Below are 115,343 nucleotides of genomic sequence, written 5' to 3'. Positions count from 1 at the left end.
TGGCAATAGAACTCAAATTACCACCCAAAGTCATGGCTTAAAAACCAATCAGATTACAAATGTATATGTCGACTCAAAAAATCGAGCATGGTTCTCTCACTTCCAAGGATTGAGTATGTTTGATAGAGATACCATAATCAATTTTGATGAAACCAATGGGTTGAATTACAAATGGGTGATGCAAATTACCGAAGATTTAAATGGCCACATTTGGGCAGCTACCTTTAGTGGAGGAATTAACAAATGGGATGGAAATAAATGGAGCTATATAACCACAGAGGATGGATTAAGTTCGGATATTGCCTATTCTATTCTAACTGATGAAAATGGGAGCATTTGGGTTGGAGCTCAAAATGGTGTTGACCGGATCAATTATAACAAAAATAGTGAAGTTGAAACCATTCGAAATTACAATAAATTTGATGGTTTTGTTGGAGTGGAAAACAATGGTTCGTGCAATTACATCGACAAAAAGGGCAACTTATGGTTTGGAACAATTAATGGTGCCATGATGTTTAGTCCAACAAAGGATGTTATCAACCCAAATCCACCAATTATTCAATTAACCGATATTAAACTATTTTTCAGAAAAGTAAACTGGAGAGATGAGGAATACTCAAAATGCATGTGCGGTGTCAATCCTTGGTTCCCATTACCACAGGATCTTAATCTCACTCACGATATGCATCATCTTACCTTTAAGTTTGAAGCATTAAGCTATAAAGCACCTGAGAAAGTAAAATACAAATGGAAATTGGAAGGACTGGATCAAGAATGGTCACCAGTAAGCGATAAGAGCGAAGCAATCTACTCCAGAATTCCACCTGGAGAATATACATTCAAAATAAAAGCATCAAACAGCGATGGCATTTGGACACCAAATCCATATGAATATCATTTTAAGATTAGACCTCCTTGGTATAAAACTTGGTGGGCAATTAGTCTTGAAATTTTATTATTAGCACTTATTGTTTACCTGATAATGATGGCGCGAATTCGAAATATTCAACAAAAAAGAATTGAATTGGAGAAATTGGTGACTGAAAAAACAAAAGAAGTTAGTAAGCAAAAATTCGAAATTGAAGCTCAAAACAAAATTTTGGCTGAGCAGAAAGATGAAATTAGTGAACAAGCCCAAAACCTTCAGAAATCCTATATAAACCTAATCCATTTGAACGATATTGGTAAAGTAATAACAGCAAACTTATCGGTTGAAAGCATTATAGATACGGTTTATGAGTCGGTAAATGAATTAATGGATGCAGCCATTTTTGGAATTGGAATCTATCAAAAAGAAAGTAATAGTTTGGTGTTTCCCAGAATTAAGGAAGATGGAACAAATCTGGACTCTGTGGAATTCGAAATGGAAGATGATACCAGATTGGCAATATACTGCTACAAAGAGCAAAAAGATGTATTCATTAAAGATCTAAAGAAAGAGTATCACAAATATGTTACCAAAATAATTCCTGTTGAAAAATCCAGGACTCCAAAATCAGTTATTTACCTTCCGCTTAAAGTTAAAAACAAAACAATTGGGGTAATCACGGTACAAAGCTTCAAGAAAGATGCATATCAAAACTATCATCTGTCTTTGCTACAAAATATAGCCGTTTATGCAAGCATAGCAGTAGAAAACGCTCAATCGTATCGAAAGATTGAAGCTCAAAGTAAAATATTACAAAAGGCCAACAAAGATATTAGAAGGCAAAAAGAAGAAATACAGATTAAGAATGCTGAATTGACAGAATTGAATCATGAAAAGAATCATCTTATTGGGATCATTGCGCATGATTTAAAAAATCCACTGACCTCGACAATATCAATTACAGAATATTTAAAGAACAAGATGATTTCTGAAAACAATTCAGAGGACCTTGAAAATATTTCATTCATGCTAAAAGCTCTACAGAGGATGAATCACATGATTTCCAAAATTCTGGATATAGGTGTAATCGAGTCGAATTCTATCAATATCCAACTGGAAAAAACCAACTTAAAGAAGTTGATTGAAATGGTGAATTTGCATTTCAAAGATCATTTAAAACAAAAACAGTTAAATCTTAAGCTTGATGTTAATGATACCTATGCAATGGTGGATCCAAATTACATGACTCAAGTTTATGAAAATTTGGTTTCCAATGCCATTAAATTTTCTCCAAACAACAAGAATATTCATATTAAAATTTGGGAAGAGGGCGATAAAATCCGATCGTTGGTCAGCGACGAAGGACCAGGAATCTCGGCAGAAGATCAAGGGAAGCTATTTGGAAAGTTTCAAATACTTAGCTCAAGGCCAACCGGCGGTGAAAAATCAACAGGACTAGGATTATCCATCGTTAAGAAATATGTGGAAGCAATGAAAGGAAAGGTTTGGTGCGAAAGTGAACTCGGAAAAGGAGCCAACTTCTACATAGATTTAGAAAAAGCCATATAAGAAAATGTCCGGATAAACCGGACATTTTCTTTTCGATTAAGGTTCAAAAAACATGTGCTGAATCTCAACACCTTCAATTGCATAAATTTCTTTTTCGAACCGATCCATATCTTCCTCTGAACCAATGACCTGAATCAACATCAGGCCGAAAGGGTGACTTTCTGCATGCTCAACTTCATAAATACCTAACCTGGTTTTTATAGAGTTGCCATATCTAGCCAGAATTTCTTGAACACAGCCATTTTCTTTATCCTTATCACGGATAAGAATCCCAAAAATCCGAATTGTTGATTTAATCATCGCTACTGAATTTTGAATTAGAGAATAGGGCCTTTATAAGTTACAAAAAATGCACTATTTTATAAACTCAAAATCCAATGAAATCACTAGAAATAAAGGTCGCGTTTACCTTTTTTAACCAATTCAAGACGTTCTTCTAATTCTTCAACCTTTTGAATATCTTTAAGCTCTTTCTTCTTTAAATCAATTAGCTTGTATCCTTTTTCTTTCATTTCTGAAGTACCATAATCTTCAAGGTATTCAGCAAGAGTAAGGATTGCATTCTGCGTGCAATACCTCTTGATAAATCCAGGCACAGAAAATTCCATAAAATGTTCACCTGTTCTCCCTTTACGATAACAAGCAGTACAAAATGAAGGTAAGTATTGTTTGTCTAAAAGTTCATCAATCACCTGACCAAGGCTTCTGGTATCACCAATTTCAAATTGTTCATGATCTAACTTCTGCTCTTCTCTAGATTCCTCACTATACCCTCCCAACTGGATATTGGTACCTGCATCAATTTGTGATACTCCTAATCGAATTACTTCTTCACGAATCTCTTGATTTTCACGAGCAGTTAGAATTAATCCTGTATATGGAACTGCTAATCTTAGAATAGCAACCAAACGAATAAATTCTTCATCGCTAACTTCGTATTTTGGATCAATGGTAGAATCTGAAGCTGCCTTAATTCTAGGAAATGAGATGGTATGTGGACCGACATTATAGCATGCCTCGAAATGATTTACATGACGAACCAAGCCCATAACATCAAATTTCCAATCGAATAGCCCAAATAAAGCGCCAATTCCAACATCATCTATTAATGCTTCCTGTGCACGATCTAAACCAGTGAGTCTCCAATCAAAATCCGATTTTTTTCCACTGATGTGATATTTCGCGTAGGCTTCACGATTGTAGGTTTCCTGGAAAATTTGGTAAGTACCAATTCCAGCTTCTTTAACCTTTTTATATCCTTCAATATCCAAAGGAGCAGCATTAATATTTACACGACGAATTTCACCATTACCTGATTTCACCGTATAAACCGTTTTCACGGAATCCGCAATAAATTCCGCATCATACATTGGATGTTCACCATACACCAATATCAAACGCTTCTGACCATTATCTTCTAAAGCTTTTACATCACTAATAATCTGCTCATGTGAAAGAGTCGTTCTTTTTTGTTTTTTATTAGATGCCCTAAACCCACAATAAGTACAATTATTGGTACACTTGTTTCCGATGTACAAAGGAGCAAAAATTACAATTCTATCACCATATACTCTCTCCTTTAAGGTGCGAGCACCTTCTTTAATTTCCTCAATCAATTCAGGATCTTCAGTTTTCAAAAGTGCCGCAGTCTCCTGTAAGCTAAGGCGATTCTTATCAAGTGATTTTTTAATAATTCGACGAACATTTTCCTTCGATGCGTCAGCTTCTTCAAGCATTTCCCAAATTTCAGATTCATCGATAAAAGGTTTCATCCTTTCATCCTTAATCCGATACTCTTGAGGTTTGTAGATCATTTTCATGTTATTCGCTGTATATCTTCAACCCAAGTGCTAAATAACATTTGAGTTGCATAGTATTTTGTTAGTTTTCAGCACAAAATTAATCATTATTATTTTGAAATGATTACAAATTGGAGTTTGAGGTCCAAATTTTCTATTTAAATTTTTAACACAAAAAAAACCCTTGGCTTTTCCAAGGGTTTCATTTTTTATCTGATATGTTATTAATGATATTTTCTCTTAATAAACCAGTTTTCGAACAAGTTTAGTTCTATATTAATTTTTCCATAATCCTCTCTTACCAGATTATTGGCAGTTAAGCCCATTTGACCAAATTCAAATGACATATTAATCATTCCTTTTCCTCTTGACAATGGCATACCCACTCCAAAACTAAATCCTTTTGTTGTGATACGTTCATCTCTCACTCTCATATAGCCGGTGTCATAAAATGCTCCGAAACGATATGTCAACTTCTTAAAGAACTTGGTTGCATAACCATCATTTGCTTTATATATAGTTGCAAGTGAAAACTTATTACGATCAACCAATTGATTCTCCTTCTCGAATTTTTTAGTTTCGCTCCATTTTTCTAGTAAATAATCGGCTCCAATCCATAGTTGCTTTCCTTTTTTCAAACCTAAGGATGCACCATAAATCTCAGGAACATCATAACTTCCTCGATCTGTATCATTGTATTTTATCGATCCTATATTCAATACCTCTATCTTCCGTTTCGCTCTAACGCCAACTTGGGGTTGGTACTTCACCCCTAATACTATTGAATTATCAACGAAGTTAAATTGATATTGCGCACCCACATTAAAATTTAATCCTGTTGAAATTAATTTTGTAGTATTCATGTAACTAGCACTACTACCTCCCTGAGGAATAATTGACTCATCTCTGGTATTGTTCCCAAAAATATAAATTCCATTTACACCTAAAGATAAGTTATCTGTAATCTTAAAACCATTCGATAGTACTAATTGGTTCAATCCTCCTGTTCCTTTTAAAGATCGAGTAAAATAATTAGTCCCACCCTCTACAAGCTCTCTGCTAGTTATATCGTACCCTAAACTTGTATAGGGTGCTAATGAAACCGCAACACCATAACCAGGAGCTGCTCTAAAACCAAAAGCCAATTTCGAAAAATTTAAATCATTAAACGTATCGTCATTATTCCCTTGATTTAGCTTGCTAAATTTAGCGGTCATTCCAAATTGAAAAATAAATTTCAAACTATCCAACTGAGAAAGTGCAGCTGGATTATTTATATTTAGAACACTACCATCACTATATGACAAACTTGCCATACCAGTTGGGTTAATAATATCTTGAGTCATTAATTCTCCATAGCCATAATAGGAATATGGGGAACTTGTATTATTTTGTGCCGACAGATTAGAAGATATATAAATTAATCCTATTACTGTCAAAAAGCAGATTTTACCAACAGATTTTAAGCTTTTCATTAATCTAGCTATATATTTTGTAAATACTTTTCTTAACTCTCTCAATTATCGCTGAATAACGTAAGTAACCTTCAGTCTAATTCTAAAATCCGAATTTGGTTCATCTTCTATAATTAGACGATCATAGGTGTCCCCCACACCTTCTCTTTGAAATCCAATCAAAATAGCATCTTCATATTCTTGACCATTTACAAGAATATTATTCACATAAGAAGTCAAATCTGTCGCATAATAAGATTCATCCTTATTTTCAGGATTTCTTACAAAGGCAAAACTTAAAGCCGTATTGTTTGGACCAGGCAGAACCGACCTAAATTTATTATCTTCCTTTGTAGTATATAGAATCAAGTTTGATTTAGGCAAAGGGAACAGTTCATCATCATAACTCTCATCCTTAGGGTAAATTTGTAATTCTGCACTTAAAACCCCACCTGTTAATCCTAAAGTTTTTAGATTTTCAATATAAGGAATTTTAATTTTGGTATACAAACCTATACCTCCTTGAATAAATGTTAAGTTATCCGTTTGATCAGAATTCAATTCATTCTCTTGTTCAATTAAACGATCTAATTGTTGCGGTGTAGTTGAACGATCAGAAGAATAATTTGCAAAACTTAATCGTTCATTTGGTCCAGCTTGCACAATAGGGAAGTCATGATATTTTTGTTTACCAGCCTCTGTATAATCAGTTTCATGATAATACAATCTTAATCTTAACTTATTCTCGCCAATTGGAGCTTGCCACATAACAGTATTATTATCTCCTGGACGAATAACAACACCTTTGATAAATCTATGCCACTGCTTTGCCTCTATAACAGTATCGCTTTCTGTATTTACCAATTCCACAATTTCTTCACCTAAAGAAATTGCTTCTTCACTATCCATTTTTAAATAGATTCCCTCTCCATAATACTTTCCATAGTAGTCAATTACACCATTTGTTCCTTCATTAACCTTTCCATGAGAATCAATCACTTCATCAAATTGAGATTGTTTGACTGGTTTTAGAAAAAACTCCGAATCTAAAAGTGGTGTTTCCTCATAATCAAATTTGGAATGACTATAAAACGAATCTTCATTATCAGGCAATTCTAATTCCTCGGTTAATCGGTTGATTAATAATCTTTGTACCTGTAATGTGTCTCCAAAGTATTCTTTATTAGGATATGCCATAAAAACCAACGAATCAAATTCTATAGGCACTTTAACACTCACATTACCAATCTCTTTGGTTGGCTTAGAAAATCCATTATTAAAGTCTAACACCCCATAATACTCGGTCTTTACATCTCCCAGAAATTCATCTTTATAACTACCCAGTATAGCTTTATTAAATCTTGAAGTAATCAAAGAATCTAAGATTACAGTCGAGCTTTTTATTGTAAGCGTATCGATAAGAACAACTTCTGAGGTTTCATCAATAAGATTATCCCCTATCTGATGCTCTTCAAAGTTGTTTGAGTTACAACTAATAAGAAAACTTAGTATTAACAGCAATAAAAGTACATGGTTTGTTCTCATTTTCATAATTTAAAATACTAATCATATAACCTTAAGGAATCAATACAACTTATGATTAATTATAAACCTTTGTCATATTTTTGGATAACGCACAAATATAAATAAAATATTGAGACTATCGAATTTATTCTTTAATTGGTAAAATTTGTTAAATACCGCTTATTTTTACTGTCTAAAAATGAACTTATGGATTTTTATTTTATATTTGTCGTCTACATAATTTAAGATGTTTTAAACACTAGTAAGAAATTTAAAATTAATTGATAAAATCATAACAAATGAAACAACGACTATTAATAGTATTATTTGCATTATCTCTGTTTTTTACCAGTTGTGGTAGCGATAATGATTTAGTAGGTAACTGGATTAAAAGTTCTTCATTTGAAGGACGTGCTAGAAGCGGTGCTGTAAGCTTTGTAATTGGCGATTACGCTTACGTTGGTACAGGTTATGATGGAAAAGATGCATTAAAAACTTTTTACAAATATAGCCTTCAAGATGGTTGGAGCAAAGTTCAGAATGAGTTTCCTGGTGCAGCAAGAAGAGAAGCTGTAGCTTTCGCAGCTAACGGAAAAGTATATGTTGGATTAGGAGTGAATGATGATGATGAAAGATTAGGTGATTTCTACGAGTTTGATCCATCAACAGATACTTGGAATACTACTGCAATTGATATGACAGGAGGACCATCTGCAAGACAAGGTGCAATTGCCTTCTCGATTGATGGTGTTGGATATGTTGGTACTGGTTACGGATTTCAAGAAGGTGAAGACCGCACAAACTTGAAAGACTTCTATAAATACGATGGAAACTGGACTAAAATTGCATATGATGGGGAAAAATCTAGAAATTCTACTGCATTTGTAATTGATAATAAAGCCTACATTGTGTCAGGAGAAAATAGTATGAAATATGTATGGGAATACGATCCATCAAAAGTTAGCAACACATTTAATGGTTGGACCAGAAAAGAAGACCTTGATGATGACAACAATTGGGAAGGCGTACAACGCTCTGGAGCTGTTTCGTTTGTAATCAATGGTAAAGGCTATATAGCAACAGGCAGAAATTCTGGCTTATCAAGAGAAGTTTGGGAGTATGATGCCGCAAATGATCGTTGGGATGAAAAAACATCACTTGAAAGCCCTGAAGTTGCATCAAGAGAAAATGCTGTTGCATTTAGCTTAAATAACAGAGGTTTTGTAACTACTGGTACTGTTTCTGGTTCTGGTGCTTACTTTGACGACACTTGGGAATTCAACCCAACAATGGACGAAGACGATAAGGATAACTAGAAGTTAAATCTTATAATCTCAAAGCCGTTTCAAATTTGAAACGGCTTTTTTTATGGCCAAATAGTCCAAAATAAATCTTTGAAATGCATTATCATTCTATTTTGTGTATTTCCTAAATAACAACAACTGTTCGTTACAAATTCATACTCTAATGACAATTATGATCTCTCAAAGCCTCTAAGTCATCGAAATGCCCAATAAATTTATAATATATTATCACTTATTTAACAAGTTTTAACTATTACTTGTTAATAAACGTTAATAAAAAACCCTCCGACAAAACTGCCGGAGGGTTTAATTTTATATCAAATCAATTATTTACGATTGATATTCTTTAATAATATCTGCTACATCACCGGCAGCAACACGTCCATAAACACGCTCTCCAATGGTAACAACTGGTGCCAAACCACAAGCTCCAACGCAACGAAGACAGCTAATCGAAAATTTTCCATCTTCTGTAGTTTCACCAACAGGAACATCCAATAAACGCTTAAACTCTTCCAACACTTTTTCAGCACCTCGTACATAACAAGCGGTTCCCATACAGATAGAAATTGGGAATTCTCCTTTTGGTACCATAGAGAAGAACGAGTAGAATGTTACAACACCATAAACATGAGCAACAGAAACGTTTAATTCACGAGCAATGATTTCCTGAACCTCTGCAGGCAGGTAACCAAATGTCTCTTGAGCCTTATGAAGTACGTTTATCAACTCGGCTCCATCATTATCAAATGATTTGCAAATATCCACAAGTGTATCAATTTTGGATTTTGCTAATTTAATTTTTGCCATAATATAAACTCCTTATATTAATTGGATTTCAAAAATCCAGATGGTTCAAAATAATTTATTCAATCTCAATATCCTTACTCTTATCGAAATAATGAGTATGCAACAATTTATGAGATAATTCACTACATGGCTTACCCAAGAACTCTTCATATAATTTAATAATATATGGATTCTCATGTGATTTACGGATTGCCTTACCTTCATCTTCGCGATAAAGGGCAGCTGCACGTTTCTTCAAGACTGAAGAGTCACCATGGTGCAATGGTTGACCACCACCACCAATACAACCACCAGGACAAGCCATAATCTCGATTGCATGATATTCTGATTTACCATCGCGGATATCTTCAAGAAGTTTACGAGCATTACCCAAACCGTGAGCAATACCAATATTAATTGGAAGACCATCGAAATCTACAGTTGCGCTGCGGATACCATCCATACCACGCAATGCATTGAAATCAACTTTTTCAAGAGTTTTTCCTGTATATACTTCATAAGCAGTACGAGCAGCAGCTTCGATTACACCACCTGTAGCACCAAAGATTACACCTGCACCTGTTGATTCTCCAAGAGGGTTATCAAAGTCCTCATCAGCCATGATACTAAGATCCATATTGGCTTGCTTAATCAAGTTAGCCAACTCTCGAGTAGAGATAGAATAGTTTACATCCGGATCGCCGTCCACCTTGAACTCATCACGCTGACACTCGTATTTCTTAGCCAAACAAGGCATGATTGAAACAACAATCATATCTTCACGTTTAATACCCATTTGCTTCGCCAAATAATTTTTAGCGATAGGACCAAACATTTGCTGAGGAGAACGAGCTGTAGAAGGAATCTCCTTCATTTCAGGGAAATGGTGCTCAAAAAAGTTCACCCATCCCGGACAACATGAAGTCAAGATAGGAAGTTTTACATCCTTATCTCCATCTAAGTGACGCTTCAAACGATCTAACAACTCAGTACCTTCCTCCATAATGGTAAGGTCAGCAGCAAAATCAGTATCAAATACTTTATCAAAACCTAGCTGACGAAGAGCAGAAACCATTTTACCAGTTACCAAAGTACCAGCTTCCATTCCAAATTCTTCACCCAAAGCAGCACGAACAGCAGGAGCAGTTTGAACTACAACAGTTTTCTTAGGATCAGCAAGATCTCTAATCAACTGGTTAGTGTGATCTTTTTCAGTTAATGCGCCAGTAGGACATACAGCCACACACTGACCACAGTAAGTACAAGTTGATTTCTCCAAATCCATTTCGAAAGCTGGAGCTACAACAGACTCAAAACCTCTGTTTACAGCAGAAAGAGCACCTACGGTTTGTACATCATTACACATGGTTTCACAACGACGACACATGATACACTTATCCATATCACGGATAATAGATGGAGAGTAATCTACCTTATAAGTTGATTGCTCACCTTTGTAGTGTAATTCGCGTACGCCAAACTGGTGTGCCATAGTTTGTAAATCACAGTTACCTGATTTTGCACAAACCAAACAATCGAATGGGTGATCTGAAAGCATCAACTCCATTACAGTTTTACGAGCATTTAATACTCTCATGTTGTGAGTGTGAATAACCATTCCTTCCTCACACTTTGAGTTACAAGAAGGCGCTAAATTACGACGCCCTTCTACCTCAACAACACAAATTCGACATCCGCCAGGCTTGTGTTCAATGCCCATATCACCTAAGTGCATATAACAAAGCGTTGGAATTTCAATTCCTAACTGCTTTGCAGCTTCAAAAATAGTAGTTCCCTGAGGTACCTCTATTTGCTTATTATCAATGGTTAATTTGATCATTTTTTCCATTTTAAGATCCTCCTTACTGAATGCTAATCGCATTAAACTTACATTTCTCCATACAAGCACCACACTTGATACACTTAGCTGTATCGATAATGTGAGCTTCCTTACGATCTCCGGCAATACAATCAACCGGACAGTTGCGAGCACAAAGAGTACATCCAACACAAAGTTCAGGATCAATCACATACTGCATTAATGCCTTACACTGACCAGATGGACATTTGTGTTCCTCAACGTGAGCAATATACTCATCATAGAAGTTTTCAATTGTAGAAAGAACAGGGTTTGGTGAAGTCTGTCCTAAACCACAGAGAGAAGTATCTTTAATTACAGTACTTAAGTTTCTCAACAAATCAAGATCTTCTTTCGTACCTTTTCCTTCAGTAATCTTATCCAACAATTCGTACAGGCGCTTGTTACCTACACGACATGGAGTACACTTACCACATGATTCTTCAACAGTAAAGTCAAGGTAGAATTTCGCAACAGAAACCATACAATCGTCTTCGTCCATTACAATCATACCACCTGATCCCATCATGGAACCAACAGCAAGAAGGTTATCAAAATCAATTGGAGTATCCAGGTGTTTTTCAGTTAAGCAACCACCTGATGGACCACCAGTTTGAACAGCCTTAAATTTCTTTCCATCTTTGATACCTCCACCAATTTCGTAAATTACTTCACGAAGAGTGGTACCCATTGGAACCTCAATCAAACCAACATTGTTGATCTTACCTGCCAAAGCAAATACTTTAGTACCCGTAGATTTTTCAGTACCAATTTTGTTGAACCAACCAGCTCCCTTGTTAATGATAACAGGAATGTTAGCAAAAGTTTCAACGTTATTTACGTTTGTAGGTTTTCCGTTGTAACCAGACTCAGCTGGGAATGGAGGCTTAACAGTTGGCTCACCACGAAGACCTTCCATTGAGTGAATCAAAGCAGTTTCCTCACCACAAACGAAAGCACCAGCTCCATAACGCATCTCAACATCAAAGTTGAAACCTGATCCCATGATATCATTACCTAAAAGACCATATTCACGCGCCTGCTTAATGGCAACTTTCAAACGCTCAATAGCAAGCGGATACTCAGCACGAATGTAGATAACTCCTTTATCAGCACCCATAGTATAACCACAAATTGCCATCGCTTCAAGTACTGAATGAGGATCTCCTTCCAAAATAGAACGGTCCATAAATGCTCCTGGGTCTCCCTCATCGGCATTACAAACCACATATTTCTGATCTGCTTCGTTCTTAGATGCAAATTCCCACTTCAATCCTGTTGGGAAACCTCCACCTCCTCGTCCACGTAGACCAGATTCCTTAATTTCATCGATTACAGCCTGAGGAGTCATCTCTGCTAAACATTTTCCCAGAGCTGCATATCCTTCAGTAGCGATATATTCATCGATATTTTCAGGGTTAATAAAACCACAGTTACGCAATGCAATACGAATCTGCTTTTTATAGAATCCCATGTGCTTAGAGTCACTAACAACTTCCTTCTTTTCAGGATCGGTATAAAGTAAACGCATTACTTTACGTCCTTTAATGATGTGCTCTTCGATAATTTCTTCAGCATCTTCAGGCTTTACTTCAATATAGAAGGTATTATCAGGAAGGATTTTTACGATAGGTCCTTTTTCACAAAATCCAAAGCAACCTGTCATTACTACCTGAACCTCTTCTTCAAGCCCTTTCGCTTTTAGAGCATCCTGTAGATTATTTTGAATAGCCTCACTTGCTGAAGCACGACATCCTGTACCTCCACAAATAAGAATATGCATTTTATACTTTTCCATAATTGCGTTTTCTTTTGTTAGTTGTTGTCAATAGTTTTGTAGTTAACAGGAATAATGCCATCTACCAATTCACCTTGTTTGATGTATTTCTCAATCACTTCATCAGCTTTCTTAAGATCAACATCTCCAAAAACAACAGGTTCTTTACCTGGCATTGTTACTTCAATTGTTGGTTCTGCATAGCAGTATCCCATACAACCTGTTTGCGTAACAATAGAATTAATACCTCTTTTGGCTGTAGCTTCAATTAGAAACTCCATTACCTCTTTTGCTCCTGATGCAATTCCGCAAGTTGCCATACCAACTTTAATTTGCACCTGAGCTTCCGGATCGTTGCTCTTCTCCCTAAGATCCATCTTTGCATGCAGCTCTTCTTTTATCTTCTTCAGATCTGCAAGGGATTTAACTTTTGCCATAATCTCAAATTATTAAAGGTTAGAATTTAATTATCTATTTAATTGTGTTTAGGTTCTCTTTAATCATTTCCTTTAAGTACTGCATGATATTCGGATCTGAAACCGGCATACCATCCAAAACTTCTTTTACTTCTTTTGTATCAAAAATATACTCCCCTTCGTCGGTTATATGCTGATATAAAAAGTCCATTTCGGGGTTTGCACCAACCAACAAAACCATGGTTCCTGCAATGTCTCCCAAGCTAGGTCGATCGAGATGTTTGTGAGAAAAAATTGCTTCCAACTCTGTCCCAACTCCCTCTTTCGAACTGATCTCCATCTTTCCTCCTGTCATTTCAGCATTTTGCTTTAACAATGACAATCCCAAACCTACTTTACGTGTAGTTCTGGTGGTAAAGAATGGATCAATCGCTTTTGCCAACACCTCTTCAGACATTCCAAAACCGTTGTCTTTAATTGAGATTGAAAACAAGTCCTCTTTCATACTTTCCATAATTTTCAATTCAACCAAAGATGCTTCAGCTCTCACCGAATTCTGGATAATATCCATAATATGCATCGACAAATCTTTCATTCTTCTAGTTCAATTTTTCGGCCCTCTTCCGCCCTTAATGCCTTTCTCACTTCTTCGAAACTCAAATCTTCCATAAAGAAGTTTGTCCAGGTATTTCCTATATTTTCGATATAATGAGCATCCGAACTTTTAATAAAGTTGTACTTGCTCAAATACTTATTCTTCTTTAAGAACTCTTCTTTTGTTATATGATGAGAGAGTTCCAATGCATCAACGTTCAAATCGGGTGGTAAAAACCCTAATTGACTAATGATACTATTCATCATTTTATTGATATGAGCAGGAATAAATAATCCTTCTAAATCATGAACCTTTCTTTCAATTTCTTCAATACTCTGACTCAATCCTGAAATTAAGAGACATTCCACCTCATCAATAATCTCTTCTTTTTCATTTACTACCACCTGATATCCAAATTTATTTTCATCATTAGGCATTTTTGGTAAATGCTGATCCAAGTATTTCTGAAATTCAGAAAGCTTTTCCTCATCCTCAAAAAAGCACAAACAATGTACCTCTTCTTTGGTAGTTACCTCTGCTCCCATCAAGACCATCATTCCTTCCTTTACTGCCAATTCTTTAATTAATGGTGCATGCAAAGTCGAATTGTGGTCCGTTATTCCCAATATGTCAATTCCACGTTCTCTGGCTTTTTGAACAATATTTACCGGACTCATCTCCAAGTCTCCACAGGGGGATAAAACAGTATGCGTATGCAAATCTGCCCGGTACTTTCTCATTCTATTTTGCCTGATTTATAATTTCATATAGTTTTCCGGTCAACTCAAAAGCTTCCTCCTCTGAAGAAAGAATTGGAATTCCTTCCTCATTGCTTTGTTCTGCCGCATCTGCTTCTGGTTCATAACCTTTTACCAAAACAATTGCTGCCAGTTCTTTTAAAGAAGCAATTGCCATGATATTTTTATGAGTTTGTAATGTCACCCAAACATGGTTTTCATCTGCATTTCCCATTACATCACTTAACAAATCCGAAGTGTAACCTCCTTCAATTTCGCGATTCAATCCATTTTCTCCTGAACAAACTTTCAGTCCTAACTTTTCAACTATATCTCGTACTATCATAGTATTAATGATCGTTTAAATTCTTTTTTTCAAACCTGCTTTTACCCCATGTATCTTCTGAAATATCAAATGATTCTTGAGGAGATATTAAACCTTCTTTGGTTAACATCTTTTGAAGAAATACACATTGTGTCATCTTAGCCTTTCCCTGAACCACATCCTCTGCCAAAGCCTGACAGCGTGGCGCTCCACAAGCTCCACAATCGATTCTTGGAAGAACTTTCATAATGCGATTAATTTTCTTCATTTTCTTCATGGCAACCATCATGTCCGAATCCAAACTTAAAATCGATCGTGGTTCCACTTTATCTATTCCTATATTCTCCTGAAGGTATGTTTTATACAAATCAATTTCTCTTTCAGGCATAATCATAGGCTTGTTCCTATGATACCATGCAGCACGTTTTCTCAAACGCTCAATTGCAAGAAAACGATTCTCAGTAGCTAGTACACCGCCAGCACAAGAATGATCACATGCACGAAGTTCCAAAAAGTCAACATCAGTTATTTCTTCGTTTTCCAACTTTTCCAAAACTTCAATTACATTATGAATCTCATCAATTGCCAAACACCTTCCTGAATATCTCGAAGCCTCACCTGTTGTTAGTGTCCATCCAATACTTCTTCGAGACATGTGTATATTTTCCGGGTATTTTTTAGTTTCCTTCTTACTATTCTTAATACTAAGCAGAACCTTATTGTAGATGAAATCCATATTAATAACTCCATCTATTAAGGATTTCTGCTCTCCCACAGGACTTTTTACCGCAGCAATTTTTGCAGCACACGGAGTCACATAAAAAATCCCAATTTCTTCCTGAGCATAACCCTTATCTTGTAGTTTTTTACGGTAAAACTGAGCTGAAATATCTATTACAGGTTTTAATTGAATGATATTATCTACTAAAGCAGGAAACTTAACCTGAATTAATCTAACTATTGCAGGGCAGAAACTAGAAATAAACGGTCTCTCCTGATGATGCTTGTGCATGAATTTTTTAGTAGAATCAATTAACACATCTACAGCACCATCTACTTCATAAACATGTGTAAATCCAAGATCTTTAATTTCATTATAGATTTGAACCTCAGAAACATCATCTGGAAATTGTCCCAGCAAAACAGTAGGCAAAAGAGCTACTCTTTGTTTGTAGTTAAAAATTTGAGTAAAGTCATCCTGCTCTACAATAATAGCATTAACAGGACATGCTTGTAAACATTCACCACAATCAACACAAGCATTTTTATTAATATCAGCAGTACCATTTTTTACACGAATAGCAGCAGTTGGACATACGTTCATACAGTGTGTACATCCAATACACACTTCATCAACTACTTTTAATGCATGATAAAAATGAACCTGCTCCATTTTTCTATCCGAGATAATTTATGATTTCAACTTCTGTACCAACATCTACCTTGCTAGTAATATTCATTTGATCGGAATTACGTTTGATGTTTGGCAAACCCATTCCAGCACCGAACCCCATTTCTCTAACCTGAGGAGTAGCTGTGGAGTATCCTTCTTGCATAGCCTGATCAATATCAGGAATTCCCGGACCTTTATCTTCAATCTTTACAACAATCTTGTCAGTATCGATATCCACGTTCATATTGCCTTCAAATGCATGAGCCACAACATTAACTTCTGCCTCATACAATGAAACAACTGTTCTTTTAATAATCTTAGGGTTTACATTTAGCTGTTTAAGGATTTTTTTCACTTCGCTTGAAGCTGATCCTGCTTTAGAAAAATTACCTCCCTCTATTGTAAACTTAAATTCCATTCTCGCCAATTAATATACAGGTTGTAAACCGATCTCATTTAAAATTGAACAAGCTCTAAACATTGAATGTCCGCATTCAAGTAAAGTAATCTCATTCTCACATGCCAATTCTTTCATTTCCTCTGTAGCTTTCTTATCTCTTACAAACAAAATGAAAGATATATCAGACATTTCCGATGTACGAATGGTCTGCAGATTATTTAAACCTGTTATTAAAAGAAGATTTTCTGTATCTATTGTTAGTACGTCACTCATTAAATCCGAAGCAAATCCAAATTGAATTTCTTGATTCATATCACAGCTTCCACAAATAACACGTGCATTAAGTTTATCAACCACATCTGCCACTTTCACCATTATCGCAGTATTAAGTTATGTTTATCTTTTTAGTCTTTCTTAACGGCACTAAGATAAGAATTTGAGGTATATTAATAAATGATATTTAAAGGAATAGATTTATTTTAATCAAATACATAATTAGTCTAAATAATACCGTATAAACTATCAATTCTAAATAAAAATACGATCCCGATTTTAAGTATTAATTTTCAGAACATATTTAGAAATTAAGATTAAACTACATGCTTGTTATTATTAGGAAGGAGAGTTTTTTTAAGTATATTCGTCATATACCAGAATACATTTGGCTTATTTAGCAAATTATTTCTTTAATTAATGGGGAGAAAAACACAACATATATTGGTCTTAATTCAAGATCAAAATTACATCAGAAAAGCCATAGTGCATGCATTTAAACTAGCATCTATATTTAAAGCAGAGGTCGCATTTACCCAAATTTGCAAAAGCGCTTCCAATAATCAATTACCCTCAAGTTTAATTGGTGAACTGAACTCTGAAAATATAGTTTACAAGGAAATATCATTGGGAAACCCAGCGGTTGAACCCAATAATACAATACAGCAACTTGAAGCCATTTTTATTGTTACTGAGTTTGCAAAAGGTAAGCTTTCAACCTTTAAAAAGAATGAAGTTTTCAAATATCTATACAAGGCTAAAATCCCAAGTATTCTGCTAGGAGAAAAAAGCAAGGAACAGTGTAATTACCAAAACATCACCGTACCTGTTGATTTTAAACGGGAAACAAAAGAAAAAATGATTTGGGCAAGCTATTTTGGACGCTTCAACCAAGCTAGAATTCATTTATTTACTGCCAATCACAAGGCTGAATCAGCTCAACGAAAAATTAAGGCTACACTAATTTTTACAAAGAGAATGTATGAGCAATTTAATTTTGATTATAAAATTGTAAAATCAGAACGAAGTAGTAACTGGTTGAGACAAGATGCCTATTCATTTTCTGAACAATTCCATTCTGATTTAATGGTTCTGCTATCTCAAAAAAATGATGGTTTGCTAAACAAATATTTTGGACCTGCTGAGATAAAAAAATTTCTACGTAATAAAGGAAACCCAATTCTTTTTATTAATCCATTAAAAGATTACTACCTGCCGTGCAACTAGTTAGAAAATCATTATAAACAAGATAAAACATACAAGCCAATAATCTACAAACTAGATTCGCAATTTCTAAAATAGATTATTAACTTTATAGGTAATTATTACAAACAGACAAACAACATCAACTTTAGTTTTCTTTTCATGTCTGTTTAATTATCAAACAAAAAAAAGGAATTACCTCAATCGGTAATTCCTTTTTTATACTTAAAATCTTGCTTTATTTTACAATGTTCATTTCATCAAGTAAATAACTTGCTCCGGCAAACTTATCTACAATAAAAAGAACATATCTGATATCAAGAGATACATTTCTACAAATCTCAGGATCGTACATCAAATCAGACATCACACCTTCCCAAGCACGGTCGAAATTCAATCCAATTAACTCTCCATTTGCATTTAAAACCGGACTACCTGAGTTACCTCCAGTAGTGTGATTGGTAGCTGCAAAACAAACTGGCATTTCACCTTTGGCATTTGCATAATCACAAAAATCTTTCGAGTCGTAAAGATCTCTTAATTTTTGAGGTACATCGTAATCAAAAATTTCAGGATTATCTTTCTCTATGATTCCTTCCAGTGTTGTATAATGAGCATAGCTTACAGCATTTCTTGGTTTATAACCAGACACTTTACCATAATGAACTCGGAAAGTTGAATTTGCATCAGGATAAAATACCTTCTCAGGCTGCATTTTCATTAATCCGGCCATATATGTGCGCTGTAGCTTATCAAGCTGATCCATTATTTTATTGTAATCAGGAGCTATTTTAGAACCATAGAAAAATGAGATATCGTTTGATAATACAAACAAAGGATCCTTGCTTAATTTTTTAGCTTGAGAAACTTTATAATTCTCTATAAACTGATCTAACTTAGATTGACTAGCGAATATCGATTTCGCAAATGCTTTTTCTGCAAACGCTTCAAAATCACCTTTGTATTTTTGTTTGATATTCTTTATCTCCTCAGGTAGAAATTCGTCAGATAAATTGTCGCTATACATCTTTAAAGTTGCTGCCAATAATTTCTTCTCTGTTGGCAGATTGAAGTTCTTATAGAATTTTGCACTTTCTTCCTTTAGTTTATCCAATTCAGGTTGAACCTTATCAGCATCTTTTTTCTCAAAAGTTGACAATGTTTTGAATTTACCGGCCAAACCAACAGTTTCAGCTCCTCTAAATCCAGCTTCCATTGCATAATCTCGAGCTAAACTAAGTGGAGTTACTTGGTTGTAATATGCTTTCATTTTTGCCAGGATACCAGCATATTTTTTCTTCAATTCAGGAGTAGAGTTTGCCCACTCTTCAAATTTCTTCTCAAGAGCCTCTTTCCTTTCGATTGCATTCAATCGATTCAATCCTTTAATTTCACCTTGCCATCTTTTCCAAGAGTTAGCAACACCAGCATATTTAGCCGAATATTGAATTCTAACCATTGGTGAAGCATCCATATCTGCACGCATCAAATCCAATTTCTTGGTTCTGATTTTAATCTTATGAGGATTATCAACCTCGGTCATCATCTTTAAAGCATAAGATGTCAGGTATTCTGTAGTTGTTCCTGGATATCCAAAAACCATGGTAAAATCATCTTGATTTACTCCTTTTAACGAGATTTTGAATGACTGCTTAGGCTTTAAAGGCACATTATCTTTTGAGTATGAAGCTGGTTTATTGTCTTTTCCTGCATAAATTCTGAACATTGAAAAGTCACCAGTATGACGTGGCCACATCCAGTTGTCAGTATCACCACCAAACTTACCAATGGCTGATGGAGGAGCTCCTACCAAACGCACATCTTTAAAGATTTCGTATACTGCCATAAAATACTGATTGCCGTTGAAATAAGCTTTCACACTTGCCCTGTGGTGAGTACTTTTTTCAGCCTCTTCAACAATAGCTTTAATGTGCTTCTTAATCAGCTTCTGACGATCAGATTCCTTCATGTCATCAGTTACGCCATCCAAAACCTGTGCTGTAACATCAGCCATGCGAATTAAAAATGAAGCGGTAATTCCTTCATTTGCCAATTCCTCTTCACGACTCATGGCCCAAAAACCATCTTTTAAGTAATCATGTTCAAGAGTTGAATGTGATTGAATAGCACCATATCCACAATGGTGATTTGTAATCATCAAACCTTGGTCTGAAACCAATTCTCCTGTACAAAAGTGACGGAAAGGTCTTCCCTCTCTCCCAAGTCCAACCACAGCATCTTTCAAACATGCTTGGTTAATGTCGTAAATATCTTCTGCAGTTAACTTGAAACCAACTTTCTGCATGTCTTCAATATTGTACTTCTTTAAAAGCATTGGAATCCACATTCCCTCGTCCGCTTTCACAGTGCTTCCTATTAGCAATAACACTGCTAATAGTAGCAAACTAATCTTTCTCATAATGGTCTATGTTTTAGTATAGTTGTTTAAAATCTTGTTAACTCTTCATATAGTCTTTGAATTGGCAAACCTACAACATTAAAGTAGGATCCTTCAATCCCATCAATGCCAATAAATCCAATCCATTCCTGAATACCATAGGCTCCAGCTTTATCGAAAGGTTTATAATTATCGATGTAATAATCTATTTCCTGTTTTGACAACACCTTAAAATGAACATTGGTGGTAGTGGCAAAACTTACTTTTTTACCTTTACTTTTTAAGCAAACTCCACTGATTACCTGATGCGATCTACCTGATAACGCGTTTAACATCTTAAATGCATCTTCTCTATCTTTAGGTTTTCCTAGAATCCAATCATCAATACAAACAATGGTATCCGCAGTAATTACCAATTCATTATTTGTAAAATCAGATTCAAATACAGAAGCCTTTAATTCCGCCAAATAAACAGGAATTTCTTCAGGTGTTAATCCTTCAGGATAAACCTCATCAACCTCCTTGGTTCTAATTTCAAATTCTAATCCCAACTCCTTTAACATCTGATGTCTACGAGGAGATTGAGAAGCTAATATTAAATGATAATCTTTAAGATTATTCAACATGCTTTTAATTAATTATGAGTTGCAAGTGATGAATTATGAATTACTTTCATAACTCATCTTTATAATTTTTCGACGATATAATTGACAACAAAGGCATAAGAGATACCCGCTAAAAATGCGAATCGAAGTAAGAATTTGCCCATTTTGAATAGGTCTCCTTCTTTAAATTTAACTACTCGGTACGCCAACAAAATCAATGGTAAAATGATCAATATGCCAAAATACCATGGCGTAATTTTATCCATGGGAGCATTTAAGAATTGATACCAAACACCAAAAACTGATGCAGATAAAAATAATATCAATACCACTATAATCACTTTTGCCCATTTTAAACCAACTACTGCAGGCAAACTTTTTCTTTTTATTTCGCGATCTCCTTTTAAGGATAGTATATCTCGGATAAATTGCCCAATCAACACTCCAAAAAAGGCAAAAAATGAGAATGCTCCAACCCAATACAACAAGTAGTTAAAGTTGGTTTTTGAAGCCAGCAAAACATCAGCATAAGTTTTATTTAAAGGTGGTATTTCATAAATAACAACCAATAATGGAACTACTGCGACAATCATTGCCATTAGAACGCTCCCCAATAAAAAGTAATACTTGTACGAAGTTGAATAGAACCAAAGCAAGCCCCCAGCCATGAAAAAAATGAAAACAAACTGCCAATGTCCTACACTATAGGATACGTATCCGCCAAGCAGAATAGAAATACCAGTTAATACTTGATGCATTGCCAAAGCAATTCTTCTGGTAATTTTTCTTCCTACAATTACGTCTTTCTTGTTGAAACGATCAGCCTTTGTATCGAAATAATCGTTAATAATATAACCAGCCGCCGCCATACAAACTGTGGCCAAAACCAGCATGGCAAAATCAACATCGGAAAACTGTAGCTTAATTCTATTAATCCCCAAAATTGGTTCTATAATAAAATATCGCATTACATACTGAACCAACGCTATAATCAATAGGTTAGGAAAACGAATTAGTTTCAAAAAATTACTCATGATTTTAGCTATTTACCGAATCAATATCTCATTTGTAACTATCCATTATTATACTCAAGGTATTATTCATTGATAATTACCAATTCTTAATTGTTTTAGATGCTTTGTATGTTTGTATCAGATTCGTACCACTTTGAATGAGCTCTTAACACCTGCTCAATTACATCACGCACACATCCGTATCCACCATCTTTATCTGATATGTAATTTGATATGGCTTTAATTTGTTCAACTGCATTTGCAGGACACGTAGGAACACCGATTCGCTTCATCACCTCAAAATCAGGCAAATCATCACCCATATACATGATATGATCAGGATCTAAATCATGCTTGGCAATAAAATCTTCGAAATCTTTAATTTTATTCTTCGAAGCCATGTAAATATCAGTCATCCCCAACCCGCGATAACGCTTTTCAACCGCATCGGAAAAACCACCAGTAATAATGGCTACAGGATAGCCTTTCTTAATTGCATACTGAATAGCATAACCATCCTTGGTATTGGCAGTACGCAACATTTCACCATTAGAGTCAATCACAATCGATTCGCTTGAAAGTACTCCGTCAACATCAAAAATGAAAGCCTTAACTTTCATTAAATCTTCCTTAAAAAAAGCCATATTTTATGTGTGTAAATTGTTCTATTTCTTCTCTGAATGCATCTTAAAAATGCTTTCACTGACAAATCTATATAATTTTTGAAAATCAGGTAAATCTTTTAGCTCATTCTCGTGTTTTGTCATGATTTCTTTGTCAAATCGGATGGCAGGTCCGGTTTGTGCAGATACCGGATCAAGCTCCTGTACCTTTTCTGCAGTTTCCTTGATAAGTGGTTTCAACAAATCAAAATCCACATCCTTCTCTGCCAACAACTTTTGCCCAATACTGTACATGTGATTGGCAAAATTGCAGGTAAATACTGCCGACAAGTGCAATTGCTTTCTTTGCTCAGAGTCAATCAGGTGAATATTAGTCGAAATTCTTGCTGCCAGCTCTATCAAATCCTCCTGTAAACCCAAATTATTGGATTCTATGCAAATGGGAATATTTGAAAAATCGACCTTTCTATTTTTTGAGAAAGTTTGCAGTGGATAAAACACACCATAACATTCGGTGTAATCATCAAAGATATCCATAGGAATGCTTCCTGCAGTATGTACAACATCACCAATTGGTATTGGCATTTGATCTAATACAGGCTGTAAAGCTTTATCGCTTAAAGCAAAAATGTACAAGTCGGCATCTTTAGCCAGATTCTGTATATCGCTTAGGGCAGTAGAGTTCACTTTCTCGGCCAAAACGGAAGCCGATTTCAAGGTTCTGCTATAAACCTGCATAATATTTACCCCAGCATCATGTAATGCAATGGCCAATTGTGTAGCCAAATTTCCTGCTCCCAGAATTACAACTTTGTTAATCTTACTCATAGTATTATTTAAGGCCCAATTCCTCAGGCGATGCAGCAATTTTCTTTAAAGGCACTTTTCCTTTGTCAATCATTCCAAACAATTTATGGCAACCTTTCACCAAATCTTCATACATATCCTCAGCCACCAATACCAATCTATCCTCTAAAAAATCGAGATGATCTGCTTCATCAGGCTGATTGGTTCTTGAGCAAAGCAATAGGGATTTACTTGGGACAAAGGAATGCGTTAGTTGATTTCTCAACTTATCGTACAACCAATGATCTTTATTTACAGCTCTATAATCATTCCCCATAAGGATATTTAATGATTTTGAGAATCGTTTTGACGATTGGGCACGAGCTTTTAATGGCTTGTTATCCATAAAGCATCCCAGCGCTTCAATAGCCTGGCCCATAACGATAAACGAAAAGAAATAGAATCCTTCCTTCTGAAGTCGTCCTATTTCATCAATAAAAATCCGTTTAATAAATTCTTTTTCTTCTTCGGCTTGCGATTTATCCATTTAGCAAATATACAGATATTATCGAATTGCATTTACTCCGATGTTGAGGCTTTGAGCTCCGATTTTTGCCAACAAAAAATGCTGCCTATTAAAGACAGCATTATATTCTTACATCCATAGCTTATTCTTAGAACGAAAACTGCAAACGAGTTTGAATCATGTTGAAATTTTCTTCTCCGTTTATTGCATATTTATCCAAATCCACATTGGTATAATTAAATTTTGCCATCATATTCTGAGTAATATACCAATTGCATCCTACCGTATAGTCACGTTGTCTTCCTCCCATACCCTTTAAATAGTAATTACTCGTATCAAATAAATCTGTTTCATTATAGCGAAATGTTATTTCTATAGCCCCTTTGTTAGGTTGAGACAACCTGGCAGTTTGATTACTATACTTGTAATTACCGCCCTTAATCATCCATCCTAATTGTGCATACCAACCTTCGGCGATGTAATCATTAAATTCGGAGTCGCGATTCACCCGAGTCTTTATAAATTCTGATTGGAATGAATAATTCTGGCTGGCATATATCACTTCCAATCCATACATCAGTTGCGATTTGGCATTATCTATAACAACATTAAGAAATCTTTCATTTTCAACATGTGTAGCTGCTCTGGATTGATAGCGAAGCTTTTTATCTTCCTTATCAACAATCCAATAATTTCCTGATACACCAAGATGTAATATGTTCCAATTGTTTTGAATAGGTGTTATTGAAAATCTTGAGCTGACACCATACCCATTGAAGGATAATTTTTTTTCATCTTGACTATGATATGGATAATATCCATAATAGTAGTAAGATCGGCCTTTCTCTTCTTCAATTTCAATATCACCAAATATTCCTAATCCTAAATTATAAGATTTATTCCACCAATTGTATTCAACACCGATATTCCGTCCGGGCCTAAAGGCTTCAATAGTACTGGCAACGTGCATAAACATTGTTGAATTGGTACTTTCAGTTTGTTCAATACCAAATGGCTCCAGAAAATAACCAGCTCTAAGAAAACGATTGGAATCGATACTATATTTTACGTAAGCATCCTTCATATCAATTTCCATTTCCGAAAAATCAACATTAATACTTGCACTCCATTTTTTTGCATAGGCCAAATCAAATCGCAGCCTCAAATCTCTTATTTCTCCTCCACTCTCTAATTCTGTTTTGTCCTCAAAATAATATGCAGCATCTGCAAATATTCTTCCTCCAAATCGCAATTTGAATTTTTGATTCTTGGTTTGAAAATGACTGGTATCATTTTGAAATATCCAATTTAGGGTAGAATTCTTCTGAGCCATTGAATTTCCTACTATCAAAAGGAATAGCAAAGAGAGTGTAAAATTCTTCATGTTAAATTATACATTTATTATACAAGGCATCAAATATAACAATACATAAAATAAGATTCAGAATAAATTATAACATAAAAAAGGTGCTATTAAATAAATAGCACCTCATAAAATATAACTCGATATTCACTTTTAATTGAATTAGAACGAAAACTGTAAACGAGTTTGAATCATGTTAAAGTTTTCTTCTCCATTTAGGGAGTTCTCATCCAAATCAACATTTGTAAAGTGGAATTTTACCAATATGTTGTGATTCACATACCAGGTACCACCAACAGTAATGTCCTTTTGCTTACCGCCCATAATCAAAGCATCGCTATCGTTTAAATCAGTTTGATTGTAACGCGCCAAAAGTTCCACCGAACCTGGACCTGGTTTTGCCAAACGAGCTGATTTCATTTTGTATTTGTAGTTGCCACCTTTTACAAGCCAGCCTACTTGTGTGTAGAAACCTTTTGCTGAATAATCTTCGAAGCTCGACTTTCGATTCACTTTAGCCGAAATATATTCTCCTTGAATTGAAATTGGACCTGTAGCTGCAATCATTTCAAATCCTAGTTTACACTGGCTTTCAGCATTCCCAACTTTTGCATCAATAAATCTGCGTTTCTCAATATGTGTAGCAGCTCTTGAACGATAACGAATCGATTTTGGATTTTCTTCACCTAATTCATTGAATCCTGTTGAATTGGCAGTTCTATAAATTCCGGACATACCAATATGAAACAATCCACCATCTGTTTGAACAGGTGCAAATGCAAATCGTGAGGTTAAGCCATATCCTTCATCACCTTCAGTTTTGTTATTGGTATCGCTACCAAACAAACCAGCTTCCCAAAATATCTTCTTACTCCAGGTTGCATAAGAGAATCCTAAATTTCTTCCCGGACGAAAGGCTTCAATTGTACTGGCAGCATGCATAAACTTTGTTGTTTTCGAACTTTCGGTTTGCTCAATTCCAAAAGGCTCTAAAAAATGTCCTGCTCTAACAAAACTGTTTTTATTGATTTTATACATCAACCAAACATCTTTAAGCGAAACTGCTCCATCGGCAAATCCAATATTAATTTTTGCATTCCATTTTTTCCAAAGATCAGCCTTCACCAATAGACGAATATCTCTTACTTCCGATCCTGATCCTAAATCAGTTTTATCATCAAAATAAGCTGCGGCATCCATGTAAACACGTCCACCTATACCAAATGAAAACTGTCCATCATCAGTTGCCATTTTTATCGATCCTTTTTTTACACTTAACTTTAAGTCATTAGAATTTTGTGCAAATAAACTTCCTGCCAAAAAAAAACAGAAAGCAATTAGGTAGTACTTTTTCATTGTTGGTTGTTTAGGGTTATTTATTTGTAGTTCACAATGTAACAAATTGTAATGTTAGATTAAGAATAAATTATACTTTATAACCAAGCAAAAATACAAACAAAAAAAATGGACAAGCCATAGCCTGTCCATCAATTATAATCGAATCAAGAAATTCTTAAAATTTAAACTCAAGATTTACATATAATAATGAGTTGGTATCTAAAGCATTTTGTTTAAAGTTAAAACCTTGGTAGTTAAATGCCATTTTTACATTTTTTACTGGAGCATATTGAACACCTGCAGTAATAGCACTACCATTCTTAGCATTCCATTTTTCAGTTTCACCTTCCAAAGTATTTGATGTTAGGTAATCGTATCTTCCGAATACTTCCCACTTTTTGTCGAAAGTATAAGTAGAGTAAACTGATAAACCTTCCATGTCATGATCTTCAGCAACTTTCGAATACTTCGTACCATTGGTTAACATGTTATATTCTGCTGCTAATCTGAATTTATCTGAGAATTTATATCCTGCAAAGAACGCTAAAGCTGATACAGTTACATCATCTTCATTACCTCCTTCATCAACAACTTTTGCTGAGTTAGCATCTGCGTATACTTTAGCAATAAATCCTTTTTTCTCGTAGATTAAACTCGCACCAACCTTTTGCTTGCCATCTTCGTCTTGTACTTTTTTATATCCTTCACCATTAATCACAAAAGCATTTGCGGAAAAAGCATCGCTTAATTTAAAATTGGCTTTGATACCTAAATCAGCGCTTGATCCGAAACCATACTGGTCGTTAAACGATTTCATGATGTAACGGTATCCCCAAAATTTTTCTTGTTCTTTGAATTGTACAGTTCCAATCATACCCAAAGAAACCTTAACTGCCGATGAAGCTTTCCATTCCAATTGTGCTTTTTTCAAATAAGCAGTATAATCGCTACCACTATCGTTCTTGCCAACATCTAATGTGATACTAGCCTTTAATCCTTTAGCAATGTTATAATCGTAGCCTAAGTAAGCTCTTTTAATTTCAAAGCTGCTTTCCTGATCTTCACCATCTGTCATATCGTAATGATAGTTAAAAAACACCTTTCCATTTACTTTACCCGATGGAGTAAATTCCGATTTGTCTTGTGCTACAGCAGCAAATCCTAAAAATAGTGCCAAAGCACTAACAAATAATTTCTTTCCTTTCATTTGGTTTGTTTTAGTAGTATGTAATCTTAATGTAATTAAGTCGACATATTTTCTTAATAACTGCGGACAAAGCTAATTCCTTTCACCAAAATAGCTGGAAAAAATATTTTAAGGAATCGTTAATTCGAGTTAACGATGAATTAACATTAGCTAAAGCCCATTGTTTCCATGAAAGAGAATAATACCGATTATTAATTAATATGAGACATTTGTTCGTGTTACTCCAATTGCCTAATTAATTATATATCGGCATTTCAATTTAATATTTCACAGTTTCGCTTACACTCACTTTGAAATTTAAATGGTATAAAAAAGAGGTTCCCAATAAGGAAACCTCTTCACATTAAGTCTTAGACTTTATTATTTTTTGAAAATACCTAGATCTTTCAATTCTGAAGATTGGATGTATTCAAGGTATGAAGCAACTTTTGCTTTTCCCATTTTAACAAACACTTCACAAGATGCATGGTATTTGTCATTTCTTGTAGTATCAGTCAACAACAAGTATCCCATAATGATATAACCGGCCATTTCTACTAAGCGACGAGCGTGAAAATCAAGGAAATCGTTGTGATCCGCAGTAGCGTTAATTTCATTTACTTTTGCTACAGCTTCTTCATATTTCGCAGTCATACCTTTCAAGGTAGTTCTTAGGTACTCGTACTGAGGATTCAATTCAGATGCTTCGTATTCCTTAATCTGTCCAAGATATGCACCTGTAGTTACTCCACGAATAGCAGCAACAACCTGCAACTGAGTAGTTCCTTCGTAGATATTGGTAATACGAGCATCACGAACCAAACGCTCAATTGGGTAATCTTTCATATAACCCGAACCAGCGTGAACTTGCAATGAATCGTAAGCAATCTCGTTACAGAATTCTGAAGCAAACAACTTCAACAATGGAGTAAATACATCAGCTAATTTCTGATATTTTTTCATATCCATTCTCTCATCCTTATCCAAAGAACGATCTTGAGAAATGTGGAAGTATGCTTTATAAACATCAACAAAACGAGATGTTTCATATAGAACAGAACGGGAAGCATTCAATTTAGCTTCCATATTGGTAAGCATTTCATAAACCGCAGGGAATTCGATAATTGCTTTACCAAACTGACGACGTTCTTTAGCGTAAGCCAAACCTTCACGGTAAGCAGCTTCAGCAATACCTACCGACTGAGCACCTACTCCTAAACGTGCACCATTCATCAATGACATTACATACTTGATCAATCCCATTTTACGAGAACCAACCAACTCAGCAGGAGCATTGGTAAATACCAACTCACAAGTAGGAGAACCAATGATACCCATTTTGTGCTCGATACGACGTACTTTAACAGCCATGTGTTTCTTGTCGTAGATGAACATAGAAAGACCACGACCATCAGAAGTTCCTTCTTCAGAACGAGCAAGAACCAATGAAACATCACCATCACCGTTGGTAATGAAACGCTTCACACCATTCAAATACCACTGATCTTCTTCTTTGTTGTAAGTTGCTTTCAACTGCACAGCCTGAAGGTCAGAACCAGCATCCGGCTCAGTCAAGTCCATTGCAGCTGTAGCACCTTTTGCAAAGCGTGGAAGGTATTCAGCTTTTTGCTCTTTTGAAGCAAATTCGTGAATGGTTTCAGCACAGTCCTGAAGACCCCAGATGTTAGCAAAACCACCATCAGCACGAGATACCAATTCAGCAGCCATTACGTAAGGTACAATTGGGAAGTTCAACCCGTCGTACTCACGTGGAAGTGACATACCAATTAAACCAGCTTTGGTTAACGCTTCGTGGTTTTCAGCAGTACCTTTTGCATAAATTACACGGTCGTTTACAACCTGTGGACCTTCCTGGTCAACACCTTCAGCGTTTGGACCAATAATATCACCACAAATTTCACCTACAATTTCTAAAGTACGATCGTAAGAATCCATTGCATCCTCAAAATCAAGAGGAGCATAATCGTACTTGTCTTTATCTTCGAAGTTGCGCTCTTTAAGTGCAACAATTTTTTTCATTAAAGGATGTTCCAGGTGGAACTTCATATCCTCGTTATCTCTATAGAAATTAGCCATTTTCTTAATGTTTAATGGTTAACGATTAATGATTACTTTGATTGTTTAATGATTCATTGATCATTATACATTCATCATTAAACATTACTTTGTATTTTCTTTGTATTGCTTAATCATCTTAGGTAATACTTCTGCAATATCACCAGTAATTACGTAATCAGCGAAAGCGTTGATTGGCGCATTTTTATCGGTATTAATCGCAATTACCATTGCTGATTCTTCCATACCTGCAGTGTGCTGAATCTGACCTGAGATACCGCAAGCGATATACAACTTAGGACGTACAGTAACACCTGTTTGACCAATTTGACGCTCGTGAGAAGCAAAACCAGCATCAACAGCAGCACGTGAAGCACCTACTTCACCACCAATAACTTCTGCCAATTCTGTCAACAAGTTAAAGTTTTCTTTTGAACCAACACCGTAACCACCAGCTACAATAATACCAGCATTTTTGATGTTAACTTTTGACTTCTCCATGTGACGCTCAATTACTTTAATTACAAAGTCCTCTGGCTTCACATATTTTTCTACATCGATATTTTTAACTTTTCCTTTGTATGCATCAGAAACGATTTCCTTCTTCATCACACCCTCGCGCACTGTAGCCATTTGTGGACGACAATCAGGGTTGATAATGGTTGCAACAATGTTACCACCAAATGCAGGACGAATCTGATACAACAAATCTTTATATTCTTTCTTGTTTTTCTTGTCTTCGTGGTCTCCAATTACAAGACTTGTACAGTCGGCAGTAAGACCAGAGTGAAGAGCAGAAGAAACACGAGGACCCAAATCACGACCGATACTTGTAGCACCCATCAAAGCAATTTGTGGCTTTTCTTCATCAAATAATTTTACCAAGATTGAAGTGTGAGGAAGAGTTGTATAAGGATACAAGCGCTTGTCATCAGCAATCCATACCTTATCAACACCGAAAGGCATAACTTGCTTTTCCACACCTTTTAATTCATGTCCGATTACGATAGCTTCTAACTCACATTTTAAATCGTCAGCTAGCTTTCTACCTTTTGTAAGAAGTTCAAGACTCACATCAGCAACCTGACCTTCTTCTATTTCGCAATATACAAATACGTTATTCACGGTTTCAATTTTTTAAATTCCACTTTTTCAGTGAACAGTTAACAATGATCAGTAATCAGAAAAACTGATAACTTTTTACTGATAACTGACAACTGATTTGTTACCCAATGGTATGGTTAGCGATTAATTCTTTCATTAACTCACCCATATCCTCTTCAGTTGGCTCAAGCACCTTCGCTTCTTTAGCCTGGAAAACTACATTTTCAATAGATTTCACTTTTGTAGGAGATCCAGTTAAACCTAGTTCTTCTGCATTGGTATCAATATCATTAACACTCCACTCGCCAATGTTTAGGTATGGACGATTGTTGTGTAATGCGATATAGTCTTCGTCAGCATTTTGCATTTCAGAAACCGCTCTGGCATGCTTGTATTTCATCACGAATTTAGCGTTGCGTGGACGACATTCAGGAGCTGAAGCGTTAACAGTTACAACCATTGGCATTTTACCTTCAACTGTTTCAACACCTCTCTCTAAACGACGCTTCACAACTACATTTCCTTTTTCGGCAGATACAATATCTTCTGCATAAGTAATTTGAGGTAATCCTAGTTTTTCAGCAACCTGTGGTCCAACCTGAGCTGTATCACCATCAATTGCCTGACGACCTGCAATAATAATATCAATTTTACCCATTTTCTTTAGGGTACATGACAAAGCGTATGAAGTAGCCAATGTGTCAGAACCAGCAAATGCGCGGTCAGACAAAAGGATACCATTGTCGGCTCCGCGGTATAGACCTTCACGAATAACTTCCGCAGCTCTACCTGGTCCCATGGTTAAAAGAGTAACTTCTGTGCCTTCGTACTTATCTTTCAAACGTAATGCTTGTTCCAATGCATTCAAATCTTCAGGGTTGAAGATTGCCGGCAAAGCCGCTCTGTTCACAGTTCCATCCGCTTTCATAGCATCTTTCCCAACATTTCTAGTATCAGGAACCTGCTTCGCAAGAACAACAATTTTTAAACCTTTCATTCTATATGTGTTTTACATCAGTTTTGACGTTAATTTATTGAGATACCTCGAAATAAAATAATGACTCTTTATTCTGTATCTAAGTAAATCAACTAATCACTAATTATTATTTCTATATTCAGGTTTGCTCATTTTACCATTGAATTCGTAAAATTCAGAGCTTAGCAAATATAAAGATTCGAATACTTAAAACAAATCTTAATTGCGTATGCAAAGCCACTTATAAAAGATCTGTTAGTCTTTTATTATTTCACAAGATCACAGTAGTTTAGAATACTACTATTTATCAGTGATTCTCGATATAATTTTCAAAAAGGATAAATGATAAAATCAAAATAATCAAGCTATTAATAAAGAAATAAATCGTTTATTAATCATAGCTGAAACCCATCCTCTATGCCTTCCTCGCTATTTAATAATGATGTTCAATGAATCAATCTATTAAAAATCGTTAATTTTGATGCAAACTGATTATTACGATGATTACATTCTTATCTGCAATATTAGCTCTTGTTATTGGCTATTTTGTTTACGGCAAATTTATTGAACGCTTCTTTGGAGCCAATGATAAAATTAAAACTCCTGCTGTTCGACTTGAGGATGGTGTAGATTTCATTCCTATGCCAACCTGGAAAATGTTCACCATTCAGTTCTTAAATATCGCAGGATTAGGACCTATTTTCGGAGCAATATTAGGTGCAATGTATGGCCCTGTTGCCTACATCTGGATTGTTCTGGGCTGTATTTTTATGGGTGCTGTACACGATTATTATTCTGGAATGCTTTCCATTAGAAACGATGGTGCAAGCTTGCCTGAAATTGTAGGAAGGTACCTGGGACTTCCTGCCAAAGTTATTCTAGCAATCATCACATTTGCATTACTAATAATGGTTGGTGTAGCTTTTGTAACTGGTCCGGCAGGATTGTTGAAAGATTTAACTGATGGAGGATTGCACTACTGGCTTTATGGAATCTTTGGATATTACTTAATTGCAACCTTACTTCCCATCAATAAAATTATTGGTAAGATTTATCCAATTTTTGGAGCTGCACTATTAATCATGGCCTTTAGCATAGCTGGTATCATGCTATACAATGGTTTCAATGGCAGTTTTCACCTAAATGAACTATCTTTTGGCCAGTTAAAAAATATGCATGTCAATCCTACTCAAAACATCTTGTATCCAATGATGTTTATTGTAATATCCTGTGGGGCCATTTCCGGATTTCATTCTACACAGTCGCCTATGATGGCACGCTGCATGCGTAAAGAAAGTTATGGCCGCCCTGTGTTTTTTGGTGCCATGATTGCTGAAGGAATTGTAGCAATTATATGGGCTACCGCTGCAATGAACTATTTTGGAACAGCGACAGACTTAAATAATACAATTGCTTCGGGACACAATCCTGCATGGGTTGTGAACGAGATTTGTAACACCTGGCTAGGCCAAGTGGGAGCTATTTTTGCCATTGTTGGTGTAATTGCCTGCCCTATTACCACTGGAGATACCGCCTTTAGAAGTGCTAGATTAATGATTGCTGATTTCTTTAAACTGGAACAAAAATCTTTAAAGAGTAGATTACTCGTATCCATTCCGCTTTTTGTATTGGGATTTATACTTTCTCAGCTAAGCTTTGGTACCATTTGGAAATTCCTTGGTCTTTTTAATCAATTGTTATCCATGGTAATGCTTTGGACAGCGGCCATGTATTTGGTAGAGAAAAAGAAAAATCATTTCATCATTAGTTTACCTGCAACATTCATGACAGCCATTTGTGCTACGTTTATATTGGTTGCACCTAATAAAAATGGAGGATTGGCAATTGATACAAGTGTAGGTTACGCAATAGGAATCGTGATAGCATTGTTAGTATATTTATGGTTTCTGATTACAGCTCATAAAAAAAATGTAAAACAATCAATATTAAAACTATCTGAGATATAAAAAAAGGAAGCTAAATGCTTCCTTTTTTATGCTTGTCCAGTAGGTCCAAAGTTCATTGGAATAACAGGTCCTTGTGGTCCATTGTTTTCCTCCACATTCTTAATTGGGCCATGCATGCTTTCAAACTTGTGAATATTATCTTGCAAGGCCATTAGAAGACGCTTTGCATGTTCAGGTGTCAATATAATTCTTGATTTAACATCGGCTTTAGGAACTCCTGGCATCACTCTTACAAAGTCTACCACAAATTCAGAGCTCGAATGTGTAATTACCGCTAAATTAGAATAAGTTCCTTGTGCTACATCTTCTGTCAATTGAATATCTATTTGTCCTGAAGGCTTTTTATCACTCATAATGTATCTATTTTTATTGATTTCTTATCTACACTGGTAAAATTAGGAAATTAATTTTGAATGTTCTGCCAATTCTAAACAATAAAAAAGGGTGTTCCCAATGGAAACACCCTTTAATATTTAGAGTCCTATATTTTAGAATTCTGATTTATTGTCAAGAAGCTTTTCGTACTCTTCCTTCGCTCCTACTACAACATCTTTGTATTCTCTTAAACCTGTACCTGCAGGAATCAAGTGACCACAAATAACGTTCTCTTTCAGACCTTCTAATTTGTCCATTTTACCGCTAATCGCAGCTTCATTCAACACTTTAGTAGTCTCCTGGAACGATGCAGCAGAAATGAAACTCTTCGTTTGAAGAGCCGCTCTTGTGATACCTTGCAAAATCTGAGTAGAAGTTGCAGCGATAGCTTCACGAGCTTCAACAAGCTTCATATCACGACGCTTCAAGATAGAATTGATATCTCTTAGTTTTCTTGCTGTAACAATCTGTCCAGCTTTCAACTCGTCCGAATCACCTGCATCAACAACAACTTTCTTACCGAAAATTTCATCGTTTTCACGCATGAATTCCATCTTGTCGATAATTTGTTTCTCCAAGAACTTAGTATCTCCTGGATCAGCAATAACTACCTTACGCATCATCTGACGAACGATAATCTCAAAGTGCTTATCGTTAATCTTCACACCCTGCATACGGTATACATCCTGTACTTCGTTCACGATATATTCCTGAACTTTTGTAGGTCCTTTAATCGATAGGATATCAGCTGGAGTTGTAGCACCTTCTGATAATGGAGTACCCGCTCTTACATAGTCGTTCTCCTGAACAAGGATCTGTTTTGAAAGAGGTACCAAGTACTTCTTAACATCTCCTGTTTTGGTTGTAACAACAATCTCACGATTACCACGCTTGATCTTACCAAATGTAACCTCACCATCAATTTCAGAAACAACAGCTGGATTAGATGGGTTACGAGCCTCGAACAACTCTGTAACACGTGGAAGACCCCCGGTGATATCACCCGCCTTACCAAGAGCTCTAGGAATCTTAACAACAGACTGACCAGCAACAACCATCTCACCTTCGTTCACAGAAATGTGAGCACCTACTGGTAAGTTGTAAGATTTCAATACCTCACCACTAGAGTTTAAAATCTTAACACTTGGGTTCTTGGTCTTATCTTTAGATTCTACAACTACTTTCTCAGCAAAACCAGTTGCTTCATCCGATTCCTCTTTATATGTAACACCTTCAATCAAGTTATCGAAAGTAACCTTACCTGAGAATTCAGTAACGATCATAGCATTGTATGGATCCCACTCACAAATCAAGTCACCTTTCTTAACATCCTGACCATCCTTAATATACAATTTAGATCCGTAAGGAATTGTATGAGTAGTCAAGGTAATGTTGGTGTTTTTATCAATGATACGCAATTCAGCCAGACGACCAATTACAACATCATGCTTATCTCCTTCTTTAGGAGTATGTTCTACAGTTCTTAATTCTTCGAATTCTGCGTAACCATCGTATTTCGATTCAACAGAGTTTTCAGCAGAAACGTTACCCGCGGTACCCCCTACGTGGAAGGTACGAAGAGTAAGCTGTGTACCCGGCTCACCAATTGACTGAGCTGCAATAACACCAACTGCTTCCCCTTTCTGAACAGCCTTACCTGTTGCAAGGTTACGTCCGTAACACTTAGCACAAACCCCTTGTTTAGATTCACAAGTAAGTACCGAACGAATCTCAACACGTTCAATCGGAGAATTTTCAATTGTTTGAGCGATCTCTTCAGTAATCTCAACCCCTGACTTCACAATTAATTCACCTGAAATTGGGTGATATACATCATGTACAGTAGTTCTACCAAGAATTCTTTCACTTAGAGATGCAACAACTTCCTCCTGATTCTTAATCGCTGTAGCAGTTAAACCTCTTAATGTTCCACAGTCTCTCTCATTAATGATAACATCCTGAGCAACATCAACCAAACGACGAGTAAGGTAACCCGCATCCGCAGTTTTCAATGCCGTATCCGCAAGACCTTTACGCGCACCGTGAGTAGAAATAAAGTACTCCAATACAGAAAGACCTTCCTTAAAGTTCGAAAGAATCGGGTTTTCAATAATTTGACCACCGGTAGCACCTGATTTCTGAGGTTTTGCCATCAGACCACGCATACCACCCAACTGACGAATCTGCTCTCTAGAACCACGGGCTCCAGAATCAAGCATCATGTAAACCGAGTTAAAACCTTGATTATCGGCAATCAACTGATTCATCAATGTTTGAGTCAAATTAGCGTTAACATGTGTCCAAATATCAATAATCTGATTGTAACGTTCATTATTGGTAATGAAACCCATGTTATAGTTAGCCAACACTTCTTCAACTTGTGCGTAACCTTCTGCAACAAGATCTTCTTTCTCTGCAGGAACGATAACGTCAGCCAAGTTAAACGAAAGACCACCTTCGAATGCCTTACGGTATCCTAAGTCTTTGATATCATCCAAGAATTTCGCACAGGCATCAACCCCACATTTCTTGAATACATATCCAATAATATCACGAAGTGCTTTTTTAGTAATCAACTGATTAATAAAACCAGCTCCTTCAGGAGTAAATTGATTCAAAATGATACGACCAATAGTAGTTTCAATAATTGTATCTACCAATTCATCATTTTCATCCAAATCCTTAACCTTCACTTTAATCACAGAGTGAAGATCTACTGCTTTCTCGTTGAAAGCAATCATAGCCTCTTCTGTCGAATAGAAAGTTAATCCTTCCCCTTTACTTCCTTTTCTAGGCTTAGTAATGTAGTAAAGACCCAATACCATATCCTGAGAAGGAACTGTAACTGGTGCACCATTAGCAGGGTTCAAAATATTGTGAGAACACAACATTAACATTTGAGCCTCTAATACTGCTTCGTTACCAAGTGGCAAGTGAACCGCCATCTGGTCACCATCAAAGTCGGCATTAAACCCAGTACAAGCAAGTGGGTGTAGACGAATTGCTTTACCCTCGATCAATTTAGGTTGGAAAGCCTGAATACCTAAACGGTGAAGAGTAGGAGCACGGTTAAGAAGAACCGGATGTCCTTTCAGTACATTTTCCAAGATATCCCAAACTACAGGATCTTTTCTATCTACAATTTTCTTTGCTGATTTTACAGTTTTTACAATACCTCTCTCAATCAATTTACGAATTACGAAAGGCTTGTACAATTCCGCTGCCATGTCTTTTGGAAGACCACATTCATGCATTTGCAAGTCTGGTCCTACAACAATTACAGAACGAGCAGAATAGTCAACACGCTTACCCAACAGGTTTTGACGGAAACGACCTTGCTTACCTTTCAATGAGTCTGAAAGAGATTTTAAAGGACGGTTATTTTCAGTCTTAACTGCGTTAGATTTACGTGAGTTATCGAATAATGAATCAACCGCTTCCTGAAGCATACGTTTCTCATTACGTAAGATTACTTCCGGAGCTTTGATCTCAATTAATCTTTTCAGACGATTGTTACGAATAATTACTCTTCGGTACAAATCGTTCAAATCTGAAGTTGCAAAACGTCCACCATCCAATGGTACCAATGGACGAAGTTCTGGTGGAATCACAGGAACAACTTTAACAATCATCCATTCCGGATTGTTTACTCCTTGTGACTCGCGGAAAGCTTCAACTACTTGCAAACGCTTCAATGCTTCATTTTTACGCTGCTGAGAAGTTTCTGTATTTGCTTTATGACGTAAATCGTATGATAAAGAATCAAGATCTAAACGACCTAACAAGCTATACAAAGCTTCCGCTCCCATTTGAGCAATAAACTTATTTGGATCATCATCATCCAAAAATTGATTTTCCATTGGAAGTTCATCAAGAATATCTAAGTATTCTTCTTCCGTTAGAAAATCTAAATATTTAATACCATCAGCTGATTTAACACCAGGATTAATTACTACGTATCTTTCGTAATAAATAATTGTGTCAAGCTTTTTGGTAGGTAATCCTAAAAGATAACCGATCTTGTTTGGTAATGATTTGAAGTACCAGATGTGCGCAACAGGAACAACCAACTGGATGTGTCCCATTCTTTCGCGTCTAACCTTTTTTTCTGTTACTTCAACACCACAGCGGTCACAAACAATACCACGATAACGGATACGTTTGTACTTACCACAATGACACTCATAATCTTTAACGGGACCGAAAATTCTTTCACAGAATAATCCATCACGTTCCGGCTTATAAGTACGATAATTGATGGTTTCAGGCTTTAAAACCTCTCCACTTGATCTTTCAAGAATTTCTTCTGGAGAAGCAAGACTGATAGAGATTTTTGTAAAATTGCTCTTTACTTGTTTATCTCTTCTGAATGCCATATGTTGAAAATTAGGAAATTAACAATATTATTCTATAAAAGTGAATGATCGAAAATTCGAACATTCACTTTATAATATAAGGCTTAAATTAACTTTACGCTCAAGCCAAGACCTCTTAATTCGTGTAGTAACACGTTTAGAGATTCCGGAATACCCGGATTTGGCATTGGATCACCTTTAACGATAGACTCGTAAGCTTTAGCACGACCTACAACGTCATCCGACTTAACGGTTAGGATTTCCTGAAGAATATGAGCAGCACCAAATGCCTCAAGTGCCCAAACCTCCATCTCTCCAAAACGCTGACCACCAAACTGAGCCTTACCACCAAGTGGTTGCTGAGTAATAAGTGAGTATGGTCCAATAGAACGCGCGTGCATCTTATCATCAACCATGTGACCAAGTTTCAGCATATAGATCACACCTACTGTTGCAGGCTGGTCGAAACGTTCACCTGTTCCACCATCGTGAAGATATGCTTTACCGAATGCAGGCACACCTGCTTTATCAGTGTAACTTGTAATTTCATCCAATGACGCACCATCAAAAATTGGAGTAGCAAATTTCAATCCTAACTCCATACCTGCCCAACCTAGTACAGTTTCAAATACCTGTCCCAAGTTCATACGTGAAGGTACACCCAGTGGGTTCAAACAGATATCAACAGTAGTTCCATCTTCAAGGAATGGCATATCCTCGTCTCTTACAACACGAGAAACAATACCTTTATTACCGTGACGACCTGCCATCTTATCACCAATCTGAAGCTTACGTTTCTTAGCTACATATACTTTCGCCATTTGAATAATACCTGCTGGCATTTCATCACCAATGGTTACATTGTATTTTTTACGCTTATTGATACTTTCAAGCTCTTTGAACTTGATAATATAATTGTGTAAAAGCTTTTTGATTGTTTCGTTCTTATCCTTATCAGTTGTCCACTTGTTAGGATTAATCTCCAAGAAATTAATATCTGCTAACAATTTCTGTGTGAACTTAACACCTTTTGGAATAACATCTACACTTAAGTAATCTTTAACTCCTTGCGAAGTTTTACCATTTACAAGAGTGAATAGTTTTTCAACCAATCGAGCTTGTAAGGCAGTGATTTGTGATGCCAATTCTTCATCCAATTTTTGGATTAATGGCTTATCTGATTGTTTCGATTTACGATCGCGAACAGAACGAGAGAATAATTTCTTATCGATAATCACACCACGCAATGATGGAGAAGCTTTCAATGAAGCATCTTTAACATCACCCGCTTTATCACCGAAGATAGCTCTCAATAACTTCTCTTCCGGTGATGGATCTGATTCTCCTTTTGGTGTAATCTTACCAATTAGGATATCACCAGGTTCAACATTCGCACCAATACGAATCAAACCATTTTCATCAAGATTACGAGTTGCTTCTTCACTAACGTTAGGGATATCAGAAGTTAATTCCTCCATACCACGCTTCGTGTCACGAACTTCAAGAGTATACTCATCAACATGAACTGATGTAAATACATCATCCTTAACGATACGTTCTGAAATTACGATCGCATCCTCGTAGTTGTAACCTTTCCAAGGCATAAATGCCACTTTCAAGTTACGTCCAAGAGCCAACTCACCATCTTGAGTTGCATAACCATGAGTAAGAATTTGGCCTTCTTCAACCTTTTGTCCTTTTGTAACAATTGGTTTCAGGTCAATCGTAGTACCCTGGTTGGTTTTTCCATATTTTGGAATATTGTAAGTCTTGGTATCTCCTTCGAAACTAACAAATGCTTCTTCCTCAGTTTGATCGTATTTGATGACAATTTTATTTGCATCAACAAACTCAACAACACCAGTACCTTCAGCACTAATCTGAGTTCTTGAATCACGAACAAGATCTCCTTCCAAACCAGTACCAACAATAGGTGATTCAGGTTTGATTACAGGAACTGCCTGACGCATCATGTTAGATCCCATCAAAGCACGGTTCGCATCATCATGCTCCAAGAAAGGAATCAAAGATGCAGCAATAGAAGCGATCTGGTTAGGAGCAACGTCCATCAAATCGATATTCTCAATTTCCTCGAATGGGAAATCACCGTCTTTACGAGATTTTGCTTTAGGATTTACAAAACTACCATCATCATTTAAAGGAGCATTTGCCTGAGCAATTGTCAATCCTTCTTCTTCTTCAGCTGATAAATATTCTACACCTGCTGAAGATAAATCAACACCACCATCAGCAACCTTACGATAAGGAGTTTCGATGAAACCTAAATTATTAATCTTAGCAAACACACAAAGAGAAGAAATCAAACCAATGTTTGGTCCCTCAGGTGTCTCAATAGGACATAAACGTCCGTAGTGAGTGTAGTGTACATCTCGAACCTCGAAACCTGCTCTTTCACGGGAAAGACCACCAGGACCTAAGGCCGACATTCTACGTTTGTGTGTAATCTCAGCCAATGGGTTAGTTTGATCCATGAACTGAGACAATGCATTCGTTCCAAAGAATGAATTGATAACAGAAGACAGAGTCTTCGAGTTAATCAAATCAATCGGAGTAAATACCTCATTATCTCTAACGTTCATTCTCTCACGAATAGTTCTGGCCATACGTGCCAAACCTACTCCAAACTGAGTATAAAGTTGTTCACCTACTGTACGAACACGACGGTTACTCAAGTGGTCAATATCATCCACATCAGTACGAGCATTCAACAGTTTGATTAGGTACTTGATAATTTCAATAATGTCTTCTTTGGTCAACACTTTGGTGTCACCATCAGTGTTCAAACCTAATTTTTTATTTAGGCGGTAACGACCAACATCACCTAAATCATATCTCTTATCAGAGAAGAATAACTTATCGATTACGTCACGAGCTGTAGCCTCATCTGGTGGCTCAGAATTACGCAACTGACGATAAATGTGAAGAACTGCTTCTTTTTCGGAGTTACAAGGGTCTTTCTGAAGCGTATTATAAATAATCGCATAATCAGCAAGATTTTGTTCCTCTTTGTGCAATAAGATAGTTTTTGCACCCGATTCAAGAATTTCTTCTATATGTTCTGGTTCGATTATTGTCTCACGATCAATAACCACTTCATTACGCTCAATAGATACTACCTCGCCAGTATCCTCGTCTACGAAGTCTTCAATCCATGACTTAAGAACACGAGCGGCAAGTTTTCTTCCAACGATTTTTTTCAAACCAGTTTTAGAAACCTTGATTTCATCAGCAAGGTTAAAAATCTCTAGGATTTCTTTATCACTTTCGTAACCAATTGCACGAAGCAAAGTTGTTACAGGAAGCTTTTTCTTACGATCGATATATGCATACATCACATTATTGATGTCAGTAGCAAACTCGATCCAGGAACCTTTGAAAGGAATAATTCTGGCAGAATACAACTTGGTTCCATTTGCGTGTACACTTTGTCCAAAGAATACACCAGGTGAACGGTGAAGCTGCGATACAACTACACGTTCTGCTCCGTTAACTACGAATGTACCTTTTTCAGTCATGTAAGGAACAGTTCCTAGGTATACATCCTGAATTACTGTATCGAAATCCTCATGTTCAGGATCGGTACAGTAAAGTTTTAACTTAGCTTTTAGCGGTACGCTATAAGTTAAGCCTCTTTCGATACATTCTTCGATTGTGTAACGGGGCGGATCAACAAAATAGTCGAGAAACTCCAATACGAAATTATTTCTGGTATCGGTAATTGGGAAATTCTCGCTAAATACCTTAAATAATCCTTCGTTCGTTCTTTTCTCTGGAGTCGTTTCCAGTTGAAAAAAGTCTTGAAAAGATTTTAATTGTACCTCTAGGAAATCAGGATATGAAAGCTGATTTTTATTAGAAGCAAAACTAATTCTTTGACTAATAGTATTTGAAGACATTTACTTAAAATTAATTGAACCTAAACGATAATAAACAACAAAAAGGCTTAGAGTCCCGGTTAGGAACTCTAAACCAAATAACCTTATATATAGGTTTTAGTGCTTCTATTTAAGCTCAACTTCAGCTCCAGCTTCTTCTAATTGTGCTTTAAGTGCTTCAGCTTCTTCTTTAGAAACTTTTTCTTTCAATGGAGCTGGTGCAGCATCAACTGCAGCCTTAGCTTCTTTAAGACCTAAACCAGTTAATTCTTTAACCAATTTCACAACCGCTAGTTTAGAACCACCAGCAGCAGTTAGAATTACGTCAAACTCAGTTTGCTCAGCAGCACCACCTTCAGCGCCAGCAGCAGGTCCAGCAACAACTGCAGCAGCAGCAGCTGGCTCAATTCCGTATTCTTCTTTTAAGATTTCAGCTAATTCATTTACTTCCTTAACAGTCAAATTAACTAATTCTTCTGCAAACTTTTTTAAATCTGCCATTTTTCCTTCAGTTTTTAAAATTTAATTACTCTAAATATATTACTCTTTTTCTGAAAGTGTTTTCACAACACCAGCTAGGATATTCTTTCCTGATTCCAAAGAAGACACAACATTCTTGATTGGTGATTGAAGCAATGCAACGATATCTCCAATAAGTTCTTCTTTAGACTTGATGGTAGTAAGAGCTTCAAGCTCGTTATCACCAATATAAAGCGATTCTTCAACGTAAGCCGCTTTCAGGATAGGTTTATCATGTTCCTTACGGAACTCTTTGATAAGCTTCGCAGGAAGGTTACCAGTCTCTGTAAGCATAAGAGAAGTAGCTCCCTTAAGTACATTGTCTAGTCCTTCAAACTCACCTTCTGCCTTTTCTAAAGCGATTTTAAGAAGGGTGTTTTTTACAACAACCAACTTAATATCCTTCTCAAAACATGCTCTACGAAGTGCCGAAGTATCTTCAGCATTCATTTCTGAGATGTCAGTAAGATAGAAGTGGTTTGACGCATTAATCTCTTCCGTCAAGCTATCAATAATCTGAATTTTTTGTTCCTTTTTCATGATTACTAAGATCTTGATTAAATTTTTAATTAGTCAAGTGTTCTTGGATCAATTTGAATTCCAAGACTCATTGTGCTTGACAGGTAAACACTCTTGATATAAGTTCCTTTTGCTGCAGATGGTTTCAATTTATTGATAATGCCAACAAATTCTTTAGCATTATCCATGATTTTATCTGCTTCGAAAGATACTTTACCTATTGAAGAGTGAATGATACCGTACTTATCGACCTTAAAATCAATCTTACCAGCTTTCACTTCTGCAACTGCTTTAGCGATATCCATTGTCACTGTACCTGATTTAGGATTCGGCATCAAACCGCGAGGTCCTAAAACACGTCCAAGCGCACCAACTTTCGCCATTACAGTAGGCATGGTGATGATTACGTCAACGTCTGTCCAACCACCTTTGATCTTAGCAACATAGTCGTCAAGGCCAACATAGTCAGCACCTGCAGCTTTTGCTTCTTCTTCCTTATCAGGAGTACAAAGAACCAAAACACGAACTTGTTTACCAGTACCGTGAGGAAGTGTAACAACACCACGTACCATTTGATTAGCTTTTCTCGGGTCAACTCCTAAGCGAACATCCATATCCACTGAGGCATCAAATTTGGTAGATGTAATCTCCTTAACCAATTTCGCTGCTTCGTCGATAGAATATAGCTTATCAGTATCCACTTTTTCTGAAGCTAACTTTCTATTTTTCGTTAGTTTACCCATTTTAATTGCAGTGTTTAAAATTATTGATTAAGAGGATTATCACCTGAAATTGTGATACCCATACTTCTTGCTGTACCAGCAACCATACTCATGGCACTTTCCACTTTAAAAGCATTCAAATCTTTCATTTTCCCCTCTGCGATCTCGCGAACTTGATCCCAAGAAATTGAACCTACCTTTTTACGGTTTGGTTCAGAAGAACCTGATTTTAATTTTGCAGCCTCTAAAATTTGCACAGCAACAGGAGGAGTTTTTGTAATAAATTCGAAAGAACTATCAGAATAAACAGTAATCACAACAGGGATTACTTTTCCAGCCTGATCTTGAGTTCTTGCATTGAATTGTTTACAAAAATCCATGATATTAACCCCTTTAGCACCCAATGCAGGTCCTACTGGGGGTGAAGGATTTGCAGCACCACCTTTGATCTGCAATTTGATTAATCCTGCAACTTCTTTAGCCATAGCTTTACTTTTCTAAAGGATTTAATTATTCTTTTTCTACCTGCATGAAACTTAATTCAAGAGGAGTTTTACGTCCGAAGATCTTCACCATTACTTTTAGTTTTTTCTTCTCTGCATTCACCTCTTCAATCACACCGGTAAAACCATTAAATGGTCCATCAGTCACTTTAACCATTTCGCCAACATAGTAAGGAATGTTAATTTCCTCTTCTTTGCCAGCTAATTCATCAACCTTACCCAGTATGCGGTTCACTTCTGACATACGCATAGGAGTAGGATCGCCGCCTTTTGTATCCCCCAGGAAGCCAATCACGTTCGTAATATTACGAAGGATGTGAGGAATCTCTCCAACGAGTGCTGCTTCGATCAGAACATAGCCTGGTAAGAAAATTCTTTCCTTGCTAATCTTCTTCCCGTTTCGCACCTGAAAAACTTTTTCGGTAGGAATGAGAACCTGTGACACATATTCCGTTAGACCTAGATTGGAAATTTCGCTATCAATATATTCTTTGACTTTCTTTTCTTTTCCTCCAACAGTCCTAAGAACATACCATTTTTTTTGAATTTCAGCCATCTTTTTCTAAAAAGGAATTATTAGTGTAACATATTGTATATAAAATCCATCAAATTCTTAAACCCCATATCCATTAAGAATATCACAAGAGCAATAATAGTGGAAGCAATCATAACTACTATAGCACTGCTTTGGAGTTCAGACCATGATGGCCAAGATACTTTCTGAACCAGTTCTTTATAAACTTCTTCAATATAAATTTTTAGTTTCATAAGGCAATTTTGTCTTTGCACGGGAGGAGAGACTCGAACTCCCGACACCTGGTTTTGGAGACCAGTGCTCTACCAACTGAGCTACACCCGTCTATAAGAAGATTGATCTAGTTTTACCCAGATCAATCTTTATATGTTCTAATTACTCAACAATTTCAGTAATCTGACCAGCACCTACAGTTCTACCACCTTCACGGATAGCGAAACGTAGACCTAAATCACAAGCTACTGGCGTAATCAACTCAACGTTGATAGTTACGTTGTCACCTGGCATTACCATCTCAACTCCTTCTGGAAGAGTAATCTCACCAGTTACATCAAGAGTTCTGATGTAGAATTGAGGACGGTATTTGTTGTGGAATGGAGTGTGACGTCCACCTTCTTCTTTCTTCAATACGTAAACCTCAGCTTTAATCTTAGTGTGAGGAGTGATTGTGTTAGGGTGACAGATAACCATACCACGCTTGATAGCTGCTTTATCGATACCTCTCAACAATAAACCTACGTTATCACCAGCTTGACCTTCGTCCAAAATCTTACGGAACATCTCAACACCAGTAATTACAGACTTCATACCTTCAGCACCAAGACCAATGATCTGAACTTCATCACCTGTGTGAACGATACCAGTTTCGATACGACCTGTAGCAACAGTACCACGACCAGTAATAGAGAATACATCCTCAACTGGCATCAAGAAAGCCTTATCTACATCACGTGGAGGAAGTGGAATCCAAGTATCAACTGCTTCCATCAACTCCATGATTTTATCTTCCCACTCAGCTTCACCGTTCAACCCACCTAGAGCAGAACCAGCAATAATAGGAGTGTTATCACCGTCGAATTCATAGAAATCCAACAATTCACGAACTTCCATTTCTACTAACTCAAGCATCTCTGCATCGTCAACCATGTCAACTTTATTCAAGAAAACAACGATTTTAGGTACATTTACCTGACGAGCTAATAGGATGTGCTCGCGAGTTTGAGGCATAGGACCATCAGTTGCAGCACAAACCAAAATAGCACCATCCATCTGAGCAGCACCAGTTACCATGTTCTTCACGTAATCCGCGTGACCTGGACAGTCAACGTGAGCGTAGTGACGGTTAGCAGTTTGGTATTCTACGTGAGCAGTATTAATAGTAATACCTCTCTCCTTCTCTTCAGGAGCGTTATCGATAGAATCGAATGATTTCACTTCAGACAAACCTTTTTTTGCTAATACAGTTGTAATAGCGGCAGTCAAAGTAGTTTTACCGTGGTCAACGTGACCAATGGTACCAATATTTACGTGTGGTTTTGACCTGTCAAAATGTTCTTTAGCCATAACTCCAAATATTAATTAATATTAGACAACAATTAAAAACAATACTTTAAATTTCTTGAGCCATTGACGAGATTTGAACTCGTGACCTCTTCCTTACCAAGGAAGCGCTCTACCCCTGAGCTACAACGGCAAACGTATTTGAGCGGGAAACGGGACTCAAACCCGCGACCCTCAGCTTGGAAGGCTGATGCTCTATCAACTGAGCTATTCCCGCAAAAAAAGAAACAAAAATGTTTCTTTTCGTTTACCAGTGGGGAGAGCAGGATTCGAACCTACGAAGACGAAAGTCAGCGGAGTTACAGTCCGCCCCAGTTGGCCACTTTGGTATCTCCCCAGTATGTAATATTTTAGAGCCGATGGAGGGACTCGAACCCACGACCTGCTGATTACAAATCAGCTGCTCTAGCCAGCTGAGCTACATCGGCAAAAAATGCAAACCATCTATTTAACAGGCATACTTTTCCCTAAAAATGGTTTGCAAATGTAAAAATATTTTAAATTTATCACAAAATAATCAGGTGTTTTTTCTAATTATTTTGCTCTTAGTTTTTCTTTGTGTTTCACAACTTGCTTTCGCAATGCATCGGCGGCAAGATCTGTGGCCTCTTCAAATGTTTTACTTTGCTTTTTTGCAAATACATTTGCGCCTTTTATATCAAGGTTGATTTCAACTACCTTATTTTCGGTAACATCAGATTTTTCAACCCTAAGAAAAACTTCAGCTCCAGTAACATCGCTATTGAGCTTCATTATTTTTCCAAGCTTATTTTCTATGAAATTTTCCAATTTCACATCAGCAACAAAACCGATCGATTGAATGTTAATCATATTCTAATCCTCCAAAATTTATGCTCTCGGATGAGCTTGTTTATATATATTATTTAAACGCTCAAAAGTAGTATGAGTATAAATTTGTGTTGCCGATAAATTCGAATGCCCCAACAGTTCCTTAACCGCATTCAATTCCGCACCATTATTTAATAGATGCGTTGCAAATGTATGTCGCAGAACGTGTGGGCTTCGCTTGGTCATTGTTGTAATCTTCGACAAATGCTTTGTGACGATTCGATACAACAACTTTTCGTAAACAGGCACCCCCTTTTTAGTTACAAAAAGAAAACCATCCAAGTTTCCGAAAGTTTTAAATCTAAGATCTAAATATTGATCAAGAAGCTTTACCAAACTCTCACTTACTGGAATGATTCTTTCTCTATTTCTTTTTCCTAATACTTTAACTAAAGATGCTGATCGATCAAAATCCGATTCTTTAAGATTCATCAACTCCGACAATCGCATGCCAGTTTGATAAAACATCTCAATCACCAACTGATCTCGAACACCTTCAAATCCTTCTCCAAAATCAATTTCTCTTAGCACCTGCATTGCATGCTCTGCAACAAACCCAGGTAATTTCTTTCCTTGCTTAGGCCCAACAACTCTATCCATCGGATTCGAATCAATCACTGATTCTCTAAGCAAATATTTAAAAAATGACTTTAAAGAGGACAATTTCCTATTTACAGTTCGCGAAGTCTTACCTTCGTTCATTAAAAAAACGATCCATCTACGCACATCTTTAAATGTTATATCTTCAACCTCTATCTCATCAGCACTTGAATAAAATTCAAAAAACTGAGTCAAATCGCAGTCATAAGATAAAATCGTATGTGCAGAATATCGTTTTTCGTATTGTAAATAAGACAGAAAAGATTCCTTAAAACTCATACATCCAGGATATTTATCCAATAGGATAACCCAAGATACGAAAAATTAAGACATCAAGGAATTAATCCAACAGAAAATCAATCTTCAGCTTGTTGCATTTGCTGAACGTAGATCGCGTGTAATTTTTCTTCTCTTCTTTTTACAGATGGTTTTTTATAAACCTGTCTTCCTCTAAGCTCTTTAATTACACCAGTCTTTTCAAATTTTCTTTTGAATTTTTTTAAGGCTCTTTCAATATTTTCGCCTTCTTTCATAGGAATAACAATCATAATTTTCTCCTTTAATATTTATGTTTTTCTAAGTGAGCCGCAAATTTATTAATTCAATCATTATAATTCAAATTTATTTTGAAAAAAGTAATGAAATTATCTCCATTCTAATATTTTAGGACCTTTTGCGGAAATATAAAGTTAAGAAAATAAGAAATTATTCTCAAGCTAATTCAAAGACTACTCTTCTATACTTAGATAAGGTTCTATTTTCTGAAAAACACTATCAGTCAACAAATGTTTGGTTTTTAAATCATCCAGTGAGCTAAATTTCCCAACACGCTCTCGGTATTTTACGATATCAGAAGATATTCTTCTGCTGATATATGGATGTTTCCCCAATAGTTTAGCATTACAGTCATTAATTGATATTTTTTGCAATACCGCAGGCGATACACATACTCGATTCTCAATGGATTGGAAAGTTTCTTCTGAAATACCATATACTTCCAATAACTGTGATTTAGAAATGTAGCCACCAAGCATATCTTTATATTTTACAATTCTTTTTGAAAGTATCTTTCCAATACCAGGAAGAGTTTTTAAAATAGTAGTATCTGCCGAATTCAAATCAATCAATTCTATTTTAACACTTGCATTTTTTAAAGGTTTTATTTGTACAAATGGTTTTATTCGTACCAAAAGCAAAGAATCAAAGCCATAAATTTTGCTGATATCATCAGCATTTTTAAACCTAGCACCGGTAGACAGATACTTTATTATACGATTCGAAAGCCTACTATCCACTCCCAATTTCTCCCATTCGGCTTTGGTAATTGTATTGGGGTCAAAATCGAACAACTCAAATTGCTCTCTTTTTCTTGATCTATTTTTGACTTTTTCTTTCTTTATTACAACAGTAATATTGATATACTCTTTCAATCGATTATAATCCTCATCTTTAATACCATAAATTTTTCGAAAATCAGATTTGGACCTAAACACTCCTCCCTTCTCTCTATATCTTAAAATGTTCCTGGTTTGATAATCTCTTAAACCAAGTCTTTTAAATTCATTAGCCGTAGCTTTGTTCGGGTCGAACAAAAACAAATCTGGCTTTTTCAATTTGCCTTTACTGCTTAATACAGCCATTAGGCTATCAAGCTTTTCATTTTTATTAGGTATAGAGTTGGGCTTAGAATCCGAATCAAGAATTTCTGGCAATACAAATACAGTTATTAGTATTAAGGCCAACACCAATAATCCCCTTTTCTCCGATGCGGAATAAGAAAAGTATTCTTTTATAGTCTTTTTTAATGACATATTAAAAAAGCGTTATTTGAAAACAAACAACGCTTAACAATATTATAAAAAAGATTAATCTTATCCAAGTTTTAACAATCCTATTCCATTTAAAAATACAGCGGTTATTGCTATAGGAGCCAACCATTTTACTATAAAAAAGAACACTTTAAAATATTTCACACGTAAAGTGCTTTCATTTGACAACTCCTCACGCACTATTACCTGTTTTAACTTCCAACCTACAAAAATCACAATCAACAAAGCTCCTAGTGGCAGTAACACATTGGCTGCAGTATATTCCATTATCTCAAAAATGCTTTGGCCTAAAATATGAACTCCAGATAAATCTCCAAATGACAAGGTTGCAAATACACCCAATACAGAAATAGAAGCTGCCCCTATTACAGTAGCCTTTCTTCTGGAGATGTTTAATTCTTCAGAAAAGTATGCAACAACTACTTCAAGTACCGATATAGTAGAAGTTAATGCAGCAACGGATAACAAGAAGAAAAATAGAATTGAGAAAAAGTAACCTCCTGGCATTTCCAAGAATAACTTTGGAAGTACTTCGAAAACCAAGCCTGCTCCCGAATCAGGCTGAAAGCCTAATGCAAAAACAGCTGGAAATATCATTACACCAGATAAAATTGCAATTAATGTATCTGCAACTGTAACTTGAACCGCGGTTTTTCCCAAGTTATTTTGTTTTTGGATATAAGAGCCATAAGTAATTAAAGCCCCCATACCAATACTTAACGAAAAGGCAGCCTGACCTAATGCTTCCAGAATAACTCCCATTGATATTTTTGAGAAGTCAGGTTTAAATAAAAAGTCTAAACCAGCAGAAGATCCTGGCAATGATAATGAACGTACACACATTGCAAGTATCAGAACAAACAGCAAAGGCATTAGTATTTTTGCATACTTTTCAATTCCATTTTTAACTCCTGAGAATACAATCCATGCTGTTAGAAGCATAAAAATCATTTGCCACATCAATGGACGGAAGGTCCCTTGCTTAAAACTATCAAACATCGCCTTCGTATCACCGTGAGCAAATCCGTTACTTATTGCTTGATACAAATATTCCAAAGTCCAACCGGAAATGGTAGAATAAAATGCAAGAATCAAAAAGGCAGCAACAACTCCCATTAAACCTACAAGTGACCACATCGACCCAGGAGCAAGTTTACGAAAAGAGCCAAATGCATTTTGTTGTGCCTTTCGACCAATTAACAACTCGGATAGCATCACAGGTAAGCCAATAGCAATTATAAAAGCCAGATATATTAAAAGAAATGCACCGCCACCATTTTCTCCAGCTACATATGGAAATCGCCAAATATTACCAAGGCCAACAGCCGATCCTGCTGCAGCTGCAATTACACCAAATTTACTTGAGAAAACATCGCGTCCCGAAGGATTACTAATAGACATGTGTAAAATTTTAAGGTTATTGATATACAAATTAGGGCAAGTTCAAATTTGCAAAATATTAGGTCTAATTCCTAAATGCTTTTGTTTTTTATATCAAATACAAACAAAAAAGCCCGGATGAGTTATCCGAGCTTTACAATTAAATATCTTAAAGACTAGTTACGTCCTACAGCATTTAGGTCTTCGAAAGCCATAACTAAACGATCTTTCATAGCAACCTCACCTTCACGCAACCATTTTCTTGGATCATAGAATTTCTTGTTTGGCTTATCGTCACCATCTGGGTTACCGATTTGACCTTGCAAGTAATCGTGATTTGAAGCTTCGAACTCACGAACTCCGTTCCAGAATGCCCACTGAGTATCTGTATCAATGTTCATTTTAATTACACCATAAGAAATTGCCTCACGAATTTCTTCTAAAGTAGAACCTGAACCACCGTGGAATACAAAATCAACAGTGTTATCAGCTACACCATATTTTTCAGAGATAAACTTCTGTGAATTATCCAAAATCTTAGGAGTCAATACAACATTACCTGGCTTGTAAACACCGTGTACATTACCAAATGATGCAGCAATTGTAAAACGAGAAGATACTTTAGACAATGCTTCGTAAGCCAAAGCAACATCTTCAGGTTGAGTATACAACAATGAGTTATCCATATCAGTATTGTCAACACCATCTTCTTCTCCACCAGTACAACCTAATTCAATTTCGATAGTCATACCCATTTTGTTCATGCGCTCGAAATAGTTTACACAAGTTTCGATGTTTTCTTCAAGAGTTTCCTCTGATAAATCTAGCATGTGTGAGCTAAACAATGGTTTTCCTGTTTGAGCAAAAAACTCTTCACCGGCAGTCAACAAACCGTCGATCCATGGTAGCAATTTTTTTGCAGCGTGGTCAGTATGTAAAATTACCGGAATACCATAGTGCTCTGCAATAGCATGAACATACTTAGCTCCAGCAACAGCTCCAATAATTGCAGCGCTTTGTCCTTCTGCATTAATTCCTTTACCTGAGAAGAAAGATGCACCACCATTCGAGAACTGAATGATAATTGGTGAATTTACTTGTTTGGCAGCTTCTAATGCAGCATTAATTGAGTTAGTTCCAACTACGTTTACAGCTGGAATTGCAAAACCTTCTTCCTTAGCAACCTGAAATAATTTTTGCACATCATCACCGGTTACTACACCCGGTTTAACAACATCTAATACTCGTTTCATAATAATATAATTTATCGGATAGTTCTTATAAAATCGTCGGAAAGTCGAATTTTACCACGAAGTTAAAAAGAAATAATCTATTTTGCACCGTTTTGGCTATAAGAAAATTATGCAAACGAATGCAATTGGAAATTTTTAAAGAATGTAAATAAAGCTCACTTTTATTTTTGTAAAAGATCAACTTAAAAAGGATATCCAATACCAATATTGAATGTCAATTGCTTAAATTTAAACGGACGTTTAGCTATAATCCAACGCTCATTACCCACTCTTGAAGGGTCTCTCAATTTTAACCCTAAATCCAAGCGGAAAAGAATAAAGTTTAAATCTACACGCGTTCCAAAACCTGTGCCTAGTGCAATTTCTTCATAAAAGCGGTCGATTTTAAAATCGGCTCCCTTTCTATCATCCTTTTTTGAGATTGCCCATATATTTCCTGCATCAAGGAATAGTGCTCCTTCCAATGCCCAAAAAAGTTTAAATCGATACTCAAGATTCGCTTCAATTTTAAGGTCCGCAGTATTGTTTGGATAAGTAGCACCTTCGTCAACATATGAACCAGGACCTAAAGATCGTGCCTGCCAAGCTCTAATCCCATTTGCCCCTCCCGAGAAGTAACTTTTCTCGAATGGCAAAACCTCTAAATTTCCATATGGGTAACCAATCCCGAAGAAAACACGATATACCATATTGTTTGCTCGGTTGATGTATTGATTAAATCGATATTCAATATCACCTTTTACATACTGTGCATATCTAATTCCTAAAAAGTCATGGTAAGTTCCCTCGATATTTCCATCTGAGTCGTAATCATTTCTTTTTGACCTTCCCAATATGTTATCGATAGTTTTTAATGTATTACCTGCCACTTCAGCACTTAACCTCAAATAATTATAATTTCTTGGAATATTAATATTCTGATCATTATAAGTAATTGAATATCTCGTTGTAGCAATAACGTGATCGGTAAAAGAATTCTGAATATACAGATTGTCGATATCGTTCAGAAAATCCTCGCTTAAATCTTTAACATCCACAAAATTCAATTCAACCAAGTTAAAGGTGTGTCGCAAATACTTCGACGATTTCCAAAAGTACCCAAAACTTGCATCCGCTATGGTTCTGGTATAGTCAGGACGTTTCTGAAAATTATAGGAAAGTGAAAATATGGTTCTTGGATTGTATGATTTTCTGAATTTTTCAGCATCGAAAAATGGCAATAAAAACTTGGGAATACTCAATTTTGAAACAATACCATACTCAGAAGAACTAAAATTTGTTTGCTCACTTGATTTTACATTTTCTCTAGCTGTAGAAAGCTGAACGTCTAACACCTCGGCACCGCCAAACAAATTTTTATGCTGATAGTTCAAATTGCCTGCAAATCCAATATTTCCAGAGGAATTGGTCCCTTCCAACTCAAATGAATAGAATTGCAAGTTGTGTGGGCTCAATTGAATCACACAATTCAAACTGCCGTATTCATCATCATTTGCTTTTGTATCCTCATCAAAGTTTATATTCACAAACTTAAACTGATTCAATTGCTGCAACCTACTATATGATTGAGAAACAGAATTCAAGTTGTACAAATTCCCCTTTTTTATAAGAATTGAGGACAGAATCACATCAGGCTTTATTTTGAGCTTATTTCTATAGATAAACTCAACATCCTTATGCACCAAAGTATCCAATTCCGATAAATAAATTGAATCATTCATCAGCACTAGTTTTGGATCATATTCAGTAAGGATCTTAATTTGATTAATTCGATACTTCTTGGTTGCCTTTTCATTCAATGGCTTTTTCAAGCCAACAAAAACATCCATTTGATGGTCTTTATTTGTACTATCCATCATAAAATGAATGTACTCTCTTGAGAAATTAAAATACCCCTGATTCTTAAGCATCTTAAAAATTCTCATTCTCTCTTCTCCAAGTATATCAGAGTCTACATTTTTCCCCTGCTTAAGTTTCGTATCTTTTTTATCCTCATTCACAAAAGCTCGAATCAAAGTAGAATCAGGCATCTCACTATTTTTTTGCGATGGAGATAAAAAATTATAAGGCAACTCATCAAGTTGGTGATAAAGCTTTCGATATCGATAAGGTTCATTCGCAGTTATGGTGTAATATACCTTTGCTTTTTTCTTTTTAAAAGCAACAGAATCTTTTATCACTGCATTGTAATAACCTTTTTTCTTCATGAATAACTGCAACTGAGCTACAGATCTTTTCGTCTGAAAGTCCTCATAAATCACAGGCTCTTCTCCAATTCGTCTTAGCCATTTGTTAAAACCTTTCGATTTATCTTTACCAGACAGATTATAAAGTCCTAAATGAAAACGCCAAGTACCTAGAATCTTTAGATTGGACTTTTGTTTGATATTCTTTTTAAGATCACCTGTAGGTACAGACCTGTCATCGGTTTTAACAATAACTTTATTTAAAAGGTATTCATCATCTCCAACATACTTGGTAGTTGAACAAGAACTCATACCAAGCAAGAAACTCAGAAAGAAAAGTAAAATCGGGAAATAATAACTACTTTTGTATTTTAGAATAGCTTTCAAGAATGAATTGAATATTTATCGGTTTTTAATTACAACAAAGATACTTATATCAATTAAAAATTTGTAATGCATATGAAACATTTATGTGCATTGATTTTATTCTCTGAAAAAACCAACACAAACAGTCTGATTTACTAACTATTAAGCTTTTAGCAGTGCTCTCAAAAAATCAAATCAAACTCATATCCAGCCTACAAAAGAAAAAATATAGAGATTCTCATCAACTTTTTGTTGCTGAAGGCAATAAGTTGGTAATGGACCTACTACAAACCAACATAAAAGTTGCTTACTTGGTGCATACTTCTGATTGGAAGAATGCAATAACTACAGAACATCTCAATCAGATTGAAAATCGTATTGAAACTGATGAAAAACTGATGAAAAAGGTGAGCAGTTTAAAAACACCTTCTCCTGTGCTTGCCGTTTTCAGGATTCCAGCTTGGGATATTGATGAAAACACCATAAAAAACTCCTTATCGATATTACTTGATGATGTTCAGGACCCAGGTAATCTAGGTACCATTATGCGCATTGCTGATTGGTTTGGCATTAAGAATATCTTTTGCTCACAAAACACTGTAGATGTATACAACCCTAAGGTGATACAGGCAAGTATGGGAGCTATTGCCAGAGTTAAAGTTACCTACACTTCTTTAGTTGATTTGATTTCCAAATACCACACAAAGGACTTCCCTGTATATGGAACTTTTTTGGAAGGTGAAACAATATACAAGTGCGAATTACAAAGCAAAGGTTTTATTGTAATGGGCAACGAAGGTCAGGGAATATCAGAAGAAATTGGACAATTGGTGAGCGATAAGCTGTTTATTCCAAACTTCCCAGCCGATCAGGAAACATCAGAATCGTTGAATGTATCGGTTGCAACCGCTATTATTTGTTCAGAGTTTAGGAGAGTGGAATTTTAATGTTTCTTTTCTCATTTTGAGAACAAAAACGTTGGCAAAGTGTCCTTCGTGAATCGAAAGAGCAAAATTATCTTGACAAAATGCTCTCAACAGGAAAAATTCTCAAAATTCACATGTCAAAACGCTCTCGATGGCTGGAGTTGGCAAAATCCATTGGCAAAAATGCTCTCGACGAACGGGATACTCAATTTTTCACTGACAAAATGCTCTCGACGAGTAAAAAGCAGAAATTTCCGTTGGCAATAAGCTCTCGATGGCTGGAGTTGACAAAATCCATTGGCAAAAATGCTCTCGATGGCTGGAGTTGGCAAAATCCAAGTGCAAAAGTCAATTATTCCTTGGCATAATATCTATCAAACGCATCGGCACATTGTTCGCCATCCATGGCAGCCGATACAATGCCTCCCGCATAACCAGCTCCTTCCCCGCAAGGGAAAAGTCCTTCTATTTTGGTATGTTGGAAAGTTTCACGGTCTCTTGGAATTCTTACTGGCGAAGACGTTCGTGATTCTACTCCTAAAATTACCGCTTTATTGGTGAGAAAGCCTCTCGATTTTCTACCAAATGCCTTAAATCCTTCTTGCAATCGGTAAGAGATGTGTTCGGGCAACCACTTGTGCATTTCGGAAGATACCACACCCGGATGATAGGATGTTTTTGGCAGGTTTTCGCTTTTTCTTCCTTCTACAAAATCTTTCATACGCTGGGCAGGAGCCGTTAGGTTCTCTCCTCCTTCTACAAATGATTGTGCCTCCAAATCTTCCTGAAAATGCAATCCCGCCAAGGGACCAAATTGCTCATATTCCGCTAAATCTTCTGTACGAATTTCGACGGCCATTCCCGAATTGGCAAAGGCAGTATTTCTTCCTGAGGATGACATTCCGTTTACCACTTGCTGATTTTCGCCTGTTGCCGCCGGAACAATTACTCCCCCCGGACACATACAGAAAGAATACACACCACGCCCTTCAACCTGTTGCACAAAACTGTAACTGGCCGCTGGCAAATACTTCCCTCTTCCGTTTGGATTGTGATATTGAATTTGATCGATTAATTCCTGTGGATGCTCGATACGAACGCCCATTGCAAAAGATTTTGCTTCAATATCGATATCAGATTCATTTAATTTTCGATATACATCGCGAGCCGAATGACCTGTTGCCAAAATCACGGCTTCTCCCTTAAAAGTTTTCCCATCCTGAGTTGACACGCCTGTAATTTTATTGGCATCCAGCAAGTAATCGATCACTTTACATGAAAAGTGAACTTCTCCACCCACTGCAATAATACTCTTACGGATATTTACAATTACCTTAGGCAACACATCGGTTCCAATATGAGGATGCGCCTCGTACAAAATCTCATCCTGAGCTCCATGAAAATGAAGCACATTTAAAATTTTCTTTAGATTACCACGCTTCTTAGATCGGGTATACAACTTGCCATCCGAAAACGTGCCGGCACCACCCTCTCCAAACGAGTAGTTTGAGTCCGGATCTACATTTCTGGTTCTATGCAACTGTCCCAAATCCTTTTTGCGATCTTCAACACTTTTGCCTCGCTCCAAAACAATAGGGCAATATCCAAGTTCTACCAATCGCAAAGCCGCAAATAAACCCGCAGGACCTGCTCCCACAACAATTACCTTTTTCTTATCCTTTACATTCGGATAATCGAATATCAATTCTTTCGCCACAGGAAGCTTTTCATCCACTGCGACACGAAATTTCATGTTTATCTTGATATCTCTTCTTCGAGCATCTATGGATTTTCTTAGAATTTGAATTCCATTAATTCTACCAATTTTAATCTTTAATTTTTGAGCCAGAATAGGCTTATAAAAAGATTCATCAGAAGCTTGTTTGGGATTCAGAACAATATCAATTTCAGTAATCATGTAAAAAAGTAATAAGGTGAAATGGTAAAAAAGTGCAAGAGTAGAAAATTACTCGAAATGAAAGGATAATGTAACTATTTTAGAGTTCATACCACGAATGGCATCTGTGTATGCCTCATAACCTGGGTTCTCGATATCATAGCTATGATTAATGATATCACGCAAACCTATTGCAAATTTCAATTCTGTAGCCAACTTAAAGTATGGCAAATAAAAATCGATACCAGCACCCAACTCCAAATACACATCCGTTGAATTTAAACGAATCAACATGTTATTTTCAGGATCGAGAGCATCTTGCGATTGCACATCAATCTTGTAACTGGCTCCACCAATTAAATATGGTCGATAGTTATTCAATCGCTTTGCACGATATTTAAGCATTAAAGGAAGGTTCACCAAAACCGATTCAACCGTCACATCTTCTTGTGGCAAGTTGGAATACTTTATGGTTCGTTCTCCAAACTCCAGCCCCGGCAAAAATCTTAATGACCAATTTTCATGCAAACGCAAATCAGAAACAATTCCTACCGAAAAGCCAGGGGAAAAAACAACTTGCTCAGCTCTGGCATCATTTACCCCTGAATTGTATAAGGCAAAGTCCATATTATTTACAGCCAAGGTAAAACCAAAGTGCAACCATTTTTGGTCAACTTTCTGATAATTCAGTATGCTTTCAGGCTTATATCTGCTTTGCGAAAAAGCAGAAGAAAAAAGGGAAAGACAGAGCAGTATTAAGAGTAATCGTTTCAATCTGGATCGTTTATTTTTAGTAATAACCCCTAAAATATAAAATTATTGTATGGGTTTAGTTCCAATGTAAATGGAAGCTATCCCAAAACTTAATTTTATCTGTTTTGTATCGGTAAAACCACAAGTTTCATAAATTTTCAGGAAATCATCACCATCTGGAAAAGCATCAACAGATTCTGGCAAATAGGTATATGCCGAAGCATCCTTTGACACCATTTTTCCCCAGAAAGGAAGAATCCTAAAAAAGTAAAAATTATAAATCTGTTTTATTGGAAATCTTCTGGGCTTTGAAAATTCGAGAACCACCACTTTACCTCCAGGTCGAACCACACGGTTCATTTCCGACAATCCTTTTTCAAGGTTTTCAAAATTTCTAACTCCAAAGGCCACCGTAATTGCATCAAAAGTATTATCCTCGAATTGAATATTTTCAGAATCTCCTTCCAACAATTCAATTTTATGCGATAAGTTTTTCTTTGCAATTTTTTCTCTCCCTACAGCCAACATCTCGGTTGAAATATCAATTCCTACAACCTTCTCGGGATTCAACTTTAGGTTAGCCAAAGCAAAGTCGCCAGTTCCTGTAGCTATATCCAAAACCATTTTCGGCTGCAAAGGTTTCAATAATTTTACCGCCTTCTTTCTCCACAACTTATCAATTCCCATCGACAAAACATGATTTAAAAAATCATATTTCTTTGCAATATTATTGAACATCAGCGCAACTTGCGCCTTCTTCCCTTTATCTAAATCTTTGTATGGATTTACCACGAACTTTCTTTTCAAATTAATAGTGAGGAAATCTAGTAGAGATATCTTTTAGATTTCAAAAACAATGCGATCGTTAATAATTTACGATCGCACAAATATAGTGAATGAAAAACAAAGAACCATTATCTGATTCTTTGTTATCTGTAATCTCAATATTTTCAGCAAATATCTATCCGATAATATTATTTTTCATGTAAATTTTCTTGTATTCATCGATATAGCCATAGGAAATGTCATCGATTCTTAATTCCCCTTTTGTGATGTGTCCTAAAGTAGAAAATGGCAAACCACTTTCCATCATCATGTCAACAAACTCATTTTCATTTTCCATTGATACTGAAACTACAACTCTACCCTGAGCTTCGCCGAATAAGAAGGCATCCATGCGAACCTCGGCAGGCGAGGTAATATCAAAACCTAAACCAAGCGGCATTGATGATTCAATTAGGTTGAAAAATAAACCACCGCGCTCAACGCTGTGAGCAGAACAAATCAACTTAGCTTGTATTAATTTGGCTACCGTATTATTAATTGCTTTTTCATCCTCAATATTAAAATGCGGAATTCCCACCTGACACTTTTGATGGTATGAACACAAGTACTCTGAACCCGATATGTCATTCCTGGATTTACCGATTAAGAAAATCATTTCACCTTTGTTCCTGAAAATGTAAGACATATGATTCTCCTTATTTGGCAAAGCTCCCATCATGGCAATAACAGGTGTTGGATTTATTGCTTTTCGCTTTCCTAAAACAGAACTTTCATTATAAAAACTAACATTTCCACCAGCTACAGGAGTTTCAAAAAAAGAACTTGCCTTTGCAATTCCTTTTATTGTGGCCACAAATTGAGAATAAATATTCTCCTCAAGTGGACTACCAAAATTCAAACAATCATTTATTGCTAATGGCTTTCCTCCCGAACATACTATTCGCCTGGCAGCACGTGCTATATTAATTTGTGCTCCTATATATGCATTATTAAAAGAATAAACCGAATTGCCAGATACAGTAAAACATACTGCTTTCTTATCCTCTCCCAAAAATGTGATTTGAGCGTCAGAAGGTGAGTTGTCTCTGTCTTCTATATTTCTTTGAAGGTGTTCCTTAATTACAAGATTAGGATTATTCACCATTTTGTTAATTACTTTCCAATAATTATCAGGTTCTGGAATTGTTTCAAGATAATCTATAGCATCTACTTGAACCAAATCGTGAAACTTACGGTCAGTTTGTGGAGCTCCAAATCCCATTACCAAATCCTTTGCAATTACTTCGGCTACTATTTTTGAGCTCTCAAAAAATCTTATAGTCTTATTATTGGTTAATACTCCAACCTCCTCGCAAATAAGTTTATGCTCCTCGAATGTTTTCTTTATTAAGTCTGTATTCTTCTTATCTGCAACCAGCATAAATCGCTCTTGCGTTCTCGAGAGAAGTACTTCCTCAACGTTAATTCCATTATGACTTAGAGGTATCTTATTCAAATCAAGATCAATTCCTGTCTTAGCATGGGCACTTACAACCGAGCATGAATTAATGATACCCGCCATATCCATATTTTCCACTCTTACCAGAGCATCCTGTTCATTAAGTTTTAAAATCGCTTCGGTCAACGAATTGCCAAGATCTGGATTTCCTTTTGGGATTGTAAAACTCTCATTTTGTCCAAACACACCTTCCGAACCTGTTGGGTTTCCAACAATGAACAACTTTTGACCTGCTTCTAGTGTTCTATTGAAAAGAAGTTTATCTTTTGAAACAAGTCCGGCTACCATTATATTTACAATGGGATTTGTATCGTATGATGAATTGTAAAAAATTTCGCTTCCAATATCTTCTATGTATAAAACATTTGCATAATCATTTATTCCTTTAATAATTTCATCCATCAACCATTTTGTCCTATCGAGAGTAGAATCGCCAAATCGTAATGAATTGAGAATAATTTGCGGCTTTGCACCTAGGGACACAATATCTCTACACACATCACCAACACATGTAGCAGCTCCTTGATATGGATCAATACCTGAAGGATGATTGTGTGTTCCCATCTTGAATACACAATATTCTCCATTCCCTAAATCAACAACTCCCGCATTCGAATCTCTTGCTCCTGAAATAATATATTCGCCTTTGTTAGGCAGCGAGGATATCCATGAAACAGAACTTTTGTAAGATAAGTTCTCTGACCACATAACAGAATAAATCTGCAACTCTAATAAATTTGGATTTCGACCTAAACTTTCTACGATCTTATCGTATGATTCTTTATCTATGCCCAGATCTTCGGCTACTTGAACTGATACGTCTTGTTTTTCCATGGCGCAAGCTTATTGGTGATGAATATTTTAAATTTAAAAAAAATAAGATAGGAACACGAATTATCGCCTTAGTTTTTACCTTTACAACTCCAAGAAAAGATTGATTGTATATTACAATCTCCATAACAACACAAAATTAATATCACAAATACAAAATGACTAAAATTGCTTTTATAACAGGCGCTACAGCAGGCATCGGTGAAGCTTGTGCTAAAAAAATGGCAAAAGTGGGATACGACCTCATTATTTCAGGAAGAAGAGAAGAAAATTTAAACCGATTAGAAGAAGAAATTCTTAAAGAGTATCAATGTAATATCCTTAAATTGGTTTTAGATGTAAGACAACAGGAAGAGGTTTTCGAAAAAATCAACAGCTTACCTAAAAAATGGAAGAAGATTGATCTTTTGATAAACAATGCTGGCCTAGCTGTTGGCGTTTCTGCATTACAAGATGGTATCGTTGATGATTGGGAAAGAATGATTGACACCAACATTAAAGGGTTACTTTATATTACAAGAGCTGTTGGCCCTTTGATGATAGAAAGAAAACAAGGTCATATTATAAATGTTACTTCTATTGCAGGTAAAGAAATTTACCCAGGTGGAAATGTTTATTGCGCCACAAAACACGCTGCTGATGCCTTAACCAAAGGAATGAGAATCGATATGCTTCCGCATAACATCAAAGTTTCATCTGTTGCTCCGGGTATGGTTGAAACTGAATTCTCCATTGTACGCTTTAAAGGTGATAAAGATAAAGCTGACCAGGTTTACAATGGTTTTACTCCATTGTACGCAGAAGACATTGCTGATACTGTAGAATTTATTGCAACTCGCCCTTCTCATGTAAATATTAACGATATTCTTATCATGCCAACAGCTCAAGCCTCGGCAAGAGATGTTGTCCGTAACTAATAGGTTTCTGAAATTTCTTCGGATTCGATAATCCAACGACCTGGAATAAACTGTTTAGATTTTATATGGATAGTTTTAGCAAGTTGATCACCAGTAACGGCAAGAATTCGATTCATTTTTCCGATAAATAAAAACTTAAAATTTCGGCTGATCCAGGCAGCAAAGCTTTCGAACAGCCGGAATTCTTTCCTTCCTCCATAAATTACCGAAGGTCTGTAGATAGTTACCGATTCAAATTCCAGTGAATTGATAAAGCATTCCGCTTCACCCTTAACTCTTTGATAGAAAAAATAGGATTCTGGACTAGCACCTATTGCACTAATCAAATGAAAGTTGCCAATCTTCTTTTCTTCACAAACTTTAGCAAACTTTGTGATGTATTCGTAATCTATTACTCTGAAATTTTCTTTTGTCTGAGCTTTTTTGATTGTTGTTCCAATGCAGCAAAATGCCACATCAATTTCAGAAGGAAGTTGTTCTGAAGTTAAGAATTCGAAGTTGATTACGATTTGTTCCAATTTTGGGTGGCTCATGGGCAATTCATTTCTTACCAAAGCATAAACTTTGGTATAATCTTGATCCGCTAAAATACGTTTCAGTAATTTTTCTCCGGTAAATCCTGAAGCTCCACTCACAATTGCCTTCATAACACGATAATTTAAGAGGTTTAGTTCTCTATTTGAAGACAAGTTAAGGCTTTCACGATAAAATCAAAAACACGAAAAGGCTTTTGCTGACACAAAAACCTTTTTCTTAATATTTAACCTATTTACATTACTTGATAAATGATTTTATCTTTTCCAACAACAGTTCCTTTTTAATTGGCTTTGAAAGATAATCGTCGCAGCCAATTTCAAGAGCTTTATCTTTATCACCATTCATAGCATAAGCCGTTTGAGCTATAATTGTTAAATTTGGCTTAAACTTCTTTATTTCGATGGTTGCTTTCATACCATCCACTTCCGGCATTCTCATATCCATTAACACCAAATCGATATTATTTTCCTCTTTACAAATCCGAATGGCTTCAGCTCCATTTTCAGCCCATATAACTTTATACTTGTTTCTTTTTAAAATTGTCTCTATCAACCTATAATTAGAAAGCTCATCTTCAGCAACCAATATGGTGGGAATATGATTCGTATCTACTTTTGGCAATTCTATCTTCACGCTTTCTTCTTTTGAAAGAATACAATCCATCACCAAAGTAAAAGTAGATCCTTTATTAGGTTCAGATTCAACTTCAATTCTTCCTCCAAGCATATCTACAATTTTTTTGGAAATTGCCAATCCCATTCCTGTACCTCCAAAAGTTCTGGTAATTGAATCATCCACTTGGCGAAACTTATCGAAAATAATATCCTTTTTATCTTTTTCTATCCCTACTCCAGTATCCTTTACATACAACTTTAATTTTTCACCTTCAACACAATATCCAAACTCAACAAATCCTTTATTGGTAAACTTTAATCCATTTTTAAATAGATTCATCACCACCTGCAGAAGCCTCTGAAAATCGTTACGGACCAGAATTTTTGAGTACCTTTTATCTGCGGTAAATTTTAAAGTCAGTCGTTCTTTGTTTTCCAGTATCTGCTTTTGCGCTGCTAATTTTTTCACCTCACACAAAAAGTTATACATCAAAAACTCCTCCTCTACTTTTGTTATATTTCCTGATTCAATCATTGTAAAACTCAAGATATCCTCTATAACCTCAAGCAATTGGTTTCCACTCCTATTTATTAATTGTACAAATTCCAATATCTCATCAATATTCATTGAATCATTACACAAATTCGAAAAACCAATTACCGCATTTAATGGCGTTCTTAGCTCATGAGAAACATTTGCCATAAATGCCGACTTCATTCGGTCGGATTCTTCCGCCTTATTTTTCGCTTCTAACAGATCCCTCTCTATCCTTTTACTCTCTGTAATATCCTCTTTGACAGCCATGTAATGAGTTATATTTCCAAACTCATCTTTTATTGCGGAAAAACTAGCTCGTTCCCAAAATAACTCCTTGTTCTTTTTAACATTTAAGAATTCACAATTCCATTCTTCTCCTATTTTCAAGTGCTCCCACATTTGCTTGTATACATCTTGAGGAGTAAATCCTGATTTCAAGACACGTGGGTTTTTTCCAACAACTTCTTCAGCACTATATCCTGTTATTTGACAAAATTTAGGATTTACATATTCAATATCTCCATCTCTATTGGTAATAACTATTGATGCAGGGCTTTGTTCCATGGAGCGATGCAAGGTCTTTAACTCCATTTCTCTCTTTTTTCTTTTAACCCCCAAAGCAATCTGTACCGAAACAATTTCTAATAACTTTAAAGTATCCGAGTCAAGATTTGATGAACATGTATAAGATGAAATTCCAAAAACTCCTAAAACAAGATCATTATCAATAAGAGGAAAACCAATCCATCGCTTTGGAATTTTATGCAAAGACAAACCATTCTCTTCTACAATTTCTTTTATTTGGCGTTCATCAAGATTTAACTTTTTTTTCCTTCGAATTGCATTAAAACTAATTGATTCTGAAAAATTTAACCTATTATATTTAAAGGATTTCTGACCAAAAGAACGCAAAGATCTATTGGTTGGTGAAATTAAATCCAGAAACATTTCACCATTCCCCACAATAGGTTGTAACAAATCACCTATACTATGAACCAATTCCACCTGACTTAAAGAAGAATTCAGAATATCCGTAATCCCATAAATGATATGCTCCTGCTTTTGTTTCCAAACTTCCTCGGTAACATTGCGGTAAATAGCATATACCGCAACTTTCTCCTCATCTAGAAATATTGGCTTTCCCGTCACCTGTACATGAATTTGTTTTCCATACTTGGTTTGACGTACCGTAGAGAATTCCAATACTTGTCCTAAAGAAGCTTGTTTTGTATATCTTTTTCCCTCTTCTTTAAAGTTTTCAGGAACAATTAAATCATTAATTTTTTCTGATAATGCCTCCTCTAAAGTATATTCAAATAATTTTTCGAACTCTTTGTTTACTCTTATCACCCTATCTTCATTATCAAGAATCACTATTGCATCAGGTGAATTTTCAAACAAATTCTCAAAAAAAGTTTTTTGAACTCGAATTTCATTCGTGGCTTCCTTATTCTTTTCTATTTCGTTACGCAATTCATAACTCATCTCAAATTGAGACTCAATTCCCTTTGCAAAACGTATGGATTTTTCGATATTCTCTTCTATTTCCTTTCGAGAAAGGACTTTTAGCAAGTTAACCTCCAAGGCTTCTTCATTGCTTAATTTCTCCCCATTGGCAATTTTAACAGCTATTGGATCATTCTCTTCAACAAATTGACCACACACAAAGTATCCATATAATTTTCCCTTAATTTTAACCGGAACAAAAATACCTCTGGCATGTGGTCCATATATGATTTCAATACAATCATCTTTCCGCTCGCTTTTTATCTTTGAAATTTTGCTAAAAAGACTCTCCCCATTTTTTATAAACCCACCATTGAAAAGTGTCATAGCCTGACAACTACAGCTGTTCACATATTTGTCTTCAAAATTTATTAACAAACAAGGACATCCGCTTAACTCAGAAAAAACATTAAGCATCATTAATAGGCTATTCGGATTTTGAATATCTCTAAAATGATCAAGATTACTCTTATTCATTTCATTTTCATCTAATTTGTAAAGGGAATTTTTAGGGCCTTGAGATAAATTTTTAGTCATAAAATTTTCATAGATAAGATTTAGGTAATGTATACTGAATTTAGTTAGAATTGTTCGCATTTTTAATAAAAAAAAACCACAATACAAAAGTATAAACACTATGTAAAACAACCTATTCGTCAACTTTTTAACAAACTACAACCCTACTTAATCATTAACTTAATAATTAAGTGTTTCAAACTAGTTTTCAAATCATTTTTGGGCTCAGACCAAAATTTTAATAAATTTGACTATATCACAAACAGGTCATGCAAAAACTTATTGGATTCAATATCAAGAGAAATAAAAAATTATTGGTGTCAGATATTATAAAATTTTACGAAGTAAGAGGTTATGAGTTAATTGATGCCAATGCACATGGTATGACTTTTAAACGTGGTAATATTTGGGGAAATATGACTACTCTAAATCCCACCAAATGGAGAACAAAGGTAATTATTGAAATCATCAAAAAGGAAAGGATGGATTATAACATTTATGCCACCTATAAATTCACCACATCTGGCTTTTTCAGAACTAAAATTGAAGACAATTATTACAATGAAGAGCTAAATGCCTTTTCAAAAGCAATTGAGAATTTCGAACTTGATAGTGATTTTATAGAAACGATTGTAAATAAAACCAATAAATCAAATTTTCATTTGCTTGCAAATTCTCTTTTACTCGGTATTCCAACTGCACTATTAATCATTCTGGCAATCAATAGTCTTATCAACAACACATTACCTACTCTTATTGCTTCTGCAATTACAGCGATTGCTATTATTGGTTTTTATGTAATTTTTGTAAAATTAAGGGGGAAAGCTTAATTGCTCATAATCGAAAAACAATTAATTCACTGCTATACAAGAGAAAACAACACAGTATAAGCTTTATTTTAATGCAAATATATATTTTTTTAAAACGTTTGCATCATGTTTTAAAACTTATTTCAAACGTATGCGTAATTCAAACATTATTGATAGTTTTGACCTAACGATTAAAAAATCAAAGTACTGATAAGAATCGCGACTAATAATTTGAAGTTTGATGTTTACAAAGACCGAGAAAACCTGTTTTTTCGGTCTTTTGTTTTAAAATCGGCTTATAAAGCCAAAGTGAATTTTAGCACTTCTTAAATCAAAACTCTGATTTTCTTGTTTGCCTGTAGCATAGTTTAAACTAAAAATCCCTGCTTTTGTGGCAAAACTCAAACCAAACCCCAGTCCAATTGGATAATCCTCTGTATTATTATCCAAAATTTCACTTTTGTAGTAAGCCAAATCTGTAAACAAATAAAAACTAGTATTTCTTTCAGGAATAAACCGCAACTCATTACTTATAATTGAATACTTTGACACCCTGAACGAAGCTTCATCAAATCCACGCAGACTGTTAAGACCACCAATTTTAAACAAATCATTTACAAACAAATTGTCTGATTTTAAAAATCCTGATTGATTTTTCACTCTATAACTGATCTTATTGCTCAGCGGGAAATTGATTTCTCCTTTCCATTTTATATTTAGAACCGAACTATTCAAATCAATACCACTATAAACGTGATCTGGAATCTTTCTGTTTTTTTCAATTTTATGAGTTCCCATTCCTATAGAGCTATTGAATTGCCAACCTCTTTTAGGGTTAAAAGGATAATCCAAATTTGAATAATTAAATCCCACTCCTCCCATATGTGTTTTTACATCGGCATAATCAGGTAATACATTAACTCCACTTAAATGTGAAGTAGATATCAATGAAGATGAATGATATTCGTAATACAATTTTACATGACGATTCCCTTTTTGAAAAAGCATAAAGCCTAAATTTAAATTGGTTGAAAGGTAAGTTGTATCCTGCTTGGAGAGTGTAAAATCAAAATCCAACCCAATATTTCCTATCAAATATGGATGCATAAATCCAATCGTTAAATCTTGACTTTTCGTATCAATTTTTTTCCAGCTCAATTTAATTTCTTCCCCATATCGAAAAACATTATTCAAAAGCAAATTAATTTCTCCGGTTACTGTCAAACTCTCATCATCATCCTGATCAGATTGCAAGCCAAGAATTCCATCGAATCGATTTGAGGTTTCCCGATCTAAATAGGTATACAGAATTGCTTTATTCTTTACAAATTCAACCTCAGCCGGCTTAATTTCTCTACAAAAATTCAAATTATTAATTCGTCCAGATACTTTACCAAGGGTATTTTCACTATAAGGAGAATTGGGTGCTATGTCCAGATATTTCATCATAAACTCTTTTCTCACTTTAAGCTTTCCTTTTAGTTTTAAACTATCCCATACCACGAATTTTCCTTTCTCTAAATTCCAAGTAGCATCCACTTTAGATTTGTGAATGTTTAAACTATCGTTGTAGATTTTAGCAAATGGATACCCATTATTATTGTATGCCTCTATAATATTTTGCTGATATTTTTCTATCTCACTTAGTTGAATCCTTTTTTTATTAGCCAATCTGAATGAAAATTTCATGGAATCAATTTGATTAATTCCTCTGTGAGAGATATGTTTTATAAGGTACTTTTCGCCAATATGGACAAAAGCCTGCAGCTTATCGTTTTTTGAAACCAACGAATCCAAGTTCGCTTCCAGGTATCCCATTTGCCTTGCCTTTTGTATTTTATAATCCAATTTGCGTAGTGCTGCATCTTTGTTAGAATATTTGCCTTGAATCCGATTCAACGACTTTGAGATACGAACAGAATCATTCTCTACAACTACATCCAATTGGACTTTATTTTGCGATAGCACTGTAATCCAACTCATTAGAAACAAAGCTCCCAAAAGGATTACCTTTTTCATATTTATAAAACTCACCAAATTATATATAGACTTATTGATACACAATTTTTTAACACAACCAAATTACAAGCATAAGATTATAATTAACCACAATTAGAACTTTTTTTTATATCTTTTCCAAAATTTTTAAACTTAATCGCGATCATAAATTTATTATCTATGAAAAAAACACTTTATGCCATAGCCGTTATATTTCTTTTAGGATTATTTGCCAGTTCTTGTGCAGTTGATAAAAAATGCCCTGCATATACTAAAGCAGATACAAGCAATACACTAAAAAAAGCTTAATCCTAAGAAAAATCTCATTAAAATGAGATTTTTTTTTGTTTATGAAGCACAATTGCAATCGTTTTAATCTACTTTAGTAGTTTGATTTAGTGTTTATTAAACAAGAATTACTCAATAAAAATATCTTGTTTTTTTTTCAATTTTTCTATACAAAATATTTTTAAAATACATACTTTTGCCATTGAGAAACAAAGGGTTTATAAATTAAAATTTATACACAATGTCAAAGATTAAAATTGGTATCAACGGATTTGGCCGTATCGGACGTTTCGTATTCCGTCAGGCTGTTGCAAAAGGAAACATCGAAGTAGTTGCTATTAACGACCTTATCGACGTAGATTACATGGCTTACATGTTGAAGTACGATTCAACTCACGGAAGATTCAACGGTGAAGTTGAGGTAAAAGATGGTCAATTAGTAGTTAATGGTAACGTTGTTCGTGTTACTGCAGAAAGAAATCCAGCTGATATTAACTGGGGTGCTGTAGAAGCTGAGTACGTTGTAGAATCTACTGGTCTTTTCTTGACTAAAGAAACTGCTCAAGGTCACATCGACGGTGGTGCTAAGAAAGTTGTAATGTCTGCTCCATCAAAAGATGATACTCCAATGTTCGTTATGGGTGTTAACAACAAAGAATACACTAACGACATGACTTTCGTTTCTAATGCTTCTTGTACTACTAACTGTTTAGCTCCTGTAGCAAAAGTATTGAACGACAAATTCGGTATTATCGAAGGTTTAATGACTACTGTTCACGCAACTACTGCTACTCAAAAAACTGTTGACGGTCCTTCTATGAAAGACTGGAGAGGTGGACGTGGTGCTGGTCAAAACATCATTCCTTCATCAACTGGTGCTGCAAAAGCTGTAGGTAAAGTAATTCCTGCTTTGAACGGTAAATTGACTGGTATGTCATTCCGTGTTCCAACTCCAGACGTATCGGTTGTTGACTTAACTGTTCGTTTAGAAAAAGAAACTACTTACGAAGCTATCTGTGCTGCAATGAAAGAAGCATCAGAAGGTGAATTAGCTGGTGTATTAGGATATACTGAAGATGCTGTTGTATCTAACGACTTCGTTGGTGACGCAAGAACTTCTATCTTCGATGCTGGTGCTGGTATTCAGTTATCTCCAACTTTCGTTAAAGTTGTATCTTGGTACGATAACGAAATGGGTTACTCTACCAAAGTATGCGAATTGATCGAATACATGGATTCTGTAAAATAATCCATACAAAATATAAGATTAAAAGACTCCGATTTTCGGGGTCTTTTTTTTTGAACATATATGATATAAAACACATAATTCTTCGAATCACGTAATCAGAAAAACCATATGTTTGCTCTGTATTTAGAGAAATAATTCGCTATTATAAAAACTGAAATTACACTTAAACAACAATTTCAAAAAGAAAATGTTAGAACAATACCTAAAACATGAAGAGGCAAGGAATGCCAAAGGAATTCCAGCCTTACCCTTGAATGCTGAGCAAACAAAAGATTTATGCGACTTATTGCAAAATCCTATTCAAGGAAAAGAAGATTTTTTGCTTCACCTTTTTACTGAAAGAATTGCACCTGGTGTTGACGACTCAACTAAAGTTAAAGCTGAATTCTTAGGTCAAATTCTTAAAAACGAAGTATCAACTCCATTAATCGACAAGAAAAAAGCAATTGAAATTCTTGGAACAATGATGGGTGGTTACAATGTTCAGGTATTGGTAGAAGCATTGCAAAATGAAGAATTAGCTATGGATGCTGCAGAAGCGCTTAAAGGCATTATTCTTGTTTACGATGCTTTCGAAACAGTAGCTGAGCTATCTAAAACCAATACTGCTGCCAAAAGCGTAATAGAATCTTGGGCTAATGCAGAATGGTTCACTTCTCGCGAAGAATTGCCAGAAGAAATCAAACTTAAAGTTTACAAAGTAGAAGGTGAAATCAACACTGATGATTTTTCTCCTGCATCACAAGCTTTTACTCGTCCTGATATTCCATTGCATGCTTTGGCTATGGGAGCTGGTCGTTTCGAAGATGGAATCGATACTATTGCTGGATGGAGAAAAGAAGGTCACAAAGTTGCTTTTGTTGGTGACGTTGTGGGTACTGGTTCATCTCGTAAATCAGCTGCAAACTCGTTATTATGGCACATTGGTGAAGATATTCCATGTGTTCCAAACAAACGTACTGCAGGTGTAGTAATCGGTGGTGCTATTGCTCCAATTTTCTACAACACAACACAGGATTCAGGTGGATTACCAATCACAACTGATGTTTCTGTTTTAAATACTGGTGATGAAATCATCATCAACAATGTAAAAGGTGAAATTACTCGCGATGGCGAAGTAATCTCTACATATACTTTAGCTCCTGATACTTTAACTGATGAGTACAGAGCTGGTGGTCGTATTCCTTTGATTATCGGTAAAGCATTAACTGAAAAAGCTCGTACTTTATTAGGAATGCCTGCTGCTGATATTTTTAAAGTAGCCAACAACCCTCAGCCAAAACCTAATCAAGGTTATACAATGGCTCAGAAAATTGTAGGTAAAGCTTGTGGAGTTGAAGGAGTATTGCCAGGAACATCATGTGCCCCAAAAATGACAACTGTAGGTTCTCAGGATACTACTGGTCCTATGACTCGTGATGAAATTAAAGAGTTGGCATGTTTGAAGTTCGAAGCTCCAATGTTCATGCAGTCTTTCTGTCACACTGCTGCTTATCCTAAAGCAACTGATGTAGCAATGCACAAAAGCATGCCTAAATTTATGGCAGATCGTAAAGGTGTACCATTGAAACAAGGTGATGGTGTAATTCACTCATGGTTGAACCGTTTATTGGTTCCTGATACCGTTGGTACAGGTGGTGACTCTCACACTCGTTTCCCATTAGGTATTTCATTCCCTGCAGGTTCTGGTTTGGTTGCTTTTGCTGGTGCTTTAGGTTTCATGCCATTGGATATGCCAGAATCAGTATTGGTTAAATTCAAAGGCAAGCTAAACCCAGGTATCACTTTACGTGATGTGGTAAATGCAATTCCATATTTTGCAATTCAAAACGGGCAGTTGACTGTTCCTAAGAAAAATAAAATCAACATTTTCAATGGTAAGATTATCGAGATGGAAGGTCTTGAAGACATTACTGTTGAGCAAGCATTTGAGTTAACCGATGCGACTGCTGAGCGTTCTGCTGCTGCAGGTTGTATTAAGTTATCAGAAGAGCGTGTAGTAGAGTATGTAAAATCTAACGTTGCCTTGATGGAATCAATGATCAAGATGGGTTACGAAGATGCTCAAACTATTCAAAACCGTATTGATGCTTGTAATGAATGGTTGGCAAATCCAACACTAATCGAAAGAGATGAAAATGCAGAATATGCTGCTACTATTGAAATCGACCTTGCTGAAATTACTGAGCCAATCTTGTGTTGTCCAAACGATCCGGATGATGTAAAATTACTTTCTGAAGTGGCTAACACTGAAATTCAGGATGTATTCATCGGTTCATGTATGACTAACATTGGTCACTTCCGTGCTTGTGAAAAAGTTTGGAAAGGATCAACTCCATCAGATAAGGTAAGAACTTACATGGCTCCTCCAACACGTATGGATGCTGCTGTATTGAAAGAAGAAGCTACTTTCTCAACTTTCTCTCAGTTAGGTGTTCGTGTTGAGACTCCAGGTTGTTCGCTTTGTATGGGTAACCAGTTAAGAGTACCAGATAATTCAACTGTATTCTCTACTTCTACTCGTAACTTTAACAACCGTATGGGTACAGGAGCTAAGGTTTACTTAGGATCGGCTGAGCTTGGTGCTGTTGTTTCAGTAATGGGTAAATTACCAACTCCAGCTGAGTATATGGAAATGTACAAAGAGAAAATCCAAGAGCATGAAGCTGAAGTGTACAAGTACATGCAGTTTGATGAAATGGATATGGAGGATGCTTTATACCAAAGAAGAGATCAATAATTAATCTCAATATAATTGACAAAGCCGGTGCAAATGCATCGGCTTTTTTCTTCTTTGAAGTTTAGCTAAATTGCCTGTTCAAAGATAAACTATTCGAAAATTATGTGGCAACAATTCATCCAATGGCTCGAGCACTTGCAAATCCCATGCTCATTTCAAAAATACTGGGGAGTTTCTTGTCCAGGCTGTGGATTTCAATCTGCTTTAATAGAATTGCTAAAAGGTAACATCTGGGAATCTATTCAAACCTATCCAGCACTAATTCCAATTATTACAACTATACTTCTTTTCTTTATTAATCTAAAATTCAATTCAAAACTAATTTCCATTGCATTAACATCATCTTTCTTTTTAAGTATTACTCTCATACTTTCCAACTACATTAATAAATTGATTTCCTAGAGTTAATCTCCTTCTTTTCCCGCATAAAAGAATATTAAATAATTCCATACAATTCTTATATTTGCATCGATTCAAAAATAGACCAATAAAGGTCCTGTAAGCTACAAATATCAATATGAAGATTCAGGAAAGAATTAGCGCATTTGTCGAACTAGGTAAGTTCTTAAAGCAATTTTCAAAGAAGGAAATACAAATAACAAAGCACGAGTTAAACACTCAATACTTTGAAGAATTTAAGGAATTACTTAATAGAGTTTCAATCGAAAACTTATGGTTCACTCCTAATCATGTTCGAGCTTCTATATTAGGTATCTGTCAATTCTTAACAGAAGAGAATCTAAACCAATGGCTTGAAAAATACAATGTATCTGAAAATAACACCCATAAAAGTGTTGCTGTAATCATGGCGGGAAATATTCCTATGGTAGGTTTTCATGATATGCTTTCGGTATTAATTTCTGGTCACACCTTTATTGGAAAACTATCTAGCAAAGACAATCAATTGCTTGATTTCATAGCGAAACTATTAATTAGCTTGAATCCAGAATTCGAAGATCTTATCAATTTTCAATCGGGACAACTAAGTGGTGAAAGCAGATTCGATGCAATTATAGCAACCGGAAGTAACAATTCGGCCAGATATTTTGATGCCTATTTTTCAAAGTATCCTAATATTATTAGAAGAAACCGAAACTCTGTTGCGGTAATATCAGGCAATGAAACAGAAGAAGAAATTAAAGCTTTAGGGAATGATATCTTCCTTTATTTTGGTTTAGGATGTAGAAATGTATCAAAACTATATATTCCTAAAAATTACGACATTAGCAATTTATTTAAACATTGGGAAGATTATAAATACATCATCGATCACAGTAAGTACGCTAATAACTACGATTACCAGCGATCACTACTGTTAATGAATAAAATTCAACATTACGACAATGGATTTTTGTTACTACAAGAGAATACAGAAATTGCATCGCCTGTAGGTGTTGTTTACTTTGAATATTATTCCGAACTTCAGGATATAGAACAGCAATTAAAACTTGATTCTGAGTTGATTCAATGCGTTGTTGCTTCGAATTTAGATGATACCATCCCTTTTGGAAAAGCTCAGGAGCCTCAATTATGGGACTACGCTGACAATGTAGATACAATGCAATTTTTAACAAACTTATAAGAGAACTTACACAATGATATACAGATTTAAAATAACATCTACTGAGGTTGAAGATTTTGAGAGAGAGATAGAGATTGGACATGAACAAACATGGTTGGATATGCACAATGCAATTCAAAAATCTGTTGGGTATGATAGTTCTCAGATGGCCTCGTTTTACCAAATAGGTGCAGATGGACAAAGAGGTTTGGAAATTGCATTGTTTGAAATGAACACCGAGGAAGATGATAACATGAATGTAGTGGCAATGGACGTTGCTATGATTCGTGAATTCTCATCGAAAGAAAATTCTGACTTAATTTACGTATTCGACTTTTTCTCTGACAGATATTTCAATGTTGAATTAATTGAAAAGGGAATTTCAAAATCAACTTCTGATTATCCTAAGTGCATTGTTGCCAAAGGAGAAGCTCCACAACAAATAATGATGGATGCAGAAAATTTTGCTGGCCTGGATTTAGGTAGCATAGATACAGATACCAAAAAAGAAGCTCCAAAAACAGCCGACGATTATCTTGCTGATTTTGATGATGATTTTAATGAAGGGCCTGAATTTGAAAATCTTGATGATTACGAAGATATTCTATAGCAATTATCAATTAATAATGAACAATTAGTAATACCAGCATTTGGCTAAACGCATTTAAAATATGTATAAATGCGTTCAGCCTAATTGCAGCGCAATTCATAATTCATAATTCATAATTAGCCTTGTTCAAATGTCCAAGACCTTAGTTGTTATTCTAGGCCCAACCGGAGTAGGTAAAACTGATTTAAGCATCAATATTGCCAAACATTTTAGCACCGAAATCTCTTCATCCGATAGCAGACAAGTATATCGCGAAATGCGTATTGGCACAGCAGTTCCTGAACCTGAGCAACTGGCGGCTGTTAAACATCATTTTATTCACACTCATTCTATTCACGATTATTTTAGCTCATGGGAGTGCGAAAAACAAACATTGGCCTTGCTTGAAGATCTTTTCCAGGAAAAAGATCAGGTTTTATTGGTTGGAGGCAGCATGATGTATATCGATGCAGTATGTAATGGTATTGATGATATCCCTACAATTGACCCAGAATTACGCAAAGAAGTCTTCGAAACATACGAGAAGGAAGGTTTGGATTATATGCGAATGCAATTGAAACAACTCGATCCTGTTTTTTACAATCAAGTTGATTTAAAGAATGCCAAAAGAGTAATCCATGCTGTCGAAATTTGCCTGATGGCAGGAAAACCTTATTCTGAATTGAGAACCAATTCGAGAAAACAAAGAGACTTTGATATTATTAAAATAGGATTAAATCGTGATCGCGAAGAACTTTACGATAGAATTAATCGAAGAGTAGATATCATGATTGAAGAAGGATTAATTGAAGAGGCAAAATCGGTTTTTGAATACAGACACTACAACTCTCTAAATACGGTTGGTTACAAAGAGCTCTTTGAACATTTCGAAGGAAAAATCAGTTTAGAAAAAGCCATTGAACTGATCAAACGTAACTCCAGAAGATATGCTAAGCGGCAATTGTCCTGGTTTAGAAGAGATGAAGAAATTAAATGGTTCCACCCTGAACAGGAGAAAGAAATAATCGAATATTTAGATCAGAATATTTCTTAAAATTCTTTGAGTAAACCTTGGTTCGAACTACGATTTATCCTTCATAAAACCCTTTACCAAAAACACCAAATTCATCTTTACCAAGTACTTTGTGCTTCCACACAGCATCCATAAATCCTATTCCGTAGGCAAAAAGCTGCACATAGCTTGCCGCCAATGCTTTTATGCTAATTTTAATTGATTTGGTTTTAGTCAAGGCATCGGCAAAAACAAGAAACGTATACAAGAGTATCGGAAAGGCAAAAACTTGATGTAAGATTAAACCTAAAAGCAATGAGCCGATTGTTCCCAAAACAAAAAGAGATGGAAACAAGAAGAAAACCTTAAAGGTTTCAGGATAGTGTTTTGAAATGATATAGCGAGTTTTTCCAAAGCCAAAAACCTGCTTGTAAAATTTCTTAAAAGAAATTCTTCTTTTGTGAAATACGTATGCATCGCTTACCAATCGAGTTTCGAAACCACGTTTAATTACCTCAATGGCAAACACCATATCCTCGCCAGGATGCATTGTGGTCACTGGAAATCCACCTGTATTTTCATACACCGCTTTCGAAAATCCCAAATTAAAACTTCTTGGATGAAATTTATGAACCTGCTTCTTTCCTCCTCTGATTCCACCAGTAGTAAAAAAGGAAGTCATGGCATACGAAACTGCTTTCTGAAAATCAGAAAAATCATCCATAGCACCATCTGGTCCTCCATAACAATCAACAAAATTCTCACTTAATTCTTTATGAATGGTTTCCATATAATGAGCAGGCAGAATACAGTCAGAATCAAAAAACAAATAGTAGTTCCCTTGTGCCTTGGCCAAGCCATAATTTCGACCAATACTAGGACCTTGATTTTCTTTATAGTAATACGAGATATTAATTTGATCGGAATATGACTTACAAAGTTCCTCTGACGTTATGGAAGAACCATCTTCTACCACAACCAATTCAAAATCCTTATAAGTTTGAGCGGCCAAACTATCAAGTAATTCTTTCATTTCATCCGGTCGATTGTACACCGGAACTATAATTGAAAATTGAATATCAGAATGCATTCTATAATTTTTGATTGAAGTAGAAAATTTCATCCATAGGTAATCGATATCTCTCGGCTACATCTAAAGGAAAATTCTTTGAATATTGGCTTTCATTAACTGTAAATCCGGCTTTTTGCAATCGATTTGTATAATCTAAGCCATACAATCGAACATGGTCCTTTTGGCGGTACAGTCTCTCCCTCTCCTTTGGATCGGTTACCGATGGGTCCTCCTCTGTTTTTGGATTCTCGGTATCCATTGGCACTTGAAGAATCGCAAATCCATTTGGCTTTAGAATTCTATGCAACTCACTCATGGCTTTTGAGTCGCTATCTACATGTTCCAACACATGGTTGCAAATTACCACATTAAACGTATTCTCATCAAATGGAATTTCTTGCACATCGAAATGAACATCTGCAATGGGAGACTCCAAATCAGCGGTTGTATAATCTAAATTAGATTGTTCTTTAAATCTTTTATAGAAACACTGCTCTGGTGCAATGTGCAAAACCTTTAAGTTCTTATTAAAAAATTCGGTTTCATTTTTAAGGTACAACCACATTAATCGATGTCGTTCCAAGGATAAACATTTTGGACACAAACAATTGTCTCTTCCAGTTTCTTTGGTATATCCGTAAGGTAAAAACTTCCTAAACTTACCACCACAAACCGGACATTCAACTTTATTACCAATCAAAAAAACAGCAATAATTCTATTAATTAATAAACTGAGCCGAATTAAAAACGGACGAGGAAATATTTGTAGCAGTAATCTTATAACTCCTTTTATCACGATTATAAATATTTAATGATTAAGGTTTAATGATTAATTTGTAAAACTTCACTAACCATTAATAATTTAACTTTAATCACTGAGATCAGATTTCTTTTTCGATTTGGTATGTATTTCTTTCCGACGAACTACGGCTAACCAGCTCGGCAACAAAACCCGTTAAAAACAACTGAGTACCAATAATCATGGTAGCCAAAGCAATGTAAAAATAAGGGCTATCGGTTACCAGGGGAGCTTTAATTCCCTGACTCATACTATAGATTTTTTGGAATCCAATCCAAGCTGATGCGAAGAATCCAACAAAAAACATGAATGTGCCCAACAAACCAAAAAAATGCATTGGTTTTTTACCAAACTTGCTAATGAATGTTATTGATAATAGATCAAGAAATCCATTAATGAAGCGATTCAAACCAAATTTGGTCACTCCATATTTTCGCTCCTGGTGTTGCACAACTTTCTCAGTAATTCTAACAAAACCGGCTTGTTTGGCAAGAATTGGAATATATCTGTGCATTTCTCCATACACTTCAATACTCTTTATCACTTTATTCTTATATGCTTTTAGTCCACAATTAAAATCGTGCAATTTAATACCAGACATGGCACGGGCAGTTCTATTGAAAAACTTACTCGGAATGGTTTTTGAAATTGGGTCATACCTTTTTTGTTTCCAACCCGACACCAAATCAAAATCTTCCTCCTTTATCATGCGATACAATTCCGGAATTTCATCAGGAGAATCTTGCAAGTCTGCATCCATAGTAATCACTACATCACCTTGTGCAAGTTCAAATCCGCTAAAAAGTGCTGCCGATTTTCCGTAATTTCTACGAAATTTTATTCCACGAACTGCCGAATATTTCTTTTGTACATTCTCAATCACCTCCCACGAGGTATCATTACTTCCATCATCGACCATAATAATCTCATGGCTAAAATTATTTTGAGTCATTACTCTATCAATCCATGCCACCAATTCGGGAATCGATTCATCCTCGTTAAACAAAGGAACTACTACTGAAATATCCATACCGTGTATTTACTGATTTTTTGAATTGTTAAATTTATCAATACGACTGTTATTAAACAAATTTCTCTTTTGTCTAAAAAAGAATGCCACAATCAATGAAAAGAAAACTCCAGCCATAACTTTTCCTAACCACTGGCTGAATGCAAAAATACCAGGAGTAATTTTCCTGTAAAATGCCATTAACAATTCTACCTGATCATCGTCATAACCAATCTCCACAAGTCCCTTTTCGGTAAAGTCGACAGCTTCCTGTAATATTCCTCCATCAAAATAACTTGTAAGAATGTATATATACATAGCATAAAAGGAAGAAGCTACAGCAATCATTAAAGTTCCAGCTACAAAAGCACGACCATATGAAATAACACCAAATAGTACCTCATCACGATATTTTCTTACGCCAAAATATATTCCCAGAATAATCAGGCCTCTGTTTATAAACAACAGCGTAGGATTGTAATTAATCGAAACACCTTTCCAGTAAAACGTTAATGATGCCAATATTAATACGGCTCCTACTAAAGACCCAAATAAAAAAGAGTGCTTAAATAAAGTTTTGTAGTACATTTTAATTCTTTTGTGATTTTTCGAACACAAAGATATCCGATTTTACGGTAATGTCTCAATTAAAAAAGCTTAATTATTACTATCCGAAACAGCCGTTTTTACAGGAAGAACAGAAATCTGAAAATTATTTGACATTTTTTTGAAAAATTATTTCTCTGAAAATAAAACCCTTGCTGCATTCCATGAAAAAATTGTAGGAAGAAGTTTCATATTTTATTTGCGGGGAAACAACTTTTTTCTACTTTTGTCGTCGGGTAAGCACTACGCGACCAGCTCCTACTGAATCCCCCCAGGGTCGGAAGGCAGCAAGGGTAGGTGGTTGTAGCGGTGCGACGTTTTTGCTTACCCACTTTTTTTATGCCTTTTAGGTTTAAAATTGCCGATGTAGCTCAGCTGGCTAGAGCAGCTGATTTGTAATCAGCAGGTCGTGGGTTCGAGTCCCTCCACCGGCTCCATCAAAATAAAAAGAAAGTTTAACGACTTTCTTTCGTTCTTTAAAATATTTTGCAAGTAGCAATTGCCGATGTAGCTCAGCTGGCTAGAGCAGCTGATTTGTAATCAGCAGGTCGTGGGTTCGAGTCCCTCCACCGGCTCAAAAAAAGAATCGTTGTTGCGATTTGAACCAATACAAATCAACGCTGATTTGTAATCAGTCCCGAAGCTTCGGGATGAGTTCGAGTCCCTCCACCGACTCCAATGCTTAGTTAATCCTAAGTTTTAATTGTTACTTTGCCGTTGTAGCTCAGGGGTAGAGCGCTTCCTTGGTAAGGAAGAGGTCACGAGTTCAAATCTCGTCAATGGCTCAATAAATTCGCCGATGTAGCTCAGCTGGCTAGAGCAGCTGATTTGTAATCAGCAGGTCGTGGGTTCGAGTCCCTCCATCGGCTCAAAAAAAGAATCGTTGTTGCGATTTGAATCAATACAAATCAAAGCTGATTTGTAATCAGTCCCGAAGATTCGGGATGGGTTCGAGTCCCTCCATCGGCTCTATTAATACAAAAGAAAGTATAACGGTTTTCTTTCGTTCTTCAAAATATTTTTGCTTTATGCAATTGCCGATGTAGCTCAGCTGGCTAGAGCAGCTGATTTGTAATCAGCAGGTCGTGGGTTCGAGTCCCTCCATCGGCTCTATTTATATATCATACCAACATTCTTTTCGAATCAAATCGATACGAAATTATTTCACTTCTCAACTTTATTATTTGTTTAAACCTAGTATAGCTTTGTTCTTCATAAGAATTTAGTATTTTCGTTTTCGACTTAAAAACAAACTAAAAATCGTAAAATGAAGTTTTTTATTGACACAGCTAATCTTGATCAGATTAAAGAAGCACAAGATTTAGGAGTTCTTGACGGCGTAACTACCAACCCTTCTCTTATGGCTAAAGAAGGAATTAAAGGAGAAAAAAACATCAAACAACACTATGTTGATATTTGCGATATAGTTGATGGAGATGTTAGTGCTGAGGTTATAGCAACTGATTTTGACGGAATGATTTCTGAAGGAGAAGAATTAGCAGCATTACATCCTCAGATTGTTGTTAAAGTTCCTTGCACTAAGGATGGTATTAAAGCTGTAAAATACCTAAGCTCAAAAGGTATTCGCACAAACTGTACTTTAATTTTCTCAGTAGGACAAGCATTACTAGCAGCAAAAGCTGGAGCTACCTATGTTTCTCCTTTTGTAGGAAGACTTGATGATATTTCAACCGATGGTATTGAATTAATTCGTCAAATTGCTGATATGAATAATTACTATGGTTTTGAAACGCAAGTTTTAGCAGCTTCAATCCGACATACAATGCATATTATACAGTGTGTTGAAGCTGGAGCTGATGTTGCAACATGTCCGTTAAATGCAATTACAGGTCTTTTAAAGCACCCTTTAACTGATAAAGGTTTAGAACAATTCTTAGCTGACTATAATAAATTAAACAGCTAATATTATTCAAATGAAATAATCAAAGGAGTGCTTTAGCACTCCTTTCTTCTTTTATACATATTACAATTATATCCTTTGGACTGAAAATAAATAAGCTAGCATAGGATTGTTAATAAATAGAAACTTATATCTTTAAATCCCGAAATAACCCTTAACCACTACAAGATGCTTTTAAAATTGTATCCCGACAATCCCAATCACAGGGAGTTTCGGAAAATAGTTGATGTACTTAAAGATGGTGGAATAATTATTTATCCCACAGATACTGTATATGCTATTGGATGTGATATCACTAACAACAAAGCAATACAACGCATAGCTAAATTAAAAGGAACTACTGCCGAAAAAGGAAATTTTTCTCTTATCTGCAGTAATCTAAGTAATTTATCGGAGTATGCGAAAGTTGATAACTCTTCATTCAAAATAATGAAGAAAAACTTACCAGGAGCATTTACATTTATTCTTCCTGCAAGTAACAATGTCCCTAAATTATTTAAAAGCAAGAAAAAGACTGTAGGAATTAGGGTTCCTGATCATTACATTCCATTGAGAATTGTAGAAGAATTAGGCAATCCTATTATGACTACATCAATTCACGATCCAGATGAAGTAATTGAATACACTACTGATCCTGAATTAATCGATGAAAAGTATAAAAAAGATGTAGACTTGATAATTGATGGAGGATACGGAAACAATACTGCATCAACAATCATAGATTGTACAAATGGAAATTTTGAAATTATAAGACCTGGAATCGGAGAGCTTATTTTTTAATTTGATATAAAACACAAAAATGCCGACAAGAATAATCTTGCCGGCATTTTTTTATACAAATCTATGAAATTATGCTACTTTTCCTGAAGACTTTAGTAAGCTTACTCTCAAAACGATATGTCCTCCTGGTCTATTCCCAATAAATTCAGGGTAATATCCAGCATTCTCAAAATCAGTTTTTACCAAACGTATTAATTCGGTTGCGACATTCTCAAAATGATGAGTTACCACCATTTTTCCCTTACTGAAACTTTTTTCAAATTTTGTCAATACCTTGTTTGACTCTTTTTTATACTTCTCTATTTCTTTTTCAATTAAGTGATTATACTTTTCTATGTGCTCCATGAGTTAAATTAAAGATTGTTTAAAATGTATAGAAAATTTGGTTCTGCAAATATAACGACATTGTTTACGAAGTAAATTTTAAAATGTTATATTTTCATGATTAATATTTATTTTTAAATGACTAAAGAAAAATATTAATTGATTTTCAGCATTCTATAATCCTAAAAAATCACAGGTAATTTCCCTCCAATTTCTTTGCATTATTTTTTCAAAACAAAAAGCATTGCCTAACTGTAAATTACCAATACCTATATAGAGCACATTACTCTAGATTATAATTTCTGAACTTTTTCTGGCTTAAGATGTTTTTAGATTAGCTTGGATTCATTCCTAATAAACGAATTCTATAATTAAATTTTCAATCATGCTGATTATCATCTTCATATTAATACATTGGTATGCCAGTCTATTTTTCCAGACTGTTTTCTTACACAGGTATGCAGCGCATGCTATGTTTAAAATGAATCCATTTTGGGAGAAGATATTTTTTATTGCAACGTGGATCTCGCAGGGGACTTCTTATTTAAACCCATTTGCTTACGCATACATGCATCGCCTTCATCACATGCATGCTGAAAGTGAAAAGGACCCACATTCTCCAAAAAATTCTTATAATATTTTCTCTTTCATGTTGAAAACTTACGATTACTATGCATCAGTTAAGAATAGAGATATTAAAATTGAAGAAGGACTAAGTAAAAATATTCCGCGCTGGGAAAAATTTGAAAAATTCTCTGAATCATGGATTTCCAGACTAATGTGGGCATCAATCTACATATTAGTTTATTTAGCTTTTGCACCAAGTATAAATTATTTTCTGCTACTGCCCATACATTTCTTTATGAGTCCTATACATGGAGCAATCATCAATTGGTTCTCTCATAAAATTGGATATAAAAATTTTCGTCAGGATAATGACTCTACCAACCTCTTCCCCTTTGAGATTCTTTTAGGAGGAGAAGCTCTTCACAACAACCATCATGCGCAACCATGGAAAGCAAATTTTGCCAGACGATGGTTTGAATTCGATCCATCATTCGCCATCATGAGAATGATGCATGCTTTTAAAATTATTACCATCAATAAAAACGCCTTAAAATAAAGATTATGTGGTACGCAAATATTATAGAAAAAGGATTTATTCCTGATAGTCTAATAAGATTTAAAATACGAAGTCTGCTTAAGCAAAGGTTACGTGAAGAAAGTAAAAACTATAATGTTCAAGATCTTATCTCTGAATTAAAAAATAGTCCAATAGCTATTGAAACAAAAGCAGCCAACGATCAACATTACGAATTGCCAGCTACTTTCTTCGAAAAAGTATTAGGCAAATACCTTAAATATTCATGCGGGTATTGGGAACAATCTTTCACTCAACTACAAGAAGCTGAAAAGAAAATGCTTGAACTTACAGTCGAGAGAGCAGACTTGAAAGATGGTCAGGATATTCTTGAGTTGGGATGTGGTTGGGGATCATTAAGTTTATTTATGGCACAAAAGTTCTGTAATGCCAAAATAATGGTTGTCTCTAACTCCAATTCGCAAAGGAAATATATAAATGCAAAAGCAGAAAAATTAGGCGTCAAAAACCTGGAAGTTATAACAGCTGACATGAATGATTTTAAAACGGATCAGCATTTCGACAGAGTAGTGTCTGTAGAAATGTTCGAGCACATGCGCAATTATCAAAAACTGCTTTACCGCATAAATGGCTTTTTAAAACCCACGGGTAAATTATTTGTTCACATTTTTTCTCATACCAAACTAGCCTATAAATTCGAGGTTAAGAATTCTAGTGATTGGATGTCGAAATACTTTTTTACTGGTGGCATTATGCCTAGCGAAAAACTATTTGATCACTTTCAAGATCACTTAAGTATTGAAAAACGATGGCATATGAATGGCATACATTACCAAAAAACTGCAGAAGCCTGGCTAGCAAGAATGGATTCTAACAAAAATGATATCCTACCAATTTTCGAAAATACTTATGGATATCATGATGCCAAAAAATGGTGGGTTTATTGGAGAATATTTTTCATGGCTTGTGCTGAATTATGGGGCTATAAAGATGGAAAAGAGTGGAGTATTAGTCACTATTTGTTTAGTAAACGAAATCCTAACTAAAACCAATTATCATGAAAAACATAGCTTTAATATTAGTTGCATTCCTGTTCTATGGTTTTAGTTCCGGCATTGAAGACAAAACATATGTAGGAGTAGCAATAGACAACAAATCATTGGAATTTATTTACAAAGAAATTCATGAGGAATTGTTTGAAGAAGGGAAACACATTCGTACCATAACCTCCTTTGTTTGTGACCAAAATAACGAGTTTGCCAAGAGAGAGTTAGACTTTCGCAAATCATTTCAAAAACCTACCTATCGATTAATTGATAAGAGAAGCGGTTTGATAGAAGAAGTAACATACAAAGGCGATAATCAGTTTGATATCAGGTATAGAAAAAACGCAAAAAGCAAATTGAAAGAAAAGAGCATTTTTGTTCCAGAACCAGCAATAGTTGATGGTGGCTTTAATTATTTTATTAAAAACAATTGGGATCGAATTTTATCTGAGGAGAAATTAAACTTCAACTTTCTTTCTGTTGCATTCCAAGATTATTTCAGCTTCCGAATTTATCGAACTAAAGAAAAGGAAACGAAAAGTAATACCGTTGTCCTTAAAATGGAAACACAAAGTGCTTTACTTAGAATGTTGTTGAATCCAATATACATTTCATATGATTTAAATACCAGAAGAATTTTGAAATACGAAGGGATTTCGAACATTAGAAATAACAAAGGAAGTAGTTACAAAGCCTTGTTGCAATATCCAGAACTTGGACCATAAACTAAAATCAAAATGAAAGAAAAACTAGCCATAATAGGAACCGGTATTGCAGGCATGGGCGCAGCTCATTTATTGCAAAAGAACTATGATATCAGCTTATTTGAGAAAAATAAATATGTAGGCGGACATACAAATACAGTCTTTGTTGAAGAAGACGGAATAGATATTCCTATCGACACTGGCTTTATGGTATTCAACAAAGAAACCTATCCTAACCTAATTAACTTATTCAATGAGCTAAATGTTCCGATTAAAAAAACAAGCATGAGTTTTAGTGTACAGCACAAATTAAGCAGTCTGGAATATTCAGGATCAGGTTTTAATGGATTATTTGCACAAAGAAAAAACTTGTTTAGTCCAGCCTTTATTAAAATGCTACTACAAATCAATAGATTCAATAAAGAGAGTGTTCAGGATTTAAATTGTGGTTTTTTGAAAAACCTCAGTATTGCTGATTATATCAGTCAAAAATCATATGATTCTGATTTTTTAGAGAAGTACCTTCTGCCAATGAGTTCGGCAATTTGGTCAACTCCTCCAAATACCAGTTTGCAATTTCCTGCTGAAAGCCTGGTTCGTTTTTTCCTTAACCATGGGATGTTAGGCTTGGATACTCATTTTCCATGGTATACCGTTCAAAATGGTAGTGAATCTTATAAACAAAGATTAATTGCTCCATTCAGAGATAATATTAAAACCAATGTTAAAATCGATATAATAAAGAAAACAGGAGATAAAATTGAAATTATCACTAATCAGAACGAACATTATTTTTTTGATAAAGTAATTGTTGCAGCTCATGCGAACGAGGCATTACAAATGTTATCGCATCCAAATCAATTACAGCAAGAGTTGTTATCCAAATTTCAGTACCAGGAAAATATAGCTGTACTTCATTCCGATACCTCGGTAATGCCGAAGAACAAAAAGGTGTGGTCAAGTTGGAACTATTTAATCGATCAGAGAAATGGAGAAAATAGAACAACAACCATTTACAATATGAATTCTTTACAAAATGTATCAGATAAAGAAAACTATTTCGTGTCGATCAATCCAATCGATTTGGATGAAAGAAAAATCCATAAGGTCTTGACCTACTTTCATCCAATTTTTACGCTTGAATCCCTAAAGGCACAAAAGAGATTACAGGAAATTAACCAAGAAGGACAAATCTATTTTTGCGGAAGTTATTTCGGATACGGTTTTCATGAGGATGCATATGCTTCAGCAGTAGAATTATCAAAACAACTTCTTAATCAAGAAACAAATATTCAGCTAAAAGTAGGATGATCAATCAAAATGAAATATTGAATTCAGCCCTTTATTCATGCGAAGTCTATCATTCAAGAATGGAAAAGGTGAACCGAAAGTTTAGTTACAAAAGTTTTTTGTTCTATATCGATTTGGATGAATTGAATATCATTACAAAAAGAATATGGTTGATTAGTCACAACCGATTTAACTATTTCAATTTTAGAGATAAAGATCATCTTCAGCTAAATGAATCCAAAGTACAATCTGTTCGAAGTCAGATAGAACAATTCCTAAGTCAGAATGGTATTGAAACCCTTCCTAAAAGAATTTGCTTGCTTACCAATCTTTGCACTCTGGGATACCAATTCAATCCTGTGTCGTTTTTTTATTGCTTCGACTCAGATAACAAAGTCTTCGCCTGCATTGCAGAGGTAAACAATACTTTTGGTGAAATGAAACTATTCCTTCTTGATCAGAAGAATTTAAATAAAAACACTTTTAATAACCGACAAAAAAAACATTTCTATGTTTCTCCATTTATTGATCATGATGTGGATTTTGATTTCCATTTACAAGTCCCCTCAAATAAACTGTTCAATAGAATAGACAATTACAAAGGAAATCAAAAAATTTTCACTGCTACTTTAAGCGGAACCAAACAAACACTCAACAATAGAAATGTACTCAAGTTTGTTCTTCTATTCCCTCTTATCACCTTGCAAGTTATTTTCTTAATTCACTTTCAAGCACTGAAATTATTGATTTTGGGTATTCCTTATTTCAAAAAAGAAGAACACCTGAATTTACAAACAAATCGACTGAAAAAATACGAGGATAGACATTTACGGAAACATAAAAACCGAGAATATGGAAAAGATTTTAACACTACAGGACAAAATCAACTTTAAAGAACGAATATTCTTAAACTTGATTTCGAAAATGAGCAAAGGCTACATTAGTATTACATTACCAAACAAGGTTATCATAGATTTCGGTGATAAAAATTCTGAAATAAAAGCGGATATTCAAATCGCTTCAAGCGAGTTTTTCAATCGTTTATTTCTTTATGGAGATATCGGTTTTGGAGAAGCCTACGAAGATAAACTTTGGGAAACTTCTGATATTACATCTGTTATTTCATGGATAATTTTAAATATTGAAAACACACCTTCAGCTTCAGGGAGTCATGTTCGCTCTTTAGTCATGAACCTTTTAAAGTTCACGAATACTTTCATTCATAAACTTCGTGACAATACCATTAGCAAAGCTAGAAAGAACATTTCTGCACATTACGATTTGAGCAATGAGTTCTATTCTCTTTGGTTGGACAAAAGCATGACTTATTCTTCAGCCTATTTCAACCATAAGGATAGTTCACTTTACGATGCGCAGCAAGAAAAATATAAGATGCTATCAGAAAAGCTTAAAATTAATAAAGGTGATAAAATACTTGAAATTGGATGTGGCTGGGGTGGAATGGCTATATACTTGGCAAAAAATTATGATGTTGAAGTTACAGCAATTACCATTTCAAAAGAACAATATCACTATGCACAGGAAAAAGTGAAAAATGAATGTATGGAGGATAGAGTAAAAATCCTATTTATAGATTATCGTTTGGTAAATGGAAAGTACAATAAAATTGTATCTATAGAAATGCTGGAGGCTGTTGGACACAGGTTCTACAAACCATTTTTCGCTAAAATTAATGAACTCTTAACCAAAGATGGTTTATTGGCCTTGCAGGTTATTACCTGTCCTGACTCTCGTTTTAAAGAAATGAAAAATGGTGTAGATTGGATACAAAAGCACATTTTTCCAGGATCATTGTTGCCTTCGGTTTCAGCACTAAATAAAGCAATGAATCAAAGATCAAACCTAACACCAATTCACTTAGAAGATATGGGTAAACATTACGCCCAAACCTTACGATTATGGCGCGAGTCCTTCAATCAAAAAATTAATGACATAAATTCATTAGGCTTTAACAAGCAGTTTATCAGAAAATGGAACTACTACCTTTCCTATTGCGAAGCTGCTTTTGACATGCGTAATATCAATGTTATGCAGTTACTTTATTCTCGACCAAATAACACGAACTATTAAGCTATATACAACAATCATCTCATTAAAATCTTTTTATCATGTCATTTTACCAATTTTACAAAGAGCAAATATTACATGCAAGCATCGAAGAGGTTTGGGAATTTATTTCTTCACCAATCAATTTAAAAGAAATTACCCCAAAATACATGGGTTTCGATATTACTTCTGACTTAATGGATGACAAAATGTATCCAGGCATGATTATTAGTTATAAAGTAAGTCCTGTTTTAGGAATTAAAACCACTTGGGTAACAGAGATAACTCAGGTACGCGATAAATCCTATTTTGTAGATGAACAACGTGTTGGCCCCTATTCTATATGGCACCATCAACATATTATTGAACAATTGCCCAACGGGGTGATCATGAAGGATATTATATCCTACCAACCTCCTTTTGGCTTTTTAGGAGCTATTGCCAATAGGTTATTTATTAAATCGAAGTTGAATGAAATATTCGATTATCGAAGAAAAGTTTTAGATCTTCGATTTAATGCTTCCAAAATGAAGGTGAAAATAGCACCAACACTGTAAACAACTCTAGTCTTCCTAACATCATTAGAAATGCAAGGAACCATTTTGCCAAATCAGGCAAATGATGAAAATTTTCCATTGGACCAATTTCTCCAAATCCAGGTCCAACATTTCCTAATGTTGTAGCTACAGCACTGAATGAAGAGTAAATATCTGGTGTCCAAAAAGACATTAATACAGCTGATAACATGAAGATTAGGATGTAAAATACAAAAAAGGCCAAAATATTTGTAACAGTCCTTTGATCAACAACTTTAGAATTGTATCGAATCGGAATTACAGCATTAGGATGAACCAACCTCTTCAATTCGTAAAAACTATTTTTAAATAGTAATAAAATTCGAACTACCTTAACTCCCCCACCAGTTGAACCGGCTGATCCACCAACAAAGAACAAAACAAAAATTAACATGCCTAAAAATGGTGACCAGAGCAAATAATCTGCCGTTGCATAACCTGTTGTTGTAATGATAGAAACGACTGTAAACAGTGCATCTCTGAATGCTTGTTCTCCAGTTACATTTCCTGCTGCAATTAAACCAAGGGTTATTATAAAGGCAAAAAACAATACAACCAAAGTGTAAAACCTAAATTCCTCATCTTTAAAAACCTTTGTAAAACGCCCTGTTATCATTCCATATGAAAGGGTAAAGTTGGTACCTGCCACAAACATGAAAAAGATAATAGTATATTGGATATATGGAGATGTATAAAACCCTACACTCGCTTGTTTGGTGGAATATCCTCCTGTAGCCATTGTAGTTAATGAGTGATTTATAGCATCAAAAAAGCTCATCCCACCCGCATATAATAGAATGGTTTCAACTGCAGTAAAAAGCATGTACAATCCCCAAAGGTTTCTGGCAGTTTCTTTAATTCTTGGAGTCAGTTTATCTGGTGTAGGACCAGGAACTTCCGCTACAAACAGCTCACGCCCTCCAATTCCCAAAGTTGGTAGAATGGCAAGAAACATAACGATTATTCCCATACCACCCATCCATTGAGTTAGCGATCTCCAAAACAGAATACCATGAGGCAACTCCTCAATATTATTTAATATGGATGAGCCTGTTGTGGTAAAACCAGACATGGTTTCAAAAAAAGCATCTGTTACTGAAGGAATTGCTCCACTAAATAAATAGGGTAAACATCCAAATATGGAAAAAACAACCCATACTAGACTTACAATGATATATCCTTCTCTTTTACCTAAATCTTTTTGTACCCCTCTTGATAATAAATAACTAAATATTCCTACCGTAAAGGTTACTAATCCTGCTTTCAAAAAGGCAGTAGTGTCATTTCCCTGATAGATTAATGAAACCAATAATGAAATGAAAAGAAAGAAACTTTCGCCAACCAAAAGTTTTCCCAGTATATTTAAGATAATTTTAAATTTAATCACAGAATTTAGGTTGAGGTTTTAATCAAAGATAAATGACTATTACTTGTTATAAAAATTTACTTATTGATTCTTCCAAAAAGCAGGTACAAATATAATTAATAAGGTAAATAACTCTAAACGTCCTAGCAACATTAAGAATGAAAGTACCCATTTTGCCGAATCTGGTAGCATTGCAAAGTTGTCAACAGGTCCAACTTTTCCTAAGCCAGGACCAATTCCTCCCATTGTAGTTGCCACTGCCCCCATGGATGAAATAAAATCCATTCCTAAAAAGGCCAACACAATGGTACTTGCAAAAAATATGGTAAAATACAATACGACAAAAGCTTGTATTTTAAATATAATATCTTTTCCAATTGCCTCATTGTTATAGCGAACCGGAATCACTGCTGAGGGATGAATCATTCTTTTAAACTCCAAAAAGCTATTTTTAAATAATAGCAAATGGCGAAGAATTTTCACTCCTCCTGATGTTGATCCAACACAAGCTCCTGTGAACATTAGGCCAAAAATAAGCATCCAAAGGAATGAAGGCCACGCTGAATAATCGGCACTAATAAAACCAGTACTGGTAATCACTGATACAACCTGAAAAAGTGCATCACGAAATGAATGCTCAAAAGGAGCGTGATTTTTAAGAGTCAGGGTTAAGGTGATGATTGCTGTTATCAACAGAATTAATCCTAAATAAACTTTAAATTCCTGATTTTGAATAAACTTTTTTAGATTTCCCTTTATCGCAAAGTAATGAAGCGTAAAGTTAACTCCTGACAAAAACATGAAAAAGATAATTACATATTGGATGTATGGCGAAAAACCCATAATGCTATCATTCTTGGTAGAAAAGCCTCCAGATGCCAAAGTGCCAAAAGAATGACAAACTGCATCAAAAAATCCCATATTCCCCAACATCAGAAAGATAATTTCCAATGCAATTAATAACATGTAAATTCCCCACAATCTTTTGGCTGTTTCTTTAATTCTTGGATGAAGCTTATCTACAGTTACTCCTGCTGCTTCAGCATTAAACATGGCCATTCCTCCAAATCCAAAAATTGGTAAAATGGCAACGGTTAAAACCAAAATTCCCATTCCCCCTAAAAGATGCGTAAGAGATCTCCAAAATAAAATACCATGCGGCAATGATTCGATATCAGTAATTACTGAAGCTCCTGTAGTGGTAAAACCAGATATCGTTTCAAAAAAAGCATTGGTATACGAAGGAACATATGATCCGATCCAATATGGCAGTGCTCCAAATATCGAGAAAAACACCCAAACCAAACTGACTACAAGAAAAGCTTCTCGCTTGTGAATCTCTTGTCTATGGTTTTTCGTTATTAGAAAAAGAATTCCTCCAACTACTAATGTAATAAACGCTGACTTTAAGAAACATCCTAAATCACCTTCACAATAGGAAAACGATATCAGTGCACAAAGAATCATAAATATTGATTCAATTAAAGCCAGCACAGACATTAAATAAAAAACAAATTTCAAGTTCATAGCACCAAGAAAAACCCATCTCTGAAAGAAGATGAGTTATTAACAAAAAAAGAGCTTTTGCAAGCTCTTAATATCTTATTTAAAAAATTTCTCTACTTTTTTTATAGCTGAAGGTAAGGTAAATACAACCACTTTATCATCAGCCATGATTTGAGTATCTCCTGTTGCAATAATACTATCATTATCACGAATGATTCCTCCAATATTGGCATCATCTGGAAAATCTAAATCTTTTAATGCAGCTTTGGTGATTTTCGATCCTTTTTTAGCAGTAAGCTCCATCACCTCAGCTTCAGAAACGGTAAGCCATTTACAATGCTGAACATCAGCATCCATAGTGAAACGATAAATATAACTCGCAGCAAGAAGCTTCTTGTTAATCATGGTTCCTACTCCAATATTATCTGCAAGATCTATATAATCGATATTTTCAACTTCGGCAATTGTTCTTCGAACACCCATTTTCTTAGCAAGCAAACAAGCCAAAATATTGGTTTCCGAGTTACCTGTTACAGCAACAAAGGCATCCATTTTATGAATTCCTTCTTCCTTTAACAATTCCTTATCTCGACCATCCCCATTAATCACCAAAGCATCTTGCAAACTATCCGCTAATTTTAAGCTTTTTTCCTTGTCAATTTCCAGAAGTTTCAGATTCATTTTTCGACCCAATTCCATGGCTGTCTTTTGTCCAATTCGACTTCCACCAAGAATCATGGCATTCTTTATTTCGTACTTTTGTTTTCCGGCCAAAAGCATTACTTTTTCGATGCTTTCAGGCTTGCTCACAACAAAAACCAAATCACCTCTCGAGAATCGATTATGACCTCTTGGAATAATAGTCATATCCTCACGCTTGATTGCTACAGCACGAAAATCAACATCACTAGTCATTTCAGCCACTTCGGCCATAGTTTTATCCATTATAATGGATTTACTACTGATTTTGATTCCATATAACAGAAGTTTCCCGCCTGAGAATTCATACATCTGCCGAGTACCTGAGCGAGACAAATAACTTATCACCTCTTTTGCAGCTAGCTTTTCAGGATAAATCAATTCATCAATCCCTAAACTTTGAAGGTATTCCTTATTCTCTGGAATTAAATACTCTTGATTATCAATACGTGCAATTGTTTTTATTGCTCCTAACTTCTTGGCAAGAATAGTAGAAGTAATATTAGTCGTTTCTGATTGCGTTACCGCGATAAATAAATCAGCTTTCTTAACACTCGCCTCCTTCAAATCCTTCAAAGAAGAACTAGATCCCACAATGGTTAATAAATCCAAATGTGAATCAACTTCTTTTAATTTTTCTTCATCCTGATCCAATAAGATAATATCATGATCCTGATGACTCAACATCTTCGCCAAATGAGTTCCAACAGCTCCTGCACCGGCAATAACAATCTTCATATCTTTATTCCGTTAACTAATATTTTTGGAAAAATTCGAGGCAAATTAACACAATATCGATCAAATTCGATAATAAATCGTTAAAAAAAATTAAAAAGCCAAGCTCTCTAAATTACCAAATCAGAATCTAAAATCAAAAGCCTTAATTGAATACTATATTTTTGTACACCAACACAATTAATCCGAAGACAAATCAACAACAAAAGCTCCTCTATCCTTTATAACAAATAAATTACACATGCTATCTACATTAATGTTGTGCAATCGTTGTAAATCATTTCTATAGACAGATCCATCAATTACTATAGTAGAGTTTATCTGATTTTTTGTTAAGAATTCTGCTTTTTTCAATGCTGATTTTCTCATCAGGATAATATCTGGATCAAGACGATTTAATAGCTCCAAAGCAAAATCATTATTCTTTTGAATGATTAATAATTTACTCCCAGCAAATTCCCTAAAGTCTACTTCCTGTATTGTATCTGTATTAATATTATCAAGTTGATTTTGAATTTGATAATTATTCGCCAAGAACTTCTGCTTCGAAATTTCCATATCTCTATCACACAAATAACTTACCTGATTTCCACTCCTAAATGCTATTAATGCATTCCTTCCCGCATTAAAAATGATCAATTCCTGTTTTTTAGGTTGAAAATGTTTTAAAAGTTCAGGAACCTGAAAAAAGATAAGCAAAATCATTAAACCATAAACAGCCATTTTTCTCCGCAAAATCACAATAAAAATCAAACTGATGATTATAGCATATATCAATAAAACCTGAAATGAAGAAAAACTAAGAGAATGAATAACGGCTCCTGGCAATTCCTGTATCCAAACAATAATATGATTTAGGATTTTAATTAGATGTTGAAGTATCCATCCCAGTATATTTGAAAGTATTTCGACCTGAGACAATATTAGCAACAGGGCAGATAGGTAAATTAGTATACCCGCCATTAAGATTACGACATAATCTGACAATAGAAAATAGGAAGGAAACTGATTAAAATAGTAAATTGTTAAAGGGAAAGTAGCTATTTGTGCTGCAAGGGAAACGGTAGTTAATTGCCATAACTTGTTGAAAATAGGGTTGCGAATAAAAAGTAACTTGTCAAATTTGGGTTGTAAGAATACGATTCCTGCAACTGCTAAGTATGAGAATTGAAATCCAACAGTGAAAATCAAGTAAGGATTATAGAGCAATAGAAAAAAGGCCGATGCAGCAAGAGAGTTAAAAACTCCTCCTTTTCGTCTCATTGCCTCACCAACAACAATGAAACTAAACATGCATGCTGCCCTCATAACGGAAGGCGACAATCCTGTTATTAAGGCATACAACCAGAGAATGATTAAGAGAAATACACTGCGAATCCATCGTCCATATTTTATTTTCAGCAAGAAACTTAGAAGATAACTCATAACCAAATAAATGATACCTACGTGCAATCCAGAAACTGCTAGAACATGCATTGCTCCAGCATCTGCCCAGGCTTTTCTTACTTCAGGATCGAGGCTTGTTTTGTATCCCAAGGTAAGAGCTGCCAAAATATCGAAACTTTCATTTGTAATTCCATTGTCGCGATATATTTGTAAAAGCTGATCTCGCCATTTCCAAGCCAATGCACGGATATTCATTCGATAATCTGTTGGAAGTTTAATCCAATTCGTGGTATTTACATAGGATGAATATAAGATATGACGAGTTTTTAAATAGCCCGAGTAATCAAATTCGTTAGGGTTTCCTGAATTTTTAACACGCTCCACATTAGAGTTGATAAATAATCGATCTCCAACATTCAACTGTTTTACTAAACTGTCCTTTTTAAAGTACAAAATGATATTGGCAGTCTCTTTAGTAGTCCTGTTCTTATTAACAGATTCAGTAATTCTTGCAACACACGAAAAAGTATTTGCCTTCTCTATCGGATTTTCAATTAATTCAATTTGATATGCTTCAGGTGAATCTACTTCACTCAAAAACATACTTTTTTGAATAACCTGGGTTCTAAAAACTCCTAAACAAGTAAACAGGACAACCACTATTAAACCAAAAACAGGTCGCATTTTATATGACTTCTTCAATTTGGGAACCATCACAAAAAGAAGCATTAAAACAAAACCTAAGGAAAGCATAATAAGATTCAACTTATTGGTGATCTTAAACAGTTCAGCTATAAAAATCCCAACTATCAGAAAAAATAAAACTCGCAGAAAAGGATATTGTCGTAGTAGTTCCCGTAAATTCATGTTTACACATTTTATGCTCAATTGAATTTAAGAATTCCTACTCTAAAAAAAAAGCCCTTGCTAAAAAAAGCAAGGACTTATCTAACTATTATACAGAGTGCTTGCGCACATTAATCTTCTTTATCTAAAACTAAATGCAATACCTCCTGTAATTGTATTGTATTCCTGAATGGTATAATCTCCAAATATTTTAAAGAAGCCCAAATTTAATCTGGTACCAAGAGTTGCACGAACACCGCTTGCATCAAAGTCAACAGATACCGGATCGATTAAAGTCTCAGACATAACAGTCATGTTTGTATTCTCATCAACATATTCCAGTTCATATGTACCCTTGATATCCACATCCATTTTTGCAGTATTGTAACCAACTGCACCATAAAATTCGATCAACTTTAAATTTACCGAAGCAATGGCCTGAAATGTATATGCATTGGTTTTGAACTCCATCATTTGTCCTGATCCTTTAAAGCCAGAATCTTCTTGGATATCATATTCTGCGGTTAATTGTGTATATGCGATCAAAGCTGAAATATCAACTGGAGTTTTATCAATCTTTAACATCTTTGATAAACTCTTTTGAAGTCCAATACCAAACATTCCCACCTCTAAATCAGAAGATCCTACTTTGGGTAAGTATCTTACTTTCAAATCAGAATTGATTCCCGGAATACCAATACCGACTTGTAGCGTTGCAGAAGGAACAGCATTCATTGGCAAATCATCACCAATACCATCAGGAATATTAAACCTTGCTAAATCATATTCTCCTTCACTAGTTTCAATTCTTGCCAACAAAGCTTGTGTATTTTCTCCTCCCATCAAAGTTTGCATTTCAGCAGAATTTGCACCACTGGCCAAGCTTATGTTTTTATAATCGCTGGCTATAAATTGAAATGTTTCATCCTTGCTTGGAACATTGGCCAAATTGGCAACCAAGGTAATGTCAAAACCTAACTTTTTATGAGTTCTTGCAGTTGAATACCAGCCATTATTTAATCCATACATAAATCCTTTGGATACTGGATTCACGTATTTTTCGGTCAACTTCGATGCATCTTCAGTTCCTGCTAACAGAAACTGTTCAATATCCTGCGATTTACCCAAAAATGGTGCAAACAAAATAAGTAGTAGAATCAATTTTTTCATAGTATCTAGATTTTATTTAGTGGCTTAAACAATATCTGCTAATACGGAACAATGCAAAAATTGTTTAAATATTATTAATAATATCACAATTCGTAAGTGTATACAATCTGATGTAAGTCTATCAATAAAGCCGAATGAGCATTAAAAAACCCTACCAAATTGGTAGGGTGCTAATTTATCTTGGAAGTGTAAATTTATATTTTGCCTTAAACTTTCCTTTCGATATTCCTGCAAGTTTTCCTCTTAAAAGTCGCTTTTTAATTGGAGCACAATGATCTGTAAACATGATTCCTTCCAGATGATCATATTCATGTTGAATTACCCTGGCAGCATAACCCGAAAACTCTTCTTCATGAAATTCCCAATTTTCATCGTAGTATTCAATTTTAATAGTTTCCGGACGCTTCACATCTTCATTCAAACCAGGAATACTCAAACATCCTTCCGACATGGTCCATTCTTCTCCTGTACGTTCTGTAATTTTTGGATTAATGAACATCTTTTTAAATCCTTCCAATTCAGGTTCTTCTTCAGCAAAAGATGAACAATCAATCACAAACATTCTAATCGATCTTCCTACTTGTGGAGCCGCAAGACCTACTCCATCCGCAAAATACATGGTTTGCCACATATCTGCTTTGAATTTTTCCAAATCAGGATAATCCTTGTCAATATCTTTGGCAACCTTTCTTAAAACAGGATGGCCATAAATCGTAATCGGTAATATCATTTTTATACTCTTATTTACTCTACAAACAATCTAAAACATGTTTCGTTTGGTTTCCATGTACGATTGTAAAATTATCGTGGCACTCACTTTATCAATCATGGCTTTATCCTGACGTTGTTTCTTTTTTAAGCCACCATCAATCATCGTTTGAAAAGCTATTTTTGAAGTAAATCGCTCATCCACCATCTCTATAGGGATATCTGGAAATTTTTTCTTTAACTTCCCTAAAAATGGTTTCAAATACTTCATCGATTCACTATCCTCATTGTTCAACTGCTTTGGATATCCCACCACAAAAAGTTCAACTTCTTCACTTGCCATGTATTTTTCCAGGTAGTCAAGCAAATCTTTGGCTGCAACAGTACCCAATCCATTTGCAATTATTTGCATAGGATCTGTAACCGCTATACCAACTCTCTTTCTTCCGTAATCAATTGCTAAAATTCGTGCCAACAGATATTATTTATACTAATTTTGAATTGCAAAGATATAAAATCCATTCAGACTTTTATCTGCTTGGCTAATTTTGGGTGGTTTTTAGAATGGTAAGTTAATTAGACTCCAAGTGAAAAATATCATGTATTTCCTTTATCATCTCTTCTCTGTCCAATTCAAGTGCACAAAAGGTATTGTAAACTGAAACATAACAATCTTTTCCCAAGCTCAATTCATGTGCTTTAATTTCATCTGCTATGTTGGCATTTAGCAAAGCTGTTTGTCCAATTATAATTGGAGTAATTTCAGATTCATTCTTATGAATGATATACAAACCAGGACGATTTTTAATCTCATCTAAATTTGAAAAAGGTCCTCGAAACGAAAAACGCCCTATTTGAATAGTCATATCAGTTCTTGTTTAAACAAAAAAATCAGGAAAACTCCTGATTTTGAAAGTAAGAATAATTACTCAAACAACTCGTATATGAGATAATATTTTTAGAATAATATTCCCAAATGAATACTCAGGCGATTAAATTCCTCCCGTAAAATCTCTTTATCGTTGGTGTAATCGTTATACCATGTGAGTTTATTTTTCTGGTATCGATAACCCAATCCCAGACTAAAACTTGCACTTCCTTTTCCACTAAAAACAACACCTATACCCGGATTTATTAACCAGCCACCTTTGTTGTTCATCTCTTCACCATTGTTGTAGTAATAATTTGTGTTTTCCCTATTCTCAATTGCAAAAGAATAACCTGACTGACAAAACAGATACGTATTTAATCCTTTAATTTTATGATGGTAGCGAATATCCGTGAATAAAGGAATTTGGGTTTCTTCAAAGGTTTCTAAACCAATTCCACCCCCCAATGACAGGCCATTTTTAAAGAGGTAATTTGCCGAACACATCAAACTAAAAGGAGCCTCGTTTTCATTTCCATTACTGCCAAGTAAAACTCCAAATTTAGTATCAACAAAAACTTTTTGATTTCTAATGGTAAGACTGTCTTGTTTAAACTTTGGCAATCTTTTCCTTTCGTACCTTATTTCAGCAATGTCTTCCATATCAAATTTCCAAAAATTTTTATCCAATGTTTTCAATTCAAGAAATTTACCGGGAACCTGTCTTACAATAGTTCCTTTTAATACATTGCCATTCTTGAGCTGGACAACATCAATTCTTTTTTGTGCACTTAACTGAGTGGTTAGTAAAATACCAAATACAAACAAAAAAATCGGTTTTAATAATGGGCTTATAGTCTTCATAATTCTTCATATTGTTTCTCTTTTGATGGAACAAATCAAATTTGGTTGCGTCGCACTACAAATTAACTTTCAAAAACTTACACGCAACCTATATGATCCGCGTGCATCTATAGGTTAGATTGAAAAAAGTTAAAATCTAATCCATAAATGCAATTCATATGAAAACAACAATTACAACTTCATTGATACTATTCATAGGTATATGCTTCTTCTCTTGTGATGACGACATTTCTCATGAGTATACCATTAATGAACCAGTGTATATGAGTACCGCCGATTTTAAAAATGCAGTAAAATCGGAAAGTTCAAGAAGTATGGAAGAAACTGGAAAAATATATTTCTATGGAGATTATATATTGGTAAATGAAAAATTCCAGGGCATCCATGTGATCAATAATTCCGATCCTTCCAATCCCGTTACAGAAAAATTTATTACCATTCCCGGGAATATTGATATGGCAGTAAAGGACAATATGCTATATGCCGATTCATACACCGATTTGGTGGTTATCGATATCAGTAATATCGATCAGGTAACAGAAAGCAAACGATTTGACGATGTATTCTTTTACAGTTTGCCTCCAACAAACAATAATTACATATATGGTGATATCGATCCTAAAAAAGGCATTGTTATTGGTTGGGAAATTAAACGTACCAGCGAAAAATACCAGGAACCAAGATATTACCCAATGTACGATTACATGACAAGTTCAGCGGCTGAGGCCAGTTCGAAAGCCAATGGTTCAAATATTGGCAAAGCTGGTTCCATGGCTCGATTTATGATCCAGGGTAATACCTTATATACTCTAAAATCATCATATGCTTTAAATATCTACGACATAGCAAACTCAAACGAAGCAATATTTAGTGGTAGTTTAAATTTAGGATGGGGAATTGAAACAGTTTTTGCACACAACAATCATCTTTTCTTTGGTGCCAACCGGGGAATGTATATCTACGATATCAGCAATCCATTTGCACCTGAATATGTATCGGAATATTCTCATTTTATGAGTTGCGATCCTGTGGTAGTTGAGGATGATTATGCCTACATAACGCTTCGTGCAGGAAATTGGTGTGGTCAAAATACAAGTCAGCTTGATGTTGTTGACATTAGCAATTTAAATACTCCAAGTCTTCTAAAATCGTATTCAATGACAAATCCATACGGATTGGGAATTGATGATGATTTACTTTTTGTATGCGATGGTACAGCAGGTTTAAAAATCTATGACAAATCTGATCCATTGAACATTGCTGCAAATCATCTAAGTACATTTACCGATTTGACTCCTTACGATGTAATTCCATTGGGAAATATTCTGGTAGTAATTTCTCCGGAAGGATTACTCCAATACGATTATACTGATATTAACAACATTCAATTGCTTAGCTCCATAAAAATTAAAAGCGATGAATAAGAATCAAGAAAGGCTGCCTCACACGAAGCAGCCTTTCTTGTAATTTCTTTTTACAGGAAAAACCATAAAACCGATGGTATTAATACACCAAGTAAGGCCAGTTTCCAACCTCGTTTTTTAAAGCCATTTCTTCCTTTGGTAATTACCAATCCTGTGATACAGATCAATAGTACACAAATAGCAAAAATGTCTGAATACCAAACCCACGCATCGCTTGCCGATTTGTGTAAATCAACCATTTGTCCTAGGACTGGGCGCGTTCTGAAACTTTCAATTTGACCTTCTCCAGTAAATGGATTGATATAAGCATAAGCATTATCGAAATAGAGATTATATCCACCTCTTCTCCATGCTGTTCCATTCAACTTTAGCTCAATACCTTGAGTTTTTAGAGCTTCCTGAAAAAACTCGTCTGAAATGGCATTTTTATCTTTGGGTAAATCAAATTTTACATCCACTGCATCGTATACATAGTCACGCGGATCCCAAGAGTGACGATGATTCAAAGCAATTCCAGAAATTGAAAATGCCATTAATAATCCGACATAAAAGTAAGAGAAATCTCTGTGCCAATTTCGAAGTTTCAGATTCCAGTTCATATTCTAAATCCTTTAATAAATTTTTATGGCTACAAAGAAAGAAAAAAGTACTCTATTCTAAATCATATGTTTTAGTGATTTAATTTAAAAATTAGGTTCATTACCAGATGGTTTTCTATTAATAACCGATTTACTATTAAATTAATTCAGTTTTACCAGACTCAATGGTAAACTTCCTTTAAACACAGTAAAGCACATTCACCAAAACTTTGAGACGACAACTGCATGCACTTTGAGACATTGAGTGCATGCACTCTTAGGTGTTGAGTACGAGTACTCTTCAACTCAGTAAAAGCATAATTAGGAATAAGAAACAAAAAAGGCTATCTCAAAAGAGGTAGCCTTATATATTGAATCGATATTTCTATCGGATTACTTCAAGTTTGCTTGAGCAGCAGATAGGCGTGCGATTGGCACACGGAAAGGAGAACATGAAACGTAATCCAATCCAGTTCTGTGACAGAACTCAACTGATGATGGCTCACCACCGTGCTCACCACAGATACCTAATTTAAGATCAGAACGAGTTGCACGACCTTTTTGTGCACCCATTTCAACCAACTGACCAACACCAGTTTGATCAAGAGCCTGGAATGGATCTTGCTTCAAGATACCTTTCTCAATGTAGATAGGTAAGAATTTACCAGCATCATCACGAGAGTATCCGAAAGTCATCTGAGTTAAGTCATTAGTACCAAATGAGAAGAATTCAGCAACTTCAGCAACTTCGTCAGCAGTTAAAGCAGCACGAGGAATCTCGATCATAGTACCTACCATGTAATCAACTTTAATTCCTTTTTCTTCGAATACTACATCAGCAGTTGAACGGATGATTTCTTCCTGCATCTTCAACTCCTTGATAGTACCGATCAATGGAACCATGATTTCTGGTTTTGGATCAAGACCTTCTTTCTTCAAGTCACAAGCAGCTTCGATGATAGCGCGAGCCTGCATTTCTGTAATCTCTGGGTAAGTGTTACCTAGACGACAACCTCTGTGCCCCAACATTGGGTTGAACTCGTGTAAAGACTCTACTTTTTCAGCAACAACCTTCACATCAACACCAAGCTTTTCAGCCATTTCTTTCTGAGAAGCAGCATCGTTTGGAGTAAACTCGTGCAATGGTGGATCCAGTAAACGAATAGTTACTCCGAATCCGTCCATAGCTTTCAAAATTCCGTAGAAGTCTTCACGCTGGATAGGTAATAATTTAGCCAATGCTTCTTTACGACCTTCAAGATCTTCAGCAAGAATCATTTCACGCATCTTCCAGATACGATCTCCTTCGAAGAACATGTGCTCAGTACGACAAAGACCAATACCTTTAGCACCGAAATTACGAGCAGTTTCAGCATCAGCTGGAGTATCAGCATTAGTTCTAACATACATGCGAGTGTTAGCTTCTGCAAGATCCATGATTTTACCGAAATCACCATCTAAAGATGGGTTGATAGTAGCAACTTCACCTTCGTAAACAACACCAGTAGAACCGTTCAATGAGATGAAATCACCTTCTTTGTACTCAACACCGTTGATAGTCATTTTCTTACCAGAAACAACAAGACCAGCAGCAGAAGATATACAACATTTACCCATACCACGAGCTACTACAGCTGCGTGAGAAGTCATACCACCACGCTCAGTCAAGATACCAACAGCAGCGTTCATACCTTTCAAGTCTTCTGGAGAAGTCTCACGACGAACAAGGATTACTTTCTTACCATCAGCAGCCCAAGTTTCAGCATCTTCTGCAGAGAATACGATCTGACCTGTAGCAGCACCTGGAGAAGCTGGCAAACCTTTAGAAAGTTCTTTTGCAGAAGCAAGAGCTGCAGTATCAAATACTGGGTGCAATAACTCATCTAATTTGTTTGGCTCCTGACGTAATAAAGCAGTCTTCGCATCGAAGTAACCTTGCTCCATCATATCAACAGCAATCTTAACCATAGCAGCAGCAGTACGCTTACCGTTACGAGTTTGCAACATCCAAAGTTTACCATCCTGAATGGTGAACTCCATATCCTGCATATCTTTGTAGTGATCTTCTAATTTTTGCTGAACTTCGTCAAGCTCTTTGTAGATCTCTGGCATAGCTTCTTCCAATGAAGGGAAGTTAGCTTTACGATCTTCTTCAGAAGTACCGTTACGCTCAGCCCATCTTTGAGAACCGATCAAAGTAATTTCTTGTGGAGTACGAACACCAGCAACAACGTCTTCACCCTGTGCGTTAATCAAGTACTCACCGTTGAACAAGTCTTCACCTGTTGCAGCATCACGAGAGAAACATACACCAGTAGCAGAAGTTTCACCCATGTTACCATATACCATAGCCTGAACATTTACTGCAGTACCCCACTCCTCTGGAATTTGCTCCATACGACGGTAAAGGATAGCACGCTCAGTGTTCCATGAATCAAATACAGCGCAAACAGCACCCCAAAGCTGATCCCATGGATTAGTTGGGAAATCTTTTCCTGCTTTAGCTCTAACAACTGCTTTAAATTCTTCAACAACAGCCTTAAGATCTTCTACTGACATTTCGTTATCAGCAGCGTAACCGTTAGCTTCCTTAACTTTGTCAAGAACTTGCTCGAAAGGACAGTGCTCACCAGCTTCAGCTTCAACGCCCATTACTACATCACCATACATTTGGATGAAACGACGATATGAATCGTAAGCGAAGTGCTCGTTACCTGATTTCTCAGCGATCACTTTTACAGTTTCGTCGTTCATACCCAAGTTCAATACAGTGTTCATCATACCTGGCATAGATACACGAGCACCTGAACGAACAGATAACAACAATGGGAAAGCTTCACCTTTAGAGTCAAACTTAGCGTTCATTGCTTTTTCAGTTTCAGCAACAGCAGCTTCAACTTGACCTTTAATCATTTCTACAACAGCTTCTTTTCCTTGCTTGTTGTATTCAGTACAAACTTCAGTAGTGATAGTGAAACCTGCTGGCACAGGAACACCGATTAGGTTCATTTCTGCAAGGTTGGCACCTTTTCCTCCAAGCAGATTTTTCATATCTGCTTTACCTTCGGCCTTACCGTCACCAAAAGTATAAACGTACTTAGTACTCATAATTATCGCTTTTTAGTTTTAAACGTTAAAGTCCCAAACAACAGGATCCTTAACAACAATTATATTATTAGCTTCTATTTATTTAAAACAATAAATTTAAAGGAATTAAGCGTGAATTTTGTCACGCAAAACACGCTCACAAAAGTAGTTTTCTTTTTTTAATTTTAAAAATATAATTCCCTCATTTAAGTTGCTTTTGTATAGATTTTTTTAGAGTGCGTACACTTTTCTTTTTCAAACGTTTGCGAAAAATTAAACATCCTTTTTCAATACATATATTTCAAAAAAAAAGCCTGCCAATCGACAGACTTTTATGTTTAAAATATTAATATTTTATCTCATTAAATTTTTATTAATAACTTCTTCAGGATGCAAAAGAAAATCAAGATATTGAGCTCTATAATAAACATCCGAAGCTTTTAATTCTTTATCTGATAATTTGCCTATAAATTCATCAACAGACTTGTATCCTTTCTTATCCATCCACTCTTCAATTTCAAACAATACTTTTTCAATAACCATTGGAGTGTTTTTATACAAAGAGCTCACCATTTGAACTACGTTGGCTCCACTTAGGAGCATTTGCAACACATCTGAAGATCCATAAATTCCATTGGCTCCACACAAATCTCCCTTAACTTTTCCATGAGTAAGACCAACATATCTTAAGCCAAGTTTAAAATCTCCAGGATTGCTCAAATTAAAATTGGTAACATGAGTTTCCGTTTCAATATCTATTTCTGGTTGGAAAAGACGATTGAATAAAATAAAAGCCGAAGCTCCAGCCTCATCTAACCTTTGAACAAAATTCAAGATATTGGTGTAGTATGGACTCAATTTAATTGAAAATGGAATAGAAAGTCTTTCTTTTAAAGTCTTTACAATATTAACTTTTTCTTCTTCCATCTGTTCTGCAGTTTTTGTACCATCAAATGGCATTTGATAAAAGTTTAGCTCTAAGGCATCCACCCCTACATCTTCTAACTCTTTAGCATACTCAAACCAAGTAACATCGTACAAACAATTAAGACTAGCAATTACGGGAATATTTACATTTTCCTTTACCTCTTTTAGTTTAAGCAAATGAGCTTTAGGCCCTGCATGTTCTAAGGCCGGAAAAAGTGAAGTCATTTCGGCATTACGATGTGCATACTCGTCTAACTCATCAGAAAGTTGTGCACGTTCCATAATGATTTGCTCCTCAAATAGAGATTTATACACAATTGCTGCAGCACCTGCCTCTTCAAGATCTTTAGCTCCCTCAACGGTAGCTGAAAGGGTACAAGCCCCTACTATAATGGGATTTTTTAAATTTAACCCCATGAATTCAACATTTAAATTTGCCATATGATTTTGGATTAAAAATTTATTGGGTACTAATAAATTTAAGAAATGAACTTGATATTTTCAACTCTATTTTCATTTTCAACCATCTGAATATCACAACAAATTACATGTACCCCTCTGAATACAAGATATACAGGTCTTATATTTTTTTTACTAAGAAAGGCAGAATAGTAAGATCCACCAACTTACCATTCTGCCTTTCCGATCCGGAGCTATGCTTTAGGATCACTAAAATCATAACAATTATCACATATCTTTGGTTACGAATCACTAAGAATAATCAAGTATCCCATTTTCGGATGTGCAGAACATTGATAGTACAAAGTATCAGGATGATTTGAATTTGGTGTAAAACTCAATGTCCCGGTTTGGGTTTTGCTTCCTGTTACACCATTGCTTACTTCTCCTGCTCCTACTCCTGTATCATCTGTACTAATATAAAAAGGGTGAGTGGGCGTATTGATATCAAAAACATATTTAGTACCACGAGTCAAATTCAATTGGCTTCCTTCATTACCATTAATGGTGTATCCAATGGTACTTCCTTGGTTAAACCATGGGTGATTTGAAGTTTTGGTAACGGTTCTTACCGTAAAATCTATCATTGGATCTGGATCAGGATCTGGATTTGGCATCATTCCTCCATCATCACTATCACTACCGCCACCGCATGAATATATCATTAGCAGAATAAACCCAAATAAAATATATCGCAGCTTTTTCATAACACTCCTAAATTAATGTCAAGAAAAAAGTTACGACAATTAGTTTTTTTAAACTGTCATTTACACGACAGATTAAACGAAAAAAGAGGCCCTAAAAGAGCCTCTTTCTATATAATTAGATTAAAAACTTATGCAAGTTCTTTTTCTTCTTCAGAATAATCTAATGAAGCTTGACGCTTGTAAGCTTTATATCTCCACTTCGCATTCTCTTCTGCAGCTACGAATAATTCCTTAGCTTCTTCTGGGAATGATTTCTGTAGAGAAGTATAACGTACCTCACCTAATAAGAAATCCTGGAAGTTTTCCCACTTAGGTTCTTTTGAATCAAGAACGAATGGGTTCTTACCTTCTGCTTCTAACATAGGGTTGTTACGATACAAGTGCCAGTATCCAGCTTCAACAGCTTTTTTCTCCTCAGCTTGTGATTTACCCATAGATGCTTTCAATCCGTGAGAAATACATGGAGAATAAGCGATGATCAATGATGGTCCTGGATAAGCTTCAGCTTCTTTCAATGCTTTGTAGTACTGAGCCTGGTTTGCACCCATTGCAACCTGAGCTACATAAACATATCCGTAAGACATGGCAATCATACCAAGGTCTTTCTTTCTGATACGCTTACCAGCAGCAGCAAATTTAGCTACAGCACCAACTGGAGTTGATTTAGAAGCCTGTCCACCAGTGTTAGAGTAAATCTCAGTATCCATTACCAATACATTTACATCTTCACCAGAAGCCAATACGTGATCCAAACCACCGAAACCTATATCATAAGCCCAACCATCACCACCGAAGATCCAGATAGACTTCTTAACTAGATATTGTTTCAAGTCTAAGATTTCTTTAGCAACTTCGTGAGTTTCGTTAGCTAAAGCAGCCTCAACTTTTGGAGAAGCAACTTCTGAAGCATCAGCATTGTCTTTTCCTTCTAACCACTCAGCAAATGCAGCTTTAGTTGCATCGTTAACAGCATCCATGTTTTCTTCCATGCGTTGAGCAATACGAGCACGCATTTTGTTAACACCTTCTGCCATACCGTAACCGTACTCTGCGTTATCTTCGAATAGAGAGTTAGCCCAAGCTGGACCTTTACCACTCTTATCGTTCTTACAATATGGAGTAGATGGAGCAGAACCACCGTAGATAGAAGAACAACCAGTAGCATTAGCTACAATCATTCTCTCACCATACATTTGAGTAATTAATTTGATATATGGAGTTTCACCACAACCAGCACAAGCTCCAGAGAACTCGAATAATGGCTGAGCAAACTGTGAGTTCTTCACATTGTTCTTTGGAACAATTTCTTTGTATCCTACCTTTTCGTCCATATAGTGCCATCTTTCCTTCTCAGACTCCTGAGTTTCAAGATGCTTTAATTCAAGAGCTTTAGCTTTTGGAGCAGGACAAACATCAACACAGTTACCACAACCAGTACAATCTTCAGGAGCTACCTGGATACGGAAGCTTAATCCTTTAAGATCTTTACCAGTAGCTGGCTTAACAGCCGTTCCAGCAGGAGCAGCAGCCACTTCTTCTTCTGTTAACAAGAATGGACGGATAGCTGCGTGAGGACAAACGTAAGCACACTGGTTACACTGAATACAAGTTTCTTCTTTCCATTCAGGAACGCTTACTGCGATACCACGTTTCTCATATTTAGTAGTACCAGCTGGGAAAGTACCATCTTCTCTACCCTGGAATGCAGAAACTGGAAGATCATCACCAGTTTGAGCGTTCATAGGATCACAAACATTAGCAACAAACTCAGGACGACCTGTTGAATCTGTCTTGAATCCTTCAGCTTCGATGTTTTTCCATTCAGTAGGAACTTCAACTTCAATTACATTTTCACCACCAGCATCAACAGCCGAGAAGTTCATGTTAACAACTTTTTCACCTTTGTTACCATATGACTTCACAATTGCTTTCTTCATTTCTTCAACTGCCAATTCGAATGGAATTACACCAGTAATTTTAAAGAATGCAGCCTGCATGATCGTGTTGGTTCTTGTACCAAGACCTAACTCTTCACCTAATTTAGTACCGTTGATGATATAGAATTTAATATCATTTTCAGCAATGTACTTCTTCATGTGATCAGGTAAGTGCTTCTTAGTCTCTTCTACATCATAAATAGAGTTCAACAAGAATGAACCACCTTTTTTCAATCCTTTCAATACATCGTATAAGTATACGTATGCAGGAACGTGACATGCTACAAAGTCAGGAGTAGTCACAAGGTAAGTAGAACGGATTGGATCATCACCAAAACGAAGGTGAGAAGCAGTAAAACCACCTGATTTTTTAGAATCGTAAGCAAAATAAGCTTGACAATACTTATCAGTTGATCCACCAATGATCTTGATTGAGTTCTTGTTAGCACCTACAGTACCGTCAGAACCTAATCCGTAAAATTTAGCTTCGTATAATTTTTCAGAGTTTACTTTCAACTCAGCTTCCAAAGGAAGAGATTTAAAGGTTACATCATCAACAATACCTAATGTGAATTGGTTTTTAGGTTCATTCATTGCCAAGTTTTTGTAAACAGCAATAATTTGAGATGGAGTAACATCTTTAGAACCTAATCCGTAACGACCACCAACTACGATAGGAGCATTTTCTTTTCCGTAGAATACTTCTCTTACGTCAAGATACATTGGATCTCCGTTAGCACCTGGCTCCTTAGTTCTGTCAAGAACACAAATTCTCTTCACAGATTTAGGAACTACGCTTAAGAAATGCTTAGCAGAGAATGGGCGATATAGATGTACACCAACCATACCAACTTTTTCACCATTTGCAATTTTGTAATCGATAACCTCTTTGATGGTTTCAGTTACAGATCCCATGGCAATGATGATATTTTCTGCATCTTCAGCACCATAGTATACGAATGGCTTGTATTCTCTACCAGTTAACTTGGTAATTTCGTTCATATAACCTTCTACGATTTCAGGTACTTTATCGTAGAATGGGTTTGCAGCCTCGCGAGACTGGAAGTAGATATCTGGGTTTTGAGCAGTACCTCTAGTTACTGGAGATTCTGGATTCAAAGCACGTTTACGGAACTCCTGAAGAGCTTCCATATCCACCAATTCTTTCATATCGTCAGCGTCAACAGCCTCAACTTTTTGAATTTCGTGTGAAGTACGGAATCCATCGAAGAAGTTGATAAAAGGAACGCGAGATTTAATTGCAGTAAGATGAGCAACTGCAGAAAGATCCATAACTTCCTGTACGGAACCTGATGCCAACATAGCAAAACCAGTTTGTCTTGCAGAATAAACATCTGAGTGATCACCAAAAATAGAAAGTGCTTGAGCAGCTAATGCACGTGCACTTACGTGGAATACACATGGTAATAATTCACCAGAGATCTTATACATGTTAGGAATCATCAACAATAATCCCTGAGATGCAGTATAAGTAGTTGTTAATGCACCAGCTTGCAAAGAACCGTGAACTGCACCTGCAGCACCAGCTTCTGATTGCATTTCAACTAGACGAACAGTTTCGCCAAAAATGTTTTTGCGACCTTGTGCAGCCCATTCATCAACATTCTCAGCCATAGGCGAAGAAGGTGTGATTGGGTAAATACAAGATACCTCACTAAACATATATGCTACGTGAGCGGCAGCAGCATTACCATCGCAGGTAATGAATTTTTTTTCTCTTGCCATTTTACTCCTCCAATTAATTTTAATTAATGGTAGTTTAATTTATTTCTGTTATTTAATTCTCTAATATAAAAAACCGAACAACCATAAAGGAATTTTATTTCCTTCACCGCGTTCGATCATGTCGGCTGCCTCAAACAAGTCTTCTGTTCTAATGTTAGAATCAGACATATTTGCATTGCCTGTAATTTTAAAATTGTACTTGTCATTCACCAAAAAGTGTCCCATATCCGTACTTGTAAAAAGTCTTGTAGGTGCTACCTGATTGTAAAAAAAGGTTTCACGCAAATTATCCTGATCAATATTTTCAGGAGATATGGCATACAGTAAATTGGTATTGTGTAAATATACCTTGTTGGGCTTTTTAGATGAATCTTTATAGCTATCCTTCGAGTTAAGCAAACGAATTAATCTTGCATTTTTCAAATATCGCAAGTAATTCATAATCGTAGCTCGTGAAGTTTCCACATCGTTTGCCAACTTGCTAACATTTGGCTGAAATGGTACATTGCTCGAAATGATATAAAGTAGCTTCTTTAGCTTTGGCAGGTATTTTAATTCTATTTGGTTCAAATACGTAATATCAAACTCCAACATCAGGTTGATAATTTTCAACAAATTATCAATAAAGCTTTTCTCTTCCTGATAACATGGATAATATCCGTAACGCAAATAATCATTAAAATAAGCAAGAGGTCTAACTTTCTCAAGAATTTCATCGACAATCTCCTCGTGATTTTCGATAATATCTTCTAAAGAATAGCTCTTGAATTTGTTTCCAGTTTCGTGATTTAAAAATTCTCGGAATGATAGTCCATTAAGGTAATATACATTCACAATATCTTTAAGCTCTTCATTAGTTTTTACTCTTAAAATAGAAGAAGCCGTAAAAATAATTTTTAAATCTCCATATTGTTCATGGCAAGTTCTCAAATCATTTGCCCAATCAGGATATTTATGAATCTGATCTAACAATAACAACTTGCCACCCTTTTTATAAAATTCATCAACAAACGAAACCAGTCCTCTTTCGGTAAAGAACAGGTTGTTCATGTTTATATAAAGACATGATTTATCGTTTGCGCAATTTTCTCGAACATAGTCTAACAGGAAGGTCGTTTTACCTACACCTCTGGCACCTTTAATAGCAATTAATCGCTGCGACCAATCAATTTGATCAGCCAATTGGCGACGAATATTACTCTTTTTGTTTTTCAACAAACTATTATGTGTCTGTAATAAGGTGTTCATACTTCTTCGAAATTTACATGGCAAATTTATAGAATTAAAGCTTATTTTTGTAATCTCGAGATTACAAAAGCACCTATTTTTTGCTATTTATACTTATTTAAAATAACATGCCGCACAACAGCTTTCCCTTGATATTGCTGATCATTCGATAAAAAATCAATTCACAAAAAAAGAGGCAGTAAAACTACTGCCTCTTCTATATCCTATTGTATTTGATTTATTTATCGTTCATCGAAATCAAAAACTCTTCATTCGAACGAGTTTTTCTCATTCTATCGCTGATAAACTGCATAGCCTCTACAGAATTCATATCTGTTAAGAAGTTTCGAAGTACCCAAATACGATTCAACTGACCTTCTTCCAGTAAAAGATCTTCGCGACGTGTACTTGAAGCTGTAAGATCAACAGCAGGGTAAATACGCTTATTAGATAACTTACGATCTAACTGAAGTTCCATATTACCGGTTCCCTTAAATTCTTCAAAGATTACTTCGTCCATTTTAGAACCTGTTTCAGTTAATGCAGTTGCCAAAATGGTAAGCGAACCTCCATTTTCGATGTTACGAGCAGCACCAAAGAAACGTTTTGGCTTGTGAAGTGCATTTGCATCAACACCACCAGAAAGTACTTTACCTGATGCAGGAGAAACTGTATTGTAAGCACGAGCCAAACGAGTAATCGAATCAAGTAGGATTACAACATCGTGTCCACACTCAACCATACGTTTTGCTTTTTCAAGCACAATATTAGCAACTCTTACATGACGTTCTGCTGGCTCATCGAAAGTAGATGAAATTACTTCAGCATTTACACTTCTTGCCATATCGGTTACCTCTTCCGGACGTTCGTCAATCAGAAGAATAATCATATAAGCTTCAGGATTATTTGCAGCAATTGCATTGGCAACTTCTTTTAATAATACAGTTTTACCTGTTTTTGGCTGCGCAACAATCAACCCCCTTTGCCCCTTACCAATAGGTGCAAACATATCCACTACACGAGTAGATAATGAATTTGAAGAACCTCCGGTTAGGTTAAATTTTTCATCTGGGAAAAGTGGTGTCAAATGATCGAAAGGAACACGGTCACGAATTACCTCTGGCAAACGACCATTAATCTTTTCAACCTTAATTAATGGGAAATATTTTTCACCCTCTTTTGGAGGACGGATAGAACCATTAACGGTATCACCAGTTTTTAAGCCAAACAATTTAATTTGTGACTGAGACACATAAATATCATCAGGAGAATTCAGATAGTTATAATCTGATGAACGAAGGAAACCATAACCGTCAGGCATTATTTCCAACACTCCAGAACTATTAATAATTCCATCAAATTCGAAAAGTTTTTCTTTCTCTCTTTTATCGAATCTTTTTCTGTGCTGATTTTTATCCTGACGATCCTGTCTATCGTTTCTGTCAGTTCTTTCTTGCCTTTCCGATCTTTCTGGTCTTTCCGCTCTTTCAGATTTCTCAGTTTTCTCGACTCTTTCCTGCTTTTCTAGTTTTGGTTTTTCTTCTTTAGCAACAGGAGCCTCTTCTTTCTGAGTTTTAACCTCCTCTTTTTTTTCAGTTTCAACCTTTACTGGTTCAGCTTTTTTCTCAACTACCTTTCTGGTACGTTTTGGTTTCGCAGGAGCTTCTTCAGCTTTCTTTTCTTCTGGTTGAATCTGAGATGCAGCTTCTTTTACAACCTCTTTAACTGGCTGTTCAGTTTTTCTTCTTCTGCGTAGTTTAATTTTAGGCTGATCATCCTCAGTCTTTGTCTCTCCTTCCGATTTTTTAACTCGCTTGCGAGGAGTTTTTTTCTCAGAAGATTTCATTTCAGAAGCTACAATCGCCTGCTGATCAAGAATCTTATAAATTAAATCTTGTTTTTTAAAAGATTCAACCTTCTTGATTTTAAGTTCTTTCGCGATTTCTCGCAACTCAGGCACAAGCTTCTTGTTTAATTCAAGAATATCGTACATATATAATTTATTAATATTTTTTGGGTAATGCTTTTTTAGATAGAATTGTATTTGAACAATACGGAACCTGATCTTTCGACCTCTAAATGAGAAGAATCAATCGGAATTCAAATGCAATATTACGCAATTACTTATAATTAGCAAAAAATAATTGCATAATAATCCTGAAAATAGAAATTATGATGATTTTTAGGATCAATCTCACACCTTAAATAAGTTCTCACAGATTTCTTTTTTTAAATCATTTTGCTATATTTAAATATTAATGACGGAGTTAGGCTTCATCATTTTATACCAAAATTCCACTATGAGACAGCTAAAAATTACCAAACAAGTAACAAACAGAGAAACTCCTTCACTGGACAAGTATCTGCATGAAATTGGGAAGGTCGACCTGATTTCAGCAGAGGAAGAGGTTCAACTTGCCAGGAAAATAAAAAAGGGAGATAAAAAAGCTCTGGATCGGCTTATTAAGTGTAATCTGCGTTTTGTTGTATCTGTATCAAAGCAATATCAGAACCAAGGCCTTAGCTTGCCTGATTTGATTAACGAAGGAAA

At 35.5% G+C, this 115,343-nt stretch carries 96 protein-coding genes, 10 tRNA genes, 1 other RNA gene and 1 pseudogene (2 of these 108 running past the window's edge); 32 read left to right on the top strand and 76 right to left on the bottom strand.

Annotated elements, in window-relative coordinates; all coding sequences use genetic code 11:
• Nucleotides 1-2,437: the 3' portion of a two-component regulator propeller domain-containing protein gene (locus M0051_RS06210; protein WP_306740669.1), read on the top strand. It extends 1,361 nt beyond the left edge of the window; only the last 2,437 of its 3,798 coding nucleotides appear in the window; its start codon lies off the left edge, out of view; it ends in the stop codon at nt 2,435-2,437.
• A gap of 36 nt (nt 2,438-2,473) precedes the next feature.
• On the opposite strand, the gene M0051_RS06205 is transcribed toward M0051_RS06210, so the two are convergent.
• From M0051_RS06205 to M0051_RS06190, 4 genes are all read right to left on the bottom strand, one after another.
• Entirely contained in the window at nt 2,474-2,737 is a 264-nt protein-coding gene (locus tag M0051_RS06205) for a hypothetical protein (RefSeq protein ID WP_306740668.1), read from the bottom strand.
• Nucleotides 2,738-2,823: 86 nt separating this feature from the next.
• Nucleotides 2,824-4,257, bottom strand: coding sequence for a [FeFe] hydrogenase H-cluster radical SAM maturase HydG (hydG, locus tag M0051_RS06200; protein WP_306740667.1), 1,434 nt, complete (start codon nt 4,255-4,257; stop codon nt 2,824-2,826).
• A 203-nt stretch (nt 4,258-4,460) separates the two neighbouring features.
• On the bottom strand, nt 4,461-5,711 hold the full coding sequence (locus tag M0051_RS06195) for a hypothetical protein (RefSeq protein ID WP_306740666.1): 1,251 nt from the start codon (nt 5,709-5,711) through the stop codon (nt 4,461-4,463).
• Between the two features lie 45 nt (nt 5,712-5,756).
• A complete protein-coding gene (locus M0051_RS06190; protein ID WP_306740665.1) occupies nt 5,757-7,235 on the bottom strand; it encodes a DUF4270 family protein in 1,479 nt (492 codons plus the stop codon).
• Between the two features lie 278 nt (nt 7,236-7,513).
• On the opposite strand from M0051_RS06190, the gene M0051_RS06185 reads away from it, so the two are divergent.
• Entirely contained in the window at nt 7,514-8,530 is a 1,017-nt protein-coding gene (locus M0051_RS06185; protein WP_306740664.1) for a galactose oxidase, read from the top strand.
• A gap of 318 nt (nt 8,531-8,848) precedes the next feature.
• Here M0051_RS06185 and M0051_RS06180 read toward each other — a convergent pair whose 3' ends face one another.
• From M0051_RS06180 to M0051_RS06135, 10 genes are read right to left on the bottom strand one after another with little or no spacing between them, the layout of a single operon-like run.
• Entirely contained in the window at nt 8,849-9,328 is a 480-nt protein-coding gene (locus M0051_RS06180) for an NAD(P)H-dependent oxidoreductase subunit E (RefSeq protein WP_306740663.1), read from the bottom strand.
• 55 nt (nt 9,329-9,383) lie between these two features.
• Entirely contained in the window at nt 9,384-11,156 is a 1,773-nt protein-coding gene (locus M0051_RS06175) for an NADH-dependent [FeFe] hydrogenase, group A6 (protein ID WP_373568303.1), read from the bottom strand.
• A gap of 13 nt (nt 11,157-11,169) precedes the next feature.
• Nucleotides 11,170-12,963: an NADH-quinone oxidoreductase subunit NuoF gene (locus tag M0051_RS06170; protein ID WP_306740661.1), complete on the bottom strand. Its 1,794-nt coding sequence runs from the start codon at nt 12,961-12,963 to the stop codon at nt 11,170-11,172.
• A 17-nt stretch (nt 12,964-12,980) separates the two neighbouring features.
• The gene (locus tag M0051_RS06165; RefSeq protein ID WP_110360354.1) at nt 12,981-13,379 is read right to left on the bottom strand and encodes a ferredoxin; all 399 of its coding nucleotides are present in this window, start codon (nt 13,377-13,379) and stop codon (nt 12,981-12,983) included.
• A gap of 34 nt (nt 13,380-13,413) precedes the next feature.
• On the bottom strand, nt 13,414-13,953 hold the full coding sequence (locus M0051_RS06160) for an ATP-binding protein (RefSeq protein ID WP_306740660.1): 540 nt from the start codon (nt 13,951-13,953) through the stop codon (nt 13,414-13,416).
• Complete coding sequence (locus tag M0051_RS06155) at nt 13,950-14,693, bottom strand: PHP domain-containing protein (RefSeq protein WP_306740659.1); 744 nt, start codon at nt 14,691-14,693, stop codon at nt 13,950-13,952. Before M0051_RS06155 ends, M0051_RS06160 begins: the two co-directional genes overlap by 4 nt.
• Before the next feature lies 1 nt (nt 14,694).
• Entirely contained in the window at nt 14,695-15,036 is a 342-nt protein-coding gene (locus M0051_RS06150; protein WP_306740658.1) for a DRTGG domain-containing protein, read from the bottom strand.
• A gap of 4 nt (nt 15,037-15,040) precedes the next feature.
• A complete protein-coding gene (locus tag M0051_RS06145; RefSeq protein ID WP_306740657.1) occupies nt 15,041-16,408 on the bottom strand; it encodes a [Fe-Fe] hydrogenase large subunit C-terminal domain-containing protein in 1,368 nt (455 codons plus the stop codon).
• 4 nt (nt 16,409-16,412) lie between these two features.
• Nucleotides 16,413-16,826, bottom strand: a complete 414-nt coding sequence (locus M0051_RS06140) for an ATP-binding protein (protein ID WP_306740656.1) — start codon at nt 16,824-16,826, stop codon at nt 16,413-16,415.
• A 9-nt stretch (nt 16,827-16,835) separates the two neighbouring features.
• On the bottom strand, nt 16,836-17,183 hold the full coding sequence (locus M0051_RS06135; protein WP_306740655.1) for a hypothetical protein: 348 nt from the start codon (nt 17,181-17,183) through the stop codon (nt 16,836-16,838).
• Between the two features lie 318 nt (nt 17,184-17,501).
• Here M0051_RS06135 and M0051_RS06130 point away from each other — a divergent pair, with 318 nt between their 5' ends.
• Nucleotides 17,502-18,308, top strand: a complete 807-nt coding sequence (locus M0051_RS06130; RefSeq protein ID WP_306740654.1) for a hypothetical protein — start codon at nt 17,502-17,504, stop codon at nt 18,306-18,308.
• Between the two features lie 214 nt (nt 18,309-18,522).
• On the opposite strand, the gene M0051_RS06125 is transcribed toward M0051_RS06130, so the two are convergent.
• The 12 genes from M0051_RS06125 to M0051_RS06070 form a co-directional block, all read right to left on the bottom strand.
• Nucleotides 18,523-20,703 carry a S46 family peptidase gene (locus M0051_RS06125; protein WP_306740653.1) on the bottom strand — a complete coding sequence of 727 codons (2,181 nt, stop codon included), beginning with the start codon at nt 20,701-20,703 and terminating at the stop codon, nt 18,523-18,525.
• Nucleotides 20,704-20,729: 26 nt separating this feature from the next.
• Complete coding sequence (locus tag M0051_RS06120) at nt 20,730-21,308, bottom strand: Maf-like protein (protein WP_306740652.1); 579 nt, start codon at nt 21,306-21,308, stop codon at nt 20,730-20,732.
• Between the two features lie 59 nt (nt 21,309-21,367).
• Complete coding sequence (locus M0051_RS06115) at nt 21,368-22,321, bottom strand: UbiA family prenyltransferase (protein WP_306740651.1); 954 nt, start codon at nt 22,319-22,321, stop codon at nt 21,368-21,370.
• Nucleotides 22,322-22,416: 95 nt separating this feature from the next.
• Entirely contained in the window at nt 22,417-22,944 is a 528-nt protein-coding gene (locus tag M0051_RS06110; RefSeq protein ID WP_306740650.1) for an HAD family hydrolase, read from the bottom strand.
• Nucleotides 22,945-22,965: 21 nt separating this feature from the next.
• Entirely contained in the window at nt 22,966-23,751 is a 786-nt protein-coding gene (locus M0051_RS06105) for a Rossmann-like and DUF2520 domain-containing protein (RefSeq protein WP_306740649.1), read from the bottom strand.
• Between the two features lie 4 nt (nt 23,752-23,755).
• Complete coding sequence (locus tag M0051_RS06100) at nt 23,756-24,256, bottom strand: hypothetical protein (RefSeq protein WP_306740648.1); 501 nt, start codon at nt 24,254-24,256, stop codon at nt 23,756-23,758.
• 127 nt (nt 24,257-24,383) lie between these two features.
• A complete protein-coding gene (locus M0051_RS06095) occupies nt 24,384-25,619 on the bottom strand; it encodes an OprO/OprP family phosphate-selective porin (protein ID WP_268188821.1) in 1,236 nt (411 codons plus the stop codon).
• Nucleotides 25,620-25,760: 141 nt separating this feature from the next.
• Nucleotides 25,761-26,954: an OprO/OprP family phosphate-selective porin gene (locus tag M0051_RS06090; protein ID WP_306740647.1), complete on the bottom strand. Its 1,194-nt coding sequence runs from the start codon at nt 26,952-26,954 to the stop codon at nt 25,761-25,763.
• Between the two features lie 157 nt (nt 26,955-27,111).
• Entirely contained in the window at nt 27,112-28,143 is a 1,032-nt protein-coding gene (locus tag M0051_RS06085; protein ID WP_306740646.1) for an outer membrane beta-barrel protein, read from the bottom strand.
• Between the two features lie 360 nt (nt 28,144-28,503).
• On the bottom strand, nt 28,504-30,219 hold the full coding sequence (locus tag M0051_RS06080) for an acyl-CoA dehydrogenase family protein (protein WP_306740645.1): 1,716 nt from the start codon (nt 30,217-30,219) through the stop codon (nt 28,504-28,506).
• A gap of 84 nt (nt 30,220-30,303) precedes the next feature.
• Complete coding sequence (locus tag M0051_RS06075) at nt 30,304-31,323, bottom strand: electron transfer flavoprotein subunit alpha/FixB family protein (RefSeq protein ID WP_306740644.1); 1,020 nt, start codon at nt 31,321-31,323, stop codon at nt 30,304-30,306.
• Nucleotides 31,324-31,423: 100 nt separating this feature from the next.
• Nucleotides 31,424-32,299 carry an electron transfer flavoprotein subunit beta/FixA family protein gene (locus M0051_RS06070; RefSeq protein WP_306740643.1) on the bottom strand — a complete coding sequence of 292 codons (876 nt, stop codon included), beginning with the start codon at nt 32,297-32,299 and terminating at the stop codon, nt 31,424-31,426.
• Between the two features lie 479 nt (nt 32,300-32,778).
• On the opposite strand from M0051_RS06070, the gene M0051_RS06065 reads away from it, so the two are divergent.
• Nucleotides 32,779-34,245 (top strand): carbon starvation protein A, encoded by a 1,467-nt coding sequence (locus M0051_RS06065; RefSeq protein WP_306740642.1) that lies wholly within the window; start codon nt 32,779-32,781, stop codon nt 34,243-34,245.
• Between the two features lie 26 nt (nt 34,246-34,271).
• On the opposite strand, the gene M0051_RS06060 is transcribed toward M0051_RS06065, so the two are convergent.
• The 22 genes from M0051_RS06060 to M0051_RS05955 form a co-directional block, all read right to left on the bottom strand.
• The gene (locus M0051_RS06060; RefSeq protein WP_306740641.1) at nt 34,272-34,598 is read right to left on the bottom strand and encodes a DUF3467 domain-containing protein; all 327 of its coding nucleotides are present in this window, start codon (nt 34,596-34,598) and stop codon (nt 34,272-34,274) included.
• Between the two features lie 135 nt (nt 34,599-34,733).
• Entirely contained in the window at nt 34,734-38,996 is a 4,263-nt protein-coding gene (gene rpoC / locus M0051_RS06055; protein ID WP_306740640.1) for a DNA-directed RNA polymerase subunit beta', read from the bottom strand.
• 83 nt (nt 38,997-39,079) lie between these two features.
• Nucleotides 39,080-42,892, bottom strand: coding sequence for a DNA-directed RNA polymerase subunit beta (gene rpoB, locus M0051_RS06050; RefSeq protein ID WP_120241599.1), 3,813 nt, complete (start codon nt 42,890-42,892; stop codon nt 39,080-39,082).
• A 105-nt stretch (nt 42,893-42,997) separates the two neighbouring features.
• Entirely contained in the window at nt 42,998-43,372 is a 375-nt protein-coding gene (rplL, locus tag M0051_RS06045; protein ID WP_120241600.1) for a 50S ribosomal protein L7/L12, read from the bottom strand.
• 39 nt (nt 43,373-43,411) lie between these two features.
• Complete coding sequence (rplJ, locus tag M0051_RS06040) at nt 43,412-43,930, bottom strand: 50S ribosomal protein L10 (protein WP_120241601.1); 519 nt, start codon at nt 43,928-43,930, stop codon at nt 43,412-43,414.
• Nucleotides 43,931-43,959: 29 nt separating this feature from the next.
• On the bottom strand, nt 43,960-44,652 hold the full coding sequence (rplA, locus tag M0051_RS06035) for a 50S ribosomal protein L1 (protein WP_120241602.1): 693 nt from the start codon (nt 44,650-44,652) through the stop codon (nt 43,960-43,962).
• A gap of 20 nt (nt 44,653-44,672) precedes the next feature.
• On the bottom strand, nt 44,673-45,116 hold the full coding sequence (gene rplK, locus M0051_RS06030; protein WP_054716163.1) for a 50S ribosomal protein L11: 444 nt from the start codon (nt 45,114-45,116) through the stop codon (nt 44,673-44,675).
• Nucleotides 45,117-45,141: 25 nt separating this feature from the next.
• Nucleotides 45,142-45,690 (bottom strand): transcription termination/antitermination protein NusG, encoded by a 549-nt coding sequence (gene nusG, locus M0051_RS06025; protein WP_110360379.1) that lies wholly within the window; start codon nt 45,688-45,690, stop codon nt 45,142-45,144.
• A 20-nt stretch (nt 45,691-45,710) separates the two neighbouring features.
• Nucleotides 45,711-45,902, bottom strand: a complete 192-nt coding sequence (gene secE / locus M0051_RS06020; protein WP_054716421.1) for a preprotein translocase subunit SecE — start codon at nt 45,900-45,902, stop codon at nt 45,711-45,713.
• Between the two features lie 18 nt (nt 45,903-45,920).
• Nucleotides 45,921-45,993, bottom strand: a tRNA-Trp gene (locus tag M0051_RS06015).
• Between the two features lie 51 nt (nt 45,994-46,044).
• The gene (gene tuf / locus M0051_RS06010) at nt 46,045-47,232 is read right to left on the bottom strand and encodes an elongation factor Tu (RefSeq protein ID WP_306740639.1); all 1,188 of its coding nucleotides are present in this window, start codon (nt 47,230-47,232) and stop codon (nt 46,045-46,047) included.
• 58 nt (nt 47,233-47,290) lie between these two features.
• Nucleotides 47,291-47,362 (bottom strand) — tRNA-Thr (locus tag M0051_RS06005).
• Between the two features lie 11 nt (nt 47,363-47,373).
• A tRNA-Gly gene (locus M0051_RS06000) sits at nt 47,374-47,446 on the bottom strand.
• A gap of 37 nt (nt 47,447-47,483) precedes the next feature.
• Nucleotides 47,484-47,566, bottom strand: a tRNA-Tyr gene (locus tag M0051_RS05995).
• A 17-nt stretch (nt 47,567-47,583) separates the two neighbouring features.
• A tRNA-Thr gene (locus M0051_RS05990) sits at nt 47,584-47,657 on the bottom strand.
• 106 nt (nt 47,658-47,763) lie between these two features.
• On the bottom strand, nt 47,764-48,060 hold the full coding sequence (gene hpf, locus M0051_RS05985) for a ribosome hibernation-promoting factor, HPF/YfiA family (RefSeq protein WP_306740638.1): 297 nt from the start codon (nt 48,058-48,060) through the stop codon (nt 47,764-47,766).
• A gap of 18 nt (nt 48,061-48,078) precedes the next feature.
• The gene (locus M0051_RS05980; RefSeq protein ID WP_306740637.1) at nt 48,079-48,957 is read right to left on the bottom strand and encodes a tyrosine-type recombinase/integrase; all 879 of its coding nucleotides are present in this window, start codon (nt 48,955-48,957) and stop codon (nt 48,079-48,081) included.
• Between the two features lie 77 nt (nt 48,958-49,034).
• Nucleotides 49,035-49,226 (bottom strand): 30S ribosomal protein S21, encoded by a 192-nt coding sequence (rpsU, locus tag M0051_RS05975; RefSeq protein ID WP_110360383.1) that lies wholly within the window; start codon nt 49,224-49,226, stop codon nt 49,035-49,037.
• Nucleotides 49,227-49,406: 180 nt separating this feature from the next.
• On the bottom strand, nt 49,407-50,489 hold the full coding sequence (locus M0051_RS05970; protein WP_306740636.1) for a ComEA family DNA-binding protein: 1,083 nt from the start codon (nt 50,487-50,489) through the stop codon (nt 49,407-49,409).
• Between the two features lie 60 nt (nt 50,490-50,549).
• Nucleotides 50,550-51,908, bottom strand: coding sequence for a sodium-dependent transporter (locus tag M0051_RS05965; RefSeq protein ID WP_306740635.1), 1,359 nt, complete (start codon nt 51,906-51,908; stop codon nt 50,550-50,552).
• A gap of 155 nt (nt 51,909-52,063) precedes the next feature.
• Nucleotides 52,064-53,140 carry a class II fructose-bisphosphate aldolase gene (gene fbaA / locus M0051_RS05960; RefSeq protein WP_306740634.1) on the bottom strand — a complete coding sequence of 359 codons (1,077 nt, stop codon included), beginning with the start codon at nt 53,138-53,140 and terminating at the stop codon, nt 52,064-52,066.
• Nucleotides 53,141-53,322: 182 nt separating this feature from the next.
• The gene (locus tag M0051_RS05955; protein ID WP_306740633.1) at nt 53,323-55,713 is read right to left on the bottom strand and encodes a BamA/TamA family outer membrane protein; all 2,391 of its coding nucleotides are present in this window, start codon (nt 55,711-55,713) and stop codon (nt 53,323-53,325) included.
• Between the two features lie 155 nt (nt 55,714-55,868).
• Here M0051_RS05955 and M0051_RS05950 point away from each other — a divergent pair, with 155 nt between their 5' ends.
• On the top strand, nt 55,869-56,639 hold the full coding sequence (locus M0051_RS05950; RefSeq protein ID WP_373568302.1) for a TrmH family RNA methyltransferase: 771 nt from the start codon (nt 55,869-55,871) through the stop codon (nt 56,637-56,639).
• Between the two features lie 80 nt (nt 56,640-56,719).
• Nucleotides 56,720-56,986 (top strand): hypothetical protein, encoded by a 267-nt coding sequence (locus M0051_RS05945; protein ID WP_306740631.1) that lies wholly within the window; start codon nt 56,720-56,722, stop codon nt 56,984-56,986.
• Here M0051_RS05945 and M0051_RS05940 read toward each other — a convergent pair.
• The 4 genes from M0051_RS05940 to purL form a co-directional block, all read right to left on the bottom strand.
• Nucleotides 56,971-58,536 (bottom strand): NAD(P)/FAD-dependent oxidoreductase, encoded by a 1,566-nt coding sequence (locus M0051_RS05940; RefSeq protein WP_306740630.1) that lies wholly within the window; start codon nt 58,534-58,536, stop codon nt 56,971-56,973. The two genes, M0051_RS05945 and M0051_RS05940, sit on opposite strands and share 16 nt — an antisense overlap.
• 48 nt (nt 58,537-58,584) lie before the next feature.
• A complete protein-coding gene (locus tag M0051_RS05935; protein ID WP_306740629.1) occupies nt 58,585-59,289 on the bottom strand; it encodes a porin family protein in 705 nt (234 codons plus the stop codon).
• A 42-nt stretch (nt 59,290-59,331) separates the two neighbouring features.
• Nucleotides 59,332-60,060 (bottom strand): bifunctional demethylmenaquinone methyltransferase/2-methoxy-6-polyprenyl-1,4-benzoquinol methylase UbiE, encoded by a 729-nt coding sequence (gene ubiE, locus M0051_RS05930; protein ID WP_306740628.1) that lies wholly within the window; start codon nt 60,058-60,060, stop codon nt 59,332-59,334.
• 169 nt (nt 60,061-60,229) lie between these two features.
• The gene (gene purL, locus M0051_RS05925; RefSeq protein WP_306740627.1) at nt 60,230-62,386 is read right to left on the bottom strand and encodes a phosphoribosylformylglycinamidine synthase subunit PurL; all 2,157 of its coding nucleotides are present in this window, start codon (nt 62,384-62,386) and stop codon (nt 60,230-60,232) included.
• A 155-nt stretch (nt 62,387-62,541) separates the two neighbouring features.
• Here purL and M0051_RS05920 point away from each other — a divergent pair, with 155 nt between their 5' ends.
• Nucleotides 62,542-63,300, top strand: a complete 759-nt coding sequence (locus M0051_RS05920) for an SDR family NAD(P)-dependent oxidoreductase (RefSeq protein ID WP_306740626.1) — start codon at nt 62,542-62,544, stop codon at nt 63,298-63,300.
• Here the strand turns inward: M0051_RS05920 and M0051_RS05915 are convergent.
• Nucleotides 63,297-63,947 (bottom strand): NAD(P)H-binding protein, encoded by a 651-nt coding sequence (locus M0051_RS05915; RefSeq protein WP_306740625.1) that lies wholly within the window; start codon nt 63,945-63,947, stop codon nt 63,297-63,299. The two genes, M0051_RS05920 and M0051_RS05915, sit on opposite strands and share 4 nt — an antisense overlap.
• A 127-nt stretch (nt 63,948-64,074) precedes the next feature.
• Nucleotides 64,075-66,972 (bottom strand): PAS domain S-box protein, encoded by a 2,898-nt coding sequence (locus M0051_RS05910; protein ID WP_306740624.1) that lies wholly within the window; start codon nt 66,970-66,972, stop codon nt 64,075-64,077.
• 308 nt (nt 66,973-67,280) lie between these two features.
• Here M0051_RS05910 and M0051_RS05905 point away from each other — a divergent pair, with 308 nt between their 5' ends.
• Nucleotides 67,281-67,841, top strand: coding sequence for a hypothetical protein (locus tag M0051_RS05905; RefSeq protein WP_306740623.1), 561 nt, complete (start codon nt 67,281-67,283; stop codon nt 67,839-67,841).
• A 264-nt stretch (nt 67,842-68,105) separates the two neighbouring features.
• On the opposite strand, the gene M0051_RS05900 is transcribed toward M0051_RS05905, so the two are convergent.
• The gene (locus tag M0051_RS05900) at nt 68,106-69,839 is read right to left on the bottom strand and encodes a BamA/TamA family outer membrane protein (RefSeq protein ID WP_306740622.1); all 1,734 of its coding nucleotides are present in this window, start codon (nt 69,837-69,839) and stop codon (nt 68,106-68,108) included.
• 159 nt (nt 69,840-69,998) lie between these two features.
• On the opposite strand from M0051_RS05900, the gene M0051_RS05895 reads away from it, so the two are divergent.
• The 7 genes and pseudogenes from M0051_RS05895 to miaA all read left to right on the top strand — a co-directional run bounded on the left by M0051_RS05895 (nt 69,999) and on the right by miaA (nt 77,299).
• Nucleotides 69,999-70,127, top strand: coding sequence for a hypothetical protein (locus tag M0051_RS05895; protein WP_262509979.1), 129 nt, complete (start codon nt 69,999-70,001; stop codon nt 70,125-70,127).
• Nucleotides 70,128-70,347: 220 nt separating this feature from the next.
• Nucleotides 70,348-71,355, top strand: coding sequence for a type I glyceraldehyde-3-phosphate dehydrogenase (gene gap, locus M0051_RS05890; protein WP_306740621.1), 1,008 nt, complete (start codon nt 70,348-70,350; stop codon nt 71,353-71,355).
• Between the two features lie 187 nt (nt 71,356-71,542).
• On the top strand, nt 71,543-74,095 hold the full coding sequence (locus M0051_RS05885) for a bifunctional aconitate hydratase 2/2-methylisocitrate dehydratase (RefSeq protein WP_306740620.1): 2,553 nt from the start codon (nt 71,543-71,545) through the stop codon (nt 74,093-74,095).
• Nucleotides 74,096-74,197: 102 nt separating this feature from the next.
• Nucleotides 74,198-74,326 (top strand): annotated as a pseudogene (locus M0051_RS19745) (DUF2752 domain-containing protein); the annotation flags it as partial.
• Nucleotides 74,327-74,612: 286 nt separating this feature from the next.
• Nucleotides 74,613-75,677, top strand: a complete 1,065-nt coding sequence (locus M0051_RS05880; protein ID WP_306740619.1) for an acyl-CoA reductase — start codon at nt 74,613-74,615, stop codon at nt 75,675-75,677.
• Between the two features lie 13 nt (nt 75,678-75,690).
• Entirely contained in the window at nt 75,691-76,266 is a 576-nt protein-coding gene (locus M0051_RS05875; protein WP_306740618.1) for a hypothetical protein, read from the top strand.
• Nucleotides 76,267-76,396: 130 nt separating this feature from the next.
• Complete coding sequence (gene miaA / locus M0051_RS05870; RefSeq protein ID WP_306740617.1) at nt 76,397-77,299, top strand: tRNA (adenosine(37)-N6)-dimethylallyltransferase MiaA; 903 nt, start codon at nt 76,397-76,399, stop codon at nt 77,297-77,299.
• 34 nt (nt 77,300-77,333) lie between these two features.
• On the opposite strand, the gene M0051_RS05865 is transcribed toward miaA, so the two are convergent.
• From M0051_RS05865 to M0051_RS05850, 4 genes are all read right to left on the bottom strand, one after another.
• Nucleotides 77,334-78,347, bottom strand: coding sequence for a glycosyltransferase family 2 protein (locus M0051_RS05865; RefSeq protein ID WP_306740616.1), 1,014 nt, complete (start codon nt 78,345-78,347; stop codon nt 77,334-77,336).
• A 1-nt stretch (nt 78,348) separates the two neighbouring features.
• A complete protein-coding gene (locus M0051_RS05860) occupies nt 78,349-79,125 on the bottom strand; it encodes a class I SAM-dependent methyltransferase (protein WP_306740615.1) in 777 nt (258 codons plus the stop codon).
• Between the two features lie 85 nt (nt 79,126-79,210).
• A complete protein-coding gene (locus tag M0051_RS05855; RefSeq protein WP_306740614.1) occupies nt 79,211-80,158 on the bottom strand; it encodes a glycosyltransferase family 2 protein in 948 nt (315 codons plus the stop codon).
• A gap of 9 nt (nt 80,159-80,167) precedes the next feature.
• Nucleotides 80,168-80,725, bottom strand: a complete 558-nt coding sequence (locus M0051_RS05850; protein ID WP_306740613.1) for a DUF4199 domain-containing protein — start codon at nt 80,723-80,725, stop codon at nt 80,168-80,170.
• 252 nt (nt 80,726-80,977) lie between these two features.
• Here M0051_RS05850 and ffs point away from each other — a divergent pair.
• The 8 genes from ffs (at nt 80,978) to M0051_RS05810 (ending at nt 83,444) form a co-directional block, all read left to right on the top strand.
• An RNA gene (ffs, locus tag M0051_RS05845) (signal recognition particle sRNA small type) lies at nt 80,978-81,076 on the top strand.
• A 27-nt stretch (nt 81,077-81,103) separates the two neighbouring features.
• Nucleotides 81,104-81,180, top strand: a tRNA-Thr gene (locus M0051_RS05840).
• A gap of 64 nt (nt 81,181-81,244) precedes the next feature.
• Nucleotides 81,245-81,318 (top strand) — tRNA-Thr (locus M0051_RS05835).
• Nucleotides 81,319-81,456: 138 nt separating this feature from the next.
• A tRNA-Thr gene (locus tag M0051_RS05830) sits at nt 81,457-81,528 on the top strand.
• A 10-nt stretch (nt 81,529-81,538) separates the two neighbouring features.
• Nucleotides 81,539-81,612, top strand: a tRNA-Thr gene (locus tag M0051_RS05825).
• A 167-nt stretch (nt 81,613-81,779) separates the two neighbouring features.
• Nucleotides 81,780-81,853 (top strand) — tRNA-Thr (locus M0051_RS05820).
• A gap of 157 nt (nt 81,854-82,010) precedes the next feature.
• Nucleotides 82,011-82,667 (top strand): fructose-6-phosphate aldolase, encoded by a 657-nt coding sequence (gene fsa, locus M0051_RS05815; protein WP_110360406.1) that lies wholly within the window; start codon nt 82,011-82,013, stop codon nt 82,665-82,667.
• 165 nt (nt 82,668-82,832) lie between these two features.
• Nucleotides 82,833-83,444 (top strand): L-threonylcarbamoyladenylate synthase, encoded by a 612-nt coding sequence (locus M0051_RS05810; RefSeq protein WP_306740612.1) that lies wholly within the window; start codon nt 82,833-82,835, stop codon nt 83,442-83,444.
• 69 nt (nt 83,445-83,513) lie between these two features.
• Here the strand turns inward: M0051_RS05810 and M0051_RS05805 are convergent, their stop codons facing one another.
• Nucleotides 83,514-83,789 (bottom strand): hypothetical protein, encoded by a 276-nt coding sequence (locus tag M0051_RS05805; RefSeq protein ID WP_054716077.1) that lies wholly within the window; start codon nt 83,787-83,789, stop codon nt 83,514-83,516.
• Nucleotides 83,790-84,153: 364 nt separating this feature from the next.
• On the opposite strand from M0051_RS05805, the gene M0051_RS05800 reads away from it, so the two are divergent.
• The 7 genes from M0051_RS05800 to M0051_RS05770 are packed head-to-tail and all read left to right on the top strand — an operon-like array spanning nt 84,154 to nt 90,534.
• Nucleotides 84,154-84,891 (top strand): acyl-CoA desaturase, encoded by a 738-nt coding sequence (locus M0051_RS05800; protein ID WP_306740611.1) that lies wholly within the window; start codon nt 84,154-84,156, stop codon nt 84,889-84,891.
• A gap of 5 nt (nt 84,892-84,896) precedes the next feature.
• The gene (locus M0051_RS05795) at nt 84,897-85,916 is read left to right on the top strand and encodes a cyclopropane-fatty-acyl-phospholipid synthase family protein (RefSeq protein ID WP_306740610.1); all 1,020 of its coding nucleotides are present in this window, start codon (nt 84,897-84,899) and stop codon (nt 85,914-85,916) included.
• A gap of 11 nt (nt 85,917-85,927) precedes the next feature.
• Nucleotides 85,928-86,641: a hypothetical protein gene (locus M0051_RS05790; protein ID WP_306740609.1), complete on the top strand. Its 714-nt coding sequence runs from the start codon at nt 85,928-85,930 to the stop codon at nt 86,639-86,641.
• Nucleotides 86,642-86,653: 12 nt separating this feature from the next.
• The gene (locus M0051_RS05785) at nt 86,654-87,931 is read left to right on the top strand and encodes an NAD(P)/FAD-dependent oxidoreductase (RefSeq protein ID WP_306740608.1); all 1,278 of its coding nucleotides are present in this window, start codon (nt 86,654-86,656) and stop codon (nt 87,929-87,931) included.
• Nucleotides 87,928-88,803 carry a DUF1365 domain-containing protein gene (locus tag M0051_RS05780; protein WP_306740607.1) on the top strand — a complete coding sequence of 292 codons (876 nt, stop codon included), beginning with the start codon at nt 87,928-87,930 and terminating at the stop codon, nt 88,801-88,803. Before M0051_RS05785 ends, M0051_RS05780 begins: the two co-directional genes overlap by 4 nt.
• Nucleotides 88,763-90,001 carry a cyclopropane-fatty-acyl-phospholipid synthase family protein gene (locus M0051_RS05775; RefSeq protein ID WP_306740606.1) on the top strand — a complete coding sequence of 413 codons (1,239 nt, stop codon included), beginning with the start codon at nt 88,763-88,765 and terminating at the stop codon, nt 89,999-90,001. Before M0051_RS05780 ends, M0051_RS05775 begins: the two co-directional genes overlap by 41 nt.
• Before the next feature lie 38 nt (nt 90,002-90,039).
• Nucleotides 90,040-90,534, top strand: a complete 495-nt coding sequence (locus M0051_RS05770) for an SRPBCC family protein (RefSeq protein ID WP_306740605.1) — start codon at nt 90,040-90,042, stop codon at nt 90,532-90,534.
• On the opposite strand, the gene M0051_RS05765 is transcribed toward M0051_RS05770, so the two are convergent.
• From M0051_RS05765 to M0051_RS05725, 9 genes are all read right to left on the bottom strand, one after another.
• Entirely contained in the window at nt 90,491-91,939 is a 1,449-nt protein-coding gene (locus M0051_RS05765; RefSeq protein ID WP_306740604.1) for a TrkH family potassium uptake protein, read from the bottom strand. The genes M0051_RS05770 and M0051_RS05765 overlap by 44 nt on opposite strands.
• 60 nt (nt 91,940-91,999) lie before the next feature.
• A complete protein-coding gene (locus M0051_RS05760; RefSeq protein ID WP_306740603.1) occupies nt 92,000-93,385 on the bottom strand; it encodes a TrkH family potassium uptake protein in 1,386 nt (461 codons plus the stop codon).
• Between the two features lie 135 nt (nt 93,386-93,520).
• Nucleotides 93,521-94,861, bottom strand: coding sequence for a Trk system potassium transporter TrkA (gene trkA / locus M0051_RS05755; RefSeq protein ID WP_306740602.1), 1,341 nt, complete (start codon nt 94,859-94,861; stop codon nt 93,521-93,523).
• 177 nt (nt 94,862-95,038) lie between these two features.
• Entirely contained in the window at nt 95,039-97,111 is a 2,073-nt protein-coding gene (locus tag M0051_RS05750; RefSeq protein WP_306740601.1) for a ComEC/Rec2 family competence protein, read from the bottom strand.
• A 120-nt stretch (nt 97,112-97,231) separates the two neighbouring features.
• Complete coding sequence (locus M0051_RS05745; RefSeq protein ID WP_306740600.1) at nt 97,232-98,260, bottom strand: DUF6588 family protein; 1,029 nt, start codon at nt 98,258-98,260, stop codon at nt 97,232-97,234.
• Nucleotides 98,261-98,435: 175 nt separating this feature from the next.
• The gene (gene def, locus M0051_RS05740; protein ID WP_306740599.1) at nt 98,436-98,990 is read right to left on the bottom strand and encodes a peptide deformylase; all 555 of its coding nucleotides are present in this window, start codon (nt 98,988-98,990) and stop codon (nt 98,436-98,438) included.
• Nucleotides 98,991-99,020: 30 nt separating this feature from the next.
• Complete coding sequence (ruvX, locus tag M0051_RS05735; protein WP_306740598.1) at nt 99,021-99,443, bottom strand: Holliday junction resolvase RuvX; 423 nt, start codon at nt 99,441-99,443, stop codon at nt 99,021-99,023.
• A gap of 97 nt (nt 99,444-99,540) precedes the next feature.
• Nucleotides 99,541-99,834, bottom strand: coding sequence for a hypothetical protein (locus M0051_RS05730; RefSeq protein ID WP_306740597.1), 294 nt, complete (start codon nt 99,832-99,834; stop codon nt 99,541-99,543).
• 92 nt (nt 99,835-99,926) lie between these two features.
• Complete coding sequence (locus M0051_RS05725) at nt 99,927-100,700, bottom strand: hypothetical protein (protein ID WP_306740596.1); 774 nt, start codon at nt 100,698-100,700, stop codon at nt 99,927-99,929.
• 158 nt (nt 100,701-100,858) lie between these two features.
• Here M0051_RS05725 and M0051_RS05720 point away from each other — a divergent pair, with 158 nt between their 5' ends.
• Nucleotides 100,859-102,124, top strand: a complete 1,266-nt coding sequence (locus M0051_RS05720; RefSeq protein WP_306740595.1) for an LVIVD repeat-containing protein — start codon at nt 100,859-100,861, stop codon at nt 102,122-102,124.
• 50 nt (nt 102,125-102,174) lie between these two features.
• On the opposite strand, the gene M0051_RS05715 is transcribed toward M0051_RS05720, so the two are convergent.
• The 7 genes from M0051_RS05715 to rho all read right to left on the bottom strand — a co-directional run bounded on the left by M0051_RS05715 (nt 102,175) and on the right by rho (nt 114,785).
• Complete coding sequence (locus tag M0051_RS05715) at nt 102,175-102,723, bottom strand: PepSY-associated TM helix domain-containing protein (protein ID WP_306740594.1); 549 nt, start codon at nt 102,721-102,723, stop codon at nt 102,175-102,177.
• A gap of 372 nt (nt 102,724-103,095) precedes the next feature.
• Complete coding sequence (gene ppdK / locus M0051_RS05710) at nt 103,096-105,810, bottom strand: pyruvate, phosphate dikinase (RefSeq protein ID WP_306740593.1); 2,715 nt, start codon at nt 105,808-105,810, stop codon at nt 103,096-103,098.
• 333 nt (nt 105,811-106,143) lie between these two features.
• Nucleotides 106,144-107,157 (bottom strand): dihydroorotate dehydrogenase-like protein, encoded by a 1,014-nt coding sequence (locus M0051_RS05705; RefSeq protein ID WP_306740592.1) that lies wholly within the window; start codon nt 107,155-107,157, stop codon nt 106,144-106,146.
• Nucleotides 107,158-107,417: 260 nt separating this feature from the next.
• Entirely contained in the window at nt 107,418-107,882 is a 465-nt protein-coding gene (locus M0051_RS05700; protein ID WP_306740591.1) for a hypothetical protein, read from the bottom strand.
• Nucleotides 107,883-108,010: 128 nt separating this feature from the next.
• A complete protein-coding gene (gene nifJ, locus M0051_RS05695; protein WP_306740590.1) occupies nt 108,011-111,565 on the bottom strand; it encodes a pyruvate:ferredoxin (flavodoxin) oxidoreductase in 3,555 nt (1,184 codons plus the stop codon).
• Nucleotides 111,566-111,625: 60 nt separating this feature from the next.
• A complete protein-coding gene (locus M0051_RS05690) occupies nt 111,626-112,813 on the bottom strand; it encodes an ATP-binding protein (RefSeq protein ID WP_306740589.1) in 1,188 nt (395 codons plus the stop codon).
• 217 nt (nt 112,814-113,030) lie between these two features.
• Entirely contained in the window at nt 113,031-114,785 is a 1,755-nt protein-coding gene (rho, locus tag M0051_RS05685) for a transcription termination factor Rho (RefSeq protein WP_306740588.1), read from the bottom strand.
• Nucleotides 114,786-115,092: 307 nt separating this feature from the next.
• Here rho and M0051_RS05680 point away from each other — a divergent pair, with 307 nt between their 5' ends.
• On the top strand, nt 115,093-115,343 hold the beginning of the coding sequence (locus M0051_RS05680) for an RNA polymerase sigma factor RpoD/SigA (RefSeq protein WP_120241668.1). The gene runs 616 nt beyond the window's last position; the window shows 251 of its 867 coding nt (coding positions 1-251); the start codon lies at nt 115,093-115,095; its stop codon lies off the right edge, out of view.

The sequence above is a fragment of the Marinifilum sp. D714 genome (assembly GCF_030851345.1).
GTDB lineage: Bacteria > Bacteroidota > Bacteroidia > Bacteroidales > Marinifilaceae > Marinifilum.
This window is presented reverse-complemented; position numbering and strand designations above follow the sequence as displayed.

Coding starts and splice junctions, on each gene's coding strand:
- M0051_RS06070 (WP_306740643.1), bottom strand. CDS start 32,299: ATGAAAGGTTTAAAAATTGTTGTTCTTGCGAAGCAGGTTCCTGATACT.
- M0051_RS05750 (WP_306740601.1), bottom strand. CDS start 97,111: ATGAATTTACGGGAACTACTACGACAATATCCTTTTCTGCGAGTTTTA.
- M0051_RS05785 (WP_306740608.1), top strand. CDS start 86,654: ATGAAAGAAAAACTAGCCATAATAGGAACCGGTATTGCAGGCATGGGC.
- M0051_RS05850 (WP_306740613.1), bottom strand. CDS start 80,725: ATGTACTACAAAACTTTATTTAAGCACTCTTTTTTATTTGGGTCTTTA.
- M0051_RS05725 (WP_306740596.1), bottom strand. CDS start 100,700: ATGAAGACTATAAGCCCATTATTAAAACCGATTTTTTTGTTTGTATTT.
- M0051_RS05790 (WP_306740609.1), top strand. CDS start 85,928: ATGAAAAACATAGCTTTAATATTAGTTGCATTCCTGTTCTATGGTTTT.
- hydG (WP_306740667.1), bottom strand. CDS start 4,257: ATGAAAATGATCTACAAACCTCAAGAGTATCGGATTAAGGATGAAAGG.
- M0051_RS05770 (WP_306740605.1), top strand. CDS start 90,040: ATGTCATTTTACCAATTTTACAAAGAGCAAATATTACATGCAAGCATC.
- M0051_RS05705 (WP_306740592.1), bottom strand. CDS start 107,157: ATGGCAAATTTAAATGTTGAATTCATGGGGTTAAATTTAAAAAATCCC.
- M0051_RS06185 (WP_306740664.1), top strand. CDS start 7,514: ATGAAACAACGACTATTAATAGTATTATTTGCATTATCTCTGTTTTTT.
- M0051_RS06175 (WP_373568303.1), bottom strand. CDS start 11,156: ATGGAAAAAATGATCAAATTAACCATTGATAATAAGCAAATAGAGGTA.
- M0051_RS05920 (WP_306740626.1), top strand. CDS start 62,542: ATGACTAAAATTGCTTTTATAACAGGCGCTACAGCAGGCATCGGTGAA.
- M0051_RS05940 (WP_306740630.1), bottom strand. CDS start 58,536: ATGATTACTGAAATTGATATTGTTCTGAATCCCAAACAAGCTTCTGAT.
- M0051_RS05905 (WP_306740623.1), top strand. CDS start 67,281: ATGCAAAAACTTATTGGATTCAATATCAAGAGAAATAAAAAATTATTG.
- M0051_RS06145 (WP_306740657.1), bottom strand. CDS start 16,408: ATGGAGCAGGTTCATTTTTATCATGCATTAAAAGTAGTTGATGAAGTG.
- M0051_RS06095 (WP_268188821.1), bottom strand. CDS start 25,619: ATGAAGAATTTTACACTCTCTTTGCTATTCCTTTTGATAGTAGGAAAT.
- hpf (WP_306740638.1), bottom strand. CDS start 48,060: ATGATTAACATTCAATCGATCGGTTTTGTTGCTGATGTGAAATTGGAA.
- M0051_RS05715 (WP_306740594.1), bottom strand. CDS start 102,723: ATGAACTGGAATCTGAAACTTCGAAATTGGCACAGAGATTTCTCTTAC.
- nusG (WP_110360379.1), bottom strand. CDS start 45,690: ATGGCTGAAATTCAAAAAAAATGGTATGTTCTTAGGACTGTTGGAGGA.
- M0051_RS06155 (WP_306740659.1), bottom strand. CDS start 14,693: ATGAGAAAGTACCGGGCAGATTTGCATACGCATACTGTTTTATCCCCC.
- M0051_RS05910 (WP_306740624.1), bottom strand. CDS start 66,972: ATGAATAAGAGTAATCTTGATCATTTTAGAGATATTCAAAATCCGAAT.
- fsa (WP_110360406.1), top strand. CDS start 82,011: ATGAAGTTTTTTATTGACACAGCTAATCTTGATCAGATTAAAGAAGCA.
- rplA (WP_120241602.1), bottom strand. CDS start 44,652: ATGGGTAAACTAACGAAAAATAGAAAGTTAGCTTCAGAAAAAGTGGAT.
- M0051_RS06190 (WP_306740665.1), bottom strand. CDS start 7,235: ATGAGAACAAACCATGTACTTTTATTGCTGTTAATACTAAGTTTTCTT.
- M0051_RS05875 (WP_306740618.1), top strand. CDS start 75,691: ATGATATACAGATTTAAAATAACATCTACTGAGGTTGAAGATTTTGAG.
- rplK (WP_054716163.1), bottom strand. CDS start 45,116: ATGGCTAAAGAAGTTGCAGGATTAATCAAATTGCAGATCAAAGGTGGT.
- M0051_RS06110 (WP_306740650.1), bottom strand. CDS start 22,944: ATGGCTTTTTTTAAGGAAGATTTAATGAAAGTTAAGGCTTTCATTTTT.
- M0051_RS06205 (WP_306740668.1), bottom strand. CDS start 2,737: ATGATTAAATCAACAATTCGGATTTTTGGGATTCTTATCCGTGATAAG.
- M0051_RS06135 (WP_306740655.1), bottom strand. CDS start 17,183: ATGGTGAAAGTGGCAGATGTGGTTGATAAACTTAATGCACGTGTTATT.
- M0051_RS06085 (WP_306740646.1), bottom strand. CDS start 28,143: ATGAAAGGAAAGAAATTATTTGTTAGTGCTTTGGCACTATTTTTAGGA.
- M0051_RS06150 (WP_306740658.1), bottom strand. CDS start 15,036: ATGATAGTACGAGATATAGTTGAAAAGTTAGGACTGAAAGTTTGTTCA.
- gap (WP_306740621.1), top strand. CDS start 70,348: ATGTCAAAGATTAAAATTGGTATCAACGGATTTGGCCGTATCGGACGT.
- M0051_RS06170 (WP_306740661.1), bottom strand. CDS start 12,963: ATGGAAAAGTATAAAATGCATATTCTTATTTGTGGAGGTACAGGATGT.
- M0051_RS05745 (WP_306740600.1), bottom strand. CDS start 98,260: ATGAAAAAATTGATTCTACTACTTATTTTGTTTGCACCATTTTTGGGT.
- M0051_RS06195 (WP_306740666.1), bottom strand. CDS start 5,711: ATGAAAAGCTTAAAATCTGTTGGTAAAATCTGCTTTTTGACAGTAATA.
- M0051_RS06065 (WP_306740642.1), top strand. CDS start 32,779: ATGATTACATTCTTATCTGCAATATTAGCTCTTGTTATTGGCTATTTT.
- fbaA (WP_306740634.1), bottom strand. CDS start 53,140: ATGAAACGAGTATTAGATGTTGTTAAACCGGGTGTAGTAACCGGTGAT.
- M0051_RS05760 (WP_306740603.1), bottom strand. CDS start 93,385: ATGATTCTTTGTGCACTGATATCGTTTTCCTATTGTGAAGGTGATTTA.
- M0051_RS05915 (WP_306740625.1), bottom strand. CDS start 63,947: ATGAAGGCAATTGTGAGTGGAGCTTCAGGATTTACCGGAGAAAAATTA.
- M0051_RS05855 (WP_306740614.1), bottom strand. CDS start 80,158: ATGGATATTTCAGTAGTAGTTCCTTTGTTTAACGAGGATGAATCGATT.
- M0051_RS06115 (WP_306740651.1), bottom strand. CDS start 22,321: ATGAGTAATTTTTTGAAACTAATTCGTTTTCCTAACCTATTGATTATA.
- rpsU (WP_110360383.1), bottom strand. CDS start 49,226: ATGATTGTTATTCCTATGAAAGAAGGCGAAAATATTGAAAGAGCCTTA.
- M0051_RS05730 (WP_306740597.1), bottom strand. CDS start 99,834: ATGACTATTCAAATAGGGCGTTTTTCGTTTCGAGGACCTTTTTCAAAT.
- M0051_RS05880 (WP_306740619.1), top strand. CDS start 74,613: ATGAAGATTCAGGAAAGAATTAGCGCATTTGTCGAACTAGGTAAGTTC.
- rplJ (WP_120241601.1), bottom strand. CDS start 43,930: ATGAAAAAGGAACAAAAAATTCAGATTATTGATAGCTTGACGGAAGAG.
- M0051_RS05865 (WP_306740616.1), bottom strand. CDS start 78,347: ATGCATTCTGATATTCAATTTTCAATTATAGTTCCGGTGTACAATCGA.
- M0051_RS05945 (WP_306740631.1), top strand. CDS start 56,720: ATGCTCTCAACAGGAAAAATTCTCAAAATTCACATGTCAAAACGCTCT.
- M0051_RS06130 (WP_306740654.1), top strand. CDS start 17,502: ATGGGGAGAAAAACACAACATATATTGGTCTTAATTCAAGATCAAAAT.
- rho (WP_306740588.1), bottom strand. CDS start 114,785: ATGTACGATATTCTTGAATTAAACAAGAAGCTTGTGCCTGAGTTGCGA.
- M0051_RS06180 (WP_306740663.1), bottom strand. CDS start 9,328: ATGGCAAAAATTAAATTAGCAAAATCCAAAATTGATACACTTGTGGAT.
- M0051_RS06060 (WP_306740641.1), bottom strand. CDS start 34,598: ATGAGTGATAAAAAGCCTTCAGGACAAATAGATATTCAATTGACAGAA.
- M0051_RS05895 (WP_262509979.1), top strand. CDS start 69,999: ATGAAAAAAACACTTTATGCCATAGCCGTTATATTTCTTTTAGGATTA.
- M0051_RS05690 (WP_306740589.1), bottom strand. CDS start 112,813: ATGAACACCTTATTACAGACACATAATAGTTTGTTGAAAAACAAAAAG.
- secE (WP_054716421.1), bottom strand. CDS start 45,902: ATGAAACTAAAAATTTATATTGAAGAAGTTTATAAAGAACTGGTTCAG.
- M0051_RS06080 (WP_306740645.1), bottom strand. CDS start 30,219: ATGGCTAATTTCTATAGAGATAACGAGGATATGAAGTTCCACCTGGAA.
- trkA (WP_306740602.1), bottom strand. CDS start 94,861: ATGAAGATTGTTATTGCCGGTGCAGGAGCTGTTGGAACTCATTTGGCG.
- M0051_RS05970 (WP_306740636.1), bottom strand. CDS start 50,489: ATGTCATTAAAAAAGACTATAAAAGAATACTTTTCTTATTCCGCATCG.
- rplL (WP_120241600.1), bottom strand. CDS start 43,372: ATGGCAGATTTAAAAAAGTTTGCAGAAGAATTAGTTAATTTGACTGTT.
- M0051_RS05800 (WP_306740611.1), top strand. CDS start 84,154: ATGCTGATTATCATCTTCATATTAATACATTGGTATGCCAGTCTATTT.
- def (WP_306740599.1), bottom strand. CDS start 98,990: ATGATATTACCGATTACGATTTATGGCCATCCTGTTTTAAGAAAGGTT.
- M0051_RS05980 (WP_306740637.1), bottom strand. CDS start 48,957: ATGAGTTTTAAGGAATCTTTTCTGTCTTATTTACAATACGAAAAACGA.
- purL (WP_306740627.1), bottom strand. CDS start 62,386: ATGGAAAAACAAGACGTATCAGTTCAAGTAGCCGAAGATCTGGGCATA.
- M0051_RS05775 (WP_306740606.1), top strand. CDS start 88,763: ATGGAAAAGATTTTAACACTACAGGACAAAATCAACTTTAAAGAACGA.
- rpoC (WP_306740640.1), bottom strand. CDS start 38,996: ATGGCATTCAGAAGAGATAAACAAGTAAAGAGCAATTTTACAAAAATC.
- tuf (WP_306740639.1), bottom strand. CDS start 47,232: ATGGCTAAAGAACATTTTGACAGGTCAAAACCACACGTAAATATTGGT.
- M0051_RS05720 (WP_306740595.1), top strand. CDS start 100,859: ATGAAAACAACAATTACAACTTCATTGATACTATTCATAGGTATATGC.
- M0051_RS06100 (WP_306740648.1), bottom strand. CDS start 24,256: ATGGATAAATCGCAAGCCGAAGAAGAAAAAGAATTTATTAAACGGATT.
- M0051_RS06160 (WP_306740660.1), bottom strand. CDS start 13,953: ATGAAAGATTTGTCGATGCATATTATGGATATTATCCAGAATTCGGTG.
- M0051_RS05700 (WP_306740591.1), bottom strand. CDS start 107,882: ATGAAAAAGCTGCGATATATTTTATTTGGGTTTATTCTGCTAATGATA.
- miaA (WP_306740617.1), top strand. CDS start 76,397: ATGTCCAAGACCTTAGTTGTTATTCTAGGCCCAACCGGAGTAGGTAAA.
- M0051_RS06165 (WP_110360354.1), bottom strand. CDS start 13,379: ATGGCAAAAGTTAAATCCCTTGCAGATCTGAAGAAGATAAAAGAAGAG.
- M0051_RS05900 (WP_306740622.1), bottom strand. CDS start 69,839: ATGAAAAAGGTAATCCTTTTGGGAGCTTTGTTTCTAATGAGTTGGATT.
- M0051_RS05795 (WP_306740610.1), top strand. CDS start 84,897: ATGTGGTACGCAAATATTATAGAAAAAGGATTTATTCCTGATAGTCTA.
- nifJ (WP_306740590.1), bottom strand. CDS start 111,565: ATGGCAAGAGAAAAAAAATTCATTACCTGCGATGGTAATGCTGCTGCC.
- M0051_RS05805 (WP_054716077.1), bottom strand. CDS start 83,789: ATGGAGCACATAGAAAAGTATAATCACTTAATTGAAAAAGAAATAGAG.
- rpoB (WP_120241599.1), bottom strand. CDS start 42,892: ATGTCTTCAAATACTATTAGTCAAAGAATTAGTTTTGCTTCTAATAAA.
- M0051_RS05965 (WP_306740635.1), bottom strand. CDS start 51,908: ATGTCTATTAGTAATCCTTCGGGACGCGATGTTTTCTCAAGTAAATTT.
- M0051_RS06140 (WP_306740656.1), bottom strand. CDS start 16,826: ATGGAATTTAAGTTTACAATAGAGGGAGGTAATTTTTCTAAAGCAGGA.
- M0051_RS06105 (WP_306740649.1), bottom strand. CDS start 23,751: ATGAGTAAGATTAACAAAGTTGTAATTCTGGGAGCAGGAAATTTGGCT.
- ppdK (WP_306740593.1), bottom strand. CDS start 105,810: ATGAGTACTAAGTACGTTTATACTTTTGGTGACGGTAAGGCCGAAGGT.
- M0051_RS05780 (WP_306740607.1), top strand. CDS start 87,928: ATGATCAATCAAAATGAAATATTGAATTCAGCCCTTTATTCATGCGAA.
- M0051_RS06120 (WP_306740652.1), bottom strand. CDS start 21,308: ATGTTGAATAATCTTAAAGATTATCATTTAATATTAGCTTCTCAATCT.
- M0051_RS05885 (WP_306740620.1), top strand. CDS start 71,543: ATGTTAGAACAATACCTAAAACATGAAGAGGCAAGGAATGCCAAAGGA.
- M0051_RS05810 (WP_306740612.1), top strand. CDS start 82,833: ATGCTTTTAAAATTGTATCCCGACAATCCCAATCACAGGGAGTTTCGG.
- M0051_RS06090 (WP_306740647.1), bottom strand. CDS start 26,954: ATGAAAAAGTACTACCTAATTGCTTTCTGTTTTTTTTTGGCAGGAAGT.
- M0051_RS06125 (WP_306740653.1), bottom strand. CDS start 20,703: ATGAGAAAGATTAGTTTGCTACTATTAGCAGTGTTATTGCTAATAGGA.